At 72.5% G+C, this 114,139-nt stretch carries 94 protein-coding genes, 10 pseudogenes and 4 riboswitches (1 of these 108 only partly in view); of the genes and pseudogenes, 57 read left to right on the top strand and 47 right to left on the bottom strand.

Features of this window, described 5'->3' with window-relative positions; translation table 11 throughout:
- From ABZ858_RS26985 to ABZ858_RS26965, 5 genes and pseudogenes are all read left to right on the top strand, one after another.
- A protein-coding gene (locus ABZ858_RS26985) for an endonuclease/exonuclease/phosphatase family protein (protein ID WP_361383724.1) crosses the window boundary here: on the top strand, positions 1 to 641 show its 3' portion. It extends 541 nt beyond the left edge of the window; only the last 641 of its 1,182 coding nucleotides appear in the window; the start codon falls outside the window, past its left edge; the stop codon is at positions 639 to 641.
- 78 nt (positions 642 to 719) lie between these two features.
- Positions 720 to 1,742, top strand: a complete 1,023-nt coding sequence (locus tag ABZ858_RS26980; RefSeq protein WP_361383721.1) for a glycosyltransferase family 2 protein — start codon at positions 720 to 722, stop codon at positions 1,740 to 1,742.
- Positions 1,739 to 2,740, top strand: a complete 1,002-nt coding sequence (locus tag ABZ858_RS26975) for a hypothetical protein (RefSeq protein WP_361383718.1) — start codon at positions 1,739 to 1,741, stop codon at positions 2,738 to 2,740. Before ABZ858_RS26980 ends, ABZ858_RS26975 begins: the two co-directional genes overlap by 4 nt.
- A 60-nt stretch (positions 2,741 to 2,800) precedes the next feature.
- Positions 2,801 to 3,685: pseudogene (locus ABZ858_RS26970) on the top strand (UTP--glucose-1-phosphate uridylyltransferase); the annotation flags it as partial.
- 251 nt (positions 3,686 to 3,936) lie between these two features.
- Positions 3,937 to 4,914 carry an aldo/keto reductase gene (locus ABZ858_RS26965; RefSeq protein WP_361383715.1) on the top strand — a complete coding sequence of 326 codons (978 nt, stop codon included), beginning with the start codon at positions 3,937 to 3,939 and terminating at the stop codon, positions 4,912 to 4,914.
- Positions 4,915 to 4,989: 75 nt separating this feature from the next.
- Here the strand turns inward: ABZ858_RS26965 and ABZ858_RS26960 are convergent.
- From ABZ858_RS26960 to ABZ858_RS26940, 5 genes and pseudogenes are all read right to left on the bottom strand, one after another.
- Positions 4,990 to 5,211 (bottom strand): annotated as a pseudogene (locus tag ABZ858_RS26960) (IS1380 family transposase); the annotation flags it as partial.
- A 334-nt stretch (positions 5,212 to 5,545) separates the two neighbouring features.
- Positions 5,546 to 6,982, bottom strand: coding sequence for a GH1 family beta-glucosidase (locus ABZ858_RS26955; RefSeq protein WP_361383712.1), 1,437 nt, complete (start codon positions 6,980 to 6,982; stop codon positions 5,546 to 5,548).
- A gap of 96 nt (positions 6,983 to 7,078) precedes the next feature.
- The gene (locus ABZ858_RS26950) at positions 7,079 to 7,984 is read right to left on the bottom strand and encodes a carbohydrate ABC transporter permease (RefSeq protein ID WP_361383709.1); all 906 of its coding nucleotides are present in this window, start codon (positions 7,982 to 7,984) and stop codon (positions 7,079 to 7,081) included.
- 10 nt (positions 7,985 to 7,994) lie between these two features.
- The gene (locus tag ABZ858_RS26945; RefSeq protein ID WP_361383785.1) at positions 7,995 to 9,005 is read right to left on the bottom strand and encodes a sugar ABC transporter permease; all 1,011 of its coding nucleotides are present in this window, start codon (positions 9,003 to 9,005) and stop codon (positions 7,995 to 7,997) included.
- Positions 9,006 to 9,010: 5 nt separating this feature from the next.
- Positions 9,011 to 10,336, bottom strand: a complete 1,326-nt coding sequence (locus ABZ858_RS26940) for an extracellular solute-binding protein (protein WP_361383706.1) — start codon at positions 10,334 to 10,336, stop codon at positions 9,011 to 9,013.
- A gap of 413 nt (positions 10,337 to 10,749) precedes the next feature.
- Here ABZ858_RS26940 and ABZ858_RS26935 point away from each other — a divergent pair, with 413 nt between their 5' ends.
- On the top strand, positions 10,750 to 11,805 hold the full coding sequence (locus tag ABZ858_RS26935; RefSeq protein WP_361383703.1) for a LacI family DNA-binding transcriptional regulator: 1,056 nt from the start codon (positions 10,750 to 10,752) through the stop codon (positions 11,803 to 11,805).
- Positions 11,806 to 12,000: 195 nt separating this feature from the next.
- On the opposite strand, the pseudogene ABZ858_RS26930 reads toward ABZ858_RS26935, so the two are convergent.
- The 3 genes and pseudogenes from ABZ858_RS26930 to ABZ858_RS26920 form a co-directional block, all read right to left on the bottom strand.
- A pseudogene (locus ABZ858_RS26930) lies at positions 12,001 to 12,504 on the bottom strand (transposase family protein); the annotation flags it as partial.
- 187 nt (positions 12,505 to 12,691) lie between these two features.
- Positions 12,692 to 13,570, bottom strand: a complete 879-nt coding sequence (locus ABZ858_RS26925; protein WP_361383700.1) for an MBL fold metallo-hydrolase — start codon at positions 13,568 to 13,570, stop codon at positions 12,692 to 12,694.
- A gap of 11 nt (positions 13,571 to 13,581) precedes the next feature.
- Positions 13,582 to 13,653, bottom strand: a riboswitch (guanidine-III (ykkC-III) riboswitch).
- Between the two features lie 117 nt (positions 13,654 to 13,770).
- Positions 13,771 to 14,306, bottom strand: a pseudogene (locus ABZ858_RS26920) (hypothetical protein).
- Here ABZ858_RS26920 and ABZ858_RS26915 point away from each other — a divergent pair.
- The 4 genes and pseudogenes from ABZ858_RS26915 (at position 14,295) to ABZ858_RS26900 (ending at position 16,879) form a co-directional block, all read left to right on the top strand.
- Positions 14,295 to 14,570, top strand: a complete 276-nt coding sequence (locus tag ABZ858_RS26915; RefSeq protein ID WP_361383782.1) for a YrhB domain-containing protein — start codon at positions 14,295 to 14,297, stop codon at positions 14,568 to 14,570. The pseudogene ABZ858_RS26920 and the gene ABZ858_RS26915 sit on opposite strands and share 12 nt — an antisense overlap.
- A gap of 467 nt (positions 14,571 to 15,037) precedes the next feature.
- Positions 15,038 to 16,045 carry an NAD(P)/FAD-dependent oxidoreductase gene (locus tag ABZ858_RS26910; RefSeq protein WP_361383697.1) on the top strand — a complete coding sequence of 336 codons (1,008 nt, stop codon included), beginning with the start codon at positions 15,038 to 15,040 and terminating at the stop codon, positions 16,043 to 16,045.
- Positions 16,046 to 16,401: 356 nt separating this feature from the next.
- Positions 16,402 to 16,547, top strand: a pseudogene (locus tag ABZ858_RS26905) ((2Fe-2S) ferredoxin domain-containing protein); the annotation flags it as partial.
- Positions 16,538 to 16,879: a transposase gene (locus ABZ858_RS26900; RefSeq protein ID WP_361383780.1), complete on the top strand. Its 342-nt coding sequence runs from the start codon at positions 16,538 to 16,540 to the stop codon at positions 16,877 to 16,879. The pseudogene ABZ858_RS26905 and the gene ABZ858_RS26900, both read left to right, overlap by 10 nt.
- Positions 16,880 to 17,008: 129 nt before the next feature.
- Here ABZ858_RS26900 and ABZ858_RS26895 read toward each other — a convergent pair whose 3' ends face one another.
- The 3 genes and pseudogenes from ABZ858_RS26895 to ABZ858_RS26885 all read right to left on the bottom strand — a co-directional run bounded on the left by ABZ858_RS26895 (position 17,009) and on the right by ABZ858_RS26885 (position 18,045).
- Entirely contained in the window at positions 17,009 to 17,611 is a 603-nt protein-coding gene (locus tag ABZ858_RS26895) for an XRE family transcriptional regulator (protein WP_361383694.1), read from the bottom strand.
- A gap of 137 nt (positions 17,612 to 17,748) precedes the next feature.
- A pseudogene (locus ABZ858_RS26890) lies at positions 17,749 to 17,868 on the bottom strand (acyl-CoA dehydrogenase family protein); the annotation flags it as partial.
- Positions 17,869 to 17,883: 15 nt separating this feature from the next.
- On the bottom strand, positions 17,884 to 18,045 hold the full coding sequence (locus ABZ858_RS26885; protein ID WP_361383691.1) for a hypothetical protein: 162 nt from the start codon (positions 18,043 to 18,045) through the stop codon (positions 17,884 to 17,886).
- Between the two features lie 37 nt (positions 18,046 to 18,082).
- Here ABZ858_RS26885 and ABZ858_RS26880 point away from each other — a divergent pair, with 37 nt between their 5' ends.
- On the top strand, positions 18,083 to 18,271 hold the full coding sequence (locus ABZ858_RS26880) for a hypothetical protein (protein ID WP_361383688.1): 189 nt from the start codon (positions 18,083 to 18,085) through the stop codon (positions 18,269 to 18,271).
- A gap of 381 nt (positions 18,272 to 18,652) precedes the next feature.
- On the opposite strand, the gene ABZ858_RS26875 is transcribed toward ABZ858_RS26880, so the two are convergent.
- From ABZ858_RS26875 to ABZ858_RS26850, 6 genes and pseudogenes are all read right to left on the bottom strand, one after another.
- Positions 18,653 to 19,906, bottom strand: coding sequence for a Cmx/CmrA family chloramphenicol efflux MFS transporter (locus ABZ858_RS26875; protein WP_361383685.1), 1,254 nt, complete (start codon positions 19,904 to 19,906; stop codon positions 18,653 to 18,655).
- 337 nt (positions 19,907 to 20,243) lie between these two features.
- Positions 20,244 to 20,968, bottom strand: a pseudogene (locus tag ABZ858_RS26870) (transposase).
- 666 nt (positions 20,969 to 21,634) lie between these two features.
- Complete coding sequence (locus tag ABZ858_RS26865) at positions 21,635 to 21,889, bottom strand: hypothetical protein (protein WP_361383682.1); 255 nt, start codon at positions 21,887 to 21,889, stop codon at positions 21,635 to 21,637.
- Positions 21,890 to 22,324: 435 nt separating this feature from the next.
- A complete protein-coding gene (locus tag ABZ858_RS26860) occupies positions 22,325 to 22,687 on the bottom strand; it encodes a hypothetical protein (RefSeq protein WP_361383679.1) in 363 nt (120 codons plus the stop codon).
- A gap of 277 nt (positions 22,688 to 22,964) precedes the next feature.
- Positions 22,965 to 23,255 (bottom strand): annotated as a pseudogene (locus tag ABZ858_RS26855) (hypothetical protein); the annotation flags it as partial.
- A 127-nt stretch (positions 23,256 to 23,382) separates the two neighbouring features.
- On the bottom strand, positions 23,383 to 24,534 hold the full coding sequence (locus ABZ858_RS26850; RefSeq protein WP_361383676.1) for an acyl-CoA dehydrogenase family protein: 1,152 nt from the start codon (positions 24,532 to 24,534) through the stop codon (positions 23,383 to 23,385).
- 367 nt (positions 24,535 to 24,901) lie between these two features.
- Between ABZ858_RS26850 and ABZ858_RS26845 the strand changes: the two genes are divergently transcribed.
- From ABZ858_RS26845 to ABZ858_RS26825, 5 genes are all read left to right on the top strand, one after another.
- The gene (locus ABZ858_RS26845; RefSeq protein ID WP_361383673.1) at positions 24,902 to 25,942 is read left to right on the top strand and encodes a cytochrome P450; all 1,041 of its coding nucleotides are present in this window, start codon (positions 24,902 to 24,904) and stop codon (positions 25,940 to 25,942) included.
- 275 nt (positions 25,943 to 26,217) lie between these two features.
- Positions 26,218 to 27,300: a polyprenyl synthetase family protein gene (locus ABZ858_RS26840; protein ID WP_361383670.1), complete on the top strand. Its 1,083-nt coding sequence runs from the start codon at positions 26,218 to 26,220 to the stop codon at positions 27,298 to 27,300.
- Positions 27,297 to 28,214 (top strand): hypothetical protein, encoded by a 918-nt coding sequence (locus tag ABZ858_RS26835; protein ID WP_361383668.1) that lies wholly within the window; start codon positions 27,297 to 27,299, stop codon positions 28,212 to 28,214. Before ABZ858_RS26840 ends, ABZ858_RS26835 begins: the two co-directional genes overlap by 4 nt.
- A 10-nt stretch (positions 28,215 to 28,224) precedes the next feature.
- Positions 28,225 to 29,583, top strand: a complete 1,359-nt coding sequence (locus tag ABZ858_RS26830) for a cytochrome P450 (protein WP_361383665.1) — start codon at positions 28,225 to 28,227, stop codon at positions 29,581 to 29,583.
- Between the two features lie 101 nt (positions 29,584 to 29,684).
- A complete protein-coding gene (locus tag ABZ858_RS26825) occupies positions 29,685 to 31,043 on the top strand; it encodes a cytochrome P450 (protein ID WP_361383662.1) in 1,359 nt (452 codons plus the stop codon).
- A gap of 230 nt (positions 31,044 to 31,273) precedes the next feature.
- Here the strand turns inward: ABZ858_RS26825 and ABZ858_RS26820 are convergent, their stop codons facing one another.
- The gene (locus ABZ858_RS26820; protein WP_361383659.1) at positions 31,274 to 32,458 is read right to left on the bottom strand and encodes a cytochrome P450; all 1,185 of its coding nucleotides are present in this window, start codon (positions 32,456 to 32,458) and stop codon (positions 31,274 to 31,276) included.
- A 123-nt stretch (positions 32,459 to 32,581) separates the two neighbouring features.
- On the opposite strand from ABZ858_RS26820, the gene ABZ858_RS26815 reads away from it, so the two are divergent.
- The 3 genes and pseudogenes from ABZ858_RS26815 to ABZ858_RS26805 form a co-directional block, all read left to right on the top strand.
- Entirely contained in the window at positions 32,582 to 33,244 is a 663-nt protein-coding gene (locus ABZ858_RS26815; protein ID WP_361383656.1) for a helix-turn-helix domain-containing protein, read from the top strand.
- Positions 33,241 to 34,524, top strand: coding sequence for a condensation domain-containing protein (locus ABZ858_RS26810; protein WP_361383653.1), 1,284 nt, complete (start codon positions 33,241 to 33,243; stop codon positions 34,522 to 34,524). The genes ABZ858_RS26815 and ABZ858_RS26810 overlap by 4 nt, the downstream gene beginning before the upstream one ends.
- Before the next feature lie 397 nt (positions 34,525 to 34,921).
- Positions 34,922 to 35,020, top strand: a pseudogene (locus ABZ858_RS26805) (IS5/IS1182 family transposase); the annotation flags it as partial.
- A 28-nt stretch (positions 35,021 to 35,048) separates the two neighbouring features.
- Here ABZ858_RS26805 and ABZ858_RS26800 read toward each other — a convergent pair.
- Positions 35,049 to 35,255: a hypothetical protein gene (locus ABZ858_RS26800; protein ID WP_361383788.1), complete on the bottom strand. Its 207-nt coding sequence runs from the start codon at positions 35,253 to 35,255 to the stop codon at positions 35,049 to 35,051.
- A gap of 80 nt (positions 35,256 to 35,335) precedes the next feature.
- Here ABZ858_RS26800 and ABZ858_RS26795 point away from each other — a divergent pair, with 80 nt between their 5' ends.
- On the top strand, positions 35,336 to 35,707 hold the full coding sequence (locus tag ABZ858_RS26795) for an EthD domain-containing protein (protein WP_361383650.1): 372 nt from the start codon (positions 35,336 to 35,338) through the stop codon (positions 35,705 to 35,707).
- Here the strand turns inward: ABZ858_RS26795 and ABZ858_RS26790 are convergent.
- On the bottom strand, positions 35,704 to 37,317 hold the full coding sequence (locus ABZ858_RS26790; protein ID WP_361383647.1) for an amidohydrolase: 1,614 nt from the start codon (positions 37,315 to 37,317) through the stop codon (positions 35,704 to 35,706). The genes ABZ858_RS26795 and ABZ858_RS26790 overlap by 4 nt on opposite strands.
- Positions 37,314 to 38,753, bottom strand: a complete 1,440-nt coding sequence (locus ABZ858_RS26785) for a cytosine permease (protein ID WP_361383644.1) — start codon at positions 38,751 to 38,753, stop codon at positions 37,314 to 37,316. The genes ABZ858_RS26790 and ABZ858_RS26785 overlap by 4 nt, the downstream gene beginning before the upstream one ends.
- 157 nt (positions 38,754 to 38,910) lie before the next feature.
- On the opposite strand from ABZ858_RS26785, the gene ABZ858_RS26780 reads away from it, so the two are divergent.
- Positions 38,911 to 39,816 (top strand): AsnC family transcriptional regulator, encoded by a 906-nt coding sequence (locus ABZ858_RS26780; protein WP_361383641.1) that lies wholly within the window; start codon positions 38,911 to 38,913, stop codon positions 39,814 to 39,816.
- Positions 39,817 to 40,368: 552 nt separating this feature from the next.
- On the opposite strand, the gene ABZ858_RS26775 is transcribed toward ABZ858_RS26780, so the two are convergent.
- Positions 40,369 to 40,803, bottom strand: a complete 435-nt coding sequence (locus tag ABZ858_RS26775) for a hypothetical protein (RefSeq protein WP_361383638.1) — start codon at positions 40,801 to 40,803, stop codon at positions 40,369 to 40,371.
- A 423-nt stretch (positions 40,804 to 41,226) separates the two neighbouring features.
- Here ABZ858_RS26775 and ABZ858_RS26770 point away from each other — a divergent pair, with 423 nt between their 5' ends.
- The 3 genes from ABZ858_RS26770 (at position 41,227) to ABZ858_RS26760 (ending at position 42,718) form a co-directional block, all read left to right on the top strand.
- A complete protein-coding gene (locus ABZ858_RS26770; RefSeq protein WP_361383635.1) occupies positions 41,227 to 41,643 on the top strand; it encodes an SRPBCC family protein in 417 nt (138 codons plus the stop codon).
- Positions 41,643 to 42,071, top strand: a complete 429-nt coding sequence (locus ABZ858_RS26765; protein ID WP_361383632.1) for a MarR family transcriptional regulator — start codon at positions 41,643 to 41,645, stop codon at positions 42,069 to 42,071. The genes ABZ858_RS26770 and ABZ858_RS26765 overlap by 1 nt, the downstream gene beginning before the upstream one ends.
- Positions 42,072 to 42,172: 101 nt before the next feature.
- The gene (locus ABZ858_RS26760; protein WP_361383629.1) at positions 42,173 to 42,718 is read left to right on the top strand and encodes a helix-turn-helix domain-containing protein; all 546 of its coding nucleotides are present in this window, start codon (positions 42,173 to 42,175) and stop codon (positions 42,716 to 42,718) included.
- A gap of 192 nt (positions 42,719 to 42,910) precedes the next feature.
- Here ABZ858_RS26760 and ABZ858_RS26755 read toward each other — a convergent pair whose 3' ends face one another.
- Positions 42,911 to 43,102 carry a thiomuracin/GE37468 family thiazolyl RiPP peptide gene (locus ABZ858_RS26755; RefSeq protein WP_361383626.1) on the bottom strand — a complete coding sequence of 64 codons (192 nt, stop codon included), beginning with the start codon at positions 43,100 to 43,102 and terminating at the stop codon, positions 42,911 to 42,913.
- A gap of 277 nt (positions 43,103 to 43,379) precedes the next feature.
- On the opposite strand from ABZ858_RS26755, the gene ABZ858_RS26750 reads away from it, so the two are divergent.
- The 10 genes from ABZ858_RS26750 (at position 43,380) to ABZ858_RS26705 (ending at position 57,563) form a co-directional block, all read left to right on the top strand.
- Positions 43,380 to 44,390 carry a hypothetical protein gene (locus ABZ858_RS26750; RefSeq protein WP_361383624.1) on the top strand — a complete coding sequence of 337 codons (1,011 nt, stop codon included), beginning with the start codon at positions 43,380 to 43,382 and terminating at the stop codon, positions 44,388 to 44,390.
- Positions 44,391 to 44,409: 19 nt separating this feature from the next.
- Entirely contained in the window at positions 44,410 to 45,936 is a 1,527-nt protein-coding gene (locus ABZ858_RS26745) for a nitroreductase family protein (protein ID WP_361383621.1), read from the top strand.
- Positions 45,937 to 45,998: 62 nt separating this feature from the next.
- The gene (locus ABZ858_RS26740; protein WP_361383618.1) at positions 45,999 to 48,794 is read left to right on the top strand and encodes a lantibiotic dehydratase; all 2,796 of its coding nucleotides are present in this window, start codon (positions 45,999 to 46,001) and stop codon (positions 48,792 to 48,794) included.
- Positions 48,788 to 49,795 (top strand): lantibiotic dehydratase C-terminal domain-containing protein, encoded by a 1,008-nt coding sequence (locus tag ABZ858_RS26735; RefSeq protein ID WP_361383615.1) that lies wholly within the window; start codon positions 48,788 to 48,790, stop codon positions 49,793 to 49,795. Before ABZ858_RS26740 ends, ABZ858_RS26735 begins: the two co-directional genes overlap by 7 nt.
- A gap of 73 nt (positions 49,796 to 49,868) precedes the next feature.
- Entirely contained in the window at positions 49,869 to 51,074 is a 1,206-nt protein-coding gene (locus tag ABZ858_RS26730) for a thiopeptide maturation pyridine synthase (RefSeq protein ID WP_361383612.1), read from the top strand.
- Positions 51,071 to 52,573, top strand: coding sequence for a hypothetical protein (locus ABZ858_RS26725; protein ID WP_361383608.1), 1,503 nt, complete (start codon positions 51,071 to 51,073; stop codon positions 52,571 to 52,573). Before ABZ858_RS26730 ends, ABZ858_RS26725 begins: the two co-directional genes overlap by 4 nt.
- On the top strand, positions 52,570 to 54,009 hold the full coding sequence (locus tag ABZ858_RS26720; protein WP_361383605.1) for a hypothetical protein: 1,440 nt from the start codon (positions 52,570 to 52,572) through the stop codon (positions 54,007 to 54,009). The genes ABZ858_RS26725 and ABZ858_RS26720 overlap by 4 nt, the downstream gene beginning before the upstream one ends.
- Positions 54,002 to 56,110, top strand: a complete 2,109-nt coding sequence (locus ABZ858_RS26715; protein ID WP_361383602.1) for a TOMM precursor leader peptide-binding protein — start codon at positions 54,002 to 54,004, stop codon at positions 56,108 to 56,110. Before ABZ858_RS26720 ends, ABZ858_RS26715 begins: the two co-directional genes overlap by 8 nt.
- A gap of 91 nt (positions 56,111 to 56,201) precedes the next feature.
- On the top strand, positions 56,202 to 57,101 hold the full coding sequence (locus ABZ858_RS26710; RefSeq protein WP_361383599.1) for an NAD-dependent protein deacetylase: 900 nt from the start codon (positions 56,202 to 56,204) through the stop codon (positions 57,099 to 57,101).
- Between the two features lie 180 nt (positions 57,102 to 57,281).
- Positions 57,282 to 57,563, top strand: a complete 282-nt coding sequence (locus ABZ858_RS26705; protein ID WP_361383596.1) for a hypothetical protein — start codon at positions 57,282 to 57,284, stop codon at positions 57,561 to 57,563.
- Positions 57,564 to 57,710: 147 nt separating this feature from the next.
- Here ABZ858_RS26705 and ABZ858_RS26700 read toward each other — a convergent pair whose 3' ends face one another.
- Together ABZ858_RS26700 and ABZ858_RS26695 are read right to left on the bottom strand one after the other, a co-directional pair.
- Complete coding sequence (locus ABZ858_RS26700) at positions 57,711 to 58,574, bottom strand: SDR family NAD(P)-dependent oxidoreductase (RefSeq protein ID WP_361383593.1); 864 nt, start codon at positions 58,572 to 58,574, stop codon at positions 57,711 to 57,713.
- A gap of 183 nt (positions 58,575 to 58,757) precedes the next feature.
- Positions 58,758 to 59,297, bottom strand: a complete 540-nt coding sequence (locus ABZ858_RS26695; protein ID WP_361383590.1) for a GNAT family protein — start codon at positions 59,295 to 59,297, stop codon at positions 58,758 to 58,760.
- A 165-nt stretch (positions 59,298 to 59,462) separates the two neighbouring features.
- Here ABZ858_RS26695 and ABZ858_RS26690 point away from each other — a divergent pair, with 165 nt between their 5' ends.
- Entirely contained in the window at positions 59,463 to 60,374 is a 912-nt protein-coding gene (locus ABZ858_RS26690) for a hypothetical protein (RefSeq protein ID WP_361383587.1), read from the top strand.
- An 88-nt stretch (positions 60,375 to 60,462) separates the two neighbouring features.
- On the opposite strand, the gene ABZ858_RS26685 is transcribed toward ABZ858_RS26690, so the two are convergent.
- Together ABZ858_RS26685 and ABZ858_RS26680 are read right to left on the bottom strand one after the other, a co-directional pair.
- Positions 60,463 to 62,745 (bottom strand): protease pro-enzyme activation domain-containing protein, encoded by a 2,283-nt coding sequence (locus ABZ858_RS26685; protein ID WP_361383584.1) that lies wholly within the window; start codon positions 62,743 to 62,745, stop codon positions 60,463 to 60,465.
- A 201-nt stretch (positions 62,746 to 62,946) separates the two neighbouring features.
- Complete coding sequence (locus ABZ858_RS26680) at positions 62,947 to 64,404, bottom strand: hypothetical protein (protein ID WP_361383581.1); 1,458 nt, start codon at positions 64,402 to 64,404, stop codon at positions 62,947 to 62,949.
- Positions 64,405 to 64,837: 433 nt separating this feature from the next.
- Here ABZ858_RS26680 and ABZ858_RS26675 point away from each other — a divergent pair, with 433 nt between their 5' ends.
- From ABZ858_RS26675 to ABZ858_RS26665, 3 genes are all read left to right on the top strand, one after another.
- Positions 64,838 to 65,443: a papain-like cysteine protease family protein gene (locus ABZ858_RS26675; protein WP_361383578.1), complete on the top strand. Its 606-nt coding sequence runs from the start codon at positions 64,838 to 64,840 to the stop codon at positions 65,441 to 65,443.
- 5 nt (positions 65,444 to 65,448) lie between these two features.
- Positions 65,449 to 66,336 carry a hypothetical protein gene (locus tag ABZ858_RS26670; protein WP_361383575.1) on the top strand — a complete coding sequence of 296 codons (888 nt, stop codon included), beginning with the start codon at positions 65,449 to 65,451 and terminating at the stop codon, positions 66,334 to 66,336.
- A gap of 338 nt (positions 66,337 to 66,674) precedes the next feature.
- Positions 66,675 to 67,244, top strand: a complete 570-nt coding sequence (locus ABZ858_RS26665) for an ATP-binding protein (protein ID WP_361383572.1) — start codon at positions 66,675 to 66,677, stop codon at positions 67,242 to 67,244.
- Here ABZ858_RS26665 and ABZ858_RS26660 read toward each other — a convergent pair.
- The gene (locus ABZ858_RS26660) at positions 67,241 to 68,674 is read right to left on the bottom strand and encodes a short-chain fatty acyl-CoA regulator family protein (protein WP_361383569.1); all 1,434 of its coding nucleotides are present in this window, start codon (positions 68,672 to 68,674) and stop codon (positions 67,241 to 67,243) included. The genes ABZ858_RS26665 and ABZ858_RS26660 overlap by 4 nt on opposite strands.
- 402 nt (positions 68,675 to 69,076) lie before the next feature.
- On the opposite strand from ABZ858_RS26660, the gene aceA reads away from it, so the two are divergent.
- The 6 genes from aceA to nrdF all read left to right on the top strand — a co-directional run bounded on the left by aceA (position 69,077) and on the right by nrdF (position 77,152).
- Positions 69,077 to 70,360 carry an isocitrate lyase gene (gene aceA, locus ABZ858_RS26655; RefSeq protein WP_361383566.1) on the top strand — a complete coding sequence of 428 codons (1,284 nt, stop codon included), beginning with the start codon at positions 69,077 to 69,079 and terminating at the stop codon, positions 70,358 to 70,360.
- Between the two features lie 73 nt (positions 70,361 to 70,433).
- Complete coding sequence (gene aceB, locus ABZ858_RS26650) at positions 70,434 to 72,026, top strand: malate synthase A (protein WP_361383563.1); 1,593 nt, start codon at positions 70,434 to 70,436, stop codon at positions 72,024 to 72,026.
- Positions 72,027 to 72,154: 128 nt separating this feature from the next.
- Positions 72,155 to 73,057 (top strand): 3-hydroxybutyryl-CoA dehydrogenase, encoded by a 903-nt coding sequence (locus ABZ858_RS26645; RefSeq protein WP_361383560.1) that lies wholly within the window; start codon positions 72,155 to 72,157, stop codon positions 73,055 to 73,057.
- A gap of 113 nt (positions 73,058 to 73,170) precedes the next feature.
- Positions 73,171 to 73,392, top strand: a riboswitch (cobalamin riboswitch).
- Between the two features lie 165 nt (positions 73,393 to 73,557).
- The gene (nrdI, locus tag ABZ858_RS26640; RefSeq protein WP_361383557.1) at positions 73,558 to 73,977 is read left to right on the top strand and encodes a class Ib ribonucleoside-diphosphate reductase assembly flavoprotein NrdI; all 420 of its coding nucleotides are present in this window, start codon (positions 73,558 to 73,560) and stop codon (positions 73,975 to 73,977) included.
- Positions 73,962 to 76,115 carry a class 1b ribonucleoside-diphosphate reductase subunit alpha gene (gene nrdE / locus ABZ858_RS26635; protein ID WP_361383777.1) on the top strand — a complete coding sequence of 718 codons (2,154 nt, stop codon included), beginning with the start codon at positions 73,962 to 73,964 and terminating at the stop codon, positions 76,113 to 76,115. The genes nrdI and nrdE overlap by 16 nt, the downstream gene beginning before the upstream one ends.
- Positions 76,116 to 76,129: 14 nt before the next feature.
- A complete protein-coding gene (gene nrdF, locus ABZ858_RS26630) occupies positions 76,130 to 77,152 on the top strand; it encodes a class 1b ribonucleoside-diphosphate reductase subunit beta (protein ID WP_361383554.1) in 1,023 nt (340 codons plus the stop codon).
- 60 nt (positions 77,153 to 77,212) lie between these two features.
- On the opposite strand, the gene ABZ858_RS26625 is transcribed toward nrdF, so the two are convergent.
- The 6 genes from ABZ858_RS26625 to ABZ858_RS26600 form a co-directional block, all read right to left on the bottom strand.
- A complete protein-coding gene (locus ABZ858_RS26625; protein ID WP_361383551.1) occupies positions 77,213 to 77,590 on the bottom strand; it encodes a hypothetical protein in 378 nt (125 codons plus the stop codon).
- 91 nt (positions 77,591 to 77,681) lie between these two features.
- Entirely contained in the window at positions 77,682 to 78,542 is an 861-nt protein-coding gene (locus ABZ858_RS26620) for a CbtA family protein (RefSeq protein WP_361383548.1), read from the bottom strand.
- Between the two features lie 34 nt (positions 78,543 to 78,576).
- A complete protein-coding gene (locus tag ABZ858_RS26615; RefSeq protein WP_361383545.1) occupies positions 78,577 to 78,795 on the bottom strand; it encodes a CbtB domain-containing protein in 219 nt (72 codons plus the stop codon).
- Between the two features lie 35 nt (positions 78,796 to 78,830).
- Positions 78,831 to 78,970: riboswitch (cobalamin riboswitch) on the bottom strand.
- Between the two features lie 165 nt (positions 78,971 to 79,135).
- Positions 79,136 to 80,272, bottom strand: a complete 1,137-nt coding sequence (locus ABZ858_RS26610) for a bifunctional 2-methylcitrate synthase/citrate synthase (RefSeq protein WP_361383542.1) — start codon at positions 80,270 to 80,272, stop codon at positions 79,136 to 79,138.
- 31 nt (positions 80,273 to 80,303) lie between these two features.
- Positions 80,304 to 81,209 (bottom strand): methylisocitrate lyase, encoded by a 906-nt coding sequence (prpB, locus tag ABZ858_RS26605; RefSeq protein ID WP_361383774.1) that lies wholly within the window; start codon positions 81,207 to 81,209, stop codon positions 80,304 to 80,306.
- Between the two features lie 2 nt (positions 81,210 to 81,211).
- Entirely contained in the window at positions 81,212 to 82,720 is a 1,509-nt protein-coding gene (locus tag ABZ858_RS26600; protein ID WP_361383539.1) for an MmgE/PrpD family protein, read from the bottom strand.
- A 291-nt stretch (positions 82,721 to 83,011) separates the two neighbouring features.
- On the opposite strand from ABZ858_RS26600, the gene ABZ858_RS26595 reads away from it, so the two are divergent.
- The gene (locus ABZ858_RS26595) at positions 83,012 to 84,472 is read left to right on the top strand and encodes a short-chain fatty acyl-CoA regulator family protein (protein WP_361383536.1); all 1,461 of its coding nucleotides are present in this window, start codon (positions 83,012 to 83,014) and stop codon (positions 84,470 to 84,472) included.
- A gap of 24 nt (positions 84,473 to 84,496) precedes the next feature.
- On the opposite strand, the gene ABZ858_RS26590 is transcribed toward ABZ858_RS26595, so the two are convergent.
- From ABZ858_RS26590 to ABZ858_RS26550, 9 genes are all read right to left on the bottom strand, one after another.
- Positions 84,497 to 84,631, bottom strand: coding sequence for a hypothetical protein (locus tag ABZ858_RS26590; RefSeq protein WP_361383534.1), 135 nt, complete (start codon positions 84,629 to 84,631; stop codon positions 84,497 to 84,499).
- Positions 84,628 to 84,807: a hypothetical protein gene (locus ABZ858_RS26585; protein ID WP_361383531.1), complete on the bottom strand. Its 180-nt coding sequence runs from the start codon at positions 84,805 to 84,807 to the stop codon at positions 84,628 to 84,630. The genes ABZ858_RS26590 and ABZ858_RS26585 overlap by 4 nt, the downstream gene beginning before the upstream one ends.
- Before the next feature lie 11 nt (positions 84,808 to 84,818).
- The gene (locus tag ABZ858_RS26580; protein ID WP_361383528.1) at positions 84,819 to 84,944 is read right to left on the bottom strand and encodes a hypothetical protein; all 126 of its coding nucleotides are present in this window, start codon (positions 84,942 to 84,944) and stop codon (positions 84,819 to 84,821) included.
- Between the two features lie 245 nt (positions 84,945 to 85,189).
- A complete protein-coding gene (locus ABZ858_RS26575; protein ID WP_361383525.1) occupies positions 85,190 to 85,990 on the bottom strand; it encodes an alpha/beta hydrolase in 801 nt (266 codons plus the stop codon).
- Between the two features lie 96 nt (positions 85,991 to 86,086).
- The gene (mmsB, locus tag ABZ858_RS26570) at positions 86,087 to 87,004 is read right to left on the bottom strand and encodes a 3-hydroxyisobutyrate dehydrogenase (RefSeq protein WP_361383522.1); all 918 of its coding nucleotides are present in this window, start codon (positions 87,002 to 87,004) and stop codon (positions 86,087 to 86,089) included.
- A complete protein-coding gene (locus ABZ858_RS26565) occupies positions 87,001 to 88,080 on the bottom strand; it encodes an enoyl-CoA hydratase/isomerase family protein (RefSeq protein WP_361383519.1) in 1,080 nt (359 codons plus the stop codon). The genes mmsB and ABZ858_RS26565 overlap by 4 nt, the downstream gene beginning before the upstream one ends.
- Entirely contained in the window at positions 88,077 to 89,225 is a 1,149-nt protein-coding gene (locus ABZ858_RS26560; RefSeq protein ID WP_361383516.1) for an acyl-CoA dehydrogenase family protein, read from the bottom strand. The genes ABZ858_RS26565 and ABZ858_RS26560 overlap by 4 nt, the downstream gene beginning before the upstream one ends.
- A gap of 7 nt (positions 89,226 to 89,232) precedes the next feature.
- A complete protein-coding gene (locus ABZ858_RS26555; RefSeq protein WP_361383513.1) occupies positions 89,233 to 90,756 on the bottom strand; it encodes a CoA-acylating methylmalonate-semialdehyde dehydrogenase in 1,524 nt (507 codons plus the stop codon).
- Between the two features lie 220 nt (positions 90,757 to 90,976).
- Positions 90,977 to 91,158, bottom strand: a riboswitch (cobalamin riboswitch).
- Between the two features lie 218 nt (positions 91,159 to 91,376).
- Complete coding sequence (locus tag ABZ858_RS26550; protein ID WP_361383510.1) at positions 91,377 to 92,621, bottom strand: PucR family transcriptional regulator; 1,245 nt, start codon at positions 92,619 to 92,621, stop codon at positions 91,377 to 91,379.
- A gap of 152 nt (positions 92,622 to 92,773) precedes the next feature.
- Here ABZ858_RS26550 and ABZ858_RS26545 point away from each other — a divergent pair, with 152 nt between their 5' ends.
- The 4 genes from ABZ858_RS26545 to ABZ858_RS26530 all read left to right on the top strand — a co-directional run bounded on the left by ABZ858_RS26545 (position 92,774) and on the right by ABZ858_RS26530 (position 96,613).
- Positions 92,774 to 94,315 carry an NAD(P)/FAD-dependent oxidoreductase gene (locus ABZ858_RS26545; RefSeq protein ID WP_361383771.1) on the top strand — a complete coding sequence of 514 codons (1,542 nt, stop codon included), beginning with the start codon at positions 92,774 to 92,776 and terminating at the stop codon, positions 94,313 to 94,315.
- A gap of 141 nt (positions 94,316 to 94,456) precedes the next feature.
- Complete coding sequence (locus tag ABZ858_RS26540) at positions 94,457 to 95,050, top strand: alpha/beta hydrolase (protein WP_361383507.1); 594 nt, start codon at positions 94,457 to 94,459, stop codon at positions 95,048 to 95,050.
- 118 nt (positions 95,051 to 95,168) lie between these two features.
- Positions 95,169 to 95,555, top strand: coding sequence for a MerR family transcriptional regulator (locus tag ABZ858_RS26535; protein WP_361383504.1), 387 nt, complete (start codon positions 95,169 to 95,171; stop codon positions 95,553 to 95,555).
- Between the two features lie 35 nt (positions 95,556 to 95,590).
- A complete protein-coding gene (locus tag ABZ858_RS26530) occupies positions 95,591 to 96,613 on the top strand; it encodes a zinc-binding dehydrogenase (RefSeq protein WP_361383501.1) in 1,023 nt (340 codons plus the stop codon).
- Positions 96,614 to 97,041: 428 nt separating this feature from the next.
- On the opposite strand, the pseudogene ABZ858_RS26525 reads toward ABZ858_RS26530, so the two are convergent.
- The 3 genes and pseudogenes from ABZ858_RS26525 to ABZ858_RS26515 form a co-directional block, all read right to left on the bottom strand.
- Positions 97,042 to 97,194, bottom strand: a pseudogene (locus ABZ858_RS26525) (MFS transporter); the annotation flags it as partial.
- A gap of 19 nt (positions 97,195 to 97,213) precedes the next feature.
- Positions 97,214 to 98,143 carry an aminoglycoside phosphotransferase family protein gene (locus ABZ858_RS26520; RefSeq protein WP_361383497.1) on the bottom strand — a complete coding sequence of 310 codons (930 nt, stop codon included), beginning with the start codon at positions 98,141 to 98,143 and terminating at the stop codon, positions 97,214 to 97,216.
- 89 nt (positions 98,144 to 98,232) lie between these two features.
- A complete protein-coding gene (locus ABZ858_RS26515) occupies positions 98,233 to 99,366 on the bottom strand; it encodes an FAD-dependent monooxygenase (protein WP_361383494.1) in 1,134 nt (377 codons plus the stop codon).
- 171 nt (positions 99,367 to 99,537) lie between these two features.
- Here ABZ858_RS26515 and ABZ858_RS26510 point away from each other — a divergent pair, with 171 nt between their 5' ends.
- From ABZ858_RS26510 to ABZ858_RS26475, 8 genes are all read left to right on the top strand, one after another.
- On the top strand, positions 99,538 to 100,599 hold the full coding sequence (locus ABZ858_RS26510; RefSeq protein WP_361383491.1) for a TetR/AcrR family transcriptional regulator C-terminal domain-containing protein: 1,062 nt from the start codon (positions 99,538 to 99,540) through the stop codon (positions 100,597 to 100,599).
- Between the two features lie 233 nt (positions 100,600 to 100,832).
- Complete coding sequence (locus ABZ858_RS26505; protein ID WP_361383488.1) at positions 100,833 to 103,487, top strand: transposase; 2,655 nt, start codon at positions 100,833 to 100,835, stop codon at positions 103,485 to 103,487.
- Between the two features lie 121 nt (positions 103,488 to 103,608).
- A complete protein-coding gene (locus ABZ858_RS26500) occupies positions 103,609 to 105,684 on the top strand; it encodes a helix-turn-helix domain-containing protein (protein WP_361383486.1) in 2,076 nt (691 codons plus the stop codon).
- A gap of 56 nt (positions 105,685 to 105,740) precedes the next feature.
- Positions 105,741 to 107,564: an AMP-binding protein gene (locus ABZ858_RS26495; RefSeq protein WP_361383483.1), complete on the top strand. Its 1,824-nt coding sequence runs from the start codon at positions 105,741 to 105,743 to the stop codon at positions 107,562 to 107,564.
- A complete protein-coding gene (locus tag ABZ858_RS26490) occupies positions 107,555 to 108,823 on the top strand; it encodes an FAD-dependent monooxygenase (RefSeq protein ID WP_361383480.1) in 1,269 nt (422 codons plus the stop codon). The genes ABZ858_RS26495 and ABZ858_RS26490 overlap by 10 nt, the downstream gene beginning before the upstream one ends.
- Positions 108,824 to 109,161: 338 nt before the next feature.
- Entirely contained in the window at positions 109,162 to 109,932 is a 771-nt protein-coding gene (locus tag ABZ858_RS26485) for a 2,3-dihydro-2,3-dihydroxybenzoate dehydrogenase (RefSeq protein ID WP_361383477.1), read from the top strand.
- Between the two features lie 37 nt (positions 109,933 to 109,969).
- On the top strand, positions 109,970 to 110,593 hold the full coding sequence (locus tag ABZ858_RS26480) for an isochorismatase family protein (RefSeq protein ID WP_361383474.1): 624 nt from the start codon (positions 109,970 to 109,972) through the stop codon (positions 110,591 to 110,593).
- A gap of 77 nt (positions 110,594 to 110,670) precedes the next feature.
- The gene (locus ABZ858_RS26475) at positions 110,671 to 112,512 is read left to right on the top strand and encodes a chorismate-binding protein (RefSeq protein ID WP_361383768.1); all 1,842 of its coding nucleotides are present in this window, start codon (positions 110,671 to 110,673) and stop codon (positions 112,510 to 112,512) included.
- A 110-nt stretch (positions 112,513 to 112,622) separates the two neighbouring features.
- Here the strand turns inward: ABZ858_RS26475 and pcaB are convergent, their stop codons facing one another.
- Positions 112,623 to 114,029, bottom strand: coding sequence for a 3-carboxy-cis,cis-muconate cycloisomerase (gene pcaB / locus ABZ858_RS26470; RefSeq protein WP_361383765.1), 1,407 nt, complete (start codon positions 114,027 to 114,029; stop codon positions 112,623 to 112,625).
- Positions 114,030 to 114,139 lie beyond the last annotated feature (110 nt).

Below are 114,139 nucleotides of genomic sequence, written 5' to 3'. Positions count from 1 at the left end.
AGGAATACATCACCACGCACGACAACGGGGCGACGGCCGAGCCCGTCGACGAACTCGCCCAACTGCGGAAGAACTTCCCCGGTTACCACATCATCGTCCGCGGCGAGCTGGTCACCCTCTCCCGGCTGCCCGTCGTGTCCGCGCACAGCGTCGGTCCCGGCGCCGGCGTGGAGCACGGGCAGGCGCCGTGGCAGACCGAGTTCGACAGGGAGAAGGTGCTGCGCACCGACGTCCGGGTCGGCGGACACACCGTGTCGCTGTACAACGTGCACGTCCCGGTCCAGATCAACATGGGCGTCAGCCCGCTGGGCAGCCGACTGTACCGGATGATGCACGCCAACGAACGTGCGCGCAAGGCCCAGTTCGAGGGTCTGACGGACGACCTGCGTGCCAACGCCCTGCCCACCGTGGTGGCCGGTGACTTCAACACCAGCCCGGTCATGGGGGACCTGCGCACCCTGCGCGGCCGGATGCGGGACGCCGCCGACGCCGGGGACAGCCTCTTTCCGGCCTCCTGGGGCCACCTGTGGCGGCTCGACTGGGCCTTCCTCAGCGGCTCCATCGCAGCCGACCACTACCGCATCGACCCGATGGACGGGATCTCCGACCACCGGGCGCAGATCATGTCGTTCACCCTCTGACGGCCCGGCCGGACGGCGCCCCCCTGTCCGGCCGCCGTCCCGCGGCTCGTGGACCGCTGAACCGAAAGGCCCAGCCTCGTGCAACCCACCGTCTCGGTCGTCATCCCCAACTACAACTACGCCAAGACCCTGCGGCTCTGTCTGAAGTCCGTCTTCGACCAGGGATATCCTCTGCACGAGGTGATCGTGGCCGACGACAACAGCACGGACACCTCGCGGGAGATCGCCTCCGAGTTCCCCTGCACCGTGCTGCACCTCAACCCCAACGGCGGGGTGTCCGCCGCCCGCAACGCCGCCGTGGCGGCCAGCAGCGGCGACATCCTGTTCTTTCTGGACTCCGACGAGACCATCGCGCCGGACGCCGTGGCGGAAGCCGTACGCCTCCTCACCGAGGACCCCGGACTCGGCTGTGTACACGGCGTCTTCGCTCCGGAACCGCTCATCGACGACGGCCCCGTCGAGTGGTATCGCACCCTGCACGCCCACCACTGGCGCACCAAAGCGCTGGGCGAGACCTCCACCGTCATCTTCGTCGCCACCGCGATGCCGCGCAGCGTCTTCGACGAGGTCGGAGGCTTCGACACGCTCCTGCGCGACGCGGAGGACGTGGAGTACAGCGACCGGCTCTCCGCCAAGTACCGCATCTTGCTGACCGACCGGATCGTCGCCCGGCACGACGAGGAATCGAGGATGGGCCGCATGCTGCGCGAGTCCTTCCGACGCTCGCAGTTCCTGGTGCCGTTCGGCGCCGCGCACCGCCGCAAGGAGGGCGCGCTGCGGGTCAACACCACCGGCGGTGTCGCCACGGCGATGTTCACCCTGGTGACGCTGCCGCTGGTCGCCGCGGGTCCCTGGTGGGCGCTGGCGCCGCTCGCGGCACTGACCGGCTTCGTCTTCTCCGATCCCGGGCTGCTCGGCGTGGTGCGCCGCCACCGTGGGCCCGGCTTCTTGCCCTTCTTCCTGCTGTGCCACCTGCTCGTCAACATGACCATCGGTCTGGGGGCCCTCTGGGGTGTCGTACGGATGGTCTTCACTGACTTCGGCACCCCGACGGCACGCCGCCGGCCGGAGCCGGCCAGGTTGGGCGGTGAGACCGGATGACCTCGCTGTCCCGCCGCCGGGCCCTGCGGGCCGTCGTCATGACCGCGTTCGTGGTCGCCGCCGGCTACGGCATGTACCGGGCGTTGGGCGACTCCACCGACGGGGTCGCCGATTTCCTGGCCCGCGGCGACGCACCCGCCGTGCTCGCCGGCGCCGCCGCGCTCGACCTGGCCGGGCTGGCCCTCGGCATGGCGGCCTGGCGCAGTCTGCTCAGCGGTCTGGGCCATCCGCTCGGCGCCGGGCCCACGATGCGGATCTACGGCGCCGCGATGCTGGGCAAGTACCTGCCCGGCCCGTTCTGGAGCGGTCTGGCCAGCGTCCACACCGGGCGGGCCAGCGGTGTGCCCGCGGCCCGCATGATCGCCGCGTACGCGCTGAACTCGGCGTTGGTGCTGCTGACCGCGGGGGTGGTGGGCATCGCCGCGGCACCGGCCGTCCTGGACCACTCCGCTGTCGTGCTCGTCCTCGGGCTCGCGCTGCTCGGCGTACTGCTGTACCGGCCCCGGCTGGTGCGGTGGCTGGCCGGTGCGATAGCCCGGGTGCTGCGCAGGCCACCGCCCGTGGCCCCGCTCGCGGAGGGGCTGCTGCGCCGCTCGATCGCCGTGCAGGTGGTGTCCTGGGCGGTCGGCGGCCTTCATCTGGTACTGATCGTGGCCGTCCTGAGCGGCCCGCTGGACGTCCACACCGTACTGCTGTGCGTGGGCGGATTCGCTCTGGCCTCCGCTGCCGGGATGCTCGTACTGGTGGTCCCGGACGGCGCCGGGGTCCGCGAGGTCGTGCTGACCCTGGCACTCGCTCCCGTCCTGACCGCCCAACAGACCGTGACGGCCGTCGTCGTCAGCCGGCTGGCGTGCACCCTCGCTGAGGTCTCCGGTTCGCTCGCCGGACTCGGCGCCGCGGCGCTGCTGGCACGCCGTGGACCGCGGCCGGCCCCGGACGGCCCTGACTGCCCTGACCGCACCGCGGGCCGGGCGCCCTCGGCCCCCTCCGAGGTCTGAGCCGGGCACGTCTCCCCTCTGTCCCTCCTCCCCCTCCCCTCCCCCACGAGAGAGGTACGCATGTTCGCGCATCCCCCTGTCACCAAGGCCGTCATCCCGGCCGCCGGCCTCGGTACCCGGTTCCTGCCGATGACCAAGTCCACTCCGAAGGAGATGCTGCCTGTCGTCGACAAGCCGGCCATTCAGTATGTCGTCGAGGAGGCCGCCGCCGCGGACATCGCCGACGTGCTGGTGATCACCGGCCGCAACAAACACTCCCTGGAGGACCACTTCGACCACAACTTCGAACTCGAGTCCGTCCTCGCGCAGCGCGGTGACCGTGACAAACTCGCCAAGGTCCGCGCCAGTAGCGAACTCGGCACCCTGCACTACGTCCGGCAGAAGTCGCCCCGCGGCCTGGGCCACGCGGTGCTCTGCGCTCGCTCCCACATCGGTGACGAGCCCTTCGCGGTCCTCCTCGGCGACGACCTCATCGACCCCCGGGACGCCCTGCTGCGCCGGATGCTCGACGTGCGGCAGGCCATGGGCGGCAGCGTCATCGCCCTCATGGAGGTCGATCCCGCCCAGACGCACCTGTACGGCTGCGCCCGGATCGCCGGGGCCGACGGCGGCGACGTCGTGCGCGTTTCCGGCCTGGTGGAGAAGCCACCGCCCGGCACCCAGCCCAGCAACTACGCGGTCATCGGCCGCTATGTGCTCCAGCCCGAGATCTTCGGCGTACTGGAGTGGCTGGGCCCCGGGCACGGCGGCGAGATCCAGTTGACGGACGCCCTGGAGACGCTGGCGGTCGGCGGCTCCGTGCACGGCGTGGTCTTCTCCGGCCGCCGCTACGACACCGGCGACCGCCACGACTACCTGCGCTCGGTGGTGCAACTCGCGTGCGATCATTCAGAGTTGGGACCGGAGTTCAGTGAATGGCTGACCTCCTACGTCACCTCCCGCATGATCGAGCCGAGCCTGGCCGGGACGCAGGCGGCCCACGTGCCGACCCGGGCGCCGCTCCCGGGGCTGTCGGCCGGCCCTCTCTCCGCCACCGGCCGTGGCCGATAGCGCTCCCCGCGCGGCGCGTTCCCCCGCGCTGTGTTGCGCCCGCCCCACCGGCCATGCTTCCCTGCCCACTACATCCATCCGACACCTCGTCCCCCATTCTTCCGTGCTGCCCGCCACCAGGGTGTCCCCACGTGTTTGGAGCCAAGATGACGCAAGCGCACCGCCTGATCGGTGACACCGCCATCCCACCCCTGGGCATGGGGTGCTGGGCCATCGGCGGTCCTTTCCGGGCCGGTGACACCCCGGTCGGCTGGGGCGAAGTGGACGACGCGGAGTCCACCCGGGCGGTGCGCCGAGCCGTGGACCTGGGCATCCGCTTCTTCGACACCTCCGACGTCTACGGCACCGGGCACAGCGAGCGCATCCTGGGCGCGGCCCTGACCGGTCGCCGCGACGAGGTGCTGATCGCCACCAAGTGGGGCAACGTCTTCGACGAGGGCAGCCGCCGGATCACGGGCGAGGATCCGAGCCCGGCTCATGCCCGGCGTGCTGTCGAGGCGTCGTTGACCCGGCTCGGCACCGACCGCATCGACCTCTACCAGTGGCATCTGGGCGGCGCCTCCGCCGAGCAGGCGCAGGAGATGCAGGGCGCGCTGGAGGACCTGGTCGCGGCGGGCAAGATCCGCCACTACGGGTGGAGCACCGACGACCCGGCCCTGCCCACCGCCCTGGCCGGGCCCCATTTCGCCGCCGTTCAGCACGAGTTGAACGTGCTGAACGACGCGCCGGACATGCTCCGCCTGGTCGCCGAGCACCATTGGGCCAGCGTCAACCGCAGCCCGCTGGCCATGGGGCTGCTCAGCGAGAAGTACACCGGTGGCACCCGCCTCGCCCAAGACGACGTACGGGGCGACCAGGCGCCGCCGTGGATGCGGTACTTCGCCGACGGCGCCCCGGCCGGCGAATGGCTCAAGCGCCGTGACGCCGCGCGCGAGATCCTCACCTCGGGCGGACGCTCCTTGGTCCAAGGCGCCCTGGCGTGGATCTGGGCGCGCAGTCCGCACACGGTGCCCATCCCCGGCTTCCGCACCGTCGCACAGGTCGAGGAGAACGCCGGCGCCCTCGGCCGGGCGCCGCTGACCGCCGGTGAGCTGAGCGAGATCGACGCCCTGCTGGGCCGCTGAGCCGGGGCACCGGCCCGGTCACGGGCCGGCGGGGGCAGTACGTGCCGGCCTCGCCGGTGTCGACGGGCCACCGCAAGCGGTGGGCGTGGAGGCGACCGGGCCGGACACACCTGCCTGGTCCCGCAGCACGGCCAGATCCGCTATCGCCTCACCACCGTCGGCGAGCATCACCGCCAGGTCGGTGGCGATCCGGCCCGGATCACGCCCGGTCCCACGCGGCCGAAGCGACCTGGGAGCGGCAGGGTACGCGGCGGTCAGCCCGGTGGCACCAGCGAGATCCGCCGGCAACCGTACCCCCCCCCTCCGCCTGGACCGAAAGAGTCCCGCAGCAAGGTTCATCGTCCCAGGTCAGGAAGACACTTTCGCGTTTCCGCCCCGCCAGCCGCCGAACCCGACGAAACGGCGAGGTCGGGCTCTTTCATTTCCTCTGGGCCGCAGAGGGCAACAGTGAGGAGAACGAGGAGCTGGTCGGCCGCGGGGTGCGCGACCGAGTGGTACTGGTCACCGGCTGGTGCCCTCCCGGTGCCGCCTCCGACCACGCCGCGCAGCAACCGGTCCTCGCCACGCCCAAGGCAACCTGACCGGCGGGGGGCTGGAGGGCGGCCGCCGATCGTCTCCCCAGAACACCGGATCACACCGCCGGCGCCGCCGGAACCTCCGGCAGTGCCCCTGTGCGAGCCGCCTCCCCGTACCAGCGGGCGCTCGACTTGGGAGTTCGCTCCAGCGTCGCGTAGTCGACGTGCACCATGCCGAACCGCTTGGCATAGCCGTACGCCCACTCGAAGTTGTCCATCAGCGACCACAGGTAATATCCGCGGACGTCCGCACCGTCGGTGATCGCCCGGTGCACCGCCACCAGATGGCCGTGCAGATAGGCGATGCGCTCCGGGTCGTGCACCCGGCCGCCGGCGTCCACCTCGTCCTCGTAGGCCGCGCCGTTCTCCGTGATGTACAGCGGCAGCCCCGGAGCCTCCTGCACGTACCGCATGATCAGTTCGTGCAGGCCGTCCGGATCGACCGTCCAGCCCATCTCGGTCCGCTCACCCGGTGCCTGGTGGAACGCCACGTCGTCCGCCCCGGGCCACGGCGAGAAGGGACTCGCCCCGTGGCCGTCGGCGCGCGGGCCGTCCGGTACCCCGTCCGCCGCCGACACCAGCATGGGCGTGTAGTAGTTGAGCCCGAGCGCGTCCAGCGGCTGCTGGATCGTGCGCAGATCACCGTCGAGGACGTACGACCAGTCGGTGACCGTCGAGGTGGCCGCCAGTAGGGTCGCCGGATACGTCCCGTGCAGCATCGGATCGTGGAAGACGCCGTTGGCCAGGTCGTCGATCCGCCGGGCCGCGTCCAGATCGGCGGGGCTGTGCGACAGCGGCCGTACCACCGACGAGTTGAGGCTGACGGCCACCTGGTTGCGGGTGGGCATCACAGAGCGCAGGGCCGACGTGCCCAGACCATGCGCCAGGTTGAGGTGGTGCGCGGCGCGCAGCGCTGCCACCGGGTCGGTACGGCCGGGGGCGTGCACCCCGGAGCCGTAACCGAGGAAGGCGCTGCACCAGGGCTCGTTGAGGGTGATCCACTGCTCGACGCGGTCGCCCAGCGCTTCGCCGACGAGCTGAGCGTACTCGGCGAAGCGCAGGGCCGTGTCCCGCTCCGGCCAGCCGCCCGCGTCCTCCAGCTCCTGCGGCAGGTCCCAGTGGTAGAGCGTGACCGCGGGCTTGATGCCGTGCGCGAGCAACTCGTCCACCAGGCGGCGGTAGAAGTCCAGGCCCACCTGGACGGCGGGGCCGCGGCCGGTCGGCTGCACCCGGGGCCAGGAGACCGAGAAGCGGTACGCGTTCAGGCCCAGCTCCGCCATCAGCGCCACGTCGTCGCGGTAGCGGTGGTAATGGTCGACAGCGATGTCACCGTCGTCGCCGTCGGCGGTCTTGCCCGGCGTATGGCTGAAGGTGTCCCAGATCGAAGGGGTGCGGCCGTTCTCCCGTGCCGCCCCCTCGATCTGGTACGCGGAGGTCGCGGCGCCCCAGACGAACGCGGGGGGAAAGGTCGCCGGCTGTGCGGCATCGGACATGGAAGCGCTCCCATGGGGTCGTGGAATCCGAGGACAGGATGGGGATACGAGGAGTCGGGCCGGGGCGGAGCTGCCCCGGCCCGGACGAGGCGCGGCTCAGCCCTTGACCGCGCCCTGCATGATGCCGCCCACGATCTGCTTGCCGAAGATCGCGAAGACCAGCAGCAACGGCACCGTACCGAGCAGCGCACCCGCCATGATCAGGGACTGGTCGGGGGTGAAGCCTCGGCCCAGCCCCGCGATGGCGACCTGCACGGTCGGATTGCCGTTCTGGGACAGCACCAGGAACGGCCACAGGAAGTCGTTCCACGCCTGCACGAACATCAGCATGCCGAGCACGGCCATCGCCGGCCGCGCCGCCGGGAACACCACGTGCCACACCACGCGCCAGCTGCTCGCGCCGTCCACCCGTGCCGCCTCGATCAGCTCGTCCGGGAGCGCCTGCAGCAGGTACTGCCGCATGAAGAACACACCGAACGCGCTCACCAGTGACGGCAGGATCACCGCCTGCAGCTGGTCGGACCAGTTCAGCTTCGCCACCATCATGTACAGCGGGATGATGCTGAGCTGCGGCGGCACCATCATGGTGCCGATCACCACCAGCATCAGTGCGTTACGGCCCCGGAAGCGCAGCTTGGCGAAGGCGAACCCGGCGATGGTGGAAAGGAACACGATGGTCGCCGCCGACACCCCCGCCACGATGGTGGTGTTGAGGAAGGCCTTGCCGAGATCGGCGTCCGACCAGGCCACCTTGAGGTTGTGCATCAGGTTCGAGCCGAACCAGAACGGCGGCGGAGTCTGCGCCAGCCGGTTGTTGTCGCGGGACGCGGCGATCGCCGTCCACACCAGCGGGAACAGCGAACCGATGGTGAACAGCACCAGAACCGCATACGCGACGGGACCGGCGTACGACTGGCCGCCGGCCCGCCCGGCCTTGGTCCGCCGTACCCGCGCCGCCTTGGGTGGCGCCTCGCCGGTAGGGTTCGTCAGGGTCGTCGTCACGCTGGTTCTCCTAACTGCTGGCGCGCAGCCGGCGCGAGATGACGTAGTTGACGAGCCCGATCACAATGAGGATCAGGAACATCGTCCAGGCGATCGCGGAGGCCCGGCCCAGGTGCTGGTTGACCCAGCCCTGCTCGTACAGGTACAGCCCGAGGGTCTGGAACTGGTGGTTCGTGCCGCCGGACGCGCCCTTGATGGAGTCGAACATCAGCGGCTCGCCGAACAGCTGGCTCGCGCCGATGGTGGACACCACGGCGGTGAACAGGATGGTCGGCCGCAGCTGGGGCAGCGTCACGTGGAAGAACTGCTGCCAGCGGTTGGCGCCGTCCAGCGCCGCCGACTCGTACAGGTCCTGAGGGATCGCCTGCATCGCCGCCAGGTAGATCAGCGCGTTGTAGCCGGTCCAGCGCCAGATGACCACGGACGAGACCGCTGTCTGCGAGGACCACTTGTCGTTCTGCCAGTCGATCTTGTCGATGCCGACGAAGTGCAGCGCCCAGTTGATCACGCCGTAGTCACGGCCGAACAGCAGCACGAAGACCAGGGAGGCCGCGGCGATCGAGGTGGCGTACGGCGCGAGCATCGCGACCCGGAAGAAGGTGGAGCCGCGCAGCTTGTAGTTGAGCAGGTGGGCGAGTCCCATCGCCATCAGCAGCTGCGGGACCGTGGAGATGATGCCGATGGTCAGGGTGTTCCTCGCCGCGTTCCAGAAGAACTCGTCGCCGAAGATCCTGGTGTAGTTGTGCAGGCCCGCCCACTGCATGTCGGTGGGCGCGGTCAGTTCCACCGTGTGCAGCGAGGCCCAGCCGGTGTAGATCAGCGGGAACAGGCCGAACGCGGCGAAGAGCAGGAAGAACGGGGAGACGAAGGCGTACGGGCTCCAGCGCATGTCCCGCTGCCAGCGCCGGGACAGCCGTGACCGGCGCTTCTCCTGCGTCGGTGCGTCGGGTGCCGCAGGCCCGCGGGCGGGGGCCGCGCCCCTGTCCTGAACAGCGGGCGCGGCGGTGTCGTGCCGGGACATACCGGTCACTTCTCCAGGTTGTTGTCGATCGTCTTGGTGGCCGTCTTCCATGCCTCTTCGGGAGACGTGCCCTTGGTCACGAGGATCACTCCGTTGTCACCCAGGCCGGCCCCGATGATCTGGTCCTTCGGGCCGATGGGCTGGAGCGGGATGGCCTTGGCGGCGTCGGCGAAGATAGTGCCGATCGGCGAGTCAGCGGTCATCGCGTTCTTGGCGTCCTTCACCTGGGGCAGGTCGTAGGCGGCCGGCGCGCTCGGGAAGCTGCCCTGGACGCTGAAGAGCTTGGCCTGCTGGGCCGGTGCGGTGAGCCAGGCGACGAGCTGCTCCGCCTCTTTCACGTGCTTGCCGCTCTTCGGCACGGTGAGGAAGGTGCCGCCCCAGTTGCCGGCCTGCGGAGCGGCGGCCACGTCCCACTTGCCGACGGCATCGGGCTTCGACTGGGCCTTGAGGTAGCCGAGCATCCACGGCGGGCATGCCATGGTGGCGAACTTGTTGTTGGCGATCGTCTGGTTCCAGGACGGCTGGAACTGGGTCTCCGAACCGACCAGTCCCTCCTGCGCGGCCTTGGCGGCCAGGTCGAAGCCGGCCTTGACGGCCGGGTTCGACTTGTAGACGACGTTGCCGGAGGAGTCGTAGAACTTCTCCTTCAGGCCGGAGAGGATCGCGCTGAGCAGACCGCCGGGGGAGTCCATGAAGTAGGTACCCGCGGGGGCCTTCTTCTTGTACTGCTCGCCGGCGGTGACGAGCTTGCTCCAGTCGCCCGCCCACAGCTTGCCGACCGCGTCCCGGTCGGTGGGCAGGCCGGCCTGCTGGAAGAGATCCTTGCGGTAGCAGATCGCCATCGGGCCGATGTCGGTGCCGAGGCCGATGGTCTGCCCGTCCTTGGTCATGGCCTGCTGCCACTTCCAGGCCAGCCAGCTGCTCTTGTTCACACCGGAGAGCTTGGAGAGATCCTCCAGCTTGCTCGCCTGGGTCTGCACGACCTCGGCGATGTTGCCGACCTCGACCGCCTGGACGTCCTGCAGTCCGCTGTTGGTGGTGAGGTGGTTGACCAGCGCGGGGTAGTAGTTCTCGTTCCGCTCGGTGACGTTCTCCGTGATCTTGATGTCGGGATGGAGCTTCTCGTACTCGGCGTACAGCCCGGCCTCCTTGAAGCCCTGCGTGCCGAAGAGACCCATACTGATCGTCGTCCTGCCGCTGCCGCCACCGCTGGTGTCGTCACTACCGCCACCACTGTCGTCGGCACAGCCGGCCAGCAACGCTCCGCCCAGCGACACGACGGCCGCCAGGACGACCGCCTTGCGTGAGGCGGTTCGGGTACGTGCTCGCATTTACGTCCTCCTGTTGCGCCCTGACGTGCCGACCCCCCGGCCAACTGCACTGCTGGGCCCGTCTGTTTCTCGCTGCGGCTCGGGCGGGGAACGTGCGGGAATTGTATGAGTCAGGTACTATGGGAGCGCTCCCATCAGCGATGTGTTGAAGAGTCGTCGGTTCGAGGCGGGGTGTCAAGAGGCGGACGCTGAGGGATGTGTTCAGTTATCCGGCTGTTAGCCAACCGGAGTCGATGACCTCAATGCGCCGGACGGCGCACGTCCGGCGAGTTCGGCGTGCCCGCATCCGCGGACGAGGCCGTTCGGGGCCGAAGCAGGGTCCGGGGCGGCGTCCCTGAGATCCGGCCGCCCCGGCACCCCGCACTGTTGGTTTCCAGGCCGGCACAGGAACGCCGGCAAGAAGGGCGGAGCCCATGGCAAGTCACGGAGCGAGGGGGCGCAGTGGCGGTCGGCCCACCCTCAGAGACGTCGCGGCCCAGGCCGGCGTGGGACGGGGTACGGCGTCGCGGGTGATCAACGGGTCACCGCGGGTCAGTGACGCCACCCGGGCCGCCGTCGAGGCCGCGATAGCGAAGCTCGGCTATGTCCCGAACACGGCCGCGCGCGCCCTCGCCGCCAACCGCACCGACGCCATCGCCTTGGTTGTCCCCGAGCCGGAGATCCGGTTCTTCGCGGAGCCGTACTTCTCCGACATGCTCAGCGGCATAGGCGCCGAACTCTCCGACAGTGAGGTGCAGTTGGTGCTGATCTTCGCGGGAAACGACCGCGAACGGCGTCGGCTGGCCCAGTACTTGGCCGCACAGCGGGTGGACGGGGTGCTGCTCGTGTCCGTGCACGCCGACGACCCGCTGCCGGACCTGGTGGCCCAGCTTCGGATCCCGGCCGTGATCAGCGGCCCGCGCTCGGCGACGGAGGCGCTGACCTCGGTGGACTCCGACAACTACGGCGGCGGCCGCTCGGCAGTCGAGCACCTGCTCGCCCGCGGCCGCCGGAAGATCGCGCACATCACCGGTCGCCTGGACGTGTATGGCGCCCGGCGCCGTCTCGGCGGCTACCGGGAAGCCCTGCTCGATGCCGGCCGCACCGCTGACGAACTCCTCGTCGAGAGCGGCTACTTCACCGAGGAGGGTGGCCGCCAGGCGATGAAGAGACTTCTTGAACGGGAACCCGGTCTCGACGCGGTCTTCGCCGGTTCGGACGTGATGGCGGCGGGCGCCCGCCAGGTGCTGCGCGAGGCAGGTCGACGTGTCCCCGACGACGTGGCGCTGGTCGGGTACGACGACTCGGCCATCGCCCGCCACATGGAACCGCCGCTCACCAGTGTTCGCCAGCCCATCGAGGAGATGGGCCGTGCGATGATCGATCTCCTCCTCACGGAGATCGCCGACCACCGCCCGGCCGCTTCCCGCGTAGGGGAACGTCGGCACGCGGTGCTGCGAACGGAACTGGTGCCCCGCGAGTCTTCCTAGCGCCCGGCCGCTGGTCGGCCGGGCGAAAGGCATGTGGCTCATCTCCCGCAGGGAAAGACCGTATCCCGGGGCCCGGTTGAGAACCACGGATGAGGACGGCATGCGGATCGCATGCTTCATGACCACCCTGGCGGCCGGCCGATCGCCACTCGATCTCGGTCTCGGTCTCGGGCTGCGGGCCCGGCGCCATGCGTCTTTCATCGTGTTCTGCTTCTTCTCGCCCGAGACGAACGCACGGCGTCCGCCACGGTTGGTCGGCGGCCTGCGGACCTGGACCTCGGTGGCGTCCAGCCGCAGCTCGATGCCCTCGGCCTGGGCATAAGCGAATACGTCCGCCAGGGTCCGCAGCCGCAGGCCGGGCCGGTCGGGGACCGCGCATCCTCGTTCGGCCAGGAGCTTGCGTATCTCTGCGATCGCGCGGGTGACGGTGGAGCGGTCGACATCGAACAACAGGGCAAGGACAGAGTGGGGGAGATCGTGTCGCAGGTGGATCAGCGTGACGACCAGCCGGTCGACGAACACGAGGCGATGCCGGGCACCTGCCCCCGCCTCGCGTTTCCTGGGCCCGCCACGTGTCTCGTGACGGCGTCCCTCGACCAGGACCTCCCAAGAAACGGCCAACTCCACGACCAAGCCGGCCAGATGCTGCCGGGAGATCCCTGTGAACAACTGATGCGCGAGGATGTTCCGGTTGATCATGATCGCCACGGGCTGGATCGTCCCACCCCCGCGCGATCACACCTCAACCACAATCACGCACCAGCTCGTAAGGCAACGGCGAACGGCCACACGTCACCGCACCACCCCGGCCGATCCGGCGACAGACCGGACCACACCTCGCTCGACGATCATTTCGTAGCGGCGAAGATCACCTCGCTGTGCAAGCTCAATCGCCTGGGCAGAGAACAAAGAGGGGGAAGGCGCGTCGCCTGGGCCGGTCGCCGCTCTCGTTGAGCGCGGCGCGGATTTCGTGCAGGTGGGCGGTTGTCATCTGGAGCGGGGGCTCGTCGGGCTGGTAGGTGGTGCGTATCGGGTAGTCCACGCCTGGATCGGTGGTCATCTCGATATGGCAGCCCAGGACGTGGGTGACCGGTCGACGTTCGGAGAACTCGATCAGTCGGTCGATGGTCCGGGCAAAGGCAGGCCAGTCCTGTATGTACAGTCGCCCAGGGTAGACCGTGTCACCAGTGAGCAGGAACCCGCTCCATGGGTCGTAGAACGTGACTGCTGCCTGGTGGTGCCCGGGGGTGGCCAGACACTCGAGCACGCGGTCTCCCAGATCGACCTGCGCCACGGTGGTGGGGTCCTCGTCGAATCCGAAATACTTCCAGGCGGTGGCGAGGTCTGCGCCGACCACTGTGGTGTCGGGGCGGTCGGTGAACTGGGCGTCCCCTGCGATGTGGTCGCCGTGGGGATGGGTGTGCAGCACCAGCAGGTGATACCTGTGCCGGGGGTGGCGGGCGAGCCAGTCCTCGACGAGTTCGTCAACCAGCCTTCGCAGGGGGAAAAGCTCTGCGGACGCGGTAGCGCCGGTGTCGATCAGCACTGCCTGGGCATCGCCGAAGAGCAGAAACAGGAACGGCGCCTCGTAGTTGATCGCCATGTTCTGTCTCAGGATGACCGTATGCTCGTCGAACGCGTAGACCTGGATGTCCGGGTCGGAGTTGTGCTTGGCCGATGGTGAGCCGTGGATCCAACGGACGTCCAACTCGCGAGGCGGGGGAACCGAGCCGGCGGAATCAGTAGAAGGTATGTCTACGTCCACGACGCCTCCTGAGTGCGTCGTCTTGGCGGGCCGGGTACGGCGCACATCTCGTCCGGGGCAGGCACGCACCTACGAGCCTCCGCAGCGACGCTATCACGACACTGAGCGGCTCCTCTTGGCCCTGCGTGGGTGCAGCGGCATCGCTCTGTGCTGGGCACCCTCAACGTGACCTTCACTGCGAGAGCCTGGAATGTCCTCATTCAGGTTGCTCGGGCACGCTTGCCGCCGCGGGGCCCGCAGTCCTGTCCGGCGAGGGTGACGTTATGCATCCGGGCGATGCCGAGCATGGCGTGATGGACGCCGTCGCCTTTGAGTCGACAGTCGCGGAGTATCTTCCAGGTCTTCGTGCGGGCGAAGACGTGCTCGCCCCGGGCGCCGCCGTCCGCGAACGTGGTGGTCTTGCCGACAGCGGCCTTGGCGCCGGACTCCTCCCACGCGTTGCAGTCGTTGCGGTTCGCGGCGAGTGGCCGACCGATCACGACGACCAGGCGGGGCGGGTGTCGGCGTCGAGGACGACTTGGTGGCTGGTGGAATACCGGTAGTTCTTCGACCACTCGGCGATGGTTTGTGCGCCAGTAGGCCGCCGCGACAGCAGGGTCCGGGCCGCAAGCGGAGGACTCCGCGGCCGACCCTTGCGAACGACATCCGCACCCTGGCGCCGCGGAACGGTCACCGGCTTCCCGAATTGCCTCGAACCCTCGTCGGACCGACAGACTGGAGGCGGATGCGGGAGCAGGACGAAGTCCTGCGGCTCGCGGTGGCGTTTCTCGCGTGCAGCCAGCGCGATGACGAGCCGCTTCTCGCCATCGACACTGAGCGAGTCCGCGAGAGCAACGGGCTCCTGATCGTGCCCTGCAACTCCGTGCAGTACCTCGCCTCGCGTGACGTGAGACAGCAACTGCTCGACTGCCGGCCCATCCTCGTCGACCTTGAACGCGGCGACGCACGGTCAGGAACCCTGGATGAACGCCACCTGTGGAGGACGACTCCGAGCACCTGACGAGGCTGCGGCTGTCCCGCAACCACAGTTGCGGGACAGCCCTTGGAGAACGGCCGGATGGTGGAATTCGGTACATGGGGTGAACTCCTCCGTGCGGGCGGGGCGTTCTCCCGAGTGCTGACCCGGTGAGTATCTGAAGGTTCCCCGGCGGACGACGACGGGTCCGTGAAGCGGTGCGCGGTGCTGCCCCGGCCGCCCCCGGGGGGCGATGTCGGCAAGCCGGTGATGTCACGACGTGAGGGGGACATATCTCCGGGTTGCCGACGGCACGTCGCGCCCTTCGACTGCCGTACGGGATCTTGGCGGAAGCCGGTGGCCGGGCGGCGCCGTAGCTGCGCTCACCGCCGGCACGGCTCGTTCGGCGACTGCCCCGGCACGGGCCGGCTCCCTCGACGCGTCCCGGTAACGGCAACAAAAATTGTCTGGGGCGACAGGTCGCCCGCACTCTGGCGGAGGAGGTGATCGCCATGACCGGCGCACACAACGAGACCCAGAACCGAACCTCGTACGATGTCATCGTGATAGGCGGTGGAGCGGGCGGGCTGAATGCCGCGCTCGTGCTCGCACGGGCCCGTCGCCCGGTCGCCGTCGTCGACGCCGGGGAGCCGCGCAACGCGCCCGCGGCCCACATGCACAGCTTCCTCTCCCGTGATGGTGTGCCCCCGCTCACCGTGCTTGAGACCGGCCGCGCGGAGGTTGCCCGCTACGGGGCGGCGCTGGTCAGGGGTAGGGTCGACGAGGTAGCGCCCGGCGCGGACGGCCGGTATCTGGTGCGGCTGGACGGAGGCGCGACGCTCACCGCCCGCCACGTCGTGCTCGCCACGGGCCTGCGCGACACGCTGCCGGAGATCCCCGGCGTACAGGCCATGTGGGGCAAGGACGTGCACTTCTGCCCGTACTGCCACGGTTATGAGGTCCGCGACCGGCCCATCGTGGTGCTGGGCGTCCACCCGGCCTCCGCCGGGCAGGCGCTGCTGCTGCGCCAGTGGTCGCGCGACGTGCAGTACGTGGCGCACGACCGGCCGCTCACCGATGAGGAGCGCGAGCGCATGGACGCCCGCGGGATCAACGTGTTCGACGGGCCCGTGGCCACCCTGCTGCACGAGGAGGGGCGCCTGCGAGCGGTGGAGCTGGCCGACGGGCGCACGCTGGAGTGCTCAGCGGCGTTCCTGTTCCCCGAGATGACGCCCAACGACGCGGCCTTCGAGGGCCTCGGCTGCGAGCAGGACGAGCAGGGCTGGCTGGTCACCGACCGGGCGGGCCGCACCAGCGTGCCCGGCCTTTGGGCGGTGGGCAACGTGGTCGACCCGCGCGCCCAGGCCGTAAGCGCGGCCGGCATGGGGGCTGCGGCGGCCTTTGCGCTCAACCACGACCTGGTGGACGAGGAGATCGAGCGGGACCTCGCCGCGCACCGGGCGCGCACCCGCGCCGACCGGTCGTCCAAGGCGCACGGCGAACCGGCGCCGGCGGCCTGACACGTACCGGTCGGGCATCTGTCCTGTCACCCCTACGACCTGCGGCCTGCGGCCTTCTCCTGACCTGCCCAGATCCCTGCGCGACTGACGCGATCGGCCGCAAGGGGCAGCCACCGGCGGTGCTATGGGGCCGTGGGAACACAGGTGAGCGTGGTACGTCACGGCCGGGGCGGTCGCAGGCGCGCCTGCGGCCGGTGTGCGCAACGGGGGGGGAGCGGGTGTGGCGGTCGCGGCGCCGGCCCCGGGCGGGCCCGCGCCTGCTGGCCGTCGCGTTGCGGGACGGCCGGGTCCGGACGTATGGCGTGCCGTCATGGACCGCGCTCTGAACCGGTCCCTGGTCCGGGCGGCGGCTCCCCTTGCCCGGCACGCTCGTCGCGTGTCGGGCTGCTGCTGCGGCAATCCGCGCAAGCATCAAGGCACCGAGCGTGCCTGGCAGTTGGAGCGGCTGCGAGCCGATGAAGCGGAAGGCGGCTCCCAGGTCCGTACGACGGACTGTCTCGGCTCTTACGGCTTCACCTGCTGCGGAACTCCTTCCGCTGTGCCGCCCGGCAGGACCGGGACAAGGCCACCAGGCTCATCGAGTCCGGCTGCGCCGCCCCCGCCGCGGCGGCCGCCCTGGACCGGTTCGCCCAGTTCGCCGACGTCCGGGGCAGGAAGTATCCAGCGGTCGTAAAGCTGCGGGAGAATGCCCGGGCAGAGTTCGCTCCCCTCCTGCGGTTCGGCACCGGGATCCGCCGCATCGTCTGCACCACCATGCGATCGAGTCGGTCAACATCCGCATTCGCCGGGTGGCCAAGGACCGCGGCCGTTTCCCCGACGAGCAAGCCGCCCTGAAGTGCGCCTACATGGCAATCATGTCCCTCGACACCACTGGCAAGGGACAGGCCGGACAGGCCCGCTGGACCACGCGCTGGAAGTCCACGCTGAACTACTCCGGTCGCAGCGCTTGTTCGACCGACCCACTCATCCGTCGGAGGAGAGCGTCATGCGTTGCGGCCGGGCCCGGACGTGCATGCGCTCGCCCTGGCGCCCGAAGACGCTCAACATCTCGACCGGGCTCTCGCCGGTGCTGCCGAACCAGTGCGGCAGCCGGGTGTCGAACTCGGCCACCTCCCCAGGGTCGAGCACCAGGTCGTGCTCGGCCAGCACCAATCGGAGGTGACCGGAGAGCACGTAGAGCCACTCATACCCTTCGTGGGTGCACAGCTCCGGGGTGTCGCGGATGGCCGGCAGCACCATCTTGTAGCTCTGCAGAGGGTTGGGCTGGCGGGTCAGCGGCAGCACGATGTTGCCATTGGCGACGTGCGGCTTGAGCCGGACGCGCGGATCGCCGACATCGGGCGCGTCGACCAGTTCGTCCAGCGGCACCTGGTGGGCTTGAGCGATGGGCAGGAGAAGTTCGAGGCTGGGGCGGCGTTGGCCGGCCTCCAGGCGCGACAGGGTGCTCTTGGAGATACCGGTGGCCTCGGACAGCGCGGCGAGGGTGACACCGCGGGCGGTGCGCAGCCGCTTGAGGCGGGGACCGACGGCGGACAGGACCTGGGCGATGGGCGGGGACTGCTCCATGTGGCCATTGCATCGGCACGTCTCCGAATTGGCAACGGAATATGCCGATTCGGCACCACGAGTGTGGTGCGATGGGCGTACGGCCGCCGCCCACCGGCAGGCCCGGCGTGCGGCGGCGAGACGGGCGGGTACGGGCCTCACCGGTCGAGCGGCCGTCCGATCAAACCCTTCATCACCTCCGTCGTCCCGCCGGAGATCGTCTGCACCCGACTGTTGGCCCACTCGCGGGAGACCGAGTTCTCCGAGAGACAGCCGCAGCCGCCATGCGCCCGTCACGCCGGCGCGGTGCTGTGCGCGGCCCGCGGCCAGAACTCCTCGGGCGGCGCGTGCACGCCGTCGCGGGCGGCGAGCGCAGTGAGCGGAAAGTCGACCCGCAGGGTGGTCAGGTTGGTGGGGGGCCGGGGAGCCGCGTCGCGGAAGAAGCGCCCGAGCAAGCGCCGGATCATGCCGTAGCCGGGGCGAGAAGACCGCGTGCTCGACCTGGCCGGCGTACGGGCGGTCCTCGGGTCCCCGGATGAACGGGGTGTTCCTGAAGACGACGTCGAGGCGCTCGGCCGGGTCGATCGCGTCGAAGAGGTCGCTGGTCAGCGCGGCCACCCGGTCGGCCAGGTGGTGTCGGGCGGCGTTGCGCCGGGTGTTCTCCACCGCCGGCGGGGCTGATGCCGGTGGCGAGCACTGTGCTGCCGGCCTCGGCGGCGAGGACGGCCGCGAGCCCGTCACCGCAGACCGTCTCCGGAAACCGGTCTCCCTTCTCGTAGGGCGCCCAGAAGGTGAACAGGCCGGGGCCCGGGTCCGTGTACGGCCGGAAGACCTAGGCGGCAACAGGTCCCTTCTTTGCCGACCAGCGTGCAGGTGCGCTGCGTCGGGCAGGCCGGGCCCTGGATCTGTGACACGACCCAGGTGCCCCGTTCGTATCCGAGCGGGTTGCCCGTGCGGTCCTCCCTCGGGGAAGCCGGCGGTCCAGGGCGCGCCGGCGCCGGCCGTATCGACGCGCTCTCGACGCGCTCCCGACGGTGGGGTCATAGTCGAGGGCGGCGCCGGTCAGCTGTCGTCGGTAGCGGGCTCCGTGGTGCTGTCGGCACGGTTGTGAGCCATGGTCCGGTCGATCAGGATGACCGGCACGGTGAGGACGGCCAGGCCGGCGCCCAGCCAGGGAATGGACGTCAGTCCGGTTCCGGCACCGAGGGCCACGCCCACGAGGGCGGGCACCAGGCTGATGCCGAGCTGGAACATGGAGACGGCGGTGGCTCCGGCGAGGGTGGGAGCGGCGGCGGCCACGGTGAACACCCGCCCGTAGATGGCGGGGTTGAGCACGAATCCGGCCATGCCCAGGACCAGGACCAGGGGGATGACGGCGACCGCATGCCGGCCGAGCAGGGCGAGCAGAACCGACGCGATGAGAATCCCACCAGCGCCGATCAGCAGCGCGCGGTGCGGGCGTCCGTCGGAGATCCGGCCGCCGATGGACAGGCCGATGAAGGCGCCGATGCCGAACAGGACGAGAATCGCGGGCACCCACACCGAGTCGATGCCGGTGATGTCCGTGAGGATGGCCGCGAGGTAGTTGTACGAGATCATGTACGCGGCAGTGCTCAGCAGCGTCGCGGCGTACACCACCCACAGCTGCGACTGGCGCATGACGCGCAGTTCGCGGCGCACGCTGGGCTCCTCGGCCGCACGGGTGGCGGGCACGGCGACGATGGTGGAGACCGCACCTAGGACGGTCAGCGCGACCACCGCCCAGAAGCCGCCCTGCCAGCCGGCGAAGTGGCTGAGCAGCGCGCCGGCCGGACCGCCGGCCACCATGGCAATGCTCAGGCCGCTGACGACCACGCCGGATGCGCGGGCGGTGCGGTCGGGGGTGACGAGGCCGATGGCGGTGACGGCGGCGACGGCCCAGAAGCCGGCATAGGCGAGACCGCACAGGAAGCGGGTGACGATGAGGACGGTGAAGTCGTCGGCCAGCAAACCGATGGCGACGCCGATCGCGAACAGCGTCTGGGAGACCACCAGGGTGGTCCGGCGCGGCCAGCGCAGGGTGAGAACCGCGAGGGGCGGGCCACCGATCACGACGCCGATGGCGAAGGCGGAGATCAGGACGCCGGCGGAGGACAGCGAGATGTGCAGGTCGGCGGCGATGTCGGGCAGGACGCCGGCGAGCAGGAACTCGGCGCTGCCCATCGCGAAGAGGCTGAACGCGAGCAGGTGGACCGCGAACGGCATCCGGTCGGATCCCTTGCGGGCGGCGGCCTCCTGCGCTGAGGTCCGCACGCTCCCAGGCGTGGTCGAAGACATGGGCGGGCTCCTTGTACGAAGGTTCGGATGTGCGGATCGAGGCCGGGAGGCGCCGGTCTGTCGGCCCGGCTGGTCCGCTACACGGTGATCACCCGTGTCCTCATGCTGGAACCGGCGGCCTCGGACGGACAACATTTGTTGCCGATACCGGGACGTCGCGGCGGCGTCGGCGATCCGCTCAGGCGATCCGCTCAGGAGTCACCGGGCTTGCCCTCGCCCCGGCCCCGCTTCTTGATGGTGGTACGGCGTGGAGGGACCGCGCTGGGGTGGCAGTCGGCCATGGCGCGGCGTGAGCCGACGTAGGCGACGAAGAGGGTGTGTCGATTGGGACGTCATCTCATGTGGTGATCCTGCGGTAGCAGATGAGGGTGCAGGCGTTGCTGGTGAAAGCCAGGAAGTGCGCGGCTTTGCGCTCGGAGCGGAGTGCGGGCGGCGGCATCCGGCGAGCCAGGACATCGTGCGCTTACGGTCCAGCGATGGCGGCCCGGACGGGTCGAGGACTCGATGCCCTTGCGGGCGGTGCGGTGCCTGATGCCCCGGCTGCGTGACCACCGCCGCAGGTGGTCGTAGTCGTCTCCTTTGCCGGCGTGAGGCTTTGCCGGTCTGCGCCGCCGACGCCCGCGCCGGGAGCGGATGGGTGGTATGCCCCTCACGAGCGGGATCAGCGCCCGGCTGTCGTGGAGGTTCGCGCCCGAGATTCCGGCGGACAGGGGCAGACGGGTCCGCTCGGTGATCAGATGTGTCTTCGAGCCGTACCTGCCCCGGTCCACGGGCTTCGGACCTGTCAGCTCCCCCTTTTCAGCGCCCGCGTGTTCACCGAGTCGGTCGCGCAGCGGGACCGGTCAAGCCCGCCGCGGGCACCGAGCCCGTCGAGGACCAGGCGGTGGAGCTTGGTTGCTGCCACGGGCATCCCGACGTCGCCACGAACACGATCGCGGCCGGCACTCCCCGGTCCCCGTACCGGCGCCGACCGCCGCCTTGCGGACGGGGCGGCGCCTCCGGCACCACCCGCTGGAACAACTCCCACAGCTCATCCGGCACCAGCCGCTCGACAACCCCCACCTCCCGCAGACTACCGAACAGACCGAACGAGACGACGTCTTGGTGCCGCCCGAGGTAGTCGACACGCAGCGGCGCGTAGCCGGGGGCCTGCCCGGCCAGGGTGCGCGCCTGGACCTTCTCCCTCAAGGCGGCATGCGTCGGCGATGTGCTGGGCCCGGTCGGCATCGAGGCGTTCGAGGTGGCGGACGGGCAAGAGCTGACTCGCGGTGAGGCCGCACCGCTGGCCGATATCCAGCGGCGTGATGTCGAGCCGGTGCCGCCAAGCGTGGAAAGCAGCCGGGCGGCAGCTCGCCCGCCACGGGGTCGAGGCTTCTGGGCAGCGGCCGGATCATGCCGTTGCCGACGCGGTGCCGTGGTCGTCGAAGGCGCCGTTGCGCCGTCGGCGGTGCCGGGTTCGGGACGGTACGAGGGCAGTCGGGGTCTCGCCCGCGAGAGCTTCGCGGTCGGTGCCGGTGAGGGTGAGGGTGAGCGGGCGGGCGTCGAGAAGACCCTCGGTCAGGCACTCGGGCTGGTGATGGCCTCGGTGCAGCCGTCCTCGATGAGGCGCTCCAGCAGACCGACGACGCCGTCGCTGCGCGCGTACAGGCACTCGGGCATCGCGTGCCCGGTGAGCATCCCGGGGCGGGCCTTGAGCAGACGCAGGTGTTCTTCGATCCCGGCGAGATGCTAGGTCCGGGCGGTGATCTGTTCGGGGGTGTCGTAGCGGAACCGGTCGAGTTCGGCGAGGTCGAAGCGGCGCTCGGTCCGGGTCGGCTCCCATCTGTCGACCGCCCGCCGGCGGCGCTCGTGCGCGGCAGCAGCGGAGTGGCCCTCGCCCACCAGTCCGGAGCCCGGGATGCCGACGCCGACCAGGACGAGGGTGACGTGCATGCTCATGAACGCGCGGATCAGGTCGAGGGTGGGTGTCCTGGTCGCCAGCACGGCGCATCCGCAGCCGCGTGATGTCGTCGGGTATCAGCACCTTCGTGCCGTGATCGGCCAACGACGTAGCCACCGTGGCCACCAGTTCGGGCAGGTCCATCCGTTTCGTGGGGGCGCCGTAGAAGTCGAGGATGGCCTTGCGGGTGCTCTTGGGTTTCGCGGTGACGGAGGTCTGAACGTACGCGACGGGCGCCCACAAGTCCCGTGTCCCGGCCACGGCCACGGCCTCGGGGTTGGTGCGGTGCAGTGCGCGTCAGGCGTCTTCGAAGGTGGCGGCGATCTCGCACACCGTCTCCGTCTTGCCTGGTTTCGCTGCCGGCAACAGCGCCGCGCGTCGCCCGGTTGGCATCCGGCCGGGGGACGGATGCCAACCGGAACGGGTTCATGCGGCCGCCAACCGGGCGGGCAGCGATTGCATCCACTTCGCCTTCGTCATCACGGCCTTGGGGCGAGATAGCAGTAGTCGACGGTCATCCTGACGAAGAACTTATGCCGGTGCTGCTCGTAGGCATGGAGGACAGACATGATCGCCTGCTCCCAGCTGAGAGGCATGCCATCGGACAGGCTGACTGACACACAACCGTCCGAGTAGCCACCATCCATGGCATACACCGCCTCGGGCGTTCTCGTCCCGGTCACGTAGCCGATGCGTGTCAGCTTGCAAAGATCGGGGCTACGGTCAGTGCACACGTACAGACGCTCATTCGACATGCCGCCCGGATCGGACGGCACGAGGTACATCAAGCGCCGATCGACTTCCTCGTGGACCCACTCTCCGATCCTGCTGATGTCCACCACGGCCATCCCCCTCCTCTGAACGCACACTCGCTGGAGGGGGACAGTGTGGCCAATCACAGCGCAGCCCTCAAGACCTCCTTCGCGCCGGTTTGGACACCTACGCCGCCTCGATGCCGGGGCCCCGCACGGGACCTGATGAGACGTCGCCCCGCTTGCCCATGAATCTCCGAGACTGCCCGGACATCACAGAGGCAGGACACCTGTGAGCCAAGGCTGTGACCGAGGATCGCAGTTGGCGGGCGGGGCTTCCTGCGGCGCAGGTCGTCAGCCGCCACTCGCGGCCGGCGGCCAGATGGACCTTGCCGGTCTGCCCGCCCCTTGGAACGTCCCAGGAGAGCCGCCTTCAGGCGGACTCTCCGCCGACGCCGGACGCCTCGCCGCTCCTGCCGCCCGGGATCGACTTCCTGCCCGCTTCGTTCTTCGAGGCCGCCCCCCCCTTTGACCTGGCATTCTCCTCCTCGGCGGCTGCCTTCTCCAGGGCAGTGACGACGTCCTCGCCCCGGCGCATCCCGGCGGCATCATGGTGTCCGCGCACGGTGGTGGAGTCGATACCGGCCAGGGACAGGTCCCCGGCCCTCCTCAAGCCAAGCAGACCGGCGCCTCCACCTGGTCGCCTGCCTCGCCACCCTGCTGGATCAAGGGCGCCCCGGCCCGAGGCAGCACAGCGGAGAGGCGCCTTCGCCACTCAGCGGCTCTCAGAGGCCCAGGGACTTGGCGACGATCGTACGCATGATCTCGCTGGTGCCGCCGAAGATCCGGTTCGCTCGGTTGTCGGCGTACAGCCGGGCGATCGGACTGTCCATGGTGAAGCCGAAACCGCCGTGCAGTTGCAGGCACGCGTCCAGCACCCGGGGCGCCGTCTCCGTGCAGTACAGCTTGGTGGCGGCCGCCTCTTCGGCGGTCAGCTCCCCCGCCTCGAAGGCGTCCAGGGCCTGGTCGACGACCGCCTGGAGCGCGTTCACCGTGACCTTGCAGTCGGCGAGCACGAACTTGGTGTTCTGGAAGGCGGCGACCGGCTTGCCGAAGGCGATGCGCTCGCGGACGTACTCGGTGGTGAGGTGGACCGCGGCGGCCGCCTGCGCGTACGCCCCGACGGCGATGCCCAGGCGTTCCTGCGGGAAGATGTCCGCGAGGCAGGTGAAGGCATCGCCCAGACCGCCCACCACGTCGCCGGCCGGGACCCGCACGTCGCTGAACGTCATGGTGACGATGTCGGAGGAGCGCAGGCCGAGCGTGACCGCCTCGGACTCGACCGTCACGCCCGGGGCCCGGGTGTCCACGGCGACCAGGGACATGCCGCCGCGCCGGTCGGATCCGTCCGTGGAGGTGCGGCAGGCGACGAGCACAAGATCGGCCTGCGCGCCTCCGGAGACGTAGGCCTTGGCCCCGTTGAGCACGTAGTGGGTGCTGTCCTCGGACAGCTCGGCGGTCGTGCGCAGGCCGGCGACGTCGGAACCGGCCCCCGGCTCCGTGATCGCGATGGCCGTCATCAGCTCACCGGTGACGAACCCTGGCAGCCAGCGTTCCTTTTGCTGCCGGGTCGTGTATTTCACCAGGGTGGCCGGCAGGGCCAGGTGGGCGCCGGCGCCACCGAAGGTGACACCGGCCCGAGCGCACTCCTCGGCGATGACGGCGTTGAACTTGAAACCCTTCTCGCCACTGCCGCCGAACTCCTCCGGGATACCGAACCCGAAGATGCCCGATTTTCCCAGTTTGAGATAGAAGTCACGCGGCACCCGACCGGCCGCCTCCCAGTCGGGATATGCGGGTACGACCTCCGCCTCGATTAGGTCACGTACCGCCGCGCGGAACGTCTCGTGCTCGTCCTGGAAAACAGTGCGCCGCACCGTGTCTTCCCCCCGTAGGTCTGATCGGTGTGTCCGAACCAACGACTCGACATTAATAGGGGGTAGAGGGACCTGTCCAGGTCGGAGGGCCTTGTCATGTGTGGTCGCGCTGTGCCTACTATTCGGCCAACGGGTCCGAGGCCGCCACTGTGGCCTGTGGCCCCGCCTGCCGATTTTCATGGGGGAGACAGGCATGGAACCAACGGGCGGTAAACCTCTATTCGATGCTCGTGACCCGCGATTGCGAACCCACCCCTACCCGCTCTACAAACGACTTCGGGACGTGGAACCGGTCCACCGGACACCCTATGGCCATTGGGTGGTTTCGGGGTACGGCGCGGTCGCTTCGCTCATAAGAAATCCGGGATTGAGCAGTGAATACCCGCAGGACCCCAAATGGGCCGCGCAGCGGGGCGGGAAGGACAGCCCGATCGTGCGGGCCACCCGCAACTGGATGCTCATGCGGGACGGCGAGGCGCACCGCCGGCTGCGCGGGCTGGCCAACCCTCTGTTCACCGCCAAGGTGATGCACGAGATGGCGCCCCGGATCGCTGAAATCGTCCACCGGATCATGGACGACATGGGCGAAGGCCGGGACATCGACTTGATCGGATCACTCGCGGCGCTGGTGCCGGTGACGGTGTTCTGCGGCCTGGGCGGCCTGCCCGTGGAGGACCGTGACCTGTGCCGGAAGTGGACCGACGCCCTGGGGCACGTCATCGACCCGGCCGTCGACGAGACCACCCGCCGGGCCATGAACGACGCGGCCGAGGAGTTCGGTGCCTATATCGTCGAACACCTGGAGAAGCGGCGCGCGGACCCGCAGAACGACATTCTTTCCCGGCTGTCGCTGGCGGAGTTCGACGGTGAGAAACTCTCCGACGAGGAGATCATCGCCAATGTCATGATGTTCTTCCTGGGCGGCCACGAGACGACCGTCAACCTCATCGGCAACGGCACGCTGGCCCTGCTGCGCCACCCCGACCAGCTGCGCGCACTGCGCGAGGACCCCGGCCTCATCGAGGGCGGCATCGACGAACTGCTCCGCTACGACGCGCCCATCCAGTTGGTGGCAAGGATCACGACCAGCGAGATCGAGGTCGGAGGCCGCACGATCCCGGCCGGCTCCAAGGTGATGATCCTGCTCGGCGCGGCCAACCGCGACCCGCTGCGCTACCCGGAGCCCGACCGCCTCGACCTGCGCAGGCCGGACGTGCGCCCGCTGTCCTTCGGCGGCGGCCCCCACTACTGCATCGGTGCTCTGTTGGCCAAGACCGAGGCCAAGCTGGTCTTCACCGAACTGCTGCGCCGCTACAGCGACATCAGACCGAGCGGCGAAGACGTCGTCTGGCGGCCCCAGGTCAACATCCGCGGGCTCAGCGAACTCCGGGTCGACCTCCTCTCCTGACGCCGGCCCGCCCTCCCGTCCGCCGCACCGCCCAGCCCGGTGATTCTCCGCACAGCCCGGCGGTTTTCCGCAGTGCCTGGCACGTGCCCACACCTATCCGTCAGTACGCGCATGCATGCGCACGTACAACGCGTTCGCGTATCCGTACGGCGATCCGTACGTCCGCGCGGATGTTCCCGCGCGGAACAACCGACGCGCCCGGCACCTTTGCGTGCCATGACCGTGCGAACGCCGCCGTGAGCGCGCAGCCGGTTCCGCTGCTCCAACGAGTGGGGATGAAGCACAGAAACATGAGCACCCAGACAATATCTCCCGGCATACTCGACCAGAGTTTCATAAAAAGCTCCGTCGACAGCATTCTGATGGACTTCCTGGAGAGCCGGAGAGGACCTTCCGGCGATTCCCGGATGAATCGGATCGTGACACTCCTCGAAGAATTCATGACCGGCGGCAAGAGAATTCGACCGGTACTGACTGTCATGGGTTGGCAGGCGGTCGCCGATGGCAGCGTTCCGGCGGCGGTCCTGCGCGTGGCCGCCTCTCTGGAGATGTTTCACGCGTTCGCCCTCATCCACGACGACATCATGGACGACAGCGACACCCGGCGCGGCCGTCCCACCATCCACCGGACACTGGCCGGAAAACACGGCGACGATCGTACGGAGCGATTCGGGCTCGGCGCCGCGGTGCTGCTGGGCGATCTCGCCTTCACCTGGTCCGACCAGTTGCTGCACACGGCGGGCCTGACCCCCGCGCAGTCGGCCGCGGTGCTGCCGCTCGTCACGGAGATGCGCACCGAGGTGATGCTCGGCCAGTACCTGGACCTCCAGGCCACCGGCGAGCTGACCGACGACGTCGACGCCACCCTCACCGTCAACCGCTACAAGACCGCCAAGTACACCGTCGAACGCCCCCTGCACATCGGCGCCGCCCTCGCCGGCGCCGACGCCGCGGCCCTCGCCGCGTGCACAGCGTTCGCCCTTCCCCTGGGCGAGGCGTTCCAGCTCCGCGACGACCTGCTGGGGGTGTACGGCGATGTCCGCGACACCGGCAAGTCCCGCCTGGACGACCTGCGGGCCGGCAAGAACACCACCCTGGTCGCGCTCGCCCTGCGCGCGGCCGACGCGGCCCAGCGCGCCCGGCTGCGCACGCTGATCGGCGACCCCGCTCTGGACGAGACAGGAGCCGAGGAGGTCCGCGCGCTGTTCGCGTCCACCGGGGCCCGGGACACCGTGGAACGCATGATCGACGACCGTTACCGGCAAGCCGTCGAGGCCCTGGAGAGCGCCCCTTTCACCGCCGACACGGTGACTGCCCTCAAGCACCTGGCCGTCACGGCCACCAGGAGGAACTCATGACCGCCGACCTGACCGCACCTACCGCCCCCGCCACGGCGGGCACCGCTCGCTACTGGCAGGAGAGCACCGACCGCTTCGCCGCCCTCCTCGACCGCCACGTCGGACACGAGGCCCAGAAGGTGCCGATGACGGACACCGAGCTGCGCGAGGTCATCGACGCCTGCAACCGCGCGGTCGCCCCGCTGGGCAAGACCGTCTCCGACAAGCGCTGGATCTCCTACATGGACGTCGTGCGCTGGTCCCAGAGCGCCCGTCACATCAAGGACATGGAGGCATTCAAGGCCGTCTGCGTGCTCAACTGCGTGACCTTCGTGTGGGACGACATGGATGCCGCCCTGCACGACTTCGACCTCTTCCTGCCGCAGCTGCGCGCGGTGTGCGAGCGGTACTACTCTCCCGAGGACGCCGACTTCGCCTACGAAGGCGCCCGAGCCTTCGTCACCAGCGACCACATGTTCCGCGACACCCGGCTCAAGACGGTGCTCTGCGGCACCTCTCCCGAGCAGTACTTCCGCTTCCGCGTCACCGACGTCGGGGTGGACTTCTGGATGCGGATGTCGTACCCGATCTACCGCCACCGCGAGCTGACCGAGCACTCCAAGACGGGCCTCGCCGCCCGCATGACCACCCGCGGGCTGGCCATCGTCAACGACTTCTACTCCTACGACCGTGAGTACGCCCTCGGCCAGACGACCAACTGCTTCCGGCTGTGCGACATGAGCGACGAGAGCGACTTCCGGCGCTTCTTCCAGGACCGCCTCGACGACATGGCCGAGGACATGGAGTGCATCCGGGCGTTCGACGACGTCACCCGGGACGTCCTGCTGGACCTCATCCAGGGCAACTTCGTGTGGACCACCCGCGACCGGCGCTACCAGGCCCCGGTGAACGACGTCAACTCGCTCATCCAGTAGGGACCGCAGCATGCTCTCCTCGAAGACATCCGTGACGGATCGGTCCTGGCGCACCGGTACCGCGCCCGGCGCCCTGCCCCTCCTGGGTCACGTACTCGCGCTGTGGCGACGCCCCCTTGAGTTCCTCGCCTCGCTCCCCGCGCACGGCGACCTGGTCGAGGTCCGGCTCGGGCCCACCCGGGCCTACCTCGCCGCACACCCCGAGCTGGTCCGGCACGTGCTGCTCAACCCCCGCCTGTTCGACAAGGGCGGCGTCTTCGACAAGGCGCGCCAGCTTCTCGGCAACAGCCTGTCGGTGTCCCGCGGCGAGGAGCACCGCTTCCAGCGGCGGCTGATCCAGCCCGCCTTCCACACGGCGAGGATCGCCGCCTACACGACGGCGGTCGCCGCGGACACCCGCACCGTCACCGATGCCTGGCGGGACGGGGAGACCCGGGACATCGGCGACGCCATGCACGCCCTGCTCATGCGGGTCGCCGCGCGCACCCTCTTCTCCACCGGCCTCGACGAGGCCACCGTCGAGGAGGCCCGGCAGTGCTTGCGGACCGTCTCGCACGGCATCTACAAGCGCACGGTCGCCCCGCTGGGCGTCATGGAGAAACTGCCCACACCGGCCAACCGCGCCTACGACCATGCCAACGCGCGGCTGCGGCAGATCGTGGCCGACATGATCAGCGTGCGGCGGCGGTCCGACGAGGACCACGGCGACCTGCTCTCCACCCTGCTGAGGGCGGAACACCCGGAGACCGGGGAGAAACTCGACGACGGCCAGGTCCTCGACCAGGTCGTCACCTTCCTGGTCGCCGGCAGCGAGACGACCGCCTCCACCCTGGCCTTCGTCTTCCACCTGATGGGCACGTTGCCCGAGGTGGAGAAGCGGGTGCACACCGAGGTGGACGAGGCGCTCGGCGGGCGCACCCCCGTCCACGAGGATCTGCCCGCGCTGCCCTACGTCCGCAACGTCATCACCGAGACTCTGCGGCTGTATCCGCCGTCCTGGATGGCGATGCGGGTCGCCGCGCAGGACGTCGAGATCGGCGGCCGGACCGTCCCCGCCGGTACGATGATCCTCTACAGCGCCTACGCCCTGCACCACAACCCCGAGCTGTTCCCCGACCCGGAGACCTTCGACGCCGACCGCTGGGCGGGCGAACGCGCCGGGCAGGTCCCGCGCGGCGCGCTGTTGCCCTTCGGCGCGGGCAGTCACAAGTGCATCGGCGACGTCCTCGCGCTCACCGAGACGGCGCTCATCGTCGCGACCGTCGCCGCCCGCTGGCGGCTGCGCCCGGTGCCCGGTTCCCCCCTGCGGCCGGAGCCGAAGGCCACCCTCGAACCGGGGCCGCTGCCCATGGTGCTGGAACGCCGCTGACCGGTGCCGGCCGCCGCCGCCCCGTCTCCCTGCCGTCGCCTCGCCCCGCAAGCCCCCTGTCCACTCGGCTCCCGACACTCCTCCCGGAGGGCATACCCGGCATGAAGACCGATTCCCACCCGGCCACGCGCAGCTGGCGGGTCGCCAAGGCACCAGGCGGGCTCCCGCTGGTGGGCCACGCTCTCCAACTCGCGCGCCGCCCGCTGGAGTTCTTGGGCTCGCTGCCCGGCGTGGGCGACCTGGTCGAACTGCGGCTCGGCACCAAGCCCGCCTATCTGCCCTGCCATCCGGAGCTGGTGCGGCAGGTGCTGCACAACGCGCGGGTCTACGACACCGGGGGGCCGGTGAAGGACAAGGCCCGCCCCATCCTGGGCAACGGGCTGATCACCTCCGACTGGGCCGACCACCGCCGTCAGCGCCGTATGGTCCAGCCGGCCTTCCACACCGCGCGCATCGCGGCGTACGCCGTGGTGATGCAGGAGGAGTGCGGGGCGCAGGCGCAGACCTGGCGGGCGAGCCGGCCCCTGGACGTGGCGGACGCGATGCAGGCACTGACCGCACGGGTGACGGCCCGGGCGCTGTTCTCGACGGAGATGGCGCCGCACTCGGTCGCCGAGATCCAGCGCAGCCTGCCCCTCCTGGTCCGCGGCGCCTTCCGCCGTGCGATGGACCCCACCGGTCTGGTGGCCAGGCTGCCGCTCGCCGCCAACCGGGAGTTCGACGCGGCGCTCGCCCGGCTGCACGGCCTCATCGACGGCATCGTCGGGGACTATCGGCGCTCGGGTGAGGACCGCGGTGACCTGCTGTCGGCCCTGCTGACCGCGCGGGACAAGGAGAACGGCGGCGCGATGACGGACCAGGAGGTCCACGACCAGGTCATGACGCTGCTGCTGGCCGGTGTCGAGACCACTGCGAGCGCCCTCACCTGGGCCTGGCACCTGCTGGCGACGCACCCCGAGGCCGAGGCACGGCTGCACGCCGAGGTCGACGAGGTGCTGGGCGGCCGCATCCCGGAGTACGCCGACATCCCCCGCCTCGTGCACACCCAGCGGATCTTCACCGAGACCCTGCGGCTCTACCCGCCGGCCTGGATGTACACCAGGACGACCACCGGGCCCACCGAACTGGCCGGCCACCGGCTGCCCGCCGGGACGGACCTGCTGATCAGCCCGTACGTCATCCACCGCATTCCGGAGTTCTTCCCGCGCCCGGACGTCTTCGATCCCGACCGATGGCTCCTCGAGCGGGCCCAGGACCTCACGCGCGGCTCGTACCTGCCGTTCGGCGCGGGCAGCCGCAAGTGCATCGGCGACGTCTTCGGGATGACGGAGGCGACGTTGGCGCTGGCCGCGCTCGCCTCCCGCTGGCGGCTGCGGCCGGTGCCGGGCACCACGGTCTCGCCGCGCGCCGAGATGAGCCTGACCGCCGGCCGGCTGCTCATGGTGCCGCAGCCCCGCTGACCGGCCCCGGCCGGGGCGGCGAGGCAAGGCGTCCCCGGCCGGGCGCGGTGCCGGAACACCGTCGGACGGCCGGACCGCCGGACCGCCGGACCGCCGGACCGCCGGACGGCCGGACCGCCGGACCGCCGGACCGCCGGACCGCCGGACGGCCGGACCGCCGGACGGCCGGACCGCCGGACGGCCGGACCGCCGGACCGCCGGACCGCCGGGCCGCCGGGCCGCGGTCCCGGTCAGCCGAAGGTGACGGGGAGCTGGTGCAGGCCGCGCAGCATCAGGCTGGGACGCCAGGAGAGCGCCTCGGACTCGACGTCCAGGGCCAGTCCCGGACACCGTTCCAACAGGGTGCGGAAGGCGATCGCAGCCTGCATCCGGGCCAGCGGCGCACCCAGGCAGTGGTGGATGCCGTAGCCGAAGGCCATGTGCCCCCGGGCCGGCCGGCGGATGTCGAAGCGATCGGCTCCGTCGAACCGCCGGGGGTCGCGCGAAGCGGCGGCCAGCACGACGGCCACGGACTCCCCGGCCTCGATCGTCGTGCCGCCCAACGGCAGGGTCTCCCGGGCGTAGCGGAACGCCGTGGTCTCCACCGGCCCGTCGTAGCGCAGCATCTCCTCCACGGCGTTCTCCAGCAGTGACCAGTCGGCGCGCAGGGCGGCGAGCTGGTCCGGGTGCCGCAGCAGCGCGAGCGTGCCGCTGGACAGCAGGTTGGCCGCCGTCTCATAGCCGGCGACGAGCAACAGGAACGCCATGCCGAGCATCTCCTCGAAGGAGAGCCGGTCCTCCTCCCCGCCCATGCTCACGGCCAGCGCGCTCAGCAGATCGTCCCCGGGTTCGTGCTGCTTGGCGGCGACGAGTTCGGCGAGGTAGTCCGTCATGGCCCGGGCGGCGGCCGCCGCGGTCTCGGGCCGGGTGAAGTCGGTGCTCTCCAGATACCAGTCGTGGAAGGTCTTGCGGTCGTTCCCGGGCACGCCGAGCAGCTCGCAGATGACGGCGAGCGGCAGGGGCAGCGCGAACGCCTCGACCAGGTCCACCCGCCCCAGCGGCAGCATGGCGTCCACGAGTTCGTCCGCGATCCGCTGGACCTCGGGGCGCAGTGCCGCGATGCGTCCGGGCGTGAAGTCCTTGGCCACCAGCGCCCGCAGCCGGGTGTGCTGCGGGGGATCCGTCTGCACCATGTTCAGCCCGATGGAGTTGCCGCCGTCGTCCTCCCAAGCGGCCGAGTGCCGGATGTCGTTGGACAGACGCGGGTCGGCCAGCGCGGCCCGACCCTCGGCATGACCAAGGACGAGCCAGAACTCCCCCGAGGCGTCGGCCCTCACCCGGTGCACCGGGCCCTGGGCGCGCATCCGCTCGTAGACCGGGTACGGGTCGTCGACGAATTCCTGGCCGAGCGCTGACATATCTGCAAAACCGGTCACGGACACCTGTGTTCCTCGCTTCGAACGGGCCGCACAAAACCAACCGGGGACAGGTCCCCGGTTGATGGCGACCCTAGCAGCGGAAACGGGGAGCAGTCCACGGTTGGTGTTAGGGTGCCGCCCATGGTCGACAGCGAACCCCGGCGAACCCCACGGCGCAGCGATGCACGGCGCAACCGCGACATGCTGATCGCCGCCGCGCGGAAGATCTACGCCGAGCGCGGTGTGGACGCACCGCTGGACGACATCGCACGCCGGGCCGGCGTCGGAAACGCCACTCTCTACCGGCACTTCAGCGACCGCACGGAACTGATCGAGACCGTCTTCCACGACGCCCTCGTCCCGATCCTCGACATGGCCCGCGACATCCGGGACCACCCCGACGCCTGGGCCGGCCTCACCTCCTACCTCGACCGCATTTTCACGCTGCTCGCCGCTGACCGGGGCGCAGGCGATCTGCTGACCACCGCCGTCGAGGGCGTCCCCACGCTCGACGCACTGCGCGAGGAGAACCGCCACACCCTCCAGACCCTGCTGAGCCGCGGCCAGGAACAGCACACCGTCCGGGACGACCTCACCATCGAAGACCTGCTGTTCCTCCTGGCAGCCATCGGCCGGGCCGCCTCGGCCGCGCCCGCCAACTGGCGCCGCCACCTGGCCCTGCTGCTGGACGGCCTCCACCCCGCGGCCGCCCGCCCGCTGCCCGCCCAGGCGCTCCGGCCCGAGCAGTTCGACGCCGCCCTGCACCGCCTCCGCCCACCGACATCGGAGAACCCCACACCATGACCCGTCAGCGCCTCATATCCCCCTTCGAGAGCATCTACTTCCTGGATCTGGGAGCCGAGGCCCTCCCGCTGTACAACATGCCCGCGTTCGTGGAATCCCTGGTACGCGGACGCCCGGACCCCGGGCTGATGCGGAGGGCTCTCGGACTGCTCACCGAACGCCACCCGATCCTGCGCTGCGAGGTGACCTCCGGCGAGGAAGGACTGCTGCTGCGCTCCCGAGACCGGGTCGAACCGCCGCTCACCGTCCTCGACGGCGTGGAGGAGACCTACGCCGAGCTGATCAACACTCGTCCCGACTGGGCCGAAAGCCTGCTGCACGCCTGGCTGCTGACCGATGGCGAACGCAGCCAGGTGGTGCTCGCCGTCCACCACGGCGTCGCCGACGGCCGGTCGGCCTTCGCCCTCCTCGACGAGTTCTGGCAGTACTACACCGCCCTGGCGGCAGGCGCGGATCCCGCTCCGGAACGGCGCGAGGAACTGTCCGCGGCCATCGACACCCGTCTGGCCGGCAGCTTCCCGGACGCCGAACTCGACGCCCTGGTGGAGGCCATCGCGCAGGGCGCCGACGAGACCAAGCCCGCCGTCCTGCCCACCGAAGGCATGGGCCGCCCCGGCCGCCCGGCCGCGGCCCGCCGATTCGTCGTCGACCGGCTGGAGTTCGCCGCGGAGACGACCGACGCGGTGGTGGCGGCCGCCCGGACCCGCGAGGTCACCGTCAACAGCCTCGTCACGGGACTGGTACTGACCGCGGTACGCGCACAACTGGCACCGGAACACGGCCCGTTGACGCTGACCTGTGGCCATGGCGTGGACCTGCGTACCCGGCTGACACCCCAACTCCCGCTGAGCACCGTCCTCAACTGCATCACCGGCCTCCAGACCACACTGCCCGTCAGCCACGACGACCGGCCCGAGACCGTCGGCCGGCAGGTCGCCGACCAGGTCACCGGCGCCCTGGCCCGCCGCGACCCCGAGCGCTTCCTGCTCGCCGCGCTCAGGGCGGGCGCACGGGGCATCGCGGTGCCCGTCCCAGCCGTCAGCTACGGCATCTCCAACGTCGGCCGGATCCCGGCGCACCCCGTCCCCGACGACATGGAACTCCTCCGCTTCGGCGGCACGGCCAACGCACCGGGCATGCCTCCCAAGATCGGCGTCGCCAGCTTCGGCGGCCGGCTGCTCGTACAGAACGAGTACGACAGCTGGACCTACGCCCCGGACCAGATGGGGCGACTGCGCGAGACGCTGCGTGCCGCCCTCACCGGCCTGGCCACACACTGAAGAACGGGACCCGCCACCGATCACGGGTACGAAGGCGCACCCCCCTTGGCAGCCGGTCGACGACTCTCGCGCTCACCCGGACGCCGAGCTAGCGGCGATCACCCCTGTCGAAGAGGGGGTTGGGCAGCCGTCCGGGCACTCTCGGACCAACCGGCGTTGCTGGGCTTTTCGGGTAGTCGTCGGGGCGGTGACGGTTCGTGATCCCTGCGGTATGCCGGTGGGACGCGGTATCCGGCGGGCGGGGGCCCGACCGCTGCGCGTCGGGCGTTTCGGGAGAGGGTCCGGCTCCGGGCGGGCGAGCGTTTCGCGGCGGGTGAGAAGACCGCAGTGATCGCGAAGGAGCTGCGGGTGAGTGTGCGGTCGGGCGGAACGCCGGCGCCGGGCCTGGCGCCGGTGCATCAACCGCTTGAAGCAGTGGCGTGGCCTCGCCACCCGCTACGAGAAGACCGCGGCCATCTGTCCGGCCGGGCTCCACGTCGCGGGCGTCTTCCTCTGGTCCGCGCGCTGGTTCGAACGTCCCCCGGTCACGAATCGTCCTCCGCCGACCGTGCCAGGTACGCGTGGTTGTCCTCGACGAGGTCGTCCAGCGCGTCCCTGGCGGCGGCGAGGCCGTCGATGGCCTCAGACAGCCGGGCCCGCTCGCGGCCCATGATCTCCAGAGCCTGCCGCGCCCGGTCCTCATTCGGCTCGGCCATGCAGGGCACCATCTCGGCGATGGTGCCACTGGACATGCCCGCCGCCAGAAACGCCTGTACGAGGCGCACCCGCTGGACGTGCTCGTCCTCGTAGTGTGAGCTTTCAGGTTAACTCCATGCTGAAGCTCATCTTCATGATCCACCGCATCGAGGGAATGTCGTACGAGCGTTTCGTCGAGCACCACCGGGACCGGCACGCGCCGCTGTTCACCTCCATCCCGGAGGCGGAAAGCCACGTGCGCAAGTACACCGTGTCCCACCCGGTCCCCGCCGAGAACTACCCGCCCCGGGCCTACGACGGCCTGACGGAAATCTGGTCATCTGATGGACCGACTCGACAGACGGACACCGGCTCAGCTCTTACGGCCGGCCCCCGCGTACACGTCGACGTCGGCGCCCGTCACCTCGTTGACACACCGGGCCCGCGGCGCGCATCGGTCAACGACGCACCCGAACCTACGATCAGAGATCCGAACGAAACGGCCTAGCCGAGGACGACCTTCTCTCCGCCGATCCACGACTCGCTCACGCCGACCTTGGGCAGCCGTTCGACCGGCACCGTGACGGGGTCCGCGTCGAGGAACACGAGGTCGGCCTTGGCGCCGGGGCGGATGACGCCGATGTCCTGGCGGCCCAGCATCCGCGCCGGAGTGACGGTGACGCCGCGCAGCGCGTTGGCGCGGCCGGCCTGCTGCGCCTCGTCGCCCGAGACGGCGCCGCCGAGGGTCTCACGGGTGACCGCGGCCCACACCGCCTCCAGCGGGTTGGGCATGGTCACCGGCGCATCGGAGGAGATGACGACCGGGACGCCGGCCCGCTCGAACTCGCCGTACGGGTAGAACCGGCCACCGAACTCGCCGAACTCGTCCATCAGCGAGTCGCCGTAGAGGCTCACCTGCATCGGCTGCGGCACCGGCACGACGTGCAGGTCGGCCATCCGGCCGATCTGCTCGCCGGTCGGGAAGCCGCAGTGCTCGATGCGGTGCACCAGGCCGGTGCGCGGCCGTTCGGCGCGGGCGTCGGCGACGGCGTCGAGGACCACGCCGATCGGCAGCGGACCTTGGGCGTGGGTGGCCGTGCTCAGGCCGAGGCGGTGGGCCGTGGTGATGAGGGCGGCGAGTTCCTCGGGCTCGTGGTACAGGTAGCCGTCGGGCGAAGGCTTTCCGCAGCAGGCGTGCCCGTTGAGGTACGCCGTGCGCGCGATGACCGAGCCGTCGGCGTACAGCTTGACGCCCCACAGCCGGAGCTGGTCGTCGCCCAGCCGCGAGCTCATGCCGAGCCCGGTGAGGTGTTCGAGGTTGCTCGACAGCGCCAGCATCTCGGTGCGCATCCGCAGCCGGCCCTCGTCCCGTGCCCGCAGATAGCTGTCCATCTCCAGCTGCGTGACCTGGGCGTCGCACATCGTGGTGATGCCGGCCTCCAGGAGCGAGCGCTGGCCGAGGTCGAAGAGGTGGTCGATCTCGGCGTACGTCATCGGGAGGTGGAAGTTGGGGCCGTGGTTGCGCACCTTGACGCCCTCGGCGCCGGTCAGCAGGTCGCAGGCGGAGTCGAAGAGGACACCCGTCGGCTCGCCGTCGGCGTCGCGGTCGATCCGGCCGCCGATCGGCGTCGGGGTCGCGGCGGTGATGTTCGCCTGGCGCAAGGCGAGCGTGTTGACCACGTAGCCGTGCCCGCTGGCGTGCTGGATCTGGACCACGCGGTCACGCGTCACCCGGTCGAGGTCGGCCGCCGACGGGTGCCGGCCCTCGACCAGCTTGGACTGGTCGTAGCCGTAGCCGCGAACGGCCTCACCGGGGCGCGCGGCGGCACGTTCGGCCAGGAGGCGCACGACGTCGCCGATGCCGCGGGCGCCGGAGAGGTCCACCCAGTCGATCGCCGAGCCGTGCAGGATGGTGTGGGCGTGCGCGTCGACGAAGCCCGGCATCAGAGTGCGGCCGTCGAGGTCGACGATCTCGGGTGTCTCGTACGCCGAGCGGCGCATCTCGGTGAGGGTGCCGACCGCCTGCACCACGCCGTCGTGGATCAGCACCGCCTCGGGCGTGTGACCGTCGTCGGTCATGGTGCGGACGGGACCGCCGGTCAGAATGGTCGAACTCATCGGGTGGAAGCCTCCGGGGTGTCGACCGCGACGGGCGCGGTCCGGGTCATCAACAGGTAGCAGGCACCGCTGACCACGATGCCGACCAGCCAGGACAGGTCGCCGCCGTCGAGCCTGTGCGCGACGGGTCCGGCCCAGAAGCCGAGGTTGGCGAAGGGCAGCTCGGCCACGAAGCCGAGCAGGAAGCTGATGGCGCCGGCGACGTTGACGCGGCCGTACTCGCCGTTCGGATCGAAGATCGCCTGCACGTCGTAGTGGCCGTCGCGGACCAAGTAGAAGTCGGCGAGGTTGATCGCCGACCACGGGATCAGCAGGATCAGCACCACGCCCAGGGCGTCGGTGAACGCGCTGGTGAAGCTCTTCGAATAGGCGATGGTCGCGGCCAGGCAGACGAGCGCGAAGGGCACGAGGGACCACAGCCGGGTGCGCAGGCTCGCCTCTACCGGCGCGACGGTACGGCGCAGCGAGGTGGCGATGCTGAGCGCGGTGTTGCCGCCGGCGTACATCGACAGCGAGCCCTGGAGCACCTGGATGCCCATCACCACGACCACCAGCAGCGCGGTGAAGGCCTTGCTGAAGGAGTCGCTGACCTGGACCACCGAGCCCAGGGTGTCGGCGCCGAAGCCGGTGACGGTGGTCAGGTAGGCGCCGAGCACGAACAGCCAGATGCCCGAGACCACGATGCCGGCGTAGGTCCACCAGGCGGTCGCACGGGTCGAGGTCGACTCCGGCAGGTAGCGGGAGTAGTCGGCGATGTACGGCGCGTAGCCCGCGGCGTAGACGAAGGTCACCGCGATCCCGGTGAGGAACAGGCCGGTCTGGAAGCCGCCGGTGTGCAGGTGGCGCGTGGTGGGGTGGTGGATGCCCGAGTGGCTGAGCACCAGGATCGTCAGGATCCCGAAGACGACCACCGAGGCGACACTGAGGTATTTCGCCAGCCGATGGCTGAGGTCGTAGCCGAAGAGGGCCACCACGAAGGTGATCGCGGTGACGAGCACGGCGACGAGGTAGGCGTTCCAGCCCCACACCGCGTGGGCCAGCAGACCGCAGATCGCCGGTGCGGCGGCGAAGAAGACCAGATAGTTGATCTCCGCGATGATCATCGGGACGATACCGCCGACGTACCCGAACTGGGCACGGCTCTGGATCATCTGCGGGATGCCGAGCTGAGGGCCCTGGGCCGAGTGGAAGGCCGCGAGGAACCCGCCGAGCGCGAAGCCGATGACGATGGCCGCGACCGACCAGGCGAACGACATGCCGCCGCCCACCAGGATCGAAGCGGTGACCACGCTGACGATGACGCTGTTCGCCCCGAACCACAGCGTGAACAGGTGCCACGGCTTGCCGCGCCGCTCGGTCGACGGGATGAAGTCGATGGTGTGGGTCTCGATCCCACCCGGCCGCCCACCTGGGCGGCTGCGCTCGTCTGTCCTCACCGGATCTCCTGCGATTCGTGCCGGAGGCCCCGGCCGTTGGTCCGAATGACTCGTCATGCGCGAGTTCCCCAAACGATATGGGCACCATGGTCCACCGTCAACGCCCCATTCGTTCGCTGGAACATCTCGCTGCACCCGATTCGCTACCCTGAGCCCGGTGAACCTGACCGAAACCGACCTCGAACTCGTCGAGGCGCTGCGCGAGGACGGCCGCGCGTCCTTCGAGTCGCTCGCCGGGCGGGTCGGCCTGTCCCGCAAGGCCGTCCGATCCCGCGTGCTGCGGCTCTTCGAAGACGGCGTGCTGCGCGTGGTGGCCACCGTCCGACCCGAGTTCGACGGCATCCACGCCAACGCACACCTGTCCGTCAGCGTGACCGGGGCGCGCCGCGACGATGTCGCCCGTATGCTCGCCGGCCAGGACGAGACGGTGTTCGTGTCCATCGTCTCAGGACGTGCCGGCGTGGTCGCCGAGATCAGGACCACCGGTCTGCGCCGGCTCGGGAACGTCGTCGACCGCCTCCGCGGTGTCGAGGGCGTCACTCGCGTCGAGACGCTCGTCTACACCGATGTGGTCATGGAACCGCATCTGCCTCCGCCGAGGGCCGCGGTCGGCACGGATCCAGCCGTCGACCACCTCGACCGGACGCTGGTCGATCTGCTCCGCGCCGACGGCCGCACCAGTTACGCCGACCTCGCGGCACACGTCGGTCTGTCGGCGGCGGCCACTCGGGCACGTGTGCGCAACCTGCTCGATCTGGGTGTCATCCGGATCGTCACGCTGGTGAACCCGACCAAGCTCGGCCGCTCCTTCATGACCGGCTTCGCCCTCGACCTCGCGGGGAAGGCGCGGGACGTTCTCCACCGGATCGAGGAGATCGGCGCCGTCGACTTCCTGGCCCTGACGCTCGGCACCGCGGACGCCGTGGGCACCATCGTGACCACCACGGTCGAGGACACCATCGCCGTGCTCGACCGGATCGGGACGATGGACGGCGTCGTCGGCCTGCGCTCATGGACGCACCTGCGGCTGGTGCAGGAGCGCTACGGGACCGTCGGCGGCTGAGGAGCCGCGCAGACGGGCGCGGCAGCGGCACCGCACCCGGCAGCGAAGCAGGCACAGGGCCTCAAACCGGTCGGGCAGGACCGGCGGATACGGCATCCCCCTGGGTCGTGTCCTGGCCGGTGCCGACCGCCGCGCCCCCGACGCCGGCCATGACGTGCCGCCCGTCCGCGCGGACTCCGAAGGTCATCGTCAGGCCGCCCGCGCGGAAAGCAGGACCAGTGACTCCGAGCGATCTCGATGCCGGCCGGGGGACGCGTCAGTGCGCCTCCGTGAGCGCCTTCTCACAGGCCGTCTGGAGGAGTTCGCTCGCTCGTGGGGCCGTCGGCCACGAGTGAGCCGGCCGCGGTGACGACGGCTCCCGTCCGCGCCTCGGGGCCTGGCCGGACCGCTGTCCCGATCGCCGTGACGACCCGGTTCGGTCCGGTCCTCCCGTCCAGTGCTGCGACCGGAAAGGTTCACCGGCTCGCGACGCCCGGCACGGCGCCTCGCCGCGTTGTCGTCGGTTACCGTGGCCCCGCCGTGACGCCCTCCTCCGCCGTGCGACGCACGGCGTCAGGCCCCGCTCCCTGATCCGGCCTGATCCAAACGAAAGACCCTGGTCGCGCAGTCGGTGAACCAGGTGATCCATGGCTTGCGAGCCTTACCATCGGCATCGGCATCGGCATCGACCAGCACCGGCGCCTGAACGTGATCGGTCTCCCAGACCTGGTGATGCCAGCCGCGCGGTCGGGCCAGGAACACATCGTGCTTGCGCGCCGCCCGCTCCCCATCCGCAAGCCCCGCCCGCTCCCCCGGCGTCAGATCCCGCTGGATCGCCCGGTGCAGCGTCGGAAGCGACGGAGGCGGCTTCCCCTCACCCTTGGCCGCGCGAGCGATCAGCTCACGATGGACCGCCGCGACGTTGCCCTTCCACAAGGCCGGCAGGCGGCGCACGGCAGGGCCGGCGCAGCGCCGACAGAGAGGAAGCAGGCGGGCCTCCCCGCGCATCCGGACCGTCCCCGTGCACGCCGGAGCGGGGAAGCGCCCTCTTCCGGCCCGGCCGCGCCGATCACAGCGGCCCCATGAGCCGTGCGCAGGCCCGCTCCAACAGAGGACGCACCGCCAACACCCTCGAGAGCACAGCCCCTGAAACACCCCATCCCAGAACATCACCACCGACTCTCATCACCACCGACGCGAAGCCGAGAGATCGCACCTGCGAGCGGTGCGTTATTACCCACGACGCATCAGTGCCTCGGCTGGGAACTCTTAGTGGTCGGCTCCGGAAGTCCTTCGGGGGTTGACGGGGAAACAGTGCTGCGTCAGGGCTGACCCTGGGCCGAAGGAGGGGCGTCGAGGGGCCGGTAGACAGATAGTCTCCGCGAAGATAGTCTTCTCGAAGAGAATCTATTACCTGCCGGGAGGCTACTGATGTGGACGTACGAGCACAGCATCGAGACCGACGCCGCGCCTGAGGCGATCTGGCGTCTGTGGGCTGACGTCGAGAACTGGGGAGTCTGGAACGCCGACATCGCGAGCATCCAGATCAGCGGCCCGTTCGCGGCGGGCACTGAGATCGTGATGACGCCGGCCGGCCAGGCCCCGGTGCGCCTGATCGTCGCCGAGGCGAGCGTCAACGAGCTGTTCGTGGACGAGGCCCGGTTCGACGGACTGCTCCTGCGCACCATTCACCGGCTCGACCAGGGGGAGCGAGGCCGCACTCGGGTGACGTACCGGATGGAGATCACCGGCACCGGCACCGACGAACTCGGCCCGCAGATCGGTCCGGCCGTCACCGCAGACTGGCCCGAGACCATGGCCGCCCTGGTCAAGCAGGCACAGGACTGATGGCGCTCAGCCCCGGCGACAGCCCCGGATTCCTGCTCTGGCATGCCACGCTGCGCTGGCAGCGCGACATCGCCGCGGCCCTCGGCCCCCTGGACCTCACCCACGTCCAGTTCGTTCTGCTCGCCTGCACCTGGTGGCTGAACACGCACGGCGAACACCCCAACCAGCAGGCTCTGGCCCGCCAGGCCGGCACCGACGTCAAGATGACCTCGCAGGTCCTGCGCGCCTTGGAGGCCAAGGGTCTGATCGAGCGCGAGGTCGACCCCGCCGACACCCGCGCCAAACGGCTGCGTGTCACCAGCGCCGGCGCCGAGCTGACCCCGCGCGCGATCGCCGCCGTCGAGAACGTCGACGCACGCTTCTTCCAGCCGGTGGCGCACGACGACGTCGTAGCCTTGCTCAGCCGCCTGGCCAACCCCGAATCCTGAAACCCCCAGCGCGGACACCGTCGGCCCCCGAACCCGCCAGCCGACGGCGTCCGCGTGACACCGCCCGGTCCACCCCAACGCCGAGGAACGGCGACTCCTTCGTGACCGTCCGCTCCGCCGTACCTGTTTCGCTGCGTGCCTGCGAGCGTCATCGACTGAAGAAGTTGGCCTACGGCCACAAGACCCCCCATCAACTCCACTGCCGCGCCGAGGTGGTGCTCGCGGCAGACCGTGGGCATTCCAACAACCGGATCGCGCGGGACACCGGCCCGCACCTGGACACGGTGCGTACCTGGCGGGACCGCTTCGCCAGCGGTGGGCTGCCCACCCTGGCCGACCGCAAGCGGTCCGGTCGACCACCGTCGGCGGCCTGGCACGCCGAGGTCCGGATGCGCACCGGTGAACTGCGTACGCCCGCGACGCCGATACCCACCCGGCTGCGGGAACTGGAAGTGCACCACGCCGACCTGGACGCCGGTTACGGCTTCTCCGACGTACCGGCCGACGCCGCGCGGTGGATCATCGAGGACATCGCCGACGCACTCGCCCGGCGGCAGGACACCCCGCCGCTGCGCCTGGCGGCGACCGACAGCGACCTCGTCCGCACTCTGGGGCCGGGCGGTGGCACCACCGTCAGGGGGCGGTAGGCCGACCTCCTCGCCTGGCTCAGCGGCCGCTCCGACGGTACGGGGCTCACCGCGTCCGGGACCGACAAGGTACCGCCGGCGCCCTTCTGGATCTGATCCCCTCACCCGGCCCACACCAGTGCCCCGGGGCAGGCAGGGTGGCGGGCGGACGCGCGTGCCGGGCCGGCTGTGCGCCCGGCACGCGCTGTCGGCTCAGGAACAGCTGCAGTTGCAGCAGTTCGGCGGCGGAGCACAGCAGAAGGACGCACTCGCCTCCGTCATGCCGTGGCCCGCCGTGAGCGACTGGCTGTGCTCGTCCCCGGCCAACGCACCGAGGTCGAGGTCCAGCGCGAGGTCGGCGACCGCTGCGGCGAGCGAGGGTGAGCCGTTGCTGTTCTCGTTCATCAAAGCCCTCCTTCCGAACTGATGGAGCATCAACATGCTTGTTCGGGCGCCCGGTTCGGACACTAGCGTGACAGTTGGGACCCTGGGAAGGGGATGGACTAGACCATTCGTCTCCGCTAGTGTCGGCCGCCCGGAGGCCGTGAACGCGGCTTCGTCCGGCGTTCTCATGCCTGCGTGAGTACGCTCCCGGAGGACGCGTTCTCGAAGAGTGCGTCCCCGAAGAGCGCGTTCCCGGAGAGCGCGTTTCCGGAGAGCGCGTTCCCGCCGAGGAGATCCGATGGAGGTGGTGATGCGGCCGAGACTGCTTCCCGACACACATCTGCTGCCCTCCGACCGGGGCGTGGTGATCAGCGGACCCCGGCACACAGCGGCCTTCCCGCTGCCCGAGATCCATCCCTGGCTGGAACGCATGCGCCCGTTCCTCGACGGGCGCAGCAGCCTGGACCAGCTCACCGCCGACCTCCCGCCCCAGGCCGCGCAGCATGTCCGCGCGCTGGTGGAACTGCTGGCCCGGAAAGGTTTCGTACGCGATGCCACGGCCGATCTGCCGCACGGGCTGGCCCCGCGAGTCCTCGCGCGCCACGCCGCACTGATCGACTTCATCGCCGCGCGCGCCGATTCGCCCGAGCACCGCTTCGAGCGTTACCGCGACTGCGCTCCCCTGGTGGTCGGCTCGGGGCGGATGGCGAGCGCGCTGGTCCTCGCCCTGCTCGGGTCGGGTGTGGCGCATGTGCGGCTTCGGCTCGGTGGAGGCGGAGGGGAGGACGAGGGGCGCGGGGGGCTCGGGGCCGCGACGGACGTGGCCCGGCTGCGCGCGTGTGTCGCGTTGCTCCGGCAGGAGGGCGGCTGCTTCCGCTACGAGCAAGTGGGCGGCGACCTTCCCGAACTGCCCGCCGGCGTGGGCGTGGGCGTCGTGCTGCTCGCCACGGACGTGTTCGATCCGCAGTCGGCGGAGTGGGCCCGTGCGCTCGCGGCGCGGGGCGGGGCTCGGTACGGGCAGGTGGTGGGGTGCGGGGAGCACATCGTGATCAGTACGGTGGGTGATCCCGCGGGGGGTATGGGTGCGGAGGCTCCGATGCCCGTGCGTGCGCCGAGTCCGTACCTCGGTGGTCCGATCGCGGCCGTCGCCGCCAACCAGCTCTGTCTGCACCTGCTGCGCCGGGTGGCGGGTCTGGACGGCGCCGACGCCGACGCGGGCGCCGACGCGGGTGACGGTCCGGCGCCGGTGATCGATGCCGCGGTGCTGGAGCTGGCCACCGGCCGCTTCCTCGGCGGGGAGGCGGCATGACCGGGGTGGCGAGGCCGGCATGACCGGCGGGATGTCCCCGAGCTTCGTACGGGAGAGCCCGAGCCCGTTCCCCGTGGACCTCTGGTCGGAGGCTGTCTACTCCCGCCGCGCGATCCCCGAGACGCTCGCCGCGGGAGCCCCGGCCCCGGGTACGGCCGACGCGGCGCCGGAGCCGCTCCCGCGCGGACCGCGCGTTCCGCTGGCATCGCCGCCGCTGCGTCTGGCCCCCTCCCCCGGCTCCGCCACCTTCCCGGCCTCGCTCTCCGGTCCGCCCGCGTTCTCCGGTCCGCCCGCGTTCTCCGGTCCGGCCGTTCCCGACTTCCCGGCCGCGCTCTCCGATCCGGCCGTCCTCGCCGCACTGCTGCACTACTCCTACGGCCTCCTCCAGCACGACCTGACCCCGGGCGGCTGGCCGCTGCACCGCGCGGTGGCCTCCGCACGGTGCCGTTACCCGAGCGAACTCACCCTGGTCGCCTCACCTTCGGCGGCGTACCGCTTCGATCCGCTGCACCACCAACTCGTCCGGCTGGGCGACTCGTCGGCCGGTGATCAGCGGGGAAGGGGAATCGGAGCGGACGGGCCCGGGACCGATCGGCCCGAGGCGGACAGGCCCGCGGCGGACAGGCCCGAGGCGGACAGGCCGGCAGCGGATGATCCAGGCGCGTCCCGGTACGTCGTGATCACCAGCCGGTTCGCCCGGACCGCGCGGCTCTACGGCGACTACGCTCCCCGGCTCTGCGCCCAGGAGGCGGGGATGCTGCTGGGCGCGGTGCATCTGGTCGCCACCGCACTCGGGCTGCGCACCCGGCCCGGCCAGGACCGGGAGACGCTGCTCGCCCTCTGCGCGAACTGGCTGCCCGCCACGGCGGAGCACCCGATGGGCTACCTGGAGATCCCGCCCGCCGCGGGACACCCGGCGGCACACCCGAAGGAACATGCTGCGGAGCGCTCCGCCGAGCGTGCCTGGCCCCCGCCCGAACTGGCCTCGGTGCTCCGAGCCCGGCACTCCGGCGCCGCCGTCTTCGACCCCGAACCGGCGCCCGCCCCACGGGCGTTGCTCACCGATCTCGACGCCGCCCTCACCGCGGCGCCGTTCACCGACTTCACCTGTCACCTGCTGGTCCAGCGGGTCGCCGGTACCGCCCCCGGCCACTACGTCCACGGCGGTGGCCGGCTGCGGCAGGCCGGCGGCGCGGCCGACCCGCTCGCGCTGCTCGAACAGATCGGGCAGACCGAGGGCCGGGTGTCGCTGAACTTCCGCTCGACCGCCTGCGTCGCCTACATCGCCGTGCGGCGCGCCACCGCCGTCGCGCGGTACGGCGCGGACGCCTTCCGCAGGCTGCACCTGACCGCGGGCGCGGCGGCCCACCTGCTCTGCGTGGCCGCGGCTCGGCACGGCCTGGCCGCCCGCGTCCACAACGGTTACGACGCCGCCGTCGCCGAACGCCTGCTCGGGCTGGCCTCGGGCGAGGAGACCGTGCTCTTCCAAGTGGCCCTCGGTACGGCGCGACCGGGCGCCGCCTTCCGCGTCCCGGTGGTGTTCTGATGGGCCGGGAGCCGAGCAGTGCGCCCGGACCGCTCGTCCACCCTGCGGGGACTGCGGGAGCCGTGGGGGTACGGATCGCCGGGCTCCCCACCACCGCGCTCGACGCCTCCCGCATCCCGCACAGCACCGAACTCGCCGCGCACATCGTGACGTTGGACCAGCGGCTGGCGGCCGACGCCGCGCAGCTCAGCGAGGCTCTGCACGCCCTGATCGGCACGGAGGCGGCCCGCCCCTTCAAGGCCCGGCTGGTGGGCCTGCGCCGGGCGGTGCACCGGGGTGCCCGCATCGGCCCGCTGCTGGACTCGGCGGCCCCGCCGGACGTGCTCGGCACCGCGCTCACCGAGCGCCTCCACCAGCACGCCACTCTCCGCCGTACCCGGGCCGGCCACTTCGCCGAACTGGAACGCGTCCTGCCCACCGAGACCCGGTCGGCGGCAGCGGCCCTCGGCGCGCTCGTCCGGGACCCGGCGTTCGCCACCGGTCTCGACTACGCCAGTCCGGATCTGTACGAGGACCTGCTGCGCTGGAGCGAGCGCGACAGGCCCGGGCGGCGGCCGCTGGACGGGGCGGCCGTGCGGCTGGCCAAGTACGCGGGCCGCGCGATGGCCAAGCCCAGCCCGTTGACCACCTTCGCCGCCGTCGGCTTCGGCCACTGGGTGGCGGACGCCGGTACCGCCGTATGCCTGGAGAGCAGCGTACGGGCCGAGGTGGCCGAGGCGGGGCTGCTGCCGCTGTCCCGGATCGCCGCCGCGCTCGCCCTGCTGCCCGAGCTGGACGGGGCCGTCCGGCTGCGGGTCAACCCGGCGGCCACGCCGGTGTCCTCTCCCGAGGGGGAGTACTGGCTGTTCACCGCGCCGGGGCCGTCCGGCGAGGTGCGTACCCTGCCCGCCACACCGGCGCTGGCCGCGATCCTGGCGGCGGTCCGGGAGGCGGGCAGCCCGAGACGGCTGCGCGCCCTGCTCGGCGGACCTGGACCCGGCACCGGGCCCGGACATGGGCCTGGACCTGGGCATGGGCATGGGCATGGGCATGAACCCGGCCCGGAGGGCCCCGCCACCGCCCGCCCCACGACCACCGCCGTCACGACCCCCGCTGTCACCACCCCCGCCGACGCCGTCATAGCCCGGCTCGTCCGGCTCGGGCTGCTGGAGGTCCGTCTCGGCCTGCCCGACCAGGAGTTGGACGCCGCCACGCTCTGCGACTGGATCGTCCGGCACCTGCCGGAGCCGCCCCGTGGCGACCGCCTCGCCCTCCTGCTCAGCGAGCTGCGCGCGATCCGCGACCAGACCGACGCCGCCCGGACCGCCGCGCCGGGCGCCCACCGGGGCATCGCCACCGCCCTGCGCCGGCACACCACGGACGCCGCCCGACGGCTCGGACTGCTGGGCCCGGCGGAGCAGTTGGACCGTGGTCCGCTGTACTTCCACCACACCGTCACCGTCGGGGCGGCCGCCGCGCTCGATGTCGCCGCCTGGCGGCCCGCCCTCGCGGATCTCGCCCTGGTACCCGCGCTGCTCGCCCCGTTCGACACCCTCGCACCGCCCCGCGCGGCGCTCCGGGAGCGTGCCGTGACCGTCTACGGACCGGGTTTCAGGCAGCCGTTCACCCGTTTCCTCCAGGACTTCGGCGCGTGGTGGGCCGCAGGCGGCTCGCACGCTCCCGCCGGGCGCGACGCGCGGCGGCAGGAGGAGCTGCGCCGCCTGATCGCCGCTACTCCGCCCGCGCCCGACGGCACCGTACGTCTGGAACCACGGGCCGTGCGCCGGCTCTGCGGCACCTGGCCCGACCCGGACACCTCGGGCGATCGCCATGCCTGCTACGTCCAGGCGCTGCCCGGCCCGGCCGCCGGGCTCGGTCTGGTACTCAACACGGTCACCTGCGGCCACGGCACCGGCCGGACCCGGATCGCCCGCCTGCTCGACACACCGGCCGCCCGGCCCGAGGCCGTGCACGACCCGCCCGCCGCCCCCGACAGCGACACTCCCGCTCCCGATCCCGTCAGCGGCCCGCTGTACGCGGAGTTCGACGCCGTCTTCGGCAGCGCCCTCAACCAGCGCGCCGAAGCCACCCCTTACGCGATCGACCTCGACGGCGCCACCTCGCACCGGCCGCCCGAACGGCTGCTCCGCCCCGCCGACCTCGACGTCGTCCACGACCCGCGCGCCCAGCGCCTCCGCCTGGTCCACCGCGCCATCGGCCGTGTCGTACGGCCGCTCCACCTGGGCCTGCTCGCCACGCCGCTGCTCCCGTTGCCGGCCCGGCTGCTGGTGGAGGCGTTCGGCCAGACCTCCTACGCCTTCTGGTCGGACTGGCCGCAGCTGTGGCGGCTGCTGCCGCCGCCGGACCGTACCGCCACCGCCCCACCGCGTCGCGGCCCGGAGGCGGCGCCCGGCGCGGGCTGGACGAGGATGCCCCGCCTCGCCCTGGGGGCCGTGGTGCTGCGCCGTGCGACGTGGTTCGTCGACGGCGGCCGGGCGCCCGTGCGCGCCGCCGGGGAGACGGACGCCGCCCATCTGGTCCGTGTACACACCTGGCGCGCGGCGCTCGGCCTGCCGCAGCGCTGCTTCCTGCGCACCCTGACCCCGCGCCCCGCCGACGGTTTCACCGGCCCCGCGCTGCACGACAAGGACCGCAAGCCGGTGTACCTCGATTTCGCCCACGCCCATCTGCTGCGGGTCTTCGAGCGGGCGGCGGCCACCGGGCGGCCGCTGCTGCTCACCGAGGCCCTGCCCGACCCGCACGACGCCCCGGCCCACCGGGACGGCCGCCACTACGCGACCGAGTTCCTGATCGAGCTGCCCACCGGCCACACTCCAGTCCCGGCGCCGGTGGCGGAGCGGCGGGCGGGAGCATGCTGACCCGGCCGCCCGAAGACGTGCCGGGTCCGGAGCCGGCCGGCGGCGATCGCTGGGTCGGCGCCCATGTGTTCACCGGGCACCCGCTCGATCTGGTGGTGGGCGCGCTGCTCCCCGAGGCCGTCGCGGAGCTGCGGCGGCGCGGCCTCGCCGACCGTTTCTTCTTCCTCCGCCACTGGCAGGGCGGCCCGCACCTGCGCCTGCGGGTACGGCTCACCGCACCGGCGGCCGAACCGGCGGTACGCGCCGCGCTGGAGGCACACACGGCGGCGTTCTTCCGCACGCTGCCCCCCTCCCGGCCCATGACGGCACAGCAATATCGGTCCCTTTCACGGCAGTTGGCCGCGCGGGAGCCGGAGAGCGAGCCCGGGGCGCTGGCCCCCAACGACAGCCTGGCCTTCCACGCCTACCGTCCGGAGTACGGCAAGTACGGCCGGGGCGCCGCGCTGCGGGCCGTCGAGGAAGCGTTCGCCACGTGCAGCGAGCTGGCCCTCGCCGCTGTACTGGCCCGGTGGAGCCCGGCCCGGCGGTCGGCGCACTGCTTCGCGCTGCTGGCCGGCAGCATGGACGTGAGGGAGGCGAGAGCGGCGGGGAACGCGAGAGCGGCGGGGGACGCGGGTGTTTCGCCGGGTGGGCCGGCGCCGGGTGTGCTCGCCCAGTACAGGGATCGGCGTGCCGCCCTGCTCACTGTCGCCCGCGCGGTGCGTACGGCAGTACCGGCCGACGCGGCAGCACCGACCGCAGCGACCGCAACGACCGACCAGACCGGCACCGACCCGGTCATCAAGTGGCTCGCGGCCTGCCGGAATGCCCAGCGCCAAGCCGCCACCCTACCGGCCCTCCCGGCCCGCCTGGCCGGTCATCTGACCCACCTGGCGTGCAACCGCCTCGACGTGCGGCTCGGTCAGGAGGCGGCCCTGCGTGCCCTGGCCCTGCTGTCCGTGGCGGAGTTGACGGACGGCGACCCGCCGCCGCCTCGGCACGACGGCACCGCGCCCCCGTGAGGGCCGTTCCCCGGCCGCCCCACCCCAACCACCACCACCCCGGACAGCACAGAACCGCGAAGGAGGAACTCCCGTGGCAGCCATCCCGCCGGCGGACGAGCCACAGTGGCGCGCGGCCCACATCGCGTACTTCGGTGACGGCACCGATCAGTTGGTCCTTCAGGGCGTACGGCCGGTGATCGAGCGCTGCGCCGGCCGCGTCGAAGCGGCGTACGTGCTGCGGCACTGGCGTCGCGGTCCCCATCTGCGCCTGGTGGTCCGGGCCACGCCCGCCGTCTTCACCGAGCTGGTGGAGCCCGCCGTCACCGAACTGGTCGGCGGACAGCTGACCGCCCGGCCCTCGACGGCGGCCCCGCTCGACGAGGCCGCCCTGCTGCCGCTGCACCGCCGCCTCGCCGCCGCCGAACGCGAACCCGGCCCCCTCACCCCCTTCTACCCGGACAACTCGATCACCTGGGAGGAGCACGACCGCCGCGTCGACGTGCTGGGCTGCCCGGTCGGCGCCGACGAACTGGCCCTCTTCTACCAGCGGACCAACGACCTGTTGTTCGAGCAGCTGGAGCTGATCGCGGCGGGGCTGCCGCGCGAGACGCTGGCCCTGCGCCTGATGCTCGCCACCGCGCACACGCTCTGCCGGCACCCGCAGGACCCGTCGATCCGGCGCGGGTTCGTCTCCTTCCGGTCGCACGCCGAGGGGTACTTGAGCACGGTCGGCCCGCAGGTGCGGGACGCTTTCGAGCAGCGGTACGCGGCCAACCGGGCGGTGCTCACCGGGCAGGTACGGGCCGTGGTCGCGGCCTTCGACTCCGCCGGGACCGAGCCGGAAGCAGCCCGGGCGGAGGCCGCTGCCGAACCGGTCACCGCCGCAGTACTGCACCGCTGGGTCGCCGCCATCGACCCGCTCGGCAGCCGCTGGACCGCTCTGTACGAGGCCGGTGAGATCCCCGAGGCGGAGATCCCGACCGACGAGGAGAACGGCATCGGCGGCCTGCTCTCGGCCAGCCCGCTGCACCGGGCGATCAGCGGCAGCGTCACGTACAAGCAGATGATGTACCGGGATCCGCGCTTCCTGCGCTACCGCCTGATGCTCAACTACACCTATCTGCACCTCTCCCGCCTCGGCCTGCCCGGCCTGACCCGCTATCTGCTGTGCCATCTCGCGGCCGACGCGGTGGAGGAGGTCTACGGCGTCAGCGCGCTCGAACTGGTCCTGGCCTCCGCCGCAGACGCCACGGACGCCCCAGATACCGTGACAGCACCGGCGCGGACTCACGGATGAGGATCACCGCACCGGTTCCGCCGCCCGGCGCGCCTGACGCGCCCGACCTGAACAGCACGTACCCTCCACCCACCGACACCGACACCGGCGGCGCGGCGGCCCGCCGTTACCACGCCCGGTACGGCAGTGTGCTGCCCACCATCGACCCGGCGGCGGACAGCACCGCGCCCAAGCACCATCCGGGCGCGCCCGTCCTCCCGTTGCCGTTTCCGCCGGCCTTCCCGTCACCGCCCCCGGCCGACCACGGGCCCGCCGCCTCGCTGGAGTGCATGGGCGCGCTGTTCGCGCTGCTCAACGGCGTCACCCGGGTCGACTGGACCGACGCGGGCGTGGGGGCCGGCCGACCGGTGCCGTCGGGCGGCGGCGCCTACCCGGCCGAGGTGTACGCCGCCTCCGCCGCCGGGCTCTGCCACTACCTCCCGTCGGCGCACGCACTCGAACTCCTCTCCCCCGCCGACCTGCGCGCCGACCTCACCCGCTCCCTGGACCGCCCGCCGCACGAGCGACCGCGATGGGTCCTGTTGATCACCAGCCGGCTGGACGCGAACGTGGCCCGTTACGGCCCCTTCGGCCACCGTCTCCAGGCGCTCGACACCGGTGTGCTGACCGGGCAGGCGCTCACCCTGCTGGAGTCGGCCGGTGCCGCGCCGCTGGCCCACGCGCGTTTCGCGGACGAGGAACTGGGCCGCCTGCTCGGCCTCGACCCCGCGGCGGAGCGCGTCCACGCGGTCGTCACCGCCCGGACGCCCGGCGCACTCGCGCCCGACGCCCCGCTGCTGCGCCGCCGTACCGCCCGCTCCGGTTTCGAGCCGGTGCCCGTTTCATCGGCCGCCCTGCTCGCGGTCCTGGAGGAGGCCGCCCGACCGGTCCCGCTGGACCATGCCGTCCCGGCCGACTGCGACCCGGCTGACTACGACCCGGCCGACTGCGACCTGGCCGACTGCGATCTGGCCGACTGCGATCTGTACGTGGTCGCCCACCGCGTCACCGGCCTGGCACCCGGCTGCCACCGGCGTGACGCGCGCACGGGACGGCTCGTGCCGGTCACCGGGGACGCCACGCCCCGGGGCCTGTTCCTGCCCGGCGGGCCGGGAGAGCTGGCCGGTTTCGAGGCCGCGTGCGCGGTGCTCGTGACCGGTGACTACGAGGCGGGCTACCGCGCGTACGGCGACCGCTGGTACCGGATGCTCAACCTGCGGGCGGGTGTCATCGGCCAGCGGATCGGACTGGCCGCCGCGCGCGCCGGGCTCGGCGCCGGACTCCGCTGCGATGTGCACACCCCGGCCGCCGACGCCGTACTGCGCGCGCACCCCGACCGCACCACGCTGCTGGCCGCGCTGCTCGGCCAGGAACGCGGCAGCGGCACACCGGCCTGCCATCTGTTCCACCCGGAAGCCAGGGAGGACCCGGAAGCCAGGGAAGACCCGGCAGGCTCGGAGGACCCGGCAGGCCCGGAAGACCCGTCCGTTCCGCCCCCTGCCCGGCCGAGGACACAGTGATCACCTCCGACTCCGTCCCGCTCCTGCGTCCTGACGTCTTCCTGACGCCGAGCGGCAGCGGCACCGTGTACGTGCGCTCCAGCCGCGGCACGGACCTGATCGCCGCTCCCGGCATCGCCGGCTGGCTGGACCGGCTCACTCCGTTCCTGGACGGCACCCGTACGGTGGGGCAACTGCTGGACGGCCTCGACGGTGACCGTCGCACCACGGTGCTGCGGGTCCTGCAACTCGCCGACCGGCACGGCCTGTTGGCGGACCAGTCCGATACCGGGCCGGACCGGCGTGCCGCCGCGTATGCGCGACTGCGGGTGCTGGTCCTCGGCGCGGTGACGGGCGGCGCCGGTGCGCTGGCGGAGGCGCTGCGGCTGACCGGCCTGGCGGCCGTCACACCGGTGGCCGGCCACGCGGCGGCCCGGACCGCGGTGGCGGCCGGCGGCCATGACGCGCTGCTGCTGCTCGCCGCGGGCGACGACGCCCGGTCCGTCGCCCGGCTCGACGAGGACTGCCGTGCCCACGGACTGTGGTGCGCCGCCGCCGTCCGGGACGCGGAGTCCTGGTGGCTGGGCCCGACGCTCTCCCCCGGTCCGGAGCGTGCCCCCGGCGGCTGGCTCGGCGCCTGGCTGCGCGTGCACGGTACGGAGGCCGTCGCCCCTCGTACCCCTCAACGCACGTACGCTGACGTCGAGTTCGCGGCCACCCTGCTGGCCCACCATTTCCACCGCGCCTTCCTCGCCCCCTCCCCCTCCCCCTCCCTCTCCGCGGAGGACGAGCCGGACCCGCTCACCCGGCTGGACACCACCACCCTGACCACCACCCGCCACCCCTGCCTCCCCCACCCTGCGGCGCTACCGGCGGCACCGGAGTCCGCGGCGCGGTTCCTGGCCCGGATCGCCGCCCTGCGCGACGGACCGGCCGTCGACGCGGAGGAGTTCTCCCGGCGCGCCGCGGGCTGCGTCGACCCGCGCGGTGGACTGCTCGCGGAGCTGGACGAGGGGGCGTTGCCGCAGTTCCCCCGGCATGCCTCCCGAGCCCTGGTCCGCGACCCGCGTACCGGGCGGGCCGAGCACCGGGTCCACGCCACCGGCCCCGACTTCACCACAGCGCGCCTGCGCACCGCGCGACGCGCGCTGGCGCTGTACGCGCTGCTCGCCCTCGACCCGCGGCGGTACGTCCTGGCGTCCGGCGGGCCCGCGCTGTGGGCCTGGTCGCCCGAGCACGGCACGGCCCGGCTGGTCCCGGTGGACTCCGTACGCGTGCGGGGGCCGCGCCCGCCACGGGGCCTCGGCTCGGGCGCCACCTTCGACGAGGCGGTGACGGCGGCGCGCCGCGACCTGCGCGGTGACGCGCGCGGCGCCCTGATCGTGCCGCTCGATCACGACCCGGCCGCCACCCGGGTCCTGCCCTACCTGCTGAGAGCGGTGCGCTGCGATGACTGATGCCCACCGGCCACCGGCCCCCGCCCGGCCGCCGCTCCCCACAGACGCCCCGCCCGATCGCGTCGACGTCGACAGCGCCCCGCTCGTCCACGACGGCGGCCTGCTCGGGCAGGCCCTCGCCCGCCGGTGGGACGCGGCCGTGGCCTCGTGGTCGCGGCCGCCCGGCAACGTACGGCTGCTGGCCGCCGACACACCCGACGCGGCGGCGGAACGCGTACGCCACCTGATGGCCGACGGCCACCCGTTCCTGCTGGTCGTGGCCGAACTGGACCGCGTGCTCATCGGCCCGCTGGTCCGCCCCGGCACTCCGGGCTGCCACCACTGTCTCGCCGCCCGCCGCGCGGGAGCACGTACCGACGCGGCCGAGGACGCGGCCCTGCGCGCCACGTACGGCAGTCGCCTGAGCGGTACGGTCTCCCCCCTACTCACCCCGCTCGGCGCCGACCTCACCGCACGGCTCGCCCTGCACCGGCTCACCGGCACGGCGACGGCCCCCGAGCCCGCGCTGGCGGCCACCGCTTCCGTCACCATGGTCCGCCTCACCGACCTGGCGATCACCCGGCACGCCTTCCTGCCCGACCCGCACTGCCCCGGCTGCGGCGGCCTGCCCGACGACTCCGCTGCCGCCGCCGTGATCCCGCGTGTCATCCGGCCCAAGCCGGACCCCGCCGTCCTGCGGGTCCGGGACCTGCGCGCCGAACGGACCGTGCTGGAGGACCGTTACGCCGACGACGAGACGGGCGTGCTCAAGGGGCTGCGGGCCCGGGGACTGCACACCCTGCCGTTCGCCGAGGCCAAGGCCGGTCCGGCCGAGTCGGTCGACGGCGGGTACGGCCGCGCGCTGGACTTCCGTACCGCGCGGGTCACCGCGATCGCGGAGGCGCTGGAGCGGCTCGGCGGGGGCCGTCCGGGCGGGCGGCGGACCGTGGTGCGCGGCAGTCACCGGGAACTCGCCGCCCGGCATCCCGGCGGCGTACTGGACCCGGCGGCCACCGGCGGCCACGAACCCCACCGCTACCGGGAGCCCGGCTTCCCCTTCCAGGGCTACCACCCCGACCTCGTCCTGCCGTGGGTCTGGGGGTACTCCCTGACCCGCGAACGGCCGGTCCTGGTGCCCGAGAGCCTGGCGTACTACCGTCTCGGCCGACATGGCCGGCGGGCCGCTGCCCTGCCGTTCGTCTCCGAGATCTCCAACGGCTGCGCGCTCGGCGGCTGCGTCGAGGAGGCCGCCCTGTACGGCCTGCTGGAACTGGCCGAGCGCGACGCGTTCCTGCTCACCTGGTACGCCCGGCTGCCGGCGCCCGCGCTCGACCTGCGCACCGCGCGCGACCGGCGGATCGGCCTGCTCGCCGACCGCGTCCACGACCGCACCGGCTACCGCGTCGAGGTCTTCGACGTGACCGGCCCCGAGGGAATCCCCTGCTTCTGGGCCGCCGCCGTGGACACCGACCCGCGCACCACGGCCGGGATCGCCCCCGACACCACACCCGCCGCCGAGGCCGGTACCGGAACGGCGGCGCCCCGCCCCGCCGTGCTGTGCGCCGGCGGCTCGGGCCTCGATCCCGAGCGCGGTGTCTTCGGCGCCCTGCACGAACTGGTCACGGCCATCGAGGCGTACCGGCTGATCTATCCGCAGCGCGAGCAGGACGCCGCCCGGATGCGGGAGGACCCCGAGCAGGTGCGCCTGATGGACGACCACGCGCTGCTGTACTGCGATCCGGTCGCCGCCCGCCGCCTGGACTTCCTGCTCGCGCCCGGCGGCCGGCCGCCCCAGGAACGCCGCAGCCTGCGCGACCTCGCCGACCGCCACGCCTGGCCGCGCCACACCGACCTGCGCGCGGACCTCGACGAGCTGGTGGGCCGTTTCGCCGCGTCCGGCCTCGAAGCGATCGTCGTCGACCAGACCACCCCGGACCACGCCGCCTCCGGCCTGTCCTGCGTCAAGACGCTCGTCCCCGGCCTGCTGCCGATGACCTTCGGGCACCGGCTGCGCCGGATCACCGGCCTCGACCGGGTGCTGACCGCCTCCCACCGCCTCGGCCACTCCGCCCGGCCGCTCCGCCCCGAGGAGGTCAATCCGCACCCGCACCCGTTCCCGTGACCGTTCCCGATCCGGTTCCCGTTCCCGTTCCCGATCCGGTTCCCGTTCCCGTTCCCGTGACCGCCGAGCGGTCGTTCCGTACCCTGACGGCATGCGCATGCGCCCCACCCTGAGCTGGACCCCTGACGAGGACCTGCCGCCGGGCACCACGGATCTCCGGCCGGTCACCGACGCGCTGGGCGCCGGTGGTGTGCTGGTGCTCAGCGGGGCGGGCATCTCCACCGAGTCGGGCATCCCCGACTACCGGGGCGAGGGCGGGAGCCTGAGCCGGCACACCCCGATGACGTACCAGGACTTCATCGCCGGGGCCGAGGCCCGGCGCCGGTACTGGGCGCGCAGCCACCTCGGCTGGCGCACCTTCGGCCGGGCCCGTCCCAACGCCGGGCACCGGGCCGTGGCCGCGTTCGGGCGGCACGGACTGCTCTCGGGTGTGATCACCCAGAACGTGGACGGCCTGCACCAGGCCGCCGGCAGTGCGGGCGTCGTGGAACTCCACGGAAGCCTGGACCGGGTGCGCTGCCTGTCCTGCGGCGCCGTCAGCCCGCGCCGCGCCCTCGCCCAACGGCTGGAGGAGGCGAACGCGGGTTTCGCGCCGGTGGCCGCCGGGATCAACCCGGACGGTGACGCCGACCTCACCGCCGAGCAGGTGGGGGACTTCCGGGTGCTGCCCTGCCTGGACTGCGGGGGCGTCCTCAAGCCGGACGTGGTGTTCTTCGGGGAGGCCGTGCCGCCGGCGCGGGTCGAGCACTGCCGTGAGCTGGTCCGGGCGGCCACCTCACTGCTGGTCCTGGGGTCCTCGCTGACGGTGATGTCCGGGCTGCGGTTCGTACGCCAGGCGGCGCAGGACGGCAAGCCGGTGCTGATCGTCAACCGGGACCCGACCCGGGGCGACCGGCACGCCCTGACCCGGGTCGCGCTCCCCCTGGGAACGGCCCTGACCGGCGTGGCCGCCCGGCTGGACGTGCCTCTGGACGACCGGGCGGCGGCCTGAAGGCCCGCTCACGACGTTCCGGTGATCGGGCGGTGATTGGCAGGTTCTTGGCCGGTTCGGGCGGTGGGAGATGCGCTGCGGTGGGTATCCGCTGCCGTGATCGGGACGAGGCGCCGATCACCGACGGCGCCGTCCCGCTCGGGGAGACTCGGGGGAACCCGAGGAAGGGAGACACGGCACATGGCCGCCGACGCGAGCACGAACTCCGCCCGGATCACCGGGAAGGTCCAGGGCAAGGACATCCTCCTGTACGGCCGCCTGTCGAAGGAGGAGATCCGCGACAAGGTCTGGTGGTGGCAGCCCGCCGGTGAACGGGAGGAGCACGGCCACGAGTACGACGACTCCCAGGAGGACGTGATCGCCACCCTGGGCGGCTACTACGAGGTCCCCGGCGACCCCGATTCCTCGGACGCCGACGAACTGGTGGACCTCGTGTACTCGGAGCTGCGCCCGGACGAGTGACGGGACGGACGGCGGCCGAGCCCGGCCGGTGCGCCACGGTGAGCAGGTCAGCCGACGGCACCGGCAGGGCCGACGGCACGGACCTCGCCATCGCCATCGCCATCGCCATGGGCCTCGGCATCCGCACGCCGTTACGCCGTCACGCCGTCACGCCGTCACGCCGGCGAATATCGCGTGTGTCGGTGTCGGTCGGCGCAGCAGACTCCCCGCATGGTCGACGTGCGGGGGTTCCGGGACGGGGTCGCGGGGTGGGCGCGGGGTGATTCCGGTGGGGCGGTCAGGGAAGCGGCGGAGTTGCTGGGGGTGCGCACGGTCGTTCTGCTGGAAGGGCTGAGCGACTTGGCGGCCGTGGAGGCGCTGGCCGCGGGGCGGGGCCGTGATCTGGCGGCCGAGGGGGTGTCTGCCGTGGCCGCGCAGGCGGCGGTCGAGTTCCAGCCCGAAGTACATCTGCGCCAGCTTCGAGCGTCCGTAGGTGCGCTTGGCCCGGTAGTCCCGCCGGGACTGGAGGTCGGCCAGGTCCAGCCGTTCCGTCTTCGCGGCGAAACTGCCGACGGTCACGACGCGTGCCGCCGGTGCGGCCGACAGCAGCGGCAGCAGACGGCCGGTCAGCGCGAAGTGCCCGAGATGATTCGTGCCGAACATCAGCTCATGCCCGTCCCGGGTCTCGCGGCGCGGCGGGTCGTCGAGCGCGACACCGGCGTTGTGGACCACCGCGTCGAGGGCGTCCACCCCCAGGGAGTCCACCGCGGCGCCGAGCGACGACAGGTCGGCGAGGTCGAGGCGTACGGCCCGTACCTTGGCGCCGGGCACGCGCGAGCGGATCGACGTCATGGCGGCGTCGGCTCTCGCCGGGTCCCGGCTGCCCAGTACGACGGTGGCTCCCGTCGTGGAGAGCTGTTCGGCGACGAAGTACCCGATGCCCGCGTTGGCGCCGGTGACCAGGAAGACCCGGCCCTCGGCGCGCGGCGGCCGGTGGACGTCCCAGGTCGGGGCGGAGGTCGTGAGCGGCATGCGGTGGGCTCCCTGGTTCCGGAGTGATGCTGGTGCGGGACGGGGTGGTCACGGCCGCCCCCGGCGGAGCGGCTCGCCGATCACGCTCCCACCGGGGCACCGACACATCGTCCACGGACCACCGACAGCCCGCCCCGGACGCCGACATCACGCCGACAGGCGGCGCCGCTCCTGGGCCAGGAGTCACGCCGACAGGCGGCGCCAGTCCTGGGCCAGGAGCCCGAGCAGTACCTCGTCCAGGAACTCGCCCATCACCCACGCCGAGGAGCGCAGCACGCCCTCGCGGACGAAGCCGTTGCGCTCGGCGGAGCGCAGCATCGCGGTGTTGTCCGACAGCGTCTCGATCTGGAGCCGGTGCAGGCCGCGCACCACGAAGCCGTAGTGGCACAGCACCGCGACCACGTCGGTGCCGTATCCCTTGCCGCGCGCGGACGGCAGCAGCCCCACGCCGATGTGGGCCAGCCGGTTGTGCGTGTCGATGCCCCACAGCGTGGCGGCGCCGATCAGCGTGCCGCCCTCCGACTCCACCACGGAGAAGGGGACATGCTTGTCCACCGTGTCGTCCACCACGAGCCGCGGGTCCTTCGCTCCCGGTGTGATCGGCCGCCACGGGGCGCCCTCCGCCCGCGAGGCGTTGACCACGTCGTCGTACAGCTCGGTCCGCAGGATCGGGATGTCGTCCTCGTGCCGGGCCCTGAGCCCGACCTTGTCACCCTTCAGCATGCAGGCTTCTTATCCGACCGGCTCGACCGGCGGCAATCCGATATGCCCGCGCCCGAGCCGCCGTACGACCGGTGCGCGGCCCCGCCCGGACCGCGCGCATGACCGCGCGCACCACCTCGCGTACGACCCCTGCCGCCGGCCCGCGCGGCGCTCTACAGTCATGCGATGGAGTTGAACAGTCCGCTTGCCCGGGTGCTGCGCGACGGGCCTTTCGAGGCGGCGCTGTCCGCGGCCGTCGACCGGTCGGGGCTGACCCTGGACCGGCTCCGTGAGCGCCTCGCGAGCCGTGGCGTGCGGATCTCCCGGGCCACGCTGGTCTACTGGCGGCAGGGCCGGTCGCGGCCGGAGCGGGAGGCGTCGCTGGAGGCGGTGGCCGCCCTGGAGGAGGTACTCGGACTGCCGCGCGCCTCGTTGCTGGCCCTGCTCGGCCCGCGCAGGCCGCGCGGCCGGTGGGTGGGGCACACGCCCGGGACGCTGCCGCACTCCACGGTGTGGCCGCCGGTCACCCAGATCATGCGGCGGCTGGCCGCGCCCGCGGAGGGCGATCTGCTGGTGCGCTCCGTGCACGACGTGCTCACGTTGGGACCGGAGCGGTGCGAACGGGTGCTGCGGGTGCGCAAGGTGGTGGAGTCGGCGGTCGACCGGGCCTTCCGGCTGATCAGTTACTACCAGATCGACGACCCCGACCGGGACGCCCCGCGCCTTGGCCGGGTCTGGTACGGGCGGGCCGGCCGGGCCGAAGTGGCGGGCCGGTACGGGCTGATGGCCGCGGAGATACTCCTGGACCGGCCGCTCGGCCGCGGCGACCGGACCATGGTGGAGTACGAGCTGTGCTTCCCGCCCGGCCGGCCGCTGCTGTTCTACCAGCGCTGGTTCACCCGCCCGACCGCCGAGTACGTGCTGGCGGTCGACTTCGGGGCGCAGCCGCCGGCCCAGTGCCACCGCATCACCCAGCGCTCGCCGGGGGCCCCGGAGCGGGTGGAGAGCGAGGTCTGGGTGGGCGGTGGCGGGGTGGTGCAGAGCATCGCGACGGATGTCCCGGCCGGGGCCGTCGGCCTGCGCTGGCAGTGGGACTGACCCGGCGGCCGGAGCAGAGGGTGAGGTGCCGTGCCGCCAGGGCCTGCCCGGCCAGATCCGCCGGGCAGGCCCTGGCCGCGCTACCGGCTCAGGAGGACAGGAACACGAACCAGTAGAAGGAGACCGTCGCCGACTTCCCGCTCGCGTCGGTCACCGTGAGCCGCGTGTTGTAGTTGCCCCAGGCGCTCGGGGTGCCGCTGATCACGCCGGTGGAGGAGTTGATCGCGAGCCCCTTGGGCAGCCCGGTCGCGGACCACCGGTAGGGCGTGGTGCCGCCACTGGCCACCGGGGTGAGGCTGGTGGCGCGGTTCTGGTAGGCCGTCTGGTTACCGGGGTTGGCCAGGGTCGGCTTGGTGGTGCCCGGCGCGGTGACGGTCAGCGCGTAGTGCGCGGTGTGGGTGGCCGGGCCGGCGGTGCCGGTGAGCGTGATGTCGTACGTCCCCGGAGCCGCCGAGGCCGTGGTGGTGAAGGTGGCGGTCGAGCTCTTGCCGGGAACGACCGAGGCCGGGGCGAAGGAGACGGTCACGCCGGAGGGGGCGCCGGAGGCCGTCAGGGCCACCGAGGACGGCGGGGTGGTCCCGGCGCTCACGGAGACGGTGGCCGTGGTGCTGCCGCCCGCGGTGGCGCTGCCGGAGGCCGGGCTCACCGTGACGCCGAAGTCGGTGGACGGCGGCGGTGTGTTGCCGCCGAGCAGCGCCTCGCCCAGCGCGTCACCCTGGAAGGTGCCGAGGCCGGTGCACATGTCGTAGCCAGGACCGGCCTTGTACGTGCCGTTGTCACCGGTGGTCACGTCGTGGAAGTACGTGCTCCCGTCGCTGCCTGCGGCCAGGCCGTAGAGGGTGGCGTCGAGCTGCCCGAGCCGCTTGCCGCCCTTCTGGTCGAGCAGGGCGACATAACCGGCCCACAGCGGGGCGGCCAGGCTGGTGCCGCCGGCCGACACCCACTGGCCCTTGTTGAGCACCGACAGGCCGCCGGCCTGGAAGTCGGCGACCAGGGCCACGTCGGGCACCATCCGTGCCTTGCCGGTGCCGGGCTGCCAGTCGGGCTTGGGGTAGATGTTGGAGGGGCCGCCCGCCGAACGGTCGTTCTTGCTGTTGTCGTTGCTGTTGTTCCAGACCGATTCGCCGCTGTAGGTCCCCGCCGCGTCCGAGGTGGTCAGCTTGGTGCCGCCCACTCCGGTGAAGAGCGGGTCGCTGGCCGGGTACACCATCTGCTGGGTGGAGTCACCGGCGTAGGCGCAGCCGTACGCGCCGCGGTCACCGGAGGCGCTGAGCAGGGTCACGCCCTGCAGTGCGAGCTGGTTGAACGAGTCGTGCGAGGAGGATATGAGCGAGGAGGAGGCGCAGGACTCGCCGTTGCCCCAGGACGTGGTGAGTACGTCGATGGCGTTGTCGGAGGCGATGCGCGCCATCATGTCCGTCCAGGCGGCGTCCGTGTTCGGGGCCTCGTAGACGAGCTGGGACGCCTTGGGGGCGAACGCGGCGACCGCGTCGATGTCCATGTTCGCTTCCAGCGGGTCACCGACGGAACTGATGCCGCCGTCCACCGGTACGACCTTGTACGGGATGCCGCCCAGGCCGAAGTGACTGGCCCAGCCGTTGACGTCGCTCTGGTTGAAGCCGTCGAACTCGACGAGACCGACGGTCTTGCCGGAGCCGTCGAAGCCACCCGACAGGCCGGACAGGCCGTACGCCTTGACCAGTTGGGCGGGTGTGTAGCCGCCGCCGGGGCCGCCCGGACCGGCGGGGGCGGCAACCGGCGGGGTGGACATGCGGTGGGCGGCCGCCTGGTCGGACAGGCCGGTCACGGCGCGCACGACGCCGGCCAGCGCGGCCGGGACGACGGGGTCGGTGTCGGGGGCGAAGAAGTGCTGCCCGTTCGCGCCCTGGTAGTGGGAGAGCGAGGTGCCGAACGCCTTCGCCGCCTCCTCGGCGGTGCCGGTGACCGTCACGGACTGCCGGTTGGCGGTGCTGCCGGTGACGGTCAGGCCCCGCGACTTCAGCCAGCTCTCGACCTGTCCGAGCTGGGCGGCGCTGGGCGCGAAGCGCTGATTGTACTGACGTGCCGTCAGGAAGTGCCGGTAGGACGGCGAGTGCGGGTCGCCGACCGCCTTGACCAGGGCGTCCAGTGCGACTTGGTCGCGCGGCCGCAGGGCGACCGAAAGAGACAGCCGTTCGCCGCCGGGCAGCGCCGCCAGCCGGTGGGCGCCGGACGGGTGGGCGTCGCCCACCACCGCCGAGGGCGAGGGAGTCGGCGACGGCTGGGCGACCGCCGTCTGGGCGAGTCCGGTGACGGTGGCGGCGACCGCGAGGGCCAGGGGCAGGGCGCAGGCGGCCCGCCGCCGTCTGCCGGTGCCGGGGAGTCGGTACATCGAGTCTCCTGAAGTCGGTGGGGCCGAGACGGACGCAGCGCTGCGAGCAGACGGAGGTTAGGCGCGGGCGTTCACGTACCGGAAGGAGCCAGTGACTTGTCGGCGCGAGCCCGCGGCGCGGCGGGAAATGCCAGGTCGACGGCGGGCGTGCGTCACAGGCCGTCACAGAATTGCGTCACTGTGGCGGGAACCACGCGACGTTCAGGAGCCGTCCCAGGACCAGCGGATGCCGAAGCGGGACGGGGCGAGGTCCAGGCCCACGGTGTGGGTGCGCAGGCCGGCGTCGAGCCGCAGCACGCGTTCGCGCACCTCGGCGGGGGAGGCGTGCTCGGCGGGGGAGGCGTGCGGGATGTGGAAGGCGTAGCAGCTCGTGGGCGGCGCCGCGGGGTCGAAGCGCACCTCGATCACGCATTCCCGTACGGGTACTTGCAGGTACAGCCCGGCCTGGTGGGCCGCCGGCCGGGTGACGGCGTGCTCAAGGACGTACTCGACGATGACGGTCTCGCCGCGCGCGAGCGGCCGGTCGAACAGCAGCTCGGCCACGAGGGTGCCGTGCGCCGGGTCCTGCGAGACGGCACCGACGCGCTCGGGCGAGGACGGCCGCAGCACCGGCGCCGGGCCGGGCTGGTCCGCCTGGTAGCTGACGATGTACCGGTCGGGTCCGTCCGTCTCGGCCCGCAGCACCTGGCGGCTCCACAGCACGTGTTCCCGGCCGTGCGCGTCGATGTCCACCCGGTGGTGGCGGCTCACGCAGGTCAGATGGGCGGTCCAGCGGGTCTCCACCGCGTCCAGCGTGTCGTGCAGCAGCCCGGACCACGCCTCGGCCAGGCTGGGCCGGCCGGCCGCCGCGTTCACCCAGCGGCCCCGGGGCTTGGGGGGCGCGAGCAGCGAACTCAGCGCGGTGGCCGGGAGGTCGAGGACGCTCTCCAGGGCCGCCAGGGCCATCAGCGCGTGCGGCCGCTCGGGCCGGCACTTGCCCGACTGCCAGGCGCTGATGGTGGCGGCGGTGACGGGGGCGCCGTGCTGGCGCAGCCGGTCCTGCAAGCGGCTGAGGCTCAGCCCCCGGACCCTGATGGCCACGCGCAGCGCCTCGCTGAAGGGTCCGGTGCGCAACAGTCCCGGCAACTGGCCGGGCTGGTCGGTCTGGTCGGTTCGGCCGGGCTGGTCGGGCTGGTCGGAGGGGTCGGGCTGGCCGGTCCGGTCGGTCTGGCCGGGCTGGGCGGAGGGGTCGGGCTGGCCGGTCCGGTCGGTCTGGTCGGGCTGGTCGGAGGGGTCGGGCTGGCCGGTCCGGTCGGGCTGGGCGGACTGGGCGGAGGGGTCGGGCTGGGCGGTCCGGTCGGTCTGGCCGGGCTGGGCGGAGGGGTCGGGCTGGCCGGTCCGGTCGGTCTGGCCGGGCTGATCGGTCTGGCCGGTCCGCGCGGGGGGCAGGGCGTGGGACGTTCGGGCGTCATCCGCCTCGGTGCTACGGCGCCCGGCGTCACGGCCCTCGGTGCCACGGCCCTCGGTGTCATGACCCTCGGTGTCATGGCCCTCGGTGTCATGGCCCTCGGTGCCATGGCCCTCGGTGTCATGGCCCTCGGTGCCACACGGCTCGGTGCCACGGCTCTTCGTGTCACAGGGCTCGGTGTCACGGGGGCGGGGCCGAGGCTGGTGACTCATGGGCGGGAGCCGATCTCCGGGAACCGAATCGGTGGGGCGGCGGTCATTCTCGCACGCGGGCACGCACGCGGAACCGTCGCGTCCGCCACCCCGCCCCGCACCCCGCCCTCCCCCCTCCTCCCCCCGCCCTGCTGACCCGCTCTGCCTCGTCCCGCAGGTGAACGCCGAATTCCCATAACGCTTGACGATCCCGAAGCCCTTGCCCTGTCCATGGCAATTCAACAGACTTTCATCTGCCGGTCAGCGGAACGCCCCACAGGGCGGAGCCGCTGCCCGAGCCCTCCGGATTCTCCCCCTGTTCCGCACGGGCGCCCCACCACCGGCGGCCCGCGCACTCCCCTACGGCGGCACCGGCCCGGACTCCGGGGCACGGCCGCCGTGTCCGGCGCAGGGCCGGAGCACCACCCATTCCCCACAGCAAGGACCGTGTGCCATGTCACCCACACCGCTCCGCGCACCACGTCACCGCCGCCGGCACCGGCTGGCGGCCGCGAGTCTCGTGCTCGCCGCGGCCCTGACGGCCACCGCGGCCTCGGCCACCGCCGCCTCGGCGGCCACCGGCAAGAACGTGCTCAACATCACCATGCAGCAGCAGGAGCAGAACAACTGGTGCTGGTCGGCCAGCGGCAACACCATAGCCAGCTGGTTCGGCTACAAGTACTCGCAGACCCAGTTCTGCAACGCCGCCTTCAACCGGCCCCAGGGCTCCTCGTGCCCCAACAACCAGGCCGCGCTGGAGGACGACCAGACCGCGTTCAGGTGGATGGGGCTGTCCGCGGGCACCGTGACGTCCAGTCCCATCAGCTACAGCTCGGTCCAGCAGCAGATCAACGCCCGGCAGCCGATGATGGCCCGCATCCAGTGGAGCTCCGGCGGCGGTCACGCCGAGGTGCTGTACGGCTACGACACCTCCAAGTCGTGGGTGTACTGGGGCGACCCGTGGCCCAGCGACACCCGGTACAACTGGGCGACCTACGACTACTACCGCAGCAACTCGACCTTCTCCTGGACCCACACGCTGTACGGAATCGGAGCGTGACCCCCGTGAGCACCATCAAGGCAGACACCGTGCCGCGCGCCGCCCGTGTCCTCGGCTGTGCGGCCCTCGCCGCCACCGCCCTCGGCCTGTGCGGGGCGGGTACCGCCGCGGCGGCCACCCCGGCACCGCCGGCGCCGGCCGCGCTCAGCGCCGCCCAGCTGACCGCCGGCCGCACGGCCGCCGGCAGCGACGCCACGCTGAAGGTGCTGGACGACTTCTTCGCCCACGCCCCCCGGCAGGGCGGCAGCGCGGTGGCCGGGCACGCGGCCAAGGACGCCACCACGCACCTGTCGGGTGACAGCGTGGCCGTCTACGCCCTCAACCCCGACTTCGTGAGCGGCAAGGCGGGCGCCCCGGTCGCCCAGGCCGGGTACGTCGCCACCAAGGCCGTCTCCGCCACCGGCCAGACCGCCAGCGTGTGGAGCCTGCGGACCGCCGACGGCTGGAAGGTCGTCAACATCGCCAGCGGCTCGGACGAGACCGACTACGCCGCCCGGGCCGGCGGCGACGGCACGGCCTTCCGCGAGCCCCAGGTCAACGCCTGGTACGTGCTGCGGGGCGACCGCGTGCTCCCGCTGAACGCCGAGGCGAAGGCCACCGTCGGGGCGGCCGGCGAGAGCGTGGCCGCGTACTACGCGCACGTGCACAGCGCCTACGGCGACAAGCTGCCCGGCTCGTCCTACGCACGCAAGGGCTACGCGGGCGGCTTCGGCACCGCGGCGGCCGAGGCGGCGGCCGGCCAGAAGACGACGGCCGCTTCCACGACCGCGTCCGCGACCGCGTCGGCCGCGCACGGGCCCGGGCAGGCCACCACCACCGCCGCGCTGGCCGGCACCGGCGCCCTGCTCGGACTGACCGGTGTCCTCGCCAGGCGGCGCCTGCGGCGTCGGTGAGTTCACGCGGACAGCGCCCCGGCGGCGGTACGACCGCTGCCGGGGCCGTCCCACGTGCCCCGGTGCCCGGGAACGGGCCGGTCAGATCCACCCGTCCAGATCCACCCGTCGCGGACGGCGTACGGGGCGAGCAGCGCGGGCGGCACGCGGTCGCTCGTCCGCCTTGCCGTTCCGTACTGCCTTACTGCCGTCCGTACTTGCCGTACCGCCGCCCGTACTGCCGTCCCTCTTGCTGTCCATCTGACGCCAGGTGCACCGCCTCGCCACCGCCTCGCCACCACCGGGGCCTCCGGCCGGTAGGAGTGGTGTCCTGCCCCGTGCCCCGAGGAGATACCGCCATGCACCGCGCCCAGGCCCGTTCCAGTCTCGAGTTCAGCTTCGCGGCGGCCCCGGCGGCGGTGCGCGCCGCGCGGCACCGGATCTCGGCGACGGTACGGGAGTGGGGCGTCCCGCTGGACGAGGAGCTGTACTTCCGCCTGGAACTGGTGGCGTCGGAGCTGCTGACCAACGCGGCACTGCACGCGGGCGGCCGGCTGACCGCCGTGGTCGCCCTGGAGCTGGACCTTCTCGTCGTCGAGGTCCTGGACGAGAGCGCGGCGGCGCCCCGGCCACGTACGGCGGGGCCGGACGACGAGAGCGGCCGCGGCCTCACCCTCGTCGACGCCCTGTGCCTGTTGTACGGCAGCGAGCCCACGGCGGAGGGGAAGCGCTGCTGGGCGGTCCTGCCGCTCCGGCCGGCGCACATCGGCACCGGCCCCGCCCACGACCCGGACACCTCCGCCGGCCCCTGCTCCGCCCATGGCCCGGACCCCGCCCACGACCCGGACCCCGCCTACGGCCCCGACTCCGTCCGCTGGTCGCTCACCCCCGGCGGGTTCCGCCTGCTCGCCCGGCTGTGCGCGTCCTAGGAGCGCGAGGTGCCGCGGGTGCCCCTCGGCTGAGGTTCCGCCACCGGATAGGGCACGAAGGTGCTGCTGTTCTGGTCGATGCGCAGGGCGCGGCCCAGGGGCGGGGCGGCCCGCTGGGGGCAGTCGAGGCGTTCGCAGACGCGGCAGCCCATGCCGATCGGGGTGGCGGCGGAGGCGTTGGTGAGGTCGAGTCCGTCGGAGTAGACGAGCCGGTGGGCGTGGCGGGTCTCGCAGCCGAGGCCGATGGCGTAGGTGCGCCCCGGTTCGCCCCAGCCACCACGGTGCCGGGTGACCGCGCGGGCGGTCCACAAGTACCGCTGCCCGTCGGGCATTTCGGCGAGCTGGACGTGGATGCGGCCGGGGGCGGCGAACGCCTCGTAGACGTTCCACAGCGGGCAGGTGCCGCCGGCCCGGGAGAAGTGGAACCCGGTGGCCGACTGCCGTTTGGACATGTTCCCGGCCCGGTCGACGCGGACGAAGGAGAAGGGCACCCCGCGCAGCCGTGGCCGCTGGAGGGTGCTCAGGCGGTGGCAGACGGTCTCGTAGCCCATGCCGTAGTGGTCGGCGAGGCGCTCGATGTCGTAGCGGACTTCCTCGGCCGCCGTGTGGAAGGCGGTGTACGGCAGGATCAGGGCGGCGGCGAAGTAGTGGGCGATGCCGATCCGGGCCAGGGTGTGGGCGGGTGAGCCGGGCGGGAAGTCCTCGGCGGCCTGCCGGTCGAAGGCGTCGCTGCCCTCAAGGAGGGCGAGCTGGGTGGCCATGCGGAAGGCGCGCTGGCCGGGCCGGAGGCGGCCGGAGAGGTGGAGGGTGCGGGTGCGTTCGTCGTAGTGGTGCGGGTGGCCGCCCTTCTCGCCGGTGAGGCGGACGCCGTGGGTGCCGGCAAGGCGGACCGTCAGGGCCGCGGTCACCTCGCCGGGCCGGATGCCGATCTCCTCGGCGAGGTCCTCGGCCGCGAGGTCGGTGTCGTGCAGGTAGTTCTGCCGGCGGTAGAAGAAGTCGCGGATCTCCTCGTGCGGTGAGCGGGGTGCCTCGACGGGGGTGCCGCGGCCGTCGGCGGCGCCGGCGAGCCGTTCGGACAGGAGCTGGTTGCGGCGTCCGAGGTCGAGCAGGACCTGCGCGACGGCGGGCAGCCGGGCGGCGAGTTCGGCGAGGTCGGCGGAGGAGACCCGGGACGCGGCGATCTCCCCGGTCAGGGTCTCGCGCAGGTCGGCCACCAGCCGGGTGGTGTCGCGCTCGGAGAAGAAGCCGGGGTCGACGCCGAAGGTCTCGGTCAGCCGGAGCAGGACGGGCACGGTGAGCGGGCGCGAGTCGTGCTCCATCTGGTTCAGGTAGCTCGGCGAGATGCCCAGCACCCGGGCCAGTTCGGCCTGGCTCATCCGGCGTTCCGCGCGCAGCCGCCGCAGCCGCGCCCCCGCATAGGTCTTGCTCAACCGACCGCTCCTCGCACCGGGCACCTGACCCGGCCAGCGTACGGGACACATACCCCGCCCGACCCTTCGCAACGTTGGCAAAAAGCGGCGAGAAGATTCGCAGAAGTTGGCACCGGTCCACAGTTGATGGCACTCAGTGCCAGTGTCAGAGTCGTAGTGCGGCCCGCCGGAACCGGCAGCCACCACCCGGAACCGGGGCGCGATTCACTGCCCTGACGTCGGAGATCCCGGCATCCGTGGCGGTCTGCGTCGGCAGCGTTGCTCAGCTTCACCCTCCGGGGTGACGGCGGGCCGCACCCCAGCAAGCGACACACAGTGCCATCTCTGTTCGTCCGGGCGATGTCCGGGCGGCGGGATTGGCAGCCGGTACAGCCGGCACAGACCGAGGAGACGGTGACAGTCATGGCAGAAGCGAGGACGCGGGCGGCCGAGGACCTGGCGCGGCGCTGGGCCACCGACCCGCGCTGGCAGGGCATCGAGCGCACCTACGGCGCCGAGGACGTCGTGCGCCTCTCCGGCAGCGTCCGCGAGGAGCACACCCTCGCCCGGCGCGGCGCCGAACGGCTCTGGCGCCGGCTGCACGAGCAGGACTACATCCACGCCCTCGGCGCGCTCACCGGCGGCCAGGCCGTGCAGCAGGTCAAGGCGGGACTCCAGGCCATCTACCTGTCCGGCTGGCAGGTCGCCGCCGACGCCAACCAGGCCGGGCACACCTACCCCGACCAGAGCCTGTACCCCGTCAACTCGGTGCCGCAGGTGGTCCGCCGGATCAACAACGCGCTGCTGCGCGCCGACCAGATCGCCACCGCCGAGGACGCCGGCGACACCACCGACTGGCTGGCGCCGATCGTCGCCGACGCGGAGGCCGGTTTCGGCGGCCCGCTCAACGCGTTCGAGCTGACCAAGGCGATGATCGCGGCGGGCGCCGCCGGCATCCACTACGAGGACCAGCTCGCCTCCGAGAAGAAGTGCGGCCACCTCGGCGGCAAGGTGCTGGTGCCGACCTCGCAGCACATCCGCACCCTGAACGCGGCCCGGCTCGCCGCCGACATCGCCGACGTGCCCACGGTGATCGTCGCCCGCACCGACGCGCTCGCCGCCAACCTGCTCACCAGCGACGTCGACGAGCGCGACGCCGAGTTCGTCACCGGCGAGCGCACGGCGGAGGGCTTCTACCGGGTCCGGGGCGGCATGGCCCCGGTCATCTCCCGGGGCCTGGCCTACGCCCCGTACGCCGACCTGATCTGGGTGGAGACCGGCACCCCGGACCTGGCCCAGGCCCGCGAGTTCGCCGAGGCGATCCACGCGCGCTACCCCGACCAGCTGCTCGCCTACAACTGCTCGCCGTCCTTCAACTGGAAGGCCGCGCTGGACGACGACCAGATCGCCAAGTTCCAGCGGGAGCTGGGCGCGATGGGCTACCGGTTCCAGTTCATCACGCTGGCCGGGTTCCACTCCCTCAACCACGGCATGTTCGACCTGGCGCGCGGCTACGCCGAGCACGGCATGACCGCGTACGTCGACCTCCAGGAGAAGGAGTTCGCCGCGCAGGCCCACGGCTTCACCGCCGTCAAGCACCAGCGCGAGGTCGGCACCGGCTACTTCGATCTGGTCTCCACCGCTGTCAACCCCGCCTCCTCCACCACGGCGCTGGCCGGCTCCACGGAGGCGGAGCAGTTCCACTAGGCAGCCCCCTCGGCCGAGCGGAGGGGGCGACCGTCCCCGCCCCCTCCGCTCCCGTCCCCGTCAGGAGAGCCCGATGCCCACCACCGCACTCACCCAGCAGATCCGTGTCCTGGCCGCGTCCGGCCACCGGCACGACGAGATCCTCACCCCCGCCGCCCTGGACTTCGTCGGCCGGCTCACCGAGGCGTTCGAGCCGCGCCGGCGGGAGCTGATGAAGGAACGCCGCCGGCAGGCGCTGCGGCTGGCGGCGGGCTCGCCGCTGGGCTTTCCCATGGTCACCGCCTCGGTGCGCGCGGACCCGGGCTGGCGGGTGGCGCCGCCCGCGCCCGGCCTGACCGACCGCCGGGTGGAGATCACCGGCCCGCCGGACCGCCGTATGACGGTCAACGCGCTGAACTCCGGCGCCCAGGTGTGGATGGCGGACTTCGAGGACGCCACCGCGCCCCTGTGGGACAACGTGGTCGGCGGGCAGCTCAACCTGCTCGACGCCATCGAGCGGCGGATCGACTTCACCACGCCCGAGGGCCGTGAGTACCGGCTCGGCGAGCGGCTCGCCACCATCATGGTCCGCCCGCGCGGCTGGCACCTGGACGAGGAGCACCTGGAGTTCGACGGCCGCCCGGTGCCCGCCGCGCTTGTCGACTTCGGCCTGTACTTCTTCCACTGCGCCCAGCGGCAGATCGACGCCGGGCACGGCCCGTACTTCTACCTGCCCAAGCTGGAGAACCGGTACGAGGCCCGGCTGTGGAACGACGTGTTCCTGCTCGCCCAGGAGCTGCTCGGCATCCCGCGCGGCACGGTCCGCGCCACCGTCCTCATCGAGACGATCACCGCCGCGTTCGAGATGGAGGAGATCCTGTACGAGCTGCGCGAGCACGGCGCAGGGCTCAACGCGGGCCGCTGGGACTACCTGTTCAGCCTGATCAAGACGTTCGGGCACCGCACCGACTTCCTGCTGCCGGACCGTGCCGAGGTCACGATGACCGCGCCCTTCCTGCGGGCCTACACCGAGCTGCTCGTCCGCACCTGCCACCGGCGCGGGGCGCACGCCATCGGCGGGATGGCCGCCCAGGTGCCGGAGAAGGACCCGGCCGCGAACGAGGCCGCGCTCGCCAAGGTCCGCCTCGACAAGGAGCGGGAGGCCGAGGACGGTTTCGACGGGTCCTGGGTGGCCCATCCCGCGCTCGTCCCGGTCTGCCGCGAGGTCTTCGACGGCGTCCTCGGCGCGCGGCCCCACCAGCTCGACCGCGGCCGCGACGACGTCGAGGTGACCCCCGCCGACCTGCTGGACGTGCGCCGGATCAGCGGCCCGCCCAGCGCCGAGGGGGTGCGCACCAACGTCTCCGTCGCGCTGCGGTACTACGCCGCCTGGCTGCGCGGCCAGGGCGCGGTCGCGCTCGACGGGCTGATGGAGGACGCGGCCACCGCCGAGATCGCCCGGGTGCAGATCTGGCAGTGGCTGCGGCACCGGGTCGTCGACCGGGAGACCGTGCAGCGGGTGCTCGACGAGGAGTGCGCCGCGCTGGGCGCCGCGTACCCGTGGGCACCCGTCGACGACATCCGCGCCCTGTTCGAACGGACCGCGATGGCAGGCGAGTTGCCGCTGTTCTTCACCCCGGACGCCTACACCCACCACCTCGTGCGCCGACCGGAGGTGCGGGCGTGAGCGCGGCGGGCGGCGCGCGCGGCGGCGTGAACGCGGCGGGCGGAAGCGGGGCGGGTGTGAGCACGCCGACCGGAGGTGCGGGCGTGAGCGCGGCGGGCGTGGGCGGGGCGGGCGGAGGTGCGGCGGGCGTGAGTACGGCGGGCGTTGCGCGCGGCGGCGTGAGTGCGAGCGGCATCACGCGCGTCGGTGTGGTCGGCGGCGGGCAGATGGGTGCGGGCATCGCGGAGGTGTGCGCGCGGGCCGGGCTGGACACCGTGGTCTGCGAGGTGGACGCGGTCGCCGCCCGCGCGGCACGGGACCGGGTGGCCGCCTCGCTCGACCGGGCGGTGCGGCGCGGCAAGCTGGAGCGGGCGGCGGCGCGGGACGCGCTGGAGCGGACGGTGTTCGCCGGCAGCCTGGACGGCCTCGCCGACCGGCAGCTCGTCGTCGAGGCCGTCGTCGAGAACCCGGACGCCAAGACGGAGGTCTTCGCCGCCCTGGACAAGATCGTCGAGGACCCGGCGGCCGTGCTGGCCACCAACACCTCCTCGCTGCCCGTGATGCGGCTCGGCATGGCGACCGCCCGCGCGGACCGGGTCGTGGGCCTGCACTTCTTCAACCCCGTCCCCGTGCTGCCGCTGGTCGAGGTGGTGACCTCGCTGCACACCTCGGCGCAGACGACGGCCCGGGTCGAGGACTTCGCCACCCGCACGCTCGGCAAGACGGTCGTCCGCTCCCAGGACCGGGCCGGCTTCGTCGTCAACGCCCTGCTGATCCCCTACCTGCTCGCCGCCGTCCGGATGGCGGAGTCCGGCTTCGCCACCGCCGCCGACATCGACACCGGCATGGAACTGGGCTGCGCCCACCCCATGGGCCCGCTCAGGCTCGCCGACCTGATCGGCCTGGACACCGTCGCCTCCATCGCCGAGTCCCTGTACGACGAGTTCCGCGAGCCGCTCCACGCCCCGCCGCCGCTGCTCCAGCGGATGGTGCAGGCGGGACTCCTCGGCCGCAAGTCCGGCCGGGGGTTCCATACCTACGACCAGGGCTGAGGGCCTGGTACGACATCGTCCTGCCCCCTCCGGAGGGGGCAGGACTTAGGTATACCTAAGTCCTCGCTGGAACACAACATCTGGGCTGTGTGTGCTCAGCGAGTTCCAGATGTAGTGTTGTCGCTGCTGGTGGTTCGCCGGGCACTTCGGTGTCCGGCGTCGCAAGAGGGAACCCGGTGGGAATCCGGGGCTGCCCCGCAGCGGTGAGTGGGAACGACCGCCGTCACACGCACTGGGTCCGCACGACGGGCCTGGGAAGCGACGGCCAGTAGGAGTCTCTACGGCACGGGACACGCCCGCGAGTCCGAAGACCTGCCACCGGTGCGCACACCGGACGGCGGTGTGCGCGCTCCGAGGCCCCGAGGGAGGGCCAGGTGGCAGACGCACGGACCCGGGCACAGGTGCATCCACGCCCCGGCGCCCTGCCGTCCGCGCCGCGCCGCTCCTCCCCTCCAGGTCCTCGGACCCCGTCGGGAACGAGCGAGAGGAGGCGGCGGCCGATGGGCGCACTCGTGTATTTCTCCAGCGTCTCGGAGAACACCAAGCGCTTCGTGGAAAGGCTGGGCCTGCCCGCCACACGCATCCCCCTGCACCCCCACCGCGAGGGCATGCCGCGGGTGACCGGGCCGTATGTGCTGGTCGTGCCCACCTACGGCGGCGGCGAACGCGCCGGCGCGGTCCCCAAGCAGGTGGTCCGCTTTCTGAACGTCGAGGCCAACCGCGCCCTGCTGCGCGGGGTCATCGCCTCCGGAAACACCAACTTCGGCGCGGACTACTGCCTGGCCGGCCGGGTGATCTCGGCGAAGTGCCAGGTCCCCGAGCTGTACCGATTCGAACTGCTGGGCACGGACCACGACGTCCGTGCCGTGAGGGAAGGACTCAGGACGTTTTGGACACGACACTCATCGGCGGCGGCGTGATCACCGCGCCGCGCGAGTCGGTCGGCACGCGCAAGGACTACCACGCGCTGAACGCCATGCTGAACATGTACGACTGCGAGGGCCGCATCCAGTTCGACAAGGACCGCGAGGCCGTCCGCCAGTACTTCCTCCAGCACGTCGATCCCCGCACGGTGACGTTCGGGTCGCTGAAGGAGAAGATCGACCACCTCATCGAGCACGGCTACTACGAGGAGGCGTTCGTCCGGCGCTACGACTGGGAGTTCCTGGAGGCCCTGTACCGGCAGGCGTACGCCCACGAGCACCGCTTCCGCACCTTCCTGGGCGCCTTCAAGTACTACACGTCGTACACGCTGAAGACCTTCGACGGCTCCCGCTACCTGGAGCGCTACGAGGACCGGGTCGTCGCGACCGCCCTGTGTCTCGGCGCCGGTGACGAGGAGCTGGCCTCCCGTCTGGTGGACGAGATGATGACCGGCCGCTTCCAGCCGGCCACCCCGACCTTCCTCAACGCCGGCAAGGCCCAGCGCGGCGAGCTGGTCTCCTGCTTCCTGCTGCGGGTCGAGGACAACCTCGAATCCATCGGGCGCGGCGTCAACTCCGCGCTCCAGCTCAGCAAGCGGGGCGGCGGCGTGGCACTGCTGCTGACCAACCTGCGCGAACAGGGCGCCCCGATCAAGAAGATCGAGAACCAGTCCTCCGGTGTCGTGCCGGTGATGAAGCTCCTGGAGGACTCCTTCTCGTACGCCAACCAGCTCGGCGCGCGGCAGGGCGCGGGCGCGGTGTACCTGCACGCCCACCACCCCGACATCATGCGGTTCCTGGACACCAAGCGGGAGAACGCGGACGAGAAGATCCGCATCAAGACGCTCTCCCTCGGCGTGGTCGTCCCCGACATCACCTTCGAACTGGCCAAGCGCAACGAGGACATGCACCTGTTCTCGCCGTACGACGTCGAGCGCGAGTACGGAAAGCCGCTGGCGGACCTGTCGGTGAGCGAACACTACGACGAGCTGGTCGCAAACCCGCGCATCCGCAAGACCAGGCTGAGCGCCCGCGAGTTCTTCAAGACGATCGCGGAGCTGCAGTTCGAGTCGGGCTACCCGTACCTGCTGTTCGAGGACACGGTGAACCGGGCCAACCCGATCCCGGGCTGGATCAACATGTCCAATCTGTGCTCGGAGATCCTCCAGGTCAACACGCCGAGCACGTACGACGCCGCGCTCGGCTACGAGACGGTCGGCCGGGACATCTCGTGCAACCTGGGGTCGCTGAACATCGCCGCCGCGATGGCCTCGCCCGACCTCGGCACGACGGTGGAGACCGCGGTGCGCGGCCTGACGTCCGTCTCCGACCAGTCGGACATCACCGCGGTGCCGTCCGTGGCGCGCGGCAACGACCTGTCGCACGCCATCGGCCTGGGCCAGATGAACCTGCACGGCTACCTCGCCGCGCGGCGCGTCCACTACGGCAGCGAGGAGGGCGTCGACTTCACGAACATGTACTTCTACGCCGTCGCCTACCACGCGCTGCGCGCCTCCCACCGCATCGCCGTCGAGCGCGGCACCGCCTTCGACGGCTTCGAGAAGTCGGCGTACGCGGACGGCTCCTACTTCGACAAGTACACCGAGCGGGTGTGGGAGCCGGCCACCGAGCGGGTGCGGCAGCTGTTCGCCGACGCGGGGATCACGCTGCCCACGCAGGCCGACTGGCGTGAGCTGAAGGAGGCCGTCCGCGAGCACGGCATCTACAACCAGTACCTCCAGGCCGTCCCGCCCACCGGCTCCATCAGCTACATCAACGACGCCACCGCCTCCCTCCACCCGGTCGCCGCCAAGGTGGAGATCCGCAAGGAGGGCAAGCTCGGCCGCGTCTACTATCCGGCGCCGCACATGGACGACGACAACCTGGAGTACTTCCAGGACGCGTACGAGATCGGCTACGAGAAGATCATCGACACCTACGCGGCGGCCACCCAGCACGTCGACCAGGGCCTGAGCTGCACGCTCTTCTTCCGGGACACGGCGACGACCCGCGATCTGAACAAGGCGCAGATCCACGCCTGGCGCAAGGGCATCAAGACCCTGTACTACATCCGGCTGCGCCAGGAGGCCCTGGCCGGCACCGAGATCGAGAACTGCCTGTCCTGCACGCTGTGAGGAACGTACCGACGATGACCACCACCCCCGCCCCGCCGGCCGAGCTGTCGGTCACTCCCCCGTCCTACCGCCACGACCCCGCCGCCCGGCTGCGCCCGGTCAACTGGAACCGCGTCACCGACGAGAAGGACCTGGAGGTGTGGAACCGGCTCACCGCCAACTTCTGGCTGCCCGAGAAGGTACCGCTGTCCAACGACGTGAACGCCTGGCAGCAGCGGCTCACCGCCGGGGAACGCACCCTGACCATGCGGGTGTTCACCGGCCTGACCATGCTCGACACCGTGCAGGCCACGGTCGGTGAGATCGTGCAGATCCAGGACGCGCGCACCGAGCACGAGGAGGCCGTCTACACCAACATCGCCTTCATGCAGGCGGTGCACGCCCGCAGTTACTCGTCCGTCTTCTCCACCCTCTCCACCACCCCGGAGATCGACGACGCCTACCGCTGGGCCGTCGGCAACGACGTGCTCCAGCAGCGCTGCAAGACCGTCCTCGGGCACTACTACGGCGACGACCCGCTGAAGCGGAAGATCGCCTCCACCCTGCTGTCCTCGCTCCTGCTGTACGCGGGTTTCTACCTGCCGCTGCACTTCTCCACCCACGCCCTGCTCACCAACACCGCCGACATGATCCGGCTGATCCTGCGGGACAAGGCGGTGCACGGCTACTACTCGGGCTACAAGTACCAGCGCGGCCTGGAGCAGCGGACGCCGGCCGGGCAGGAGGAGCTGCGGGCCTTCACGTACGGCCTGCTGGAGGAGTTGTACGAGCTGGAACTGCGGTACTCGGGCGAGCTGTACGAGCCGCTCGGGCTGATGGACGACGTCGCCGTCTTCGTCCGCTACAACGCGAACAAGGCGCTGATGAACCTCGGTCTCCCGGCCCGCTTCGGCGCGGACGAGACCGCGGTGAACCCGGAGATCCTGGCGGCGCTGTCGCCCGGCGCGGACGAGAACCACGACTTCTTCTCCGGCTCCGGCTCCTCCTACGTCATGGGCACGGCGGAGGACACCGCCGACGACGACTGGGACTTCTGACAGGCGGGCATGACCGCCCGGCCCAGCGTGCCCGCTCTCCGTACGGCGCGGGGCCGCCGGTCATCGGTGACCGGTGGCCCCGCGCGTGCGTCGGCGCGGCTTCGGACCGCTGTCGGCTGCGGCGGACGAGCGCGCGGGTACGGCGAACCGGGCGGAGCCGAGCAGCGCCTTGATCCGGCAGCAGACGCGCTCGCCGTCCTGCCCGGACCGCACGGCAGGGCAGTGGCCGTGGCCGTCGGCCGTGGCGCAGAGTTCGGCCCGGGCTTCGTCCAGCAGGTCGGCGGCCAGCGACAAGTCCCGGTTCAGGGCGCTCATACGGGAGCTCTGGCCGCCGAGCTGGCGGCGCGCCAGGACGAGACGCTCGTACTCCTGCGGTGTGAGGGCGATGGCCGGTACACCGTCCAGGACGATTCTGCGGGGCTCGGGGCGTCGGCTCACGGCGATCCTCTTCAGCTGCGAACGTCCGGATGAGCGGCCTGGTCGCCCGGCGGCCGGGCCCGAGCCGCGCCCGGCCGGTTCCGTACGCCGGTCACGCCGGGACGGGGTCCGGCTCCTGTGCGGCGGCATCCGGGCTCACCGGCTTGAGCAGGCGTTCCGCCAAGGGGGCGAAGATCAGGCCGAGGGCCGTCCAGAGGATGAGCTGCGCGCCCACCGAGTAGAAACGGAAGGCGAACAGCACGTCGGCCGGGAAGCCCGGGAAGACGATGTCGCCCTTGGCGTCCTTCAGCGGCAGCGGGGTCTCGGTCGCCTGGTCGCCGTAGTCGGCCTTGTTGTACGAGAGGTGGCCGAGCTGCGGCAGCAGCAGCATGACGGTCCCGATGGCGACGACGAACACCGCGCCGGCCAGGAGGCTCGCGTTCCAGTTGCCGAACCGGGCCTGGAGCCGCTTGCCCAGGTAGACGGCTCCCACGAGGAAGGCCACCGAGCAGACGACCATGATCAGGTACAGGCCGCTGCGCTGCTGGATGGTCTCTTCGTGGCCGATCGCGGGCGGGTTCGCCGGGTACTTCAGGAACGGCACCAGATACATGCCGAGGAAACCGCCGCCGGCGACGAGCAGGGCCAGGTTGCGTGCTCGCAGGCCGCCGGTGCGGCCCAGGCAGACGGTGTAGGCGACGGCGAACAGGGCGCCCATCGCCATTCCGAAGAAGATGATCCCGACGCCGATGCCGACGTTGGCCTGGATGGTGCGGCTGAACAGGTCGGGGCCGGCGGCCTCGACGGGCAGTCCGGCCGCCTTGTCCAAGGCGTTCTGCGCGGCGTCCCGGCCGCTCTCGTAGTCGATGGCCTTGGCGATCTGCGGCTCGGCGAAGATCCGCGCGAAGACGAAAGCGAGCAGCCCCGCGACTGCGCCGGCGAGCACGCCGCGCAGTATGAGCTTCTTTTCCATGTCGAGTTGTCCGTACGTCCAGGTGCCGGCGAGATCAGTGGCAGGGGAAGCCGAGGAAGTGACGGGCATCGTGGACGAACTCGTGCACGTGCATGTCGTTGCCGAACACCGACACGGCCCCCTGGTCGACGCCGATGAAGTAGTAGACGGCCAGCGCGATCAGCGCGGTGCCGACCAGCCACAGAACGGACTTCGAGACCGGCAGGACGACCGGCGTGGATGCCGGGCGCGGGGATGTGGAAACGCTGCTCAAGGCGAGCCCTCCTTCGGGATCGTGCGTCCCTTTGCGTATACGGGCGGAGTGACGGCTCAGTGTCTGACTCGCCCGCCACCTCGCGGTGGCGGGCTCACAGTGGCGCGACCGTGCTGGAATCCCACCAGCTTCCTCATGCCGTCACTACAAGGGGACCGTACGGCCCGTTTCTCGGGGCCGTCAATCAAGCCTGTGCCAAATCAGCGGCCCGGGCGGCGAGGCCGCGGACCTGCGCTGAGTGCTCGGCGGAGGGGCGGCGGGCGCCGCTCGGTCGTCCTCTTCTTGCGGGGTTCCTGCGGGGTTCCTGCGGGGTTCCTGCGGGGTTCCTGCGGGGGCGCTCCTACGGAGCCGCCGGCACCGCCCGCCGCCCCGGGCCGTCGTACGAAGCCAGCGGGCGGATCAGCGCGTTGTGGGCCAGCTGCTCGGTGATGTGGGCGGTCCAGCCGGTGATGCGGCTCATCACGAAGATCGGTGTGAAGACGGGGATGTCGAAGCCCATGAGGTGGTAGGCGAGGCCGGCCGGGTAGTCCAGGTTCGGGTGGATGCCCTTGCGGTCGGCCATGGCGTGCCGCAGGGCCGCGTGCAGGGTGGCGAGCCGGGTCGCCTCGGGGTCCGCGGCCCGCGCCACCAGCCGGTCGAGGGCGTCCTGCATGACCGGGACGCGGGAGTCGCCGTGCTGGTAGACGCGGTGGCCGAAGCCCATGATCTTCCGCTGGGACGCCAGTGTCTGGTCCAGCCACTCCCCGGCCCGTCCCGGGTCACCGATCTCCAGCAGCATGTGCATCACCGCCTCGTTGGCGCCGCCGTGCAGTGGGCCCTTGAGGGCGCCGATGGCGGCGGTGACCGCGCTGTAGAGGTCGGAGAGGGTGGAGGTGACCACGCGGGCGGTGAACGTGGAGGCGTTGAAGCTGTGTTCGGCGTACAGGACGAGCGAGATCTCGAAGCAGCGGACCACGTCCGGGTCGGGGACGCTGCCGAAGCACATGTGGAAGAAGTTCTCCGCGTACCCGAGGGAGGGGTCGGGCGGGATCGGGGCCAGGCCCCGGCGGCGGCGCTGGTCGGCCGCCACGACGGTGGGCAGCTTGGCCAGCAGGGTGAGGGACTTGGCGCGGTGGGCGGCGAGGCTGGCGTCGTCCTCCGTGGGATCCTCGGCGCCGAAGAAGCTGACGGCGGTGCGCAGCACGTCCATGGGGTGGCAGGTCTCGGGCAGCCGGGCCAGCAGTTCCAGCGTGGTGCGGTCCAGGGGGCGCAGGGCGCGTTCGCGGGCCTGGAAGTCGCGGAGCGGTCCGGCGGCGGGGAGTTCGCCGTACCAGAGGAGGTGGGCGACTTCCTCGAAGGAGCGGGTCGCGGCCAGGTCCTGGACCGGATAGCCGCGGTAGGTGAGGGAGTTGGTCTCCTGGAGGACCGTGGAGATCTCGGTGGTGTCGACGACGACACCGGCGAGGCCGCGGTGGATCCGGGGTGTGGTGGTGGGCATGGGTGCCTGCCTTCGGGGGTCAGGTGACCGGTCAGTTTCCGGGCGGGAGCGTGAAGTCGTAGACGGCCGAGTCGAAGGCCGAGTACTCCTCGTAGCCGAGGAGTTCGTACAGGCGGGAGCGGGTCTGCATGCGCGGCAGCAGGGACTCCTGGGTGCCCTCGGCGGCGATCGTGCGCAGCCCGTCCTCGATGGCGCCCATGGCCAGGCGCAGCAGCGTCACCGGGTAGAGGGCGATGTTGTAGCCGAGGCTCTCCAGGGTCGCCGCGTCGAGGAGGGGGGTCTTGCCGAACTCGGTGAGGTTGGCGAGCAGCGGCACGTCGACGGCCTCGCGGAACGCCTCGTACTCGGAGACGTCCGCGAGCGCTTCGGGGAAGAGGGCGTCCGCGCCGGCGTCGGCATACGCCTTCGCCCGGTCGATCGCCGCGTCCAGCCCCTCCACCGCGCGGGCGTCGGTGCGGGCCATCAGCAGGAAGCCGGGGTCCCGGCGGGCGTCCACGGCTCCCCTGATCCGGCGGACCATCTCCTCGCGGGGGGTGACGGTCTTGCCGTCCAGCTGGCCGCAGCGCTTGGGGTTGACCTGATCCTCCAGGTGGAGTCCGGCCAGGCCGGCGTCCTCCATGAGCTGGACGGTGCGGGCCGCGTTCATCGGTTCACCGAAGCCGGTGTCGGCGTCGACGAGGACGGGGAGATCGGTGACCCGGGTCGTCTGCTGGGCGCGGGCGGCGATCTCGGTGGACGTGGTCAGGCCGATGTCGGGCAGGCCCAGGTCAGCGGCGAGGACCGCCCCGGACAGGTAGACGGCGTCGAAGCCGGTGTCCTGGATCAGGCGGGCGGACAACGGGTTGATCGCGCCGGGGATGCGCAGCAGGCGCCCCGAGGCGAGCTGTTCGCGGAAGGCGCGGCGGCGCTCGGCGGGCGTGGTACGGGTGTGCAGCACCATCAGAACAGTCCCTTCGGCAGGTCGGCGTCGTACGCGGCGACGGCGTCGGTGTCGACGGCCGGGAACAGCCCGCCCAGGCCGGCCGCCGGCAGCTCGGCGAGCCGGGCGGCGGTGTCCAGGAAGGCGTCCTGCGCGGACTCGGTGACGATGCCCTCGGTGAGGGTGCGGAACTTGCCGGCGTAGGCGGCGCGGTCGAAGGGTCGGGCGCCGGCCGGGTGGGCGTCCGCGACGGCGAGTTCGTCCTCGATCACGGTGCCGTCGTCGAGGGTGATCACCGCGCGGCCGCCGAAGGCGCGGCGGCCCGGGTCGGGGTCGTGGTAGCGGCGGGTCCAGGCCGGGTCCTCGACGGTCGTGATCTTCCGCCACAGTGCGACCGTCTCCGGGCGGGCGGCGCGCTCGGGCGCGTACGAGCGTTCGTGGTGCCAGGTGCCGTCCTCCAGGGCGACGGCGAAGATGTACGGCACCGAGTGGTCCAGGGTCTCCCGGCTGGCCGTCGGGTCGTACTTGTGCGGATCGTTCGCGCCGGAGCCGATCACGTGGTGGGTGTGGTGGCTGGTGTGCAGGACGATCGAGCGTACGCGGTCCAGGGGGCCGGTCTTCTCCCGCAGCCGCCGGGCGAGATCGATGACCGCCTGCGCCTGGTACTCGGCCGAGTGCTCCTTGGTGTACGTGTCGAGGATCGCGCGGCGCGGCTCGCCCGGCGCCGGGAGAGGGACCGTGTAGTCGGACCGCGGGCCGTTCAGCATCCAGGCCAGGAAGCCGTCCTCGCCCTCGTAGACCGGGGACGGGGAGGTCTCGCCGCGCATGGCCCGGTCGACGGCCTCGATGGCGGCCTTGCCGGCGAAGGCGGGGGCGTACGCCTTCCAGCTGGAGATCTCGCCCTTGCGGGACTGCCGGGTGGCGGTGGTGGTGTGCACGGCCTGCTGGACGGCCTGGTACACCGTCCCGGTGGGCAGCCGCAGCAGGGCGCCCAGGCCGCAGGCCGTGGCCGCGCCGAGGTGGGCCACGTGGTCGATGCGGTGTTCGTGCAGGCAGATGCCCTTGACCAGGGCGACATGGACCTCGTACGCGGCGACGATGCCGCGCAGCAGGTCGGCGCCGGTACGGCCGGTGTGCTGGGCGACGGCGAGCAGCGGCGGGATGTTGTCGCCGGGGTGGGAGTAGTCGGCGGCCAGGTAGGTGTCGTGGAAGTCCAGCTCGCGCACGGCGGTGCCGTTGGCCCACGCCGCCCACTCCGGGGAGACGCGGACGGGGGTGCCGAAGACCGAGGCGCCGGGGGCGGTGGAGGGGTGGGCGGTGGCCTGGGCGCGGGCGACGGCGACCGGGCGGCGCGGCAGGGAGGCGACGGCCACCGAGGCGTTGTCGATCACCCGGTTGACGGCCATGGCGGCGCTGTCGGCGACCGGCTCCCCGGTGCCGGTCGCCACGGCGGCCAGTTTCCAGGCGAGCTGGTCCTCGCGCGGGAGCCGGTCGGCGCTGGGGTGGACACGGACGCGGTGCTCGATCACGGGACTCCTAGGAGGTGCGGGACGCGGCGCTGACGTGAACTGACGAGGACTGACGAGGACTGACGAGGACTGACGAGGACTGACGAGGGTCGACGAGGACTGATGTCGACGACGACCGATGTCAACGACACTGCCCGCCCGGCGGCCCCCGGACCACCTCTCCAATCTGCGAAATCCATACCGGCCCGGGCTGCGGATCTGCGAAAACTGCGAAGGTCGCGGATGCTATGTTCGCAAGTGACCGGAGGCGGAAGGCCGCAGCTCACCGGCACGCGACAAGGGATGTGCGCCATGGCCCGACGAGCCGCAGGCCGCAAGGTCTACGCCCATGCGAAGCTGCGGCGGCTGCGCCGCGAGCACGGCATGAACCAGGTCGACATGGCCCGCGCGCTCGGCATCTCCACCAGCTACGCCAACCAGATCGAGCAGAGCCAGCGGCCGCTGACCGCACCGGTGCTGCTGCGTATCGCGGAGGTGTTCGGGGTCGACGCGGAGTTCTTCTCCGAGGCCGCCGAGGACCGGCTCGCCGCCGATCTGCGGGCCGCGCTCGCCGACGAGGCGTGCGCGGTGGAACTGCCCGCCGCCGAGGAGATCACCGACGCCGCCCGCGACCATCCGGAGGTGGCCCGCGCCCTGGTCGCGCTGCACCGCCGCTACCGCGACACCGTCGAACAGGCCGCCGCCCTCGGCTCCCCGGGCCGGGGTCCGGGCCCGGGCGGCGCCCCGCTGCCGGCCGCCGAACCGCACGACGAGGTACGGGACTTCTTCTACGCGCACCACAACCACTTCGAACCGCTGGACACCGAGGCCGAGCGGACCGCCGGCACCCTGGACCTGCGTGCGGGCCGGGTCGCCGACCCGCTCACCGCGCTGCTCGCCGAGCGCCACCGCGTCCGCGTCGTCCAGGCCGCCACCGGCCGCTCCGCCGACGCCCGGCGCTACGACCCCGCCACCGGGCTGCTGTTCCTGTCGCCCTGGCTCAGCGACGGCCAACGGGCCTTCCAACTCGCCACCCAGCTCGCGCTGCTGGAGCACGGCCCGCTGCTCGACGCCCTCGCCGCCGGCGCCACGGGCCTGACCTCGCCCGAGTCGCGGTCGCTGGCCCGCATCGGCCTGGCGAACTACTTCGCGGGCGCCCTCCTCATGCCGTACACGGCCTTCCACACCACCGCCGAGGAGGTGCGCTACGACATCGAGCTGCTGTCCGCGCGGTTCGGCGTCGGCTTCGAGACCGTCTGCCACCGCCTGAGCACCCTCCAGCGCACGGGACGGCGGGGCGTGCCGTTCTCCTTCCTGCGGGTCGACCGGGCCGGCAACATCTCCAAACGGCAGTCCGCGACCGACTTCCACTTCTCCCGGCTCGGCGGCACCTGCCCGCTGTGGACGGTGTACGAGGCGTTCTCCGCGCCCGGCCGGATACTGACGCAGGTGGCCGAGATGCCCGACGGCAAGCGGTACTTCTGGGTCGCGCGGACCCTCACCCGGGGCGGCTTCGGCCACCACGCCCCGCGCGCCGAGTTCGCCGTCGCCCTCGGCTGCGAACTGCGCCACGCCCACCGCCTGGTCTACGCGGAGGGCCTCGCCCTGGACGATCCCCGGGCCGCCACCCCGATCGGACTCGGCTGCCGGATCTGCGAACGCCGCGACTGCGCGCAACGGGCCCGCCCACCGGCCGGCGGCCGGCTGGCCGTCGACCCGGACCGGCGCACCTACGTGCCGTATCCGGTGGAGAGCGGCGGCCCGGGGCACTGACGGACCCGAAGGCGCGGGGTCATGTCATCGGGTGGGCAGCCGGCAGCCGTCCCGGCCGGCCTCGGCGTCGTGGGCGGCACCGGCTCCGGCCTCGGCGTAGTGGGCAGCACCGGTTCCGACCCCAGCCTCGGTCGTCCAGCTCCCGGCGGTGGCGGTCATGACATGCCCCCCAGTCGGGCGTTGCGCAGGGCGGCCCGGGCCTTGACGATGCCGCCGTGCTGGAGCAGGCCACCGATGTAGATCCGGCCGCCCACGCGCAGCAGCACGGCGACCGAACCGAGCAGCAGGGCGACGGCCAGCGCGATGTCCCACCACGGCACGTTCTCGCTCGCCATCCGGACCGGCATCACGGCCGAGGACGGAAGAACAGGGCCATCACGCCGATCGCGGCGGTCATGGTCCGCTGGGTCGTGCGGTCCGCGTCGGGGTCAAGCGCGGACAGGGCTGACGTGGGTGCGCTGTCGTCGGTCATTCGCCTGGGCTTCCCGTCGCGGAGGTGAGGGGTGGCGGGCACGGGGCCCGCGGGTGGTGGCCTGGCTGATGGCGAGGCTCGCGGCGGCGCGGAGCGGGGTGGTGGCCGCGGCTCCGGTCACCGCGTCGACCGCGATCTTGTCGGCGCAGGCGCAGGAATCGTAACCCGGCAACAACTCCTCATGCAGGTAAGGAGCGTTGGGCAGGGATTCAGCTCCTTTCGTCAGCCGGAGGGCTCTCGCTAGGTCACCTCACCGCATGCGCCACCAGGAACGCCCGCATGGCCGGGGCCACCGCCTCGGCGAGGTCCTCGGCGTTGTGCAGTGCGGTGTCGATCGCGGGGGTGGCCAGGTGGCCGTCGGGGAGGGTGGCCGCGAGTTGCCGGGCGAGGGCGGTGGGGTGGCGTGGGTCGGTGCCGGGGAAGACCAGGGTCGGCACGGTGATCGCGGCGAGTTCGCCGACGGTGCGGAAGGAGCGGTCGTGTCCGATGGCCGCGGCGGCGGCGATGCTCGCGGGGTCGCTGCGGGGGACGGCGTCCCGTACCAGCTCGCCCACCAGCGGCGGGAGCAGGGAGAGGACGGGCGCCCAGCCGGCTTCCAGGCCCTCGGTCCTGACCCGGGCGGCGAACGCGTCGAGGAAGCGGATCTCGGCGGCCTTGGCCTCGTCGTCCTCGATGTCCTCCACGCCGATCAGCACGGCGGCCCGTACCCGGTCCGGGTGTGCGGCCGCCGCCCTGAGCGTGATCGTGGAACCCAGGCCGGCCCCGGCCAGTGCGGCGCGGGGCAGGTCCAGGTGGTCGAGGAGGCCGAGCAGGTCGTCAGTGTACCGGTCCCAGGTGTAGCGGGCCGGGTCCGTGCAGACCGAGCGGCCGTAGCCGCGCAGGTCCGGGACGACCACCGTGTGGCGGTCGGTGAACCGCTCGGCCAGCGGCAGCATGCTCCGGTGGTCCGGGCCGCCCGCGTGCAGCAGGACCAGGGCCGGTCCCGCGCCGGTGAGGGTGGCGTGCAGGACACAGCCGTCGCCCGCCCGGTAACTCGTCTTCGGCATGGGTCCCACCCTGCCCCGGCGGGCGGGCGTACGGTACCGGCTCGCCCGACAATCCGTGTCGCGCGACGGCCATCCGCGCGGTGCTGCCGGAAGGGGTCAGGGGCGCTCCCCTCCGCTGCGTTCCTTGATCCCGCTGCGGTCCCTGATCGTCCGTACGATGCCGGAGAAGTCCTCCGTGTCGGTGGCGTGTTCGGCGTAGGCGGCGTACAACTCGGCTGCGCGCAGGCCGAGTTCCGCGTCCACCTCGCCCGCGCGGATCGCGCCCGCGGCGAGGGCGAGGTCCTTGGCCATCAGGGAGGCGGCGAAGCCGGGGCGGTAGTCGCGGTTGGCGGGGCTGGCCGGTACGGGGCCGGGGACGGGGCAGTTGACGCTGAGTGCCCAGCACTGGCCGGAGGCGGTGGACGCCACGTCGTAGAGCGCCTGGTGGGACAGGCCGAGGCTCTCCCCGAGGACGAACGCCTCACTGACGGCGATCATGGAGATGCCGAGGATCATGTTGTTGCAGATCTTGGCGGCCTGCCCGGCGCCCGCCCCGCCGCAGTGGACGGCCTTGCGGCCCATGGCCTCCAGCAGCGGACGGGCCTCGGCGAACTCCGGTTCCGCGCCGCCGGCCATGAAGGTCAAGGTGGCGGCTTCGGCGCCGACGACCCCGCCGGAGACGGGGGCGTCCAGGGCCCGCATGCCCGCGGCGAGCGCCCGGTCGTGGGCGGTGCGGGCGTCGGCGACGTCGATGGTGGAGCAGTCGACGAAGAGGGTCGCGGGGCGGGCGGCGGCGAGGATGTCGTCGTAGAGGGCGAGGACGTGCCGCCCGGCGGGCAGCATGCTGACGACCACGTCGGCGCCGGCGGCCGCCTCGGCCGCGGACGCGGCCGGCCGCACCCCGGCGCCCGCGGCGGCCGCCACCGCCTCGGGGACGAGGTCGTGGCCGAGCACCCGGTAGCCGGCCCTGACCAGGTTGGCGGCCATCGGGCCGCCCATGTGCCCGAGTCCGACGAAGGCGACGGTGCTGCTCACCAGGCCACCTCCGCGGCGGTGCCGGCCGCGGCGGCGAGCCCGAGTTCGCGCGCGCCGAGCGGGGCGAAGAAGCGTGCGACGTCGGCGTCGGTGACCTCGCCGAGGGTCTTCGGTGCCCAGCGCGGGCCGCGGTCCTTGTCGACGACCTGGGCGCGGATGCCCTCGACCAGATCGGGCGCGGTCAGCGCCGCGCAGGAGACCCGGTACTCCTGGTCGAGCACCTGTTCCAGCGAGCCGAGCCGCCGGGCCCGGCGCAGCGAGGCCAGGGTGACCTTCAGCGCGGTCGGGGACTTGGCGAGCAGGGTCTCGGCGGTCTCCCGGGCGGCCGGGTCGCCGTGGGCGGTCAGCCGCCGCACGATCTCCTCGACGCTGTCGGCGGCGTAGCAGGCGTCGATCCAGGCGCGCCGGTCGGCCAGCACGCCCCGCGGTGCGGGCCGTACGTGCCGGGCCAGTGCCTCGCGGACCGGCAGGCGGGCCAGGTCGCCGACGAGGTCCGCCAGCGCGGCGGCGGGCACGTGGTGGTCGGCGAGCCCGCACAGCAGGGCGTCCTCGGCGCCGGCCTGCGCGCCGGTCAGGGCGAGGTGGGTGCCCAGTTCGCCGGGTGAGAGGGCCAGCAGGTAGGTGCCGCCGACGTCCGGTACGAAGCCGATGCCGGTCTCGGGCATGGCGACCCGGGACCGTTCGGTGACGATACGGACGCTGCCGTGGGCGGACAGGCCGACGCCGCCGCCCATGACGATGCCGTCCATCAGGGCGACGTACGGTTTCGGGAAGCGGGCGATCCGCGCGTTGAGGTGGTACTCGTCGCGCCAGAACGCCGCCGTGGCGGTGCCGTCGCCGTCGCGGGCGTCGTCGTGGATGGCGCGGACGTCACCGCCGGCGGACAGGCCGCGCTCGCCGGCGCCCATGAGGACGATCGTCTCGACGGCCGGGTCCCGTTCCCAGGCGGTGAGGGCCTCGTCGACGCGGGACACCATCGGGTGGGTCAGGGCGTTGAGGGCGCGCGGGCGGTTGAGGACGATGTGGGCGGCCCGGCCGGTGCGGCGCAGCAGGACGTCCGCGTCGCCGCCGGTCACCGGAACGCCTCCGTCAGGCCGCGGGCCACGATGACACGCATGATCTCGTTGGTTCCTTCCAGGATCTGGTGGACCCGCAGGTCCCGGACGATCTTCTCGACGCCGTACTCGTTCAGGTAGCCGTAGCCTCCGTGCAGTTGCAGTGCCCGGTCGGCCACCGAGTACCCCGTGTCGGTGGCGAACCGCTTCGCCATCGCGCACAGATACGGCGCCTGCGCGTCGCCCCGGTCCAGGGCCTCGGCCGCCTGCCGCACCAGGGCGCGCGCGGCGGCCAGTTCGGTGGCCATGTCGGCGAGGCGGAAGCGCAGCGCCTCGGCGTCCAGCAGCCGGCGGCCGAACGCCTCCCGGTCGGCGAGGTGGGCCAGGCTGCGGTCCAGGGCGCTGCGGGCGCCGCCCAGGGAGCAGGCGGCGATGCCGAGCCGGCCGCCGTTGAGGCCGTTCATGGCGATGCGGAAGCCCTGTCCCTCGCGGCCCAGGAGCCGGCCGGCGGGCACCCGTACCCCGTCCAGGACGACCTGGCGGGTGGGCTGGGCGTTCCAGCCCATCTTCCGTTCGTCGGGGCCGAAGCCGACGCCGGGGTCGTCCTTGTCGACGACGAACGCGGAGATGCCCTCGGCGCCGTCGCCGCCGGTGCGGGCCATCACGACGTACAACTGGGCGGCGCCGGCCCCGGAGATGAACTGCTTGACGCCGGTCAGCACATGGCCGTCGCCGTCCCGGACGGCGCGGGTGGTCAGGGCCGCGGCGTCCGATCCGGCGCCGGGTTCGGTCAGGCAGTAGCTCGCGAGGTCCTCCATCGCGCACAGCCGGGGCAGCCAGCGCTCGCGCTGGGCGTCGTCGCCGTAGTGGTCGATCATCCAGGCGACCATGTTGTGGATGGACAGGTACCCGGCGATGGACGGGCACCCGGAGGCCAGGCTCTCGAAGACGAGGACGCCGTCGGCGCGGGTGAGTCCGGAGCCGCCGGAGTCCTCGCGGACGTAGACGCCGCCGAGTCCGAGGCCGGCGGCCTTGCGCAGTGTGGCGACGGGGAAGTGCTTGTCGCGGTCCCAGTCGAGGGCGTGCGGGGCGATGTGGTCCTGGGCGAAGTCCAGGGTGGTCTCGACGAGGGCCTGCTGGTCCTCGGTGAGCAGGGTGGTGGTCATACGACGCTCAGCCCATCGTGGGGATCGTGAAGCTCGCGCCCTCGCGCAGCCCGGCGGGCCAGCGCGAGGTCACGGTCTTGGTGCGGGTGCAGAAGCGGATGGCGTCCGGGCCGTGCTGGTTGAGGTCGCCGAAGCCGGAGCGCTTCCAGCCGCCGAAGGTGTGGTAGGCGACCGGCACCGGAATGGGCACGTTCACGCCGACCATGCCGGTGTTCACCCGCCGGGTGAAGTCACGGGCGGTGTCCCCGTCCCGGGTGAAGATCGCCACGCCGTTGCCGTACACGTGCTCGCTGGGCAGCCGCAGCGCCTGCTCGTAGTCGGCGGCGCGGACGACGGACAGCACCGGTCCGAAGATCTCCTCCTGGTGGATGCGCATCGCCGGGGTGACCCGGTCGAACAGCGAGGCACCGGCGAAGAAGCCGCCCTCATGGCCGGGGAGCACGAAGTCCCGTCCGTCGACGACGAGTTCGGCGCCCTCCTCGATGCCCAGGGCGAGGTAGGAGCGGACGCGTTCGAGGGCGTCCGGGCCGACCAGCGGGCCGAAGTCGGCCTCGGGGTCGTCGCTGCGCCCGATGCGCAGTGCGCCGACGCGCTCCTTGAGCCGGGCCACGAGGGCGTCGGCGGTGGCCTCGCCCACGGGGACGGCGACCGAGATGGCCATGCAGCGTTCGCCGGCCGAGCCGTAGCCCGCGCCGATCAGGGCGTCGACGGCCTGGTCGAGGTCGGCGTCCGGCATCACGATCAGGTGGTTCTTGGCGCCGCCGAAGCACTGGGCGCGCTTGCCGTGGGCGGCGGCGGTGGCGTAGACGTGCGCGGCGACGGGGGTGGAGCCGACGAACGCGAGGGCGCCGACGCGCGGGTCCTCCAGCAGGGTGTCGACCGCTTCCCGGGCGCCGTTGACGACGTTGAGGACACCGGCCGGCAGGCCCGCCTCCAGGAACAGCTCCGCGAGCCGCAGCGGCACGGACGGGTCACGCTCGGAGGGCTTGAGGACGAAGGCGTTGCCGCAGGCCAGCGCGGGGGCGGCCATCCACAGCGGGATCATCGCGGGGAAGTTGAACGGGGTGATGCCGGCGATCACGCCCACCGGGGCGCGCAGCGAGTGGACGTCGATGCCGGTGCCGGCGTTGTCGGTGAACTCGCCCTTGATCAGGTGCGGGACGCCCGCGGCGAACTCCACCACCTCCAGGCCGCGCTGAATGTCCCCGTGCGCGTCGGCGACGGTCTTGCCGTGCTCGGCGGCCAGCAGCCGGGCCAGGGCGTCCTTCTCCTGCTCGGCCAGGTGCAGGAAGCGCAGCAGGACGCGGGCGCGGCGCTGGGGGTTCCACTCGGCCCACTCCCGCTGGGCGTCGGCGGCGACGGCGATCGCCGCCTCGGTCTCGGCGCGGTCCGCCAGGGGTACGCGGGCCTGGACCTCTCCGGTGTTGGGGTCGTACACGTCGCCGTGGCGCCCCGATGTTCCCGGGGTGTGCTTGCCGCCGACGAAGTGGGTCAGTTCGCGCACACCGGTGTGGTCGTGCGGACGGATCATGGGTGCCTGCTCTCGTCAGGTGATCCGGGACGGCACGCCGCCGCACCCGGGCGCGCGAGGGCGCGGGGCGGGACGGGCGGCGTGAGATCGCGTATGGCGGGTGCCGTCAGACGGCGAGGAGACGCCTTCGGGGACTACGACGGGACCAGGCCCGTGCGGCGGGGCCGCCGGGGTCGTGGACGCGCACCGATGCCATGCGTGTCAGCTCCATCCTCGTGGACAACACGGAACATCCCGCGGCCGGTATCCTGACTCCCGGATCAGCGCGCGCCGTCCGCCTTCCCGACATCCAGCTCGTCAGTGGCGTACCGCTCGACGGCGTACTCCCCGGTCACAGTGGCGGGACCGTGCCGGAATCACACCGGCTTCCCTGCACCGCGGGCCTTGGTCGCGACTATATAGTTGGACGCCCTAGTAAATCCAGGGTCTGGGATCCGGGGCCTGGGATCCGGGGTCTGAAGTCTGCGGTCTGCGGTCTGCGGCCCGGGGGTGTGCGGCGGGAGGTGCCGCCGCGGCCGACGCGCAGTGCTCGGCCCTCGTGCTGGAGCCGTACACATGCGTGGGTGTACTTCGTGCTCCGCACGGGGGCCGAACGCACTACAGGGGTGCGGAGTCGAAGATCACGTGACCTGACCTCCCGCGAGTCGGTCGGGTCCCCGCCAGTGGAGGATTTCGAGGGCGGCCGCGACTTCCAGGGGGTGGGTGGCGAGGGGGTGGGGCAGGAGGTGGTCGGCGCGGGTGAGGCGGCGCAGGAGGGTGTTGCGGTGGGTGAAGAGGCGGGTGGCGGCGCGGGAGGCGTTGCACTGTGCGGAGAGGAAGGCGCGTACCGCCTCGGTGAGTTCGGGCGGGGCCGTCGCGAGGTCGCCGAGGGTGCGTTTGACGAAGCGGTCGGCGTGTTCGGGGTCCTGGGTGAGGAGGGCGACGAGTTCGATCTCGTCGTAGGAGGCCAGGCGGTGGGTGGAGGAGAGCCTGGCCAGCATCCGCTGGGTGGTGAGCGCGTCGAGATGGCTGCGGCGGAAGCCGTCGACGCCGGGTGCGGCCGGGCCGAGCGCGACGCGCGCGGCCGGCAGCCGGTCCAGGGCGGCCCGTACGTCGTCCGTGCCGGGGCGGCCGTGTACCCACACCCAGCGGGTCGCGGCGCCGGCGATGACGCTCAGTGCCGCGCTCCGGCCCGCCGCGGCGGCCAGGGCGTCCGCGGCCCGGTCGAGCTGGTGCAGGTCGGCGTCGGGATCGTCGGTCCAGACCACGGCCGCGGTGTGCGTCGCGTCCAGCGCGTGGCCCAGCCGGGCCTGGGCGCGCTGCCGGGTGATCGGCGCGCCGTCCAGCAGCAGGGCCACGATCTCGCGGCGCTCGGCGTGGGTGCCGCGGGTGAGTTCGCCGCGCTCGGCGTGCATGCGGGCGGCGATGGCGGCGACCGTGTCGTCCACGAACGCGGCGATGGAGCGCAGGGACACGTCGAGCAGTTCACTCAGTTCCGCCGGGTCGTCCGTGAGCGAGCAGGCGATCTGCGTCCACACCCGGACGGCGACGCTCTGGCCGACCCGGTAGGCGTCGAGCGCGGTCTCGTCCAGGCCGCGCCGCACGAGGTCGCGGGCGATGGCCAGGGGCGCGTCGCCCTCGTTCGCGGGCACCGGCTCGCCGGGGGCGCGGACGTTGCAGGCCGCCCAGAACAGCAGGTTGGACCGGTTCGTCCGGCGGGTCCCGGCGGCCAGCACCGGGTCGGCGGCGATCTGCTGCTGGGCCCGGCCGGACAGCGTGGCGGCGTCGAGTTCGGCGAGCCATTCCGGGCGGGGGGTGAGGGCGATCTCGGCGCCCCTGCGCATCAGCTCCCGCACGCGGGGCGAGGGCGGGTTCCACGGCGGCATGCGCCGACTCTAGCGGTGCGGGGGTGGTGCATACTGCACCGTGCGAGCCGCGACCCGGTGCACTTCGTGCTTTGCCGTTCCGCCGTGGACGTTCCACCATGGACGAGCCGCACGTCATCGTCTGGTCGCCCGGCCGTCTGGAGTCGCCGCCCATGCCCGCTGCCTCAGCCGCACCCGCCGCCGAACACCTCGACGTCCTGATCATCGGCGCCGGGATCTCCGGTATCGGGGCCGGCCGCTATCTGTCGGCCGAGCTGCCGTCGAAGAGCTTCGCGATCCTGGAGGGGCGGGCCGCCTCCGGCGGGACCTGGGACCTGTTCCGCTATCCGGGCATCCGCTCCGACTCGGACCTGCACACCTTCGGCTACGAGTTCAAGCCGTGGCGGGACGAGGAGTCGATCGCCTCCGCGCCGCGGATCCTGGCGTATCTGCGCGAGACCGCGACCGAGAACGGCCTGGACCGCCACATCCGCTACCACCACGAGGTGCGCTCCGCGTCCTGGTCGACCGAGCGGGCCCGCTGGACGGTGCGGGTCGAGCGCACCGACACCGGCGAGCGGACGACGCTGACGTGCGCGTGGCTGTTCTGCGCCAGCGGCTACTACCGCTACGACCGGGGATTCGCCCCGGAGTTCAAGGGCCGCGAGCGCTTCCGCGGTACGGTCGTGCACCCGCAGCACTGGCCCGAGGACCTGGACTACGCCGGCCGGCGGGTGGTGGTGATCGGCAGCGGCGCCACCGCGGTCACGCTGGTGCCCTCGATGGCCGAGACCGCCGCGCAGGTGACGATGGTGCAGCGGACCCCGTCGTACATCCTGCCCGTCCCGAAGAAGGACGTGATCGCCAACGCCCTGAAGAAGTATCTCGGGCCGCGGCGCGGTTACGCGCTGACCCGGCGCAAGAACATCGCCCAGCAGCGTCTGGTCTGGTCCTTCTGCCAGAAGCACCCGAAGGCCGCGCGCCGGCTGATCCGGTGGGTCAACGCCCGTCAGCTGCCGGACGGTTATCCGGTCGACGAGCACTTCAATCCCCCGTACGACCCCTGGGACCAGCGGCTGTGCGCGGTGCCCGACGGGGATCTGTTCCGGGCCATCCGCGCCGGGAGCGCCTCGGTCGTCACGGACCGGGTCACCTCGTTCACCGAGAACGGGCTGCTGCTCGCGTCCGGCCGCGAACTCGACGCCGATGTCGTCGTCACCGCGACCGGCCTGAACGTGCGGGCGTTCGGCGGCGTCCGGGTCACCGTGGACGGCGAGGAGGTCCGGCTGCCCGACACCGTCGCCTACAAGGGCATGATGCTGTCCGGCGTACCCAACCTGGCCTTCGCCATCGGCTACACCAACAGCTCCTGGACGCTGAAGGTCGGCCTGCTGTGCGAGCACTTCTGCCGGCTGCTGGCCCACATGGACCGCCTCGGCCACGACATCTGCCGCCCCGAGCCCGCCGATCCGGCGATGCCGACCCGGCCGTTCCTCGACTTCGCCGCCGGCTACATCCAGCGCGCGGTCGACCAACTGCCCCGCCAGGGCGACCGGTCCCCCTGGCTGACCTCGATGGACTACCACTCGGACGTCAAGCTGCTGCGCGCGCAGAGCGTGGTGGACCCGGAACTGCGTTTCGGCCGGGCCGGAGCTTGTCGGGCGGGGGCGGCGGGGGCGGCTGTGGGGGCGGGGGGCGTCCAGGGGGCATCGTGAGGGGGGCGGCCGACGCCCCCCGGGGCCGGTAGACACCGGCCCCCATCGGCCCGTGGGCCAGGGGTCGGGTGGGCCAGGAGTCGGGTGGGCCAGGGGTCGGGTGGGCCAGGGGTCGGGCAGGGCCGCGAGTACCCTCCGGCCATGCCCGATCCCTCGCCTTTCGCCGTCCCCACCCGTTACGACGGAGCCGATGACCGTGTGGCGCTCGTCCTCCCGGGCGTCGGTTACTCACCCGCCAGGCCGCTGCTGCACTTCGCCCGCGCCGTTCTCCTCCAGCACGGCTGGACGGTCCAGGAGTTGTGGTGGCAGATCCCGGCCGACTTCTCCCGCCTCACCGTGGAGGACCGGATCGCCTGGGTGGAGGGACAGGTCACCCGGGCTGTCGACGCCGAGGACGGCGCCTGTCGCCTCCTCGTCGGGAAGTCCCTGGGCTCACTCGCCTGCGGCATCGCAGCCGGTCGCGGCCTCCCGGCGGCCTGGCTGACCCCCGTCCTGACCTACGACCACGTGGTCCGCGGCCTCCGTGCGACCCAGGCACCGACCCTGCTCATCGGAGGCAGCGCCGACCGGCTCTGGGACCGGCGGGTCGCCGAGTCCACGCAACTCGACGTCCTGGAGATCCCGTCAGCGGATCACTCCCTCGAACTGGCGGGCGACACCGCGGGGTCCGTTGGCGCACTCCGGCAAGCCGTCACCCGCCTCAACCGCTTCATCGACTCGCTCGGCCGTCGCTGAACCTGGCGGCCGACCGGACGTAGCCGGATACCTCGGGGGCGAGCTGGGCGGGCGTCGAGCCGAGGGGCCGGGCAAAGGTCGTGGAAGATCGCGGCGTGCCGTGGCGTTGGCTTTGGGTATGAAGATCGGTGACGCCTCCCGGGCGAGCGGTGTGAGTGCGAGATCACTACGGCACTACGAGGACGAGGGTTTGATCGTCCCCGGTCGGTGCGGCAACGGGTTCCGCGACTACTGCGGATCGACGATCGACCGGGTGCTCGTCATCCGCTCGCTGCTGGAGTCCGGGCTTCCGGTGCGGCTGATCAGACAGCTGCTCCCCCGCCTCACGGACGGCGTCGGCGGCGGACTGGACGTGCCCGGACCCGGACCGGAGTTCCTGGGCGAGGTGCAGCACTACCGCGACCGGCTCGCCGCACGGGTCGCCGCCCTCAGCGACCAGCAGGCCGCGCTCGACGCCTACTTGCGAGAGGCCCGGCACACCACTGTTTTTCCGAACGGCACTTGACCTTGCCACCAGTGTGAGGCTCCTATGTTCGGTGCATGGAGATCGCAGAGCAGCAGCAGCCGCGCACGGCATCGCGGACGGTACGCGCACTGGTCCAGGGGTCGCAGGCGGGACCGGGTGACCTGTCCCTGACGACCGGTCACCGCCGCCCCGCTCCCGGGCCCGGCGAGTACCTGATCCGCGTCGGCGCCGCCGGAGTCAACTTCGCGGACGTCATGCAGACGTACGGCACCTACGCGGGGGGCCCGCGGGCGCCGTACGTCGCGGGTTTCGAGGCCGCCGGGGAGATCGTGGGCGTCGGCGCGGGGGTGGAGCGCCCGCTGCCCGTCGGCACCCACGTGGTCGGCACGGGGCCGGGCGCCTTCGCGCAGTACATGACGATGCCGGCCGCGACGGTGCTTCCCGTGCCGTCCGGCTGGAACGACGCCCAGGCCCTCGGCCTGGTCCTCAACTGGGCCACCGCACTGGCCGCGTTGAAGCCGCTGGGCGGGATCGAGCCGGGTGAGGTGGTGCTCGTGCACGCCGCGGCCGGGGGTGTGGGCCAGGCCGCCGTCCGGCTCGCCCACCACTACGGCGCGCGCGTGATCGGCACCGCGTCGGCGGCCAAGCACGACACGGTCAGGGCGCTCGGCGCCGACGTGGTCCTCGACAGCCGGCGCCCCGACCTGGCCGCGGAGATCACCCGGCTGACCGGCGGAGTCGATCTGGTCCTGGAGTCGGTGGGGCGGGCCACGTTCGAGACCAGCCTGTCCGTCGCCAAGCCCTTCACCGGACGGGTCGTCGTCTTCGGGGCCGCCTCCGGTGAAGCCCAACTCAGCACGCATGAGCTGGTGTTCACCCACCAGGTCCGCATCCAGGGGCTGCACATCGGCGCGCTGGCCTCCGCGGTCCCGTCCGTCTACCGGTCGCTGCTCACCGAGCTCGAAGTCCTCATCGCCCAGGGCGTGTACCCGCCCGGCGCCCCGCAGGTCCACCCGCTCGCCGAGGGCCCCTCGGTGCTCCGGCAGCTCGAAGCGGGGCGGACCTCGGGCAAGCACGCCCTCGATCCGTGGCGGTGACGGCCACCGGGGCGGTCTGCCGGGACGGTCTGTCGTGGTCTGCCGGGACGGTCTGTCGGCGGCGGCCCCGGTTTGCCCGCCGCGTGCGGGCTGTGCGAACCTCTTGTGTCGTCTTTCCGCTCTCCGTCGTCCGAATCCGAAAGGGCTGATCGTGACGCTCGGCATGGTTCTCGGTGACGTCTCCTCTCGCGCTTCGACGCGGGAGCGGTAGACCGACCGGCCTGCCCTGACCCACGCGCCCGTGCCCTCACGGCGCGGGCCGTTCGCCCTGCCTCCTCCTCGTCGAAGTGCTCTTCGTGCCCCCGCATGTCCCCTACCGCATGACGGCCGATCTCGCCCACCGGCTGGCCTGTGAAGGCACCGCCCTGCTGCGGGCGATGGGCCGCCGCGTCGACCGGAAGGTCGGCGAAGCGGCCGGCGACGGTGTTGCCGACGACGGTGGACATCGGCAGTCCGAGCAGGGTGCCGAGCATCAGGCCGTTCATCACGACCGCGATCGCACGGCCGCGGACCTCGGGGCGGGTGATCCGCGCGCACAGCGCGACGGCCACGCCGGAGAACGCCTGGGAGGCGACGCCGGAACTGGGCGCGCGCCACGCCCTACACAGCGTCGGTGAGCAACTCCGCCAGGCGGTCGGCGAAGTCGGTGAGCCGGGCCAGGCGCTCGCCGCCGCGGGCTGCGCGGAAGCCGTGGCGGCGGCCCCAGGACGCCGCCTGCACGGCATGGAACTGGGCCCACCGCCGCACCCGTTCGCGGTCGACTTCCGCGGCCTCGGCGAAGACGTCCAGGACGCGGTGGACGGCCGTGCGCAGGTCGTCCGCGTCCCACAGCGTCAGCGCGCGCGACTTCAGCAGGGTGCCGCCGTCGTAGGCCGGGTCGCCCACGTACCCCTTGGGGTCCACGGCCAGCCACGGTTCCCGGCTCGCGCGCAGGATGTTCCGGGCGTGGAGGTCGCCGTGGACGAGGGTGTCGGGCTGCGTCCGGCCGAGTTCCCGGGCGGTCGCCCCGGCCGCTTCGAACACGCGGGGCGGGAGGGAATGGCACAACTCCTCGGCGTCCGCTCGTAGTTGTTGCTCCCAGGCGTCGGCGTGCTCGCACAGGCGTGGCAGGCCGGGTGGCGCGGGGACGGCCAGCCGGCGGTTGAGCCGCCCGGCGACCGTCACCACCTCGTCGCCGTCACGCACCTCCGCCAGCGTCGTCGGCCGCACCCGCTCCAGCAGCATCGCGAACCGTTCGTCGTCGCGCTCGTGCAGCAGGACGGCGCCGCGCCCGGCCCACGCCACGAAGGCGTCCGGTTCGTGGACGTTGCCGGGGTGCGGGAAGGACACTTTCAGCACGGCGGCCTCCCCGGCCCGCCGCACCGGTACGACGACGCCGACCCCGCCGTGCAGGACGTCACCGTCCGGTACGCAGCCCCAGGTCTCCAGCAACTCGTCCACGATCCCGGGCAGTTGGACCAGCCACTTCGCTCCGGCTGCCCCTTCGCGCGCGACGGTGGTCCGGGCGAACTCCTCGGGCATGGCGATCATTCCGGCAGCCTATGCCGTCCGGTGCCGGACCGGTGTCGGACCGTCGTCCAGTGCCGGTCCGTTGTTCAGTGCCGGTCCGTCGTCCAGTGTCAGGGCTTGCTTGGCGCGTCCAGTGTCAGAGCGTGCTTGGCGCGGGTGACGGACGCCTCGGCGGCGGGGCCGCCCGGGTTCTCCGTGGCCAGGGCCTGGTTGAGGTTCACGAAGTCGCGCATCCGCCGCTCGTAGCGGGTGAACGCGGCGCGGTGGTCGTCCTGGGCGCCGGCGAGGCAGTCGGCGAGTACGTAGGCGCCCGCCAGGGCGAGGCTGGTGCCCTGTCCCGAGAGGGGGGAAGGGCAGTACCCGGCGTCTCCGAGCAGGGCCACCCTGCCCCTGGACCAGTGGTCCATCCGGATCTGGGCCATGGCGTCGCAGTAGAAGTCCGGTGCCTTCCGGGCGGCCTCGGCCAGCCGCGCGCCCTCCCACCGCAGGGCGGCGAGCCGGTCCACGACGAGGTGCCGGAGGGTACCGTCGCCGTCGCCGTCGCCGCGCGGGTCGCGGCCGAGCGGTGGGGACCGGAAGCCGAAGGCGATCCTGAGTTCGGCGTTGTCGCGTACGGGCATGATGCCGAAGCCCGCGTCGCCGTCGCGCAGCCACAGCTGCCAGTGGTCCAGGGCGAGGAAGTTGTCCGCGCTGAACACCGACAGATAGCTGCCCAGGTGGTGGGAGAAGCGCGCCTCGGGGCCGAAGGCCAGGCGTCGCACGGTCGAGTGCAGGCCGTCGGCCCCGATCACCAGATCGAAGGTGCGGGAGTCCCCGTGGACGAAGCCGACGCGGACGCCGGTCTCGTCCTCGTCGAGCGCGGTGACGCCGTCGCCGAAGACGTACTCGACGTCCGTCCGGGTGCGCGCGTACACCAGCCGCACCAGATCCTCGCGCAACAGTTCGATGTCGGCGCCGCCGAGCCGGCCGCTGCTGTAGGTGGCCTCGGTGGAGCGGTCGGTCTCATGGCCCTCGGGGTCGAGGATCGACATGCCGCGCATCCTGGTGCGCATGCTCCGGGCCTGTTCCAGCAGGCCCATCCGTTCGACGGCGTCGAGCGCGACACCGCGCACGTCCACCGCCTGGCCGCCGGGACGCGGTGCGGGGGCGCGTTCCACGACGGTGGGCGCGAAGCCGTGGCGGTGCAGCCAGTAGGCGAGTGCGGGGCCGGCGATTCCGCCGCCGACGACGAGAACGGTCTGCATGGCTGACTGCTCCTTCAGGTGTTGTTCGTACGCTGTACGCGGGTGAACGTACGGCGTACGCACAACACGCTCAACCGGCATGAAGGGCTTCTGTCCTAGCGCAGTTGAGTGTGGCAGAAGAGCTGTCGCTGGTAGTCTCTGTACTAGGACAGATTGAGGAGGGGGTACGTCGTGACGAAGGCCACAGGCGTGGGCTCATCGTCCGGTCGGCCGCCGTATCTGCCGCCGTATCTGCGGATCGTCGACGCGATCCGCCGGCGGATCGCGGACGGGGAGTTGGCGCCCGGGGACCGGGTCCCCTCGACCCGCCGGCTCGCTGCCGAGTGGGGGGTCGCGCTCGCCACCGCCACCAAGGCCCTCACCACGCTCCGCCTCGAAGGGCTGGTCGAGACCCGTCCGCGTACCGGCACCGTCGTCGCCGCGACCGCGCCCGTGGCGCCACCGCGAGGGCAGCACCCGCAGGAGCGGACCGCGTCCCGCGAGCAGGAACCGGGCGTGTCCCACCAGCATGTACCGGCCGCATTCCACGAGCACGCACCGGCCGTCTTCCGCGAGCCCGAGCTGACGCTCGGCCGGATCGTGCGTACGGCCGTCGCCATCGCCGACGCGGAAGGGCTGGCCGCGGTCTCCATGCGCGGTGTCGCGGCCCGGCTCGGTGTGGCCGCCATGTCGCCCTACCGGTACGTCCCCAGCAAGGACGACCTCGTGCTGCTCATGGCCGACGCGGCGTTCGGTGACGTGCCGCCGCCCGCCACCGCGCCCGAGACGTGGCGTCCCCGCGTCGAGGCGGGCGCGCGGACCCTGTGGGCCCTGTACCGCAGGCATCCCTGGCTGGCCCAGCTCGGCTCCCTCACCCGCCCGCTGCTCGTGCCCCGGCTGATCGCCCACGCCGAGTGGATGCTCAGCTCCCTCGACGGCCACGGCCTCGATCCCACCGCCCTGTTCGACATCCACGTACTGCTCTACAGCCATGTGCAGGGCCTGGCGGTGCACCTGGAGCGGGAGTCGCACGCCGAGGCCGCCACCGGCCAGTCGGAGGACCAGTGGATGGACAGCCGGGCGCCCGCCCTGCGCGAACTGGTGGAATCCGGCCGCTTCCCGACCTTCACCAAGATGATCACCGCCTTCGACGGCGACTACGACCTGCGTCTCGACGCGCTCTTCGAGTCCGGTCTCAAGGTGCTCCTGGACGGGCTGACTCCCGTCGTCGAGGGCGGCGGCCTGGCCGCCTGACCCGGTGCCTTCCGTCTCCGGCGGCGGTCTCCTTCCTCCCGCCCCATCCACCTCCTCCGACCTGCGCGTACCCTTCCGGAGCACCGGACGGTGGCCCTCCGGTGCGGGGGCGGGCGACCGGTGGTCGCGGCGGCACCTCCGGGGCGGGTACGGCGTGTGGTCCGCGCACCTGGTCAACTCCCGTCGGCCGTCCGCAGGATGGGGTGGTCGTCGTCGCCATTCCGGGAGAACCGTTGAGCGCAGCTGGCCACAGGGGACCGGGACCCGCCGGGACGGAGCACGGGCCGCTCGACGCCGCGATCGCCGGTGTCTGCGCGGCGGCCCTCGGCTCGCTGCGCCGCAAGGACCAGCGGGCGCGGGCCGAGCAGTATGTGCGAGGGCTGCTGACCACGCCGGGCCGCAAGTCGATCCGGAACATCGCCGCGCAGGTGGGCGGCGCCGGGACCGAGCAGAGCCTGCACCACTTCATCTCCAGCTCGACCTGGGACTGGCTGCCGATCCGCGAGGCGCTGGCCGTCCATGTCGAGGAGTCGACGGCGCCCGCGGCCTGGGTGGTGCACCCGCTCACCATCCCCAAGAGCGGGCGGCACTCCGTCGGCGTCGGCCACCGGTTCGACCGGCACCTGGACCAGATGCACCGGGGACAGCAGGCGTTCGGGCTGTGGTCGGCCTCGGCGGAGAGCCGCGTCCCGGTGAGCTGGCGGATGCACCTGCCCGACCAGGACCCCGGCGCCGGCATCGTGGGCGTACCCGAACTGCCCGGTCCGGTCGGCGGGGAGACCTACGAGGAGTGCGCGATCGACACCGTCCTGGACGGCGCCCGCCCCTGGCGCACCGCGGGCAGGCCCGTACTGCTGGACGTGCGCGGGACGGGCACCCGGTCCACCATGAACCGGTTCGCCGCTGCCGGGGTCCCCGTCCTCGCGCGCGCCGACGCGGAGACCGAACTGCTGGTCGCCGACGCCTCGATGCCCGGGTACGGGGCGGGCCCGCTGCCGGGGCTGCGCATCCTGGAGTCCATCCGGGGGTTGCGGCGCACCGTGGTCTGGGGCGACACGGCCGGTCCGGGGCGCCGGACCTCGCTGGTGGTGTCGATCCCGGTGATGATGCCGGACCCGGCCTCGGCGCGGCGCAGACCGCTGCTGCTGCTCGGGGAGTGGCCCGACCCGCGGCGCGCACCGGCCCGGCTGTGGCTCACCGATCTGCTGCAGACACCCGCCGAGGTGCTGCTGCGGCTGGCGAAGCTGGCCGCGGACATGGGCCGCCGCACCGCGCACGCGGCCCGTGACGTCGGGCTGCGGGACTTCGTCGGGCGCTCGCTGCACGGCTGGCACCGGCATCTCACCATGGCGTCCTTGGCGTACGCCGCGCACGTGTCGACCGTCCACTCCGCCACTGGCGCCTGCGCCTGCGCCTGCGCCGATGCCTGTACCGATGCCTGTACCGATACCGATACCGGTTCCGACACCGATAGCGGCACCGGTTCCGGTGGCGACGCCGACAGCGGTTCCGACACCGCCGGAACCGCGCCGGAGACGGGAGCGGGGGCGGCTCCCGCGCCGGGTGAGTCGCGCGGGCCCGGTGAGGCGGCGGCGCGGCCCGGCAGGCGGCCGGCCCGGCAGCGGGCGGACGGCTGTCCGCCGCAGGCCGCGCGGGTCCGCCGGCCCCCCGCGCGGCGCGAGGGCGCGGCGCTGCGGCAGTTGGCGGCGGAGGGTGTCTCGCCCTGGCTGGACGGGTTCCACCGGGGCGACCTGGAGTCGGGGCGGCTGGTCCGGCTGGTCGGTGACCGGATGCTGCGCGGCCTGGTCTGGCACGGCGCCGACCTGCTGCGCGGCCTGCGGGAGTCCGACGCGTACGCCGACCCGTGGGCGGACGGTCCCGGCCTGCGGACGGAGGGTCCCGGCCCGTGGACTTACGGTCCCGGCCCGTGGACTTACGGTCCCGGCCCGCGGACTGACGGTCCCGATCCCGTGCACCGGCTGGTGACCCAGGACGTGCGCCGGGCGTGCGACCTGCTGCTGCCCGTGTTCCGGGAGACCCGCGGTGCGGAGGGGCTGGTCTCCGTCGAACTCGATCCCGCGCTCACCGGGGGCGCGGCCGGGATCGTCGCCGAGGCGGTACGGCTGCGGGACGCGGTCGCCCGGCCCAACCTGCTGGTGCGGATCCCGGTGACACGGACCGGCCTGACCGCGCTGACCGCGTGCGTCGCCCGGGGCATCGGCGTGCACGCCTGCTCGGTGGCGTGCGGCGAGAGTTACGCGCGCGCCGCGCACGCCTACTTCGCCGGGCTGGAGCAGGCGGTGGCCCGCGGCCTGGACCCGGCGTCGGTGGCGTCGGTGCTCACCGTGCCCACGGCACCGCTGGACACCGCGGTGGACGCCCTGCTCGGCGAGCGGGCCGACGACCGGGCGCGCGCCCTGCGCGGAGCCGTCGCCACCGCCAACGCGCGGGCCGTGCACCACCGGCACGACCAGGCGCTCGGCAGCCGCCGCTGGGCCGCCCTGGCGGCCGCGGGCGCCCGGCCGCAGCGGCTGCTGTGGACGCAGTGCGGGCCGCCCGGGGACGATCAGCGGCCGGTGGACGGCCCGGCGGGCGATCCGGTCCGCTATGTCGAGGATCTGGTGGCCTGGGGCACCGGGCACGTGATGGGCTGGCCGCTGCTGGAGGCGGTCACCGAGCGCGGCACGCTGCGCGGGGACAGCATCACCGGTGAGTACGGCGGCGCCGCGGAGGTGCTGCGGGCGCTCGGCCGGCTCGGTATCCGCTGCGAGGAGGTCGCCGGGCGGCTGCGCCGGGAGCGGCGGCGGCAGGCGGCGGGTTCCTGGCGGCAGTTGCGGGAGGCGGCGCGGCACCGGGCCGGCGGCGGGCGTACGCGCGGGGAGGGCTGAGGAGGCAGGTGCCGCGAACCGGTCATTCCCGGTACGAAGTTGACCTGGAGTGGTCGGTTCCGTAGGTTCCTCCAAAGTCAACGTTTTGTTGAACTGGGGGGACAGTGTGGGACCTGACTCGATGAGCGTGGACGACCAGGTCCTCGCCCTTCTGCGGCTCCTGCACGAAGAGGCGCCCATGAGCCGCTTCGACGAGCTGGAGCAGGGCGTACGCGGCAAGGGCGGCGACCGGCGGGCGGCGGGCCTCGCGGAGGCCGTCGGCATGGGCCGCCGGATCCGGCTGGCCTCCGGTCAGCGCCGGGCGCGCGAGGCGGGGCTGGTGGCCCTGGTCGACGCGGCCCGCGACCTGACCGCCGCCCGCGACCAGGAGTCCCTGCTCGACGTGATCACCCGGCACACCCGGCGGCTGCTCGGCCTGGACGTCGCCTACCTCAGCTTCCGGCACCCGCCGGACAGCACCCTCGTACGCGCCTGCGTGGGCGGCATCACCCCGCTGCCGCCCGACCTGGAGGGCGCCGACGACGCCGGGCGGCGCGGGCTGGAGCGGAGCCAGGGCGCGCCCGTGTGGAGCCCGGACTACCTCAACGACGAGGCCGTCACGCGCGACGAGACGCTGGACGACCTGGTGCGCAGGGAGGGGCTGCACGCCATCGCGGCGGTGTCCCTCGGCCGCCACGGCACGGTGCACGGCACGCTGGCCGGCGCGAGCCGGCAGGTCCGGTACTTCACCCCGGAGGAGATCAGCCTGTTCGCCTCGTTCGCCGACCTGGCGGCCGCCGCGATCGACCGGGTGGCGGCGGTGGACCGGGCCAGGGGCGAGGCGGCGGCACGTGCCGCGGAACGGGCACGCGCCGAGGCGGTGCTCGACCGCACGCGCCGGCTGTGGCGCGCCCAGATCGAACTCGCCCCGGCCGCCCTCGCCGACGACGCCCCGCAGGCGCTCGCCGACGGCCTCGGCCGGGCCCTGCGCGCGAGCGTCCAGATCCGCGACGCGCACGGCGAACCCCTGACGGACGCCCGCGACACGGACGAGCCGGACATGGACGGCACGGGCAGCGCGTACGGCACGGGCAGGGCGGACGGCACGGGCAGGGCGTACGGCACGGGCAGCGCGGACAACGCGAGCAGCGCGGACAGCGCGGACGCGAGTCCAGGCACCGGCAGCCCCGCAGCGCGCCACCCCGACGAGACCACCCTCCGCGCCGCCGCCCTGGACGCCCACGCCGGTGCCGTCACGGTCGTCCTCGACGACGGCACGCACGTCGTGCCGCTCATATCGGGCACCGACCGCCTCGGTGTCCTCGTGCTCGCCGGTCATCCGGGCCCGGACGAGGACGAGTTGCTGCTGCTCCAGGGCGCCGCCGCGGCCTGCGCGCAGGTCCTCGCCCGGCGCGGTGCGGCCGGTGCGGCCGGTCCGGCGGGCCCGGGGCGGCAGGAACTCTTCGAGGACCTGCTGGTCGGCACCTCCTGGTCGCCGCGGCAACTGGCCGACCGGGCGGCGCTGCTGGGCCTGGACCCGACCGCGCCGCACGTCCTGGTCGTCGCCCGGCCCGACGCCGGGGAACGGACCCGGACCGCGGTCTGGGCGACCTCGTACGCCCAGCGCGGCTCGGGCCACCGCTCGGAGCGCGACGACCATGTCGTCCTGCTGCTGCCCGGCTCGGACGCGTCCGCCGCCGCCCGCGCGGTCGCCGCCGAGCTGGAGCCGCTGCTCAGCGGGCCGGTCACCGTCGGCGCGGCCGGGCCGGAGCGGGGCCCGCAGGCGGTCGCCCGGCTGCACGCGCGCGCCGTGCGGTGCGTGGAGGCGCTCACGGCGCTGCACGGCCCCGGCGGGGTCGCCTCCACGCGGGACCTCGGGTTCCTCGGGATGCTGCTGTCCGCCGACCACGACGTGGACGGGTTCGTCCGGTCCGTGCTGGGGCCGGTGCTCCGTTACGACGCGCAGCGGCTCACCGACCTGGCCGCCACCATGAGCGCCTACTTCGAGGCCGGCGGCAGCCCGACCGGCGCCGCCCGCTCCCTGCACGTGCACCCCAACACCGTGACCCGGCGGCTGGAGCGCATCACCGAACTCCTCGGCGCCGGCTGGCAGTCGCTGCCCCGCGCCCTCGACGTACAGCTCGCCCTGCGGCTGCGGGCCGTCGGCGCGGCCCTGACCGGCGGGGCGCCGTCCCGGGGCCGTACGAGAGGGAGTTGACACACTGCCCGAAGGGCCGTTGCCGCCCCTGTGGCGGGTGCTGAGCATGTGCGCTCATGCACACCAGATCCATACGGAGCAGACGAGACGCGGACGACGACCGGACCGGGCTGTGGCTGGGCACCTGGCTGGACGAGGCGGCCGAGGCCAGGCCGGACGGCGTCGTCGAACTCGACCACCGGCTCGACATCCTGCCCGACGTGCCCGAGCGGATCTCCGTCGGGGAACTGGCCCGTCACACGGCCGACACGGCGGCGCGGCTGTGGGCGGCGGGGGTGCGGCCCGGACAGCACGTGGCGCTGTGCAAGTCCGCCAACTTCGACCTGTACGTGCTGGCCTGCGCGGCGGCGCGGATCGGCGCCGTTCCGGTGATGCTGTCACCGGCGCTGGACGGCGCCACCGTCGCCGCGCTGCTGCACCGGCTGGGCCGCCCCTGCCTGGTCACCGACGCCGCACAGCTCGCCGGACCGCTGGCCGGGCTGCCCCTGACCGGACTGACCGGCCGGATCATCACGGTCGGACCGGCCGCACAGAACGCGCAGCCCGCGCCGGACCCACAGAACGCGCCGGACGCGCAGCAAGAACAGCAAGAACAGCAAGAACAGCAAGGACAGCGAGGACGGGCCGCAGCGACCGCAGCGACCGCAACGGCCGCAACGGCCGCAACGGCCGCTCACCCGGACGCCGTACCGCTGCCGCCGCCCGGCGAGTGCGCCCCGGTCCCGCCGTGGGAGGCGGCGCCGGAGGACCCGGCGCTGATGACGCACACCTCGGGCACCACCGGCACGCCCAAGCTGGTGGTGCACACCGCGCGTTCGCTGCTCGGCAGGCTGCGCCCGCAGGAACGGCTGGCCGCCGCCTTCCGCGAGCCGGAACACGCCCTCCTGCACGTCTCGTTCGTCCACTCCCGGCTCTTCCTGGCCCTGGCGGTGCTGCTGCCGCGCGGCATGCCGGCGCTCGTGCTGCGCGACGGTTCCGCGGAGCACGTCGCCGAGGTGTGCGCGCGCCGGCGGCCCGGGCTGCTGGAGACCCACCCCAACAGCTTCATGGAGTGGGAGCACCTGGCCGACGACCCGCGCCGCCCGTTCGCCCACGTCAAGTACTTCAGCAGCACCTTCGACGCCGTGCACCCCGGCACCGTGCAGCGGCTGCTGGCCGCCTCCGAGCGGCGGTTCCCGCTGTACTACCAGCTGTACGGGCAGAGCGAGTGCGGCCCGGTGGCCGGCCGCGCCTACACCCGGCGCGGCGCGGAACGGATGGACGGCCGCTGCCTGGGCCTGCCGATGCCCGGGGTGAGCGAGGTGCGCGCGGTCCCCAGGGACGGCGGCGAGCCCGGCCCCGACTCCCCCGGCGACCTCGAAGTACGTACTCCGGGGCGGGCGTCGACGTACTTCGGGGAGGACGAGCGCTACCGGCGGCAGCTGGACGGCGACTGGTGGCGGATGGGCGACGTGGGCTTCGTCAGCCGCCGCGGGTGCGTGCACCTGCTGGACCGCGCGGTCGATGTCATCCCCGCCCTGCGCAGCACCCTGGAGGCCGAGGACCTGCTGCTGGCCAGGCTGCCCGAGCTGACCGAGCTGGTGTTCGTACCCGGTCCGGGGCAGGAGGCCGTGCCGGTGCTGTGCACCCGCGACGACCTGCCGCTGGACGCCGAGCGGTGGCGCGCCGCCGCGCGGGAGCTGCCCGGCGCGGTGGCGGCGCCGGTCCAGCTGCGCCTGTCCGACCTGCCGCGCACCGCCACTTCCAAGATCAGGCGGCTTGAACTCGCGGAACGGATCCGCGGCGGCCGCCTCACGGCGGAGGCGGGGAACGCGGGCCACCCCCGAAGCGGGGGGAACGCGGAGAACACGGATGCGGGGGCGGGGGCGGCATGGCGGTGATCGTGGTCGCGGGCGGCGGGATCGGCGGTCTCGCGGCGGCGGTGGCCGTCGCCGCGCGGGGCCACCGGGTGACCGTCCTGGAACGCGGGGCGGACTTCACCGAGCTGGGCGCCGGGATCCAGCTGGGCCCCAACGGCTTCGCCGCGCTGGACCGGCTCGGCGTGGGAGAGGCCGTACGCGAGCGGGCGATCCGCGTGGACGCCCTGGTGCTCAGGGACGGCACCAGCGGGGCGGAGCTGGTCCGCATGCCGGTGGCCGACGCCTACCGCGCGCGGTTCGGCAACCCGTACGCGGTGGTGCACCGGGTGGATCTCTACCGGCCGCTGCTGGCGGCCTGCCGTGCCTCGGACCGGATCGAGCTGCGCACCTCGGCGGCGGTCGTGGGCTACGCGCGGCGGCCCGGCGGGGTGAGCGCGCTGCTCGCGGACGGCGGGCGCGTCGACGGCGACGCGCTGATCGGCGCGGACGGCATCCGCTCGGCGGTGCGCGGGCAACTCGTCGGGGACGGCGCCCCCCGGGTGTCGGGGCACACCATCTACCGTTCCGTCATCCCCATGGCGGAGGTCCCGGCCCGGCTGCGCCAGGACGGCGTGACGCTGTGGGCGGGGCCGCGCTGGCATCTGGTGCACTACGCGATCGCGGGCGGCACGCAGCTCAACCTCGCCGCCATCCGCGACGACGGCGCCCGCCGCGCGGTGTCGGGCGTGCCCGCGGACACCGCGTTCGTACGGTCCCGGTTCCCGCGGATGGCGGCCGGGGCGCGGGCCCTGCTGGAGCTGGGCCGGGACTGGCGCACCTGGGTGCTGTGCGACCGGGAGCCGGTGGCCGGCTGGACGGACGGACCCGTCGCCCTGCTGGGGGACGCCGCGCATCCCATGTTGCAGTACGCGGCGCAGGGCGCGTGCATGGCGCTGGAGGACGCCGTCGTCCTGGGCCGCCACCTGGACGGCGCGGAGGGCGGGGACGGCGGGGACGGCGGGGGCAACAGGGACGGCGGTGGCGGCGGGGGCAACAGGAACGGCGAGGGCGGCGTGCCGGAACGGCTCGCCGCGTACTGCGCCGAGCGGCGCGCCCGTACCGCGCGCGCCCAGGTGGTGGCCCGGTCCCTGGGGGAACAGCTCTACCACCCCGTCGGGGACGCGGCGCGGGCGCGGGACGCGATGCTGTCCCGGCTCACCGTCGAGGACCTCCACGACAAGGTGTCCTGGCTGCACGGCGGGCTGCCGGAGCCCCGGGCCGCCGTGGCGGCGGGGCGGTAGCGCGGTAGCGCGGTAGCGCGGGCCACCGGGCGGACCCGGGGCGACTTGACAGAGTGTGGGCCCGGACGGTTGGCCGGTGCCGGGCGCCTGGGGACGATCGGAGCGAGACCGGCCGAAGGACGTCCGCGGAACTCCCGTCGGCTCCATGCCACTTGGCCGGCCACGCCCGGACCGCCGGGCGGCGACACCACCACCCGGACCACCGTCCACGTCCACCTCGCCGCCCGTCCGCCGGCCGGCCGACCGCGCACGGGTCGTGTCCCGGCCCGGTCGTACGCGGGTCCCGCCCGGCACCGAGGTGATCCGACCACCACCACCGCTGCAACGGAGAGACACCTATGCGAGGCAAGATCGCCCTGGTCACGGGGGCGGCAGGGGGAATCGGCGCCGCCGTGGTGCGCGCCCTGGGCAGCCGCGGCGTGACCGTCGCCGCGCTCGACCGCGATGACGGCGGGCTGCGCGAGACGGCGGCCGAGCTGTCCGCCGAGGGCGCGGCGGTGACGCCGTTCACCGTCGACGTCGGCCGCAGTGACGCGGTGGACGAGACGGTGGCCGCGGTGGAGGAACGCCTGGGGCCGATCGCGTACTTGGTCAACACGGCGGGGGTGCTGCGCCTGGGCGAGGCCGCCGGGTACAGCGACGAGGACTGGCGGGCGACGTTCGCCGTCAACACCGACGGTGTCTTCCACGTGTCGCGGGCGGTGACCGGCCGGATGCTGCCGCGCCGGGCCGGTGCCGTCGTCACCGTGGCGTCCAACGCGGCGATGACACCGCGCGCGGGCATGGCCGCGTACGCCGCCTCCAAGGCCGCCGCCGAGATGTTCACCAAGTCCCTGGGCCTGGAGGTGGCCCGGCACGGCATCCGCTGCAACGTCGTCGCCCCCGGCTCCACGGACACCCCGATGCTGCGGTCGATGTGGCGCGGCCCGGCGGACCGGACCGGCACCGTGGAGGGGCGGCCGGACGCCTTCCGGGTGGGTATCCCGCTGGGCCGCGTCGCGGCACCGGAGGCCGTCGCCGACGCCGTGGTGTTCCTGCTGTCCGACGCGGCCCAGAACGTCACGCTGCACACCCTGACCGTCGACGGCGGCGCCTCACTGGGCGCCTGACTCCCGCCGCACGAACCACCCGTACCGAGAGGACGACATGCCGGGGATACCGACCATCGCCCCCTATCCGCTGCCGCACGCCGCCGACCTGCCGCTCAACACCGCCTCCTGGAGCCTCGATCCGGAGCGCGCGGTGCTGCTCGTCCACGACATGCAGCACTACTTCCTCGCCCCGTTCCCGCCCAGTGTGCGCGCCCCGCTGGTGGACAACGCCCGGACGGTGCGCGAGCACCTCGCCGGGCTCGGCTGTCCCGTCTTCTTCACCGCGCAGCCCGGTGACATGTCCGAGGCGGACCGCGGCCTGCTCAAGGACTTCTGGGGGCCCGGCATGCGCGCGACGCCCGCCGACCGCGGGATCGTCGACGCACTGGCGCCCCGGCCGGGCGACGAGTCGCTGACCAAGTGGCGCTACAGCGCCTTCTTCCGCACCGCCCTGCTGGAGCGCATGCGCGAGCTGGGCCGCGACCAGTTGGTGATCGTCGGCGTCTACGCCTACGTCGGCATCCTGGCGACCGCCGTGGAGGCGTTCAGCCAGGACATCGAGACGTTCCTGGTGGCCGACGCCGTCGCCGACTTCACCGAGCGGCACCACCGCCTCGCCCTCGACTACGCGGCGAGCCGCTGCGCCGTGGTGACCACCGCCAAGGGACTGACCGCGTGAACGCCGGCGCCGGCCGGCCCCTCCCGGCCGATCCCCTCGCGGCCGTCCTCGACGGCCGGGCCCCCGCGTTCGCGCTCCTGCACCGGCCGGAGGCGACCGGCCCCGGCACCCTGGAGGTGTTCACCGGCCGGGTGACCCGGCCCGGGACGCTCGCCGCCCTCCCCCTGCCCCCGCCCGATCCGCGCGCCGGCGCCCACCAGCAGGTGCTGGCGCTGATCCCGTACCGCCAGATCACCGAACGCGGTTACGCCGCGCCCGCCGACGACGCCGAGCTGGTCGCGCTCACCGTCACCGGGCAGGGCACCCTGTCCGTCGACGAGGCGCTGCGCCGCATCCCCGACCTGCCGCTGCGGGTCACCGAGGGCGCCTTCGACATCGACGACGCCGCGTACGCCGACACCGTCCGCCGGGTCGTCGAGGAGGAGATCGGCCGCGGCGAGGGCGCCAACTTCGTCGTCAAGCGGTCCTTCGTGGCCGACATCCCGGGCTACGGCACCGCCAGCGCGCTGACCCTCTTCCGCCGCCTGCTGCGCCGCGAGACCGGCGCGTACTGGACGTTCGTCGTGCACACCGGGGACCGCACCCTGGTCGGCGCCAGCCCGGAACGGCACGTCAGCCTGCACGGCGGCCGGGCCGTGATGAACCCCATCAGCGGCACCTACCGCTATCCGCCCTCCGGACCGAGGCTGCCGGACCTGCTGGACTTCCTCGCCGACCGCAAGGAGGCCGACGAGCTGTACATGGTGGTGGACGAGGAACTGAAGATGATGGCCCGGATCTGCGACGGCGGCGGCCGGGTCACCGGGCCGTTCCTCAAGGAGATGGCCGACCTGGCCCACACCGAGTACTTCGTCGAGGGGCGCACCCGCCGCGACCCGCGGGACATCCTGCGCGAGACGCTGTTCGCCCCGACCGTGACCGGCAGCCCGCTGGAGAGCGCGGCCCGGGTCATCGCGCGGCACGAGCCGGAGGGCCGCGGCTACTACAGCGGTGTCGTCGCGCTGATCGGCCAGGACGACGGCGGGCACCGCACCATGGACACCGCCATCGCGATCCGCACCGCGGACATCGACCGCGGCGGCCGGGTCCGTATCGGCGTCGGCGCCACCGTCGTACGCCATTCCGATCCGCTGAGCGAGGCCGCCGAGACCCGGGCCAAGGCGGCCGGGCTGCTGGCGGCGCTGCGCGATCCGGCGCCGGTCAGCCTGGCCGGCCGGCCCGAGGTGCGGGCGGCGCTGGCCGGCCGCAACCGGAGCGTGGCCCGGTTCTGGCTGGACACGCCCGAGGACCGCGCCGACCCGGACCCGGTGCTGGCGGGCCTGCGCGTCCTGGTGGTGGACGCGGAGGACACGTTCACCGCGATGCTCAACCACCAGTTGCGCGCGCTGGACCTGGCGGTCACGGTCCGCCGCTACGACGAGCCGTACACCACGGACGGCTTCGACCTCGTCGTGATGGGGCCGGGGCCGGGCGACCCGCGCGACGCCGGGCATCCCAAGAACCGTCATCTGCGGGACACCATCGGGCGGTTGCTGGCCGAGGGCCGGCCGTTCCTCGCGGTCTGCCTCAGCCACCAGCTGCTCAGCTCGCTGCTCGGGCTGCGGCTGGCCCGCAGGAGCGTGCCCAACCAAGGGGTGCGCGCCCGTATCGACCTGTTCGGCTCCGCCGAGGACGTCGGCTTCTACAACACCTTCGCCGCCTACAGCCCGCGGGACAGGGTGCCGTCACCGGGGACGGGCACCGTGGAGGTCTGCCGGGCCGCGGGCGGCGAGGAGGTGCTCGCGCTGCGCGGGCCGCACTTCGCGTCCGTCCAGTTCCACCCCGAGTCCCTGCTGACCGGCGACGGTCCGCGCATCCTCGCGGACCTGCTGCGCGGCGTACTCGACCCGGCCCGCACGGAGGAACCGTCCCTGGGGTAGCCGCACCCTGGCGGGGAAGAGTGCGTGAAGGCCGCTGGGCCAGGACCCGAAAGTCCTGGCCCAGCGGCCTTCGCGGCGCCCCGCGGCGGTCGCGCCGCCCCCTGCGGGGGTCAGTCCCGCAGGGCGCGGTCGACCAGGCCGGGCGCGGCACCCGGGTAGGCCGCCGGGTCGCACAGCGCGGCCAGGTCGGCGGGTGTGAGGCGGTCCGCCAGTTCCGGCGCGCGGGCCAGTACCGCGGCCAGCGCGGTTCCCTCGGCGGCCGCGGTGCGCGAGGCGTCCGTGAGCAGCCGCCGGGCGGCGGCCTTGCCGAGCAGCGGGGTGAGCCGGGCCGCGATCTTCTCCGAGACGATCCGGCTGCCGGTCAGGTCCAGGTTGGCCCGCATCCGGCCGGTGTCCACCCGCAGGCCCTCGGTGAGTTCGACCGCGGTGTGCGCGGCCCCGCCGGTGAGCCGCAGGCACTCGCGCAGCGGCAGCCACTCGGCGTGCCAGACGCCCGCGGCGCGTTCGTCCTCGCTGAGCAGGGCCTGGGTCAGCACCGTGGCCAGGCAGGGGACCTGGAGGGCGGCGCTGCGCAGCAGGGTGGCGAGGACCGGGTTGCGTTTGTGCGGCATCGCGGACGAGCCGCCACGGCCGCCGGCGGCGGGCTCGGCGAGTTCCGCGGTCTCGGTGCGGGCCAGGGCCTGCACGTCCACGGCCAGCTTGCCGAGCGCGCCGGCCGTGAAGGACAGCGCCGCCGCCAGGTCGGCCATCGGGGTGCGCAGCGTGTGCCACGGGAGCACGGCCGCGCCGAGCCCGGTCTCCGCGGCGAACTCCGCCGCCAGCCGCTCCGGATAACCGGCCTCGTCCAGGGGCCGGGGGCCGTCCAGGGCGGCGTACTCCAGGTATCCGCCGAGGGTGCCGGCCGCGCCGCCGAGCGACACCGGCAGCCCGCCGTCCAGCAGCCGGGCCAGCCGCTGGTCCGCGTCGAGGACCAGCTGCCGCCAGCCGGCCGCCTTCAGGCCGAACGTGGTGGGCACCGCGTGCAGCGCGAGGGTGCGGCCGGCGACGGGTGTGTCGCGGTGGCGGCGGGCCAGCCGGGCCAGGGCGTCGGCCGTGCGGGCCAGGTCGGCCCGGACGATCCGTACGGCCCGGTCGGCGACCAGCATGGCCCCGGTGTCCAGGATGTCCTGGCTGGTGGAGCCGCGGTGCACGTAGTCGGCCGCCGCCGCGTCCCGGGCGGCGACCACCGCGGTCAGCGCCCGGACCAGGCCGACCACCGGGTTGGCGGTCTCCCGCGCGTCGAGCGCGAGCAGGCGTACGTCGAAGAGTTCGGCGCGGGCGCACGCGGTGATGACCCGCGCCGCCGACTCCGGCAGGGTGCCGAGCCGGGCCTGCGCCCGGGCCAGGGCCGCTTCGGCGTCCAGCATCGCCTGGAGCCAGGCGCGGTCGCAGACGGCGTCCTCGACGGGGGTGCCGGCCCGGACGGGGGACAGCAGCCCCGAGTCGACGTCCGGCACGTCCGGGGTGGGACCCGGCACATCCGGGTCGAGGCCCGGCACGTCCGGGGTGGGACCCGGCACATCCGGGTCGAGGCCCGGCACGTCCGGGGTGGGACCCGGCACATCCGGGTCGAGGCCCGGCACGTCCG

The organism is Streptomyces sp. NPDC047017 (assembly GCF_040644175.1).
In the GTDB taxonomy this organism is placed as follows: domain Bacteria; phylum Actinomycetota; class Actinomycetes; order Streptomycetales; family Streptomycetaceae; genus Streptomyces.
Note: the sequence above shows the minus strand (reverse complement) of the source record. Positions and strands in the feature narration are given on the sequence as shown.

Excerpts from the sequence above, each read along its gene's own strand:
- ABZ858_RS26800 (WP_361383788.1), bottom strand. The coding sequence starts at position 35,255 with ATGTCCAGTGGCACCATCGCCGAGATGGTGCCCTGCATGGCCGAGCCG.
- ABZ858_RS26825 (WP_361383662.1), top strand. The coding sequence starts at position 29,685 with ATGAAGACCGATTCCCACCCGGCCACGCGCAGCTGGCGGGTCGCCAAG.
- ABZ858_RS26700 (WP_361383593.1), bottom strand. The coding sequence starts at position 58,574 with ATGCCGCTCACGACCTCCGCCCCGACCTGGGACGTCCACCGGCCGCCG.
- ABZ858_RS26765 (WP_361383632.1), top strand. The coding sequence starts at position 41,643 with ATGGCGCTCAGCCCCGGCGACAGCCCCGGATTCCTGCTCTGGCATGCC.
- ABZ858_RS26775 (WP_361383638.1), bottom strand. The coding sequence starts at position 40,803 with ATGCGCGGGGAGGCCCGCCTGCTTCCTCTCTGTCGGCGCTGCGCCGGC.
- ABZ858_RS26965 (WP_361383715.1), top strand. The coding sequence starts at position 3,937 with ATGACGCAAGCGCACCGCCTGATCGGTGACACCGCCATCCCACCCCTG.
- nrdI (WP_361383557.1), top strand. The coding sequence starts at position 73,558 with ATGGGCGCACTCGTGTATTTCTCCAGCGTCTCGGAGAACACCAAGCGC.
- ABZ858_RS26975 (WP_361383718.1), top strand. The coding sequence starts at position 1,739 with ATGACCTCGCTGTCCCGCCGCCGGGCCCTGCGGGCCGTCGTCATGACC.
- ABZ858_RS26915 (WP_361383782.1), top strand. The coding sequence starts at position 14,295 with ATGCGGGAGCAGGACGAAGTCCTGCGGCTCGCGGTGGCGTTTCTCGCG.
- ABZ858_RS26545 (WP_361383771.1), top strand. The coding sequence starts at position 92,774 with ATGCCCGCTGCCTCAGCCGCACCCGCCGCCGAACACCTCGACGTCCTG.
- ABZ858_RS26770 (WP_361383635.1), top strand. The coding sequence starts at position 41,227 with ATGTGGACGTACGAGCACAGCATCGAGACCGACGCCGCGCCTGAGGCG.
- ABZ858_RS26590 (WP_361383534.1), bottom strand. The coding sequence starts at position 84,631 with ATGACCGCCACCGCCGGGAGCTGGACGACCGAGGCTGGGGTCGGAACC.
- ABZ858_RS26595 (WP_361383536.1), top strand. The coding sequence starts at position 83,012 with ATGGCCCGACGAGCCGCAGGCCGCAAGGTCTACGCCCATGCGAAGCTG.
- ABZ858_RS26815 (WP_361383656.1), top strand. The coding sequence starts at position 32,582 with ATGGTCGACAGCGAACCCCGGCGAACCCCACGGCGCAGCGATGCACGG.
- ABZ858_RS26540 (WP_361383507.1), top strand. The coding sequence starts at position 94,457 with ATGCCCGATCCCTCGCCTTTCGCCGTCCCCACCCGTTACGACGGAGCC.
- ABZ858_RS26620 (WP_361383548.1), bottom strand. The coding sequence starts at position 78,542 with ATGGAAAAGAAGCTCATACTGCGCGGCGTGCTCGCCGGCGCAGTCGCG.
- ABZ858_RS26840 (WP_361383670.1), top strand. The coding sequence starts at position 26,218 with ATGAAGCACAGAAACATGAGCACCCAGACAATATCTCCCGGCATACTC.
- ABZ858_RS26695 (WP_361383590.1), bottom strand. The coding sequence starts at position 59,297 with ATGCTGAAGGGTGACAAGGTCGGGCTCAGGGCCCGGCACGAGGACGAC.
- ABZ858_RS26485 (WP_361383477.1), top strand. The coding sequence starts at position 109,162 with ATGCGAGGCAAGATCGCCCTGGTCACGGGGGCGGCAGGGGGAATCGGC.
- ABZ858_RS26755 (WP_361383626.1), bottom strand. The coding sequence starts at position 43,102 with ATGAACGAGAACAGCAACGGCTCACCCTCGCTCGCCGCAGCGGTCGCC.
- ABZ858_RS26480 (WP_361383474.1), top strand. The coding sequence starts at position 109,970 with ATGCCGGGGATACCGACCATCGCCCCCTATCCGCTGCCGCACGCCGCC.
- ABZ858_RS26585 (WP_361383531.1), bottom strand. The coding sequence starts at position 84,807 with ATGGCGAGCGAGAACGTGCCGTGGTGGGACATCGCGCTGGCCGTCGCC.
- ABZ858_RS26550 (WP_361383510.1), bottom strand. The coding sequence starts at position 92,621 with ATGCCGCCGTGGAACCCGCCCTCGCCCCGCGTGCGGGAGCTGATGCGC.
- ABZ858_RS26490 (WP_361383480.1), top strand. The coding sequence starts at position 107,555 with ATGGCGGTGATCGTGGTCGCGGGCGGCGGGATCGGCGGTCTCGCGGCG.
- ABZ858_RS26555 (WP_361383513.1), bottom strand. The coding sequence starts at position 90,756 with ATGATCCGTCCGCACGACCACACCGGTGTGCGCGAACTGACCCACTTC.
- ABZ858_RS26810 (WP_361383653.1), top strand. The coding sequence starts at position 33,241 with ATGACCCGTCAGCGCCTCATATCCCCCTTCGAGAGCATCTACTTCCTG.
- ABZ858_RS26955 (WP_361383712.1), bottom strand. The coding sequence starts at position 6,982 with ATGTCCGATGCCGCACAGCCGGCGACCTTTCCCCCCGCGTTCGTCTGG.
- aceA (WP_361383566.1), top strand. The coding sequence starts at position 69,077 with ATGGCAGAAGCGAGGACGCGGGCGGCCGAGGACCTGGCGCGGCGCTGG.
- ABZ858_RS26665 (WP_361383572.1), top strand. The coding sequence starts at position 66,675 with ATGCACCGCGCCCAGGCCCGTTCCAGTCTCGAGTTCAGCTTCGCGGCG.
- ABZ858_RS26530 (WP_361383501.1), top strand. The coding sequence starts at position 95,591 with ATGGAGATCGCAGAGCAGCAGCAGCCGCGCACGGCATCGCGGACGGTA.
- ABZ858_RS26945 (WP_361383785.1), bottom strand. The coding sequence starts at position 9,005 with ATGTCCCGGCACGACACCGCCGCGCCCGCTGTTCAGGACAGGGGCGCG.
- ABZ858_RS26690 (WP_361383587.1), top strand. The coding sequence starts at position 59,463 with ATGGAGTTGAACAGTCCGCTTGCCCGGGTGCTGCGCGACGGGCCTTTC.
- ABZ858_RS26795 (WP_361383650.1), top strand. The coding sequence starts at position 35,336 with ATGCTGAAGCTCATCTTCATGATCCACCGCATCGAGGGAATGTCGTAC.
- ABZ858_RS26725 (WP_361383608.1), top strand. The coding sequence starts at position 51,071 with ATGAGGATCACCGCACCGGTTCCGCCGCCCGGCGCGCCTGACGCGCCC.
- nrdF (WP_361383554.1), top strand. The coding sequence starts at position 76,130 with ATGACCACCACCCCCGCCCCGCCGGCCGAGCTGTCGGTCACTCCCCCG.
- ABZ858_RS26580 (WP_361383528.1), bottom strand. The coding sequence starts at position 84,944 with ATGACCGACGACAGCGCACCCACGTCAGCCCTGTCCGCGCTTGACCCC.
- ABZ858_RS26735 (WP_361383615.1), top strand. The coding sequence starts at position 48,788 with ATGCTGACCCGGCCGCCCGAAGACGTGCCGGGTCCGGAGCCGGCCGGC.
- ABZ858_RS26750 (WP_361383624.1), top strand. The coding sequence starts at position 43,380 with ATGGAGGTGGTGATGCGGCCGAGACTGCTTCCCGACACACATCTGCTG.
- ABZ858_RS26790 (WP_361383647.1), bottom strand. The coding sequence starts at position 37,317 with ATGAGTTCGACCATTCTGACCGGCGGTCCCGTCCGCACCATGACCGAC.
- ABZ858_RS26940 (WP_361383706.1), bottom strand. The coding sequence starts at position 10,336 with ATGCGAGCACGTACCCGAACCGCCTCACGCAAGGCGGTCGTCCTGGCG.
- ABZ858_RS26495 (WP_361383483.1), top strand. The coding sequence starts at position 105,741 with ATGCACACCAGATCCATACGGAGCAGACGAGACGCGGACGACGACCGG.
- ABZ858_RS26895 (WP_361383694.1), bottom strand. The coding sequence starts at position 17,611 with ATGGAGCAGTCCCCGCCCATCGCCCAGGTCCTGTCCGCCGTCGGTCCC.
- ABZ858_RS26705 (WP_361383596.1), top strand. The coding sequence starts at position 57,282 with ATGGCCGCCGACGCGAGCACGAACTCCGCCCGGATCACCGGGAAGGTC.
- ABZ858_RS26935 (WP_361383703.1), top strand. The coding sequence starts at position 10,750 with ATGGCAAGTCACGGAGCGAGGGGGCGCAGTGGCGGTCGGCCCACCCTC.
- ABZ858_RS26830 (WP_361383665.1), top strand. The coding sequence starts at position 28,225 with ATGCTCTCCTCGAAGACATCCGTGACGGATCGGTCCTGGCGCACCGGT.
- aceB (WP_361383563.1), top strand. The coding sequence starts at position 70,434 with ATGCCCACCACCGCACTCACCCAGCAGATCCGTGTCCTGGCCGCGTCC.
- ABZ858_RS26710 (WP_361383599.1), top strand. The coding sequence starts at position 56,202 with ATGCGCATGCGCCCCACCCTGAGCTGGACCCCTGACGAGGACCTGCCG.
- ABZ858_RS26835 (WP_361383668.1), top strand. The coding sequence starts at position 27,297 with ATGACCGCCGACCTGACCGCACCTACCGCCCCCGCCACGGCGGGCACC.
- ABZ858_RS26575 (WP_361383525.1), bottom strand. The coding sequence starts at position 85,990 with ATGCCGAAGACGAGTTACCGGGCGGGCGACGGCTGTGTCCTGCACGCC.
- ABZ858_RS26560 (WP_361383516.1), bottom strand. The coding sequence starts at position 89,225 with ATGACCACCACCCTGCTCACCGAGGACCAGCAGGCCCTCGTCGAGACC.
- ABZ858_RS26685 (WP_361383584.1), bottom strand. The coding sequence starts at position 62,745 with ATGTACCGACTCCCCGGCACCGGCAGACGGCGGCGGGCCGCCTGCGCC.
- ABZ858_RS26610 (WP_361383542.1), bottom strand. The coding sequence starts at position 80,272 with ATGCCCACCACCACACCCCGGATCCACCGCGGCCTCGCCGGTGTCGTC.
- ABZ858_RS26680 (WP_361383581.1), bottom strand. The coding sequence starts at position 64,404 with ATGAGTCACCAGCCTCGGCCCCGCCCCCGTGACACCGAGCCCTGTGAC.
- ABZ858_RS26520 (WP_361383497.1), bottom strand. The coding sequence starts at position 98,143 with ATGATCGCCATGCCCGAGGAGTTCGCCCGGACCACCGTCGCGCGCGAA.
- ABZ858_RS26500 (WP_361383486.1), top strand. The coding sequence starts at position 103,609 with ATGAGCGTGGACGACCAGGTCCTCGCCCTTCTGCGGCTCCTGCACGAA.
- ABZ858_RS26515 (WP_361383494.1), bottom strand. The coding sequence starts at position 99,366 with ATGCAGACCGTTCTCGTCGTCGGCGGCGGAATCGCCGGCCCCGCACTC.
- ABZ858_RS26910 (WP_361383697.1), top strand. The coding sequence starts at position 15,038 with ATGACCGGCGCACACAACGAGACCCAGAACCGAACCTCGTACGATGTC.
- ABZ858_RS26675 (WP_361383578.1), top strand. The coding sequence starts at position 64,838 with ATGTCACCCACACCGCTCCGCGCACCACGTCACCGCCGCCGGCACCGG.
- ABZ858_RS26715 (WP_361383602.1), top strand. The coding sequence starts at position 54,002 with ATGACTGATGCCCACCGGCCACCGGCCCCCGCCCGGCCGCCGCTCCCC.
- ABZ858_RS26535 (WP_361383504.1), top strand. The coding sequence starts at position 95,169 with ATGAAGATCGGTGACGCCTCCCGGGCGAGCGGTGTGAGTGCGAGATCA.
- ABZ858_RS26875 (WP_361383685.1), bottom strand. The coding sequence starts at position 19,906 with ATGTCTTCGACCACGCCTGGGAGCGTGCGGACCTCAGCGCAGGAGGCC.
- ABZ858_RS26745 (WP_361383621.1), top strand. The coding sequence starts at position 44,410 with ATGACCGGCGGGATGTCCCCGAGCTTCGTACGGGAGAGCCCGAGCCCG.